The 113,379-nt window shown below is 66.5% G+C and carries 104 protein-coding genes and 1 tRNA gene (1 of these 105 only partly in view); 23 read left to right on the forward strand and 82 right to left on the reverse strand.

Translation table 11 applies throughout. The annotated features are described in order from the left end of the window. Positions 1–193 precede the first annotated feature (193 nt). Positions 194–397, forward strand: a complete 204-nt coding sequence (cspE, locus tag NX780_RS14245; RefSeq protein WP_020653506.1) for a transcription antiterminator/RNA stability regulator CspE — start codon at positions 194–196, stop codon at positions 395–397. Between the two features lie 151 nt (positions 398–548). Here the strand turns inward: cspE and icd are convergent, their stop codons facing one another. Then, a complete protein-coding gene (gene icd, locus NX780_RS14250) occupies positions 549–1,802 on the reverse strand; it encodes an NADP-dependent isocitrate dehydrogenase (RefSeq protein WP_258828532.1) in 1,254 nt (417 codons plus the stop codon). 194 nt (positions 1,803–1,996) lie between these two features. Between icd and NX780_RS14255 the strand changes: the two genes are divergently transcribed. After that, complete coding sequence (locus tag NX780_RS14255) at positions 1,997–2,554, forward strand: pseudouridine synthase (RefSeq protein ID WP_258828533.1); 558 nt, start codon at positions 1,997–1,999, stop codon at positions 2,552–2,554. 134 nt (positions 2,555–2,688) lie between these two features. Here the strand turns inward: NX780_RS14255 and NX780_RS14260 are convergent, their stop codons facing one another. The 3 genes from NX780_RS14260 to rpsT form a co-directional block, all read right to left on the reverse strand. Continuing rightward, a complete protein-coding gene (locus tag NX780_RS14260; RefSeq protein ID WP_258828534.1) occupies positions 2,689–3,456 on the reverse strand; it encodes a DUF3108 domain-containing protein in 768 nt (255 codons plus the stop codon). 163 nt (positions 3,457–3,619) lie between these two features. After that, positions 3,620–5,854 carry an NADP-dependent isocitrate dehydrogenase gene (locus tag NX780_RS14265; protein ID WP_258828535.1) on the reverse strand — a complete coding sequence of 745 codons (2,235 nt, stop codon included), beginning with the start codon at positions 5,852–5,854 and terminating at the stop codon, positions 3,620–3,622. A gap of 288 nt (positions 5,855–6,142) precedes the next feature. Next, positions 6,143–6,409 carry a 30S ribosomal protein S20 gene (rpsT, locus tag NX780_RS14270; protein WP_036216299.1) on the reverse strand — a complete coding sequence of 89 codons (267 nt, stop codon included), beginning with the start codon at positions 6,407–6,409 and terminating at the stop codon, positions 6,143–6,145. 209 nt (positions 6,410–6,618) lie between these two features. On the opposite strand from rpsT, the gene murJ reads away from it, so the two are divergent. Next, positions 6,619–8,169 carry a murein biosynthesis integral membrane protein MurJ gene (gene murJ, locus NX780_RS14275; protein WP_258828536.1) on the forward strand — a complete coding sequence of 517 codons (1,551 nt, stop codon included), beginning with the start codon at positions 6,619–6,621 and terminating at the stop codon, positions 8,167–8,169. A gap of 61 nt (positions 8,170–8,230) precedes the next feature. On the opposite strand, the gene NX780_RS14280 is transcribed toward murJ, so the two are convergent. Both NX780_RS14280 and NX780_RS14285 read right to left on the reverse strand, forming a co-directional pair. Further along, positions 8,231–9,532, reverse strand: a complete 1,302-nt coding sequence (locus NX780_RS14280; protein ID WP_258828537.1) for a hypothetical protein — start codon at positions 9,530–9,532, stop codon at positions 8,231–8,233. 68 nt (positions 9,533–9,600) lie between these two features. Then, on the reverse strand, positions 9,601–10,635 hold the full coding sequence (locus tag NX780_RS14285) for a hypothetical protein (RefSeq protein WP_258828538.1): 1,035 nt from the start codon (positions 10,633–10,635) through the stop codon (positions 9,601–9,603). Positions 10,636–10,731: 96 nt separating this feature from the next. Between NX780_RS14285 and NX780_RS25325 the strand changes: the two genes are divergently transcribed. After that, positions 10,732–11,841, forward strand: coding sequence for a helix-turn-helix transcriptional regulator (locus tag NX780_RS25325; protein WP_258828539.1), 1,110 nt, complete (start codon positions 10,732–10,734; stop codon positions 11,839–11,841). Positions 11,842–11,880: 39 nt separating this feature from the next. Here NX780_RS25325 and NX780_RS14295 read toward each other — a convergent pair whose 3' ends face one another. From NX780_RS14295 to NX780_RS14350, 12 genes are all read right to left on the reverse strand, one after another. Then, on the reverse strand, positions 11,881–12,540 hold the full coding sequence (locus NX780_RS14295) for a type II secretion system protein (RefSeq protein ID WP_258828540.1): 660 nt from the start codon (positions 12,538–12,540) through the stop codon (positions 11,881–11,883). After that, positions 12,527–12,910: a type II secretion system protein gene (locus tag NX780_RS14300; RefSeq protein WP_258828541.1), complete on the reverse strand. Its 384-nt coding sequence runs from the start codon at positions 12,908–12,910 to the stop codon at positions 12,527–12,529. Before NX780_RS14300 ends, NX780_RS14295 begins: the two co-directional genes overlap by 14 nt. A 2-nt stretch (positions 12,911–12,912) precedes the next feature. Then, positions 12,913–13,419: a type II secretion system protein gene (locus NX780_RS14305; RefSeq protein ID WP_258828542.1), complete on the reverse strand. Its 507-nt coding sequence runs from the start codon at positions 13,417–13,419 to the stop codon at positions 12,913–12,915. A gap of 2 nt (positions 13,420–13,421) precedes the next feature. After that, positions 13,422–15,410 (reverse strand): secretin GspD/PilQ domain-containing protein, encoded by a 1,989-nt coding sequence (locus NX780_RS14310; RefSeq protein WP_258828543.1) that lies wholly within the window; start codon positions 15,408–15,410, stop codon positions 13,422–13,424. Next, positions 15,410–15,949: a hypothetical protein gene (locus NX780_RS14315; RefSeq protein WP_258828544.1), complete on the reverse strand. Its 540-nt coding sequence runs from the start codon at positions 15,947–15,949 to the stop codon at positions 15,410–15,412. Before NX780_RS14315 ends, NX780_RS14310 begins: the two co-directional genes overlap by 1 nt. Then, positions 15,946–16,521, reverse strand: a complete 576-nt coding sequence (locus tag NX780_RS14320) for a hypothetical protein (protein ID WP_258828545.1) — start codon at positions 16,519–16,521, stop codon at positions 15,946–15,948. The genes NX780_RS14315 and NX780_RS14320 overlap by 4 nt, the downstream gene beginning before the upstream one ends. After that, positions 16,518–17,066: a PilN domain-containing protein gene (locus tag NX780_RS14325; RefSeq protein ID WP_258828546.1), complete on the reverse strand. Its 549-nt coding sequence runs from the start codon at positions 17,064–17,066 to the stop codon at positions 16,518–16,520. The genes NX780_RS14320 and NX780_RS14325 overlap by 4 nt, the downstream gene beginning before the upstream one ends. A gap of 1 nt (position 17,067) precedes the next feature. After that, positions 17,068–17,892 carry a hypothetical protein gene (locus tag NX780_RS14330; RefSeq protein ID WP_258828547.1) on the reverse strand — a complete coding sequence of 275 codons (825 nt, stop codon included), beginning with the start codon at positions 17,890–17,892 and terminating at the stop codon, positions 17,068–17,070. After that, complete coding sequence (locus NX780_RS14335) at positions 17,885–19,582, reverse strand: GspE/PulE family protein (protein WP_258828548.1); 1,698 nt, start codon at positions 19,580–19,582, stop codon at positions 17,885–17,887. Before NX780_RS14335 ends, NX780_RS14330 begins: the two co-directional genes overlap by 8 nt. Further along, positions 19,579–20,772, reverse strand: a complete 1,194-nt coding sequence (locus tag NX780_RS14340; RefSeq protein WP_258828549.1) for a type II secretion system F family protein — start codon at positions 20,770–20,772, stop codon at positions 19,579–19,581. Before NX780_RS14340 ends, NX780_RS14335 begins: the two co-directional genes overlap by 4 nt. Before the next feature lie 63 nt (positions 20,773–20,835). Continuing rightward, positions 20,836–21,267, reverse strand: coding sequence for a type II secretion system major pseudopilin GspG (gene gspG, locus NX780_RS14345; RefSeq protein WP_258828550.1), 432 nt, complete (start codon positions 21,265–21,267; stop codon positions 20,836–20,838). Positions 21,268–21,425: 158 nt separating this feature from the next. Next, entirely contained in the window at positions 21,426–21,842 is a 417-nt protein-coding gene (locus tag NX780_RS14350) for a hypothetical protein (protein ID WP_258828551.1), read from the reverse strand. A 318-nt stretch (positions 21,843–22,160) separates the two neighbouring features. On the opposite strand from NX780_RS14350, the gene NX780_RS14355 reads away from it, so the two are divergent. After that, positions 22,161–22,478: a hypothetical protein gene (locus NX780_RS14355; protein ID WP_258828552.1), complete on the forward strand. Its 318-nt coding sequence runs from the start codon at positions 22,161–22,163 to the stop codon at positions 22,476–22,478. Positions 22,479–22,510: 32 nt separating this feature from the next. Here NX780_RS14355 and NX780_RS14360 read toward each other — a convergent pair whose 3' ends face one another. The 14 genes from NX780_RS14360 to NX780_RS14425 all read right to left on the reverse strand — a co-directional run bounded on the left by NX780_RS14360 (position 22,511) and on the right by NX780_RS14425 (position 40,086). Continuing rightward, a complete protein-coding gene (locus NX780_RS14360; protein WP_258828553.1) occupies positions 22,511–23,242 on the reverse strand; it encodes a LuxR C-terminal-related transcriptional regulator in 732 nt (243 codons plus the stop codon). Between the two features lie 8 nt (positions 23,243–23,250). Further along, positions 23,251–23,970, reverse strand: coding sequence for a winged helix-turn-helix domain-containing protein (locus tag NX780_RS14365; RefSeq protein ID WP_258828554.1), 720 nt, complete (start codon positions 23,968–23,970; stop codon positions 23,251–23,253). Between the two features lie 158 nt (positions 23,971–24,128). Beyond that, entirely contained in the window at positions 24,129–24,701 is a 573-nt protein-coding gene (locus tag NX780_RS14370; protein ID WP_258828555.1) for an NF038129 family PEP-CTERM protein, read from the reverse strand. 21 nt (positions 24,702–24,722) lie between these two features. Beyond that, positions 24,723–27,701 carry an ExeM/NucH family extracellular endonuclease gene (locus NX780_RS14375; protein WP_258828556.1) on the reverse strand — a complete coding sequence of 993 codons (2,979 nt, stop codon included), beginning with the start codon at positions 27,699–27,701 and terminating at the stop codon, positions 24,723–24,725. Positions 27,702–27,817: 116 nt separating this feature from the next. Continuing rightward, entirely contained in the window at positions 27,818–28,861 is a 1,044-nt protein-coding gene (locus NX780_RS14380; RefSeq protein ID WP_258828557.1) for a TIGR03790 family protein, read from the reverse strand. A 163-nt stretch (positions 28,862–29,024) separates the two neighbouring features. After that, the gene (locus NX780_RS14385) at positions 29,025–29,771 is read right to left on the reverse strand and encodes a PEP_CTERM-anchored TLD domain-containing protein (RefSeq protein ID WP_258828558.1); all 747 of its coding nucleotides are present in this window, start codon (positions 29,769–29,771) and stop codon (positions 29,025–29,027) included. 121 nt (positions 29,772–29,892) lie between these two features. After that, positions 29,893–31,311, reverse strand: coding sequence for a mannose-1-phosphate guanylyltransferase/mannose-6-phosphate isomerase (locus NX780_RS14390; RefSeq protein ID WP_258828559.1), 1,419 nt, complete (start codon positions 31,309–31,311; stop codon positions 29,893–29,895). Continuing rightward, the gene (locus tag NX780_RS14395; RefSeq protein WP_258828560.1) at positions 31,308–32,486 is read right to left on the reverse strand and encodes a nucleotidyltransferase family protein; all 1,179 of its coding nucleotides are present in this window, start codon (positions 32,484–32,486) and stop codon (positions 31,308–31,310) included. The genes NX780_RS14390 and NX780_RS14395 overlap by 4 nt, the downstream gene beginning before the upstream one ends. A gap of 29 nt (positions 32,487–32,515) precedes the next feature. After that, positions 32,516–33,514, reverse strand: coding sequence for a UDP-glucose 4-epimerase GalE (galE, locus tag NX780_RS14400; protein ID WP_258828561.1), 999 nt, complete (start codon positions 33,512–33,514; stop codon positions 32,516–32,518). A 182-nt stretch (positions 33,515–33,696) separates the two neighbouring features. After that, on the reverse strand, positions 33,697–34,455 hold the full coding sequence (locus NX780_RS14405; protein ID WP_258828562.1) for a WecB/TagA/CpsF family glycosyltransferase: 759 nt from the start codon (positions 34,453–34,455) through the stop codon (positions 33,697–33,699). A gap of 11 nt (positions 34,456–34,466) precedes the next feature. Continuing rightward, positions 34,467–35,606 carry a non-hydrolyzing UDP-N-acetylglucosamine 2-epimerase gene (wecB, locus tag NX780_RS14410; RefSeq protein ID WP_258828563.1) on the reverse strand — a complete coding sequence of 380 codons (1,140 nt, stop codon included), beginning with the start codon at positions 35,604–35,606 and terminating at the stop codon, positions 34,467–34,469. 60 nt (positions 35,607–35,666) lie between these two features. Further along, complete coding sequence (locus NX780_RS14415; RefSeq protein ID WP_258828564.1) at positions 35,667–37,619, reverse strand: heparinase II/III family protein; 1,953 nt, start codon at positions 37,617–37,619, stop codon at positions 35,667–35,669. Between the two features lie 25 nt (positions 37,620–37,644). Then, the gene (locus tag NX780_RS14420; RefSeq protein WP_258828565.1) at positions 37,645–38,748 is read right to left on the reverse strand and encodes a glycosyltransferase family 4 protein; all 1,104 of its coding nucleotides are present in this window, start codon (positions 38,746–38,748) and stop codon (positions 37,645–37,647) included. Between the two features lie 123 nt (positions 38,749–38,871). Next, a complete protein-coding gene (locus tag NX780_RS14425; protein WP_258828566.1) occupies positions 38,872–40,086 on the reverse strand; it encodes a glycosyltransferase in 1,215 nt (404 codons plus the stop codon). Between the two features lie 174 nt (positions 40,087–40,260). Here NX780_RS14425 and NX780_RS14430 point away from each other — a divergent pair, with 174 nt between their 5' ends. From NX780_RS14430 to NX780_RS14440, 3 genes are all read left to right on the forward strand, one after another. Beyond that, positions 40,261–40,641 carry a DUF2946 domain-containing protein gene (locus tag NX780_RS14430; protein ID WP_258828567.1) on the forward strand — a complete coding sequence of 127 codons (381 nt, stop codon included), beginning with the start codon at positions 40,261–40,263 and terminating at the stop codon, positions 40,639–40,641. An 81-nt stretch (positions 40,642–40,722) separates the two neighbouring features. Next, positions 40,723–42,867, forward strand: coding sequence for a TonB-dependent receptor (locus tag NX780_RS14435; RefSeq protein ID WP_258828568.1), 2,145 nt, complete (start codon positions 40,723–40,725; stop codon positions 42,865–42,867). 8 nt (positions 42,868–42,875) lie between these two features. Continuing rightward, positions 42,876–44,438 carry a PepSY domain-containing protein gene (locus NX780_RS14440; RefSeq protein WP_258828569.1) on the forward strand — a complete coding sequence of 521 codons (1,563 nt, stop codon included), beginning with the start codon at positions 42,876–42,878 and terminating at the stop codon, positions 44,436–44,438. Here the strand turns inward: NX780_RS14440 and NX780_RS14445 are convergent. The 25 genes from NX780_RS14445 to NX780_RS14565 all read right to left on the reverse strand — a co-directional run bounded on the left by NX780_RS14445 (position 44,394) and on the right by NX780_RS14565 (position 78,141). Beyond that, positions 44,394–45,251: a beta-1,6-N-acetylglucosaminyltransferase gene (locus NX780_RS14445; RefSeq protein WP_258828570.1), complete on the reverse strand. Its 858-nt coding sequence runs from the start codon at positions 45,249–45,251 to the stop codon at positions 44,394–44,396. The two genes, NX780_RS14440 and NX780_RS14445, sit on opposite strands and share 45 nt — an antisense overlap. Positions 45,252–45,367: 116 nt before the next feature. Continuing rightward, on the reverse strand, positions 45,368–47,602 hold the full coding sequence (locus NX780_RS14450; RefSeq protein ID WP_258828571.1) for a DUF4962 domain-containing protein: 2,235 nt from the start codon (positions 47,600–47,602) through the stop codon (positions 45,368–45,370). Positions 47,603–47,937: 335 nt separating this feature from the next. Then, complete coding sequence (locus NX780_RS14455; RefSeq protein ID WP_258828572.1) at positions 47,938–48,729, reverse strand: glycosyltransferase family 2 protein; 792 nt, start codon at positions 48,727–48,729, stop codon at positions 47,938–47,940. Continuing rightward, positions 48,665–49,939 (reverse strand): glycosyltransferase family 4 protein, encoded by a 1,275-nt coding sequence (locus NX780_RS14460; protein ID WP_258828573.1) that lies wholly within the window; start codon positions 49,937–49,939, stop codon positions 48,665–48,667. Before NX780_RS14460 ends, NX780_RS14455 begins: the two co-directional genes overlap by 65 nt. A gap of 59 nt (positions 49,940–49,998) precedes the next feature. Further along, positions 49,999–51,510 carry an oligosaccharide flippase family protein gene (locus NX780_RS14465; RefSeq protein WP_258828574.1) on the reverse strand — a complete coding sequence of 504 codons (1,512 nt, stop codon included), beginning with the start codon at positions 51,508–51,510 and terminating at the stop codon, positions 49,999–50,001. After that, positions 51,510–52,970 carry an O-antigen ligase family protein gene (locus NX780_RS14470; RefSeq protein WP_258828575.1) on the reverse strand — a complete coding sequence of 487 codons (1,461 nt, stop codon included), beginning with the start codon at positions 52,968–52,970 and terminating at the stop codon, positions 51,510–51,512. Before NX780_RS14470 ends, NX780_RS14465 begins: the two co-directional genes overlap by 1 nt. Positions 52,971–52,992: 22 nt before the next feature. After that, positions 52,993–53,733 carry an exosortase-associated protein EpsI, B-type gene (gene epsI / locus NX780_RS14475; RefSeq protein WP_258828576.1) on the reverse strand — a complete coding sequence of 247 codons (741 nt, stop codon included), beginning with the start codon at positions 53,731–53,733 and terminating at the stop codon, positions 52,993–52,995. After that, entirely contained in the window at positions 53,730–54,719 is a 990-nt protein-coding gene (xrtB, locus tag NX780_RS14480) for an exosortase B (protein WP_258828577.1), read from the reverse strand. The genes epsI and xrtB overlap by 4 nt, the downstream gene beginning before the upstream one ends. 1 nt (position 54,720) lies before the next feature. Next, positions 54,721–55,590 carry a chain length determinant protein tyrosine kinase EpsG gene (epsG, locus tag NX780_RS14485; RefSeq protein ID WP_258828578.1) on the reverse strand — a complete coding sequence of 290 codons (870 nt, stop codon included), beginning with the start codon at positions 55,588–55,590 and terminating at the stop codon, positions 54,721–54,723. Between the two features lie 54 nt (positions 55,591–55,644). Then, a complete protein-coding gene (epsF, locus tag NX780_RS14490) occupies positions 55,645–57,051 on the reverse strand; it encodes a chain length determinant protein EpsF (RefSeq protein ID WP_258828579.1) in 1,407 nt (468 codons plus the stop codon). A gap of 156 nt (positions 57,052–57,207) precedes the next feature. Further along, positions 57,208–57,996 carry a polysaccharide export protein EpsE gene (gene epsE / locus NX780_RS14495; protein WP_258828580.1) on the reverse strand — a complete coding sequence of 263 codons (789 nt, stop codon included), beginning with the start codon at positions 57,994–57,996 and terminating at the stop codon, positions 57,208–57,210. Between the two features lie 57 nt (positions 57,997–58,053). Then, positions 58,054–59,103, reverse strand: a complete 1,050-nt coding sequence (locus NX780_RS14500; protein WP_258828581.1) for an EpsD family peptidyl-prolyl cis-trans isomerase — start codon at positions 59,101–59,103, stop codon at positions 58,054–58,056. Positions 59,104–59,284: 181 nt separating this feature from the next. Continuing rightward, entirely contained in the window at positions 59,285–60,304 is a 1,020-nt protein-coding gene (fcl, locus tag NX780_RS14505; RefSeq protein WP_370663614.1) for a GDP-L-fucose synthase, read from the reverse strand. Positions 60,305–60,306: 2 nt separating this feature from the next. After that, positions 60,307–61,422, reverse strand: coding sequence for a GDP-mannose 4,6-dehydratase (gene gmd, locus NX780_RS14510; RefSeq protein ID WP_258828582.1), 1,116 nt, complete (start codon positions 61,420–61,422; stop codon positions 60,307–60,309). A 277-nt stretch (positions 61,423–61,699) separates the two neighbouring features. After that, a complete protein-coding gene (locus tag NX780_RS14515; RefSeq protein WP_258828583.1) occupies positions 61,700–63,082 on the reverse strand; it encodes an undecaprenyl-phosphate glucose phosphotransferase in 1,383 nt (460 codons plus the stop codon). A gap of 26 nt (positions 63,083–63,108) precedes the next feature. Continuing rightward, positions 63,109–64,332: an XrtB/PEP-CTERM-associated polysaccharide biosynthesis outer membrane protein EpsL gene (epsL, locus tag NX780_RS14520; protein ID WP_258828584.1), complete on the reverse strand. Its 1,224-nt coding sequence runs from the start codon at positions 64,330–64,332 to the stop codon at positions 63,109–63,111. Between the two features lie 32 nt (positions 64,333–64,364). Then, a complete protein-coding gene (locus NX780_RS14525; RefSeq protein WP_258828585.1) occupies positions 64,365–65,090 on the reverse strand; it encodes a CAAX prenyl protease-related protein in 726 nt (241 codons plus the stop codon). A 49-nt stretch (positions 65,091–65,139) separates the two neighbouring features. Then, positions 65,140–67,071 carry an ATP-binding cassette domain-containing protein gene (locus tag NX780_RS14530; protein ID WP_258828586.1) on the reverse strand — a complete coding sequence of 644 codons (1,932 nt, stop codon included), beginning with the start codon at positions 67,069–67,071 and terminating at the stop codon, positions 65,140–65,142. Positions 67,072–67,285: 214 nt separating this feature from the next. Continuing rightward, on the reverse strand, positions 67,286–69,499 hold the full coding sequence (locus NX780_RS14535) for a hybrid sensor histidine kinase/response regulator (RefSeq protein ID WP_258828587.1): 2,214 nt from the start codon (positions 69,497–69,499) through the stop codon (positions 67,286–67,288). Positions 69,500–69,626: 127 nt separating this feature from the next. Beyond that, positions 69,627–69,701 (reverse strand) — tRNA-Arg (locus NX780_RS14540). A gap of 104 nt (positions 69,702–69,805) precedes the next feature. Further along, positions 69,806–70,330, reverse strand: a complete 525-nt coding sequence (locus tag NX780_RS14545) for a MarR family winged helix-turn-helix transcriptional regulator (RefSeq protein ID WP_258828588.1) — start codon at positions 70,328–70,330, stop codon at positions 69,806–69,808. Between the two features lie 7 nt (positions 70,331–70,337). Further along, positions 70,338–71,978 (reverse strand): AMP-binding protein, encoded by a 1,641-nt coding sequence (locus tag NX780_RS14550; RefSeq protein WP_258828589.1) that lies wholly within the window; start codon positions 71,976–71,978, stop codon positions 70,338–70,340. 62 nt (positions 71,979–72,040) lie between these two features. After that, on the reverse strand, positions 72,041–72,691 hold the full coding sequence (locus tag NX780_RS14555) for a response regulator (protein WP_258828590.1): 651 nt from the start codon (positions 72,689–72,691) through the stop codon (positions 72,041–72,043). Positions 72,692–72,750: 59 nt separating this feature from the next. Beyond that, positions 72,751–76,986 carry a hybrid sensor histidine kinase/response regulator gene (locus NX780_RS14560; RefSeq protein WP_258828591.1) on the reverse strand — a complete coding sequence of 1,412 codons (4,236 nt, stop codon included), beginning with the start codon at positions 76,984–76,986 and terminating at the stop codon, positions 72,751–72,753. A gap of 9 nt (positions 76,987–76,995) precedes the next feature. Beyond that, positions 76,996–78,141, reverse strand: a complete 1,146-nt coding sequence (locus NX780_RS14565) for a patatin-like phospholipase family protein (RefSeq protein ID WP_307732860.1) — start codon at positions 78,139–78,141, stop codon at positions 76,996–76,998. Between the two features lie 343 nt (positions 78,142–78,484). On the opposite strand from NX780_RS14565, the gene NX780_RS14570 reads away from it, so the two are divergent. Continuing rightward, entirely contained in the window at positions 78,485–80,374 is a 1,890-nt protein-coding gene (locus NX780_RS14570) for a CocE/NonD family hydrolase (RefSeq protein ID WP_258828593.1), read from the forward strand. A 24-nt stretch (positions 80,375–80,398) separates the two neighbouring features. Here the strand turns inward: NX780_RS14570 and NX780_RS14575 are convergent, their stop codons facing one another. Further along, positions 80,399–81,091 carry a sigma-70 family RNA polymerase sigma factor gene (locus NX780_RS14575; RefSeq protein ID WP_258828594.1) on the reverse strand — a complete coding sequence of 231 codons (693 nt, stop codon included), beginning with the start codon at positions 81,089–81,091 and terminating at the stop codon, positions 80,399–80,401. Between the two features lie 161 nt (positions 81,092–81,252). On the opposite strand from NX780_RS14575, the gene clpP reads away from it, so the two are divergent. Beyond that, positions 81,253–81,873, forward strand: a complete 621-nt coding sequence (gene clpP / locus NX780_RS14580; protein ID WP_258828595.1) for an ATP-dependent Clp endopeptidase proteolytic subunit ClpP — start codon at positions 81,253–81,255, stop codon at positions 81,871–81,873. Here clpP and NX780_RS14585 read toward each other — a convergent pair. After that, a complete protein-coding gene (locus tag NX780_RS14585; RefSeq protein ID WP_258828596.1) occupies positions 81,870–82,784 on the reverse strand; it encodes a LysR family transcriptional regulator in 915 nt (304 codons plus the stop codon). The genes clpP and NX780_RS14585 overlap by 4 nt on opposite strands. A 106-nt stretch (positions 82,785–82,890) precedes the next feature. On the opposite strand from NX780_RS14585, the gene NX780_RS14590 reads away from it, so the two are divergent. From NX780_RS14590 to udk, 4 genes are all read left to right on the forward strand, one after another. Next, complete coding sequence (locus tag NX780_RS14590; protein ID WP_258828597.1) at positions 82,891–83,337, forward strand: ester cyclase; 447 nt, start codon at positions 82,891–82,893, stop codon at positions 83,335–83,337. A gap of 18 nt (positions 83,338–83,355) precedes the next feature. Then, entirely contained in the window at positions 83,356–84,276 is a 921-nt protein-coding gene (locus NX780_RS14595) for an NADP-dependent oxidoreductase (protein WP_258828598.1), read from the forward strand. A gap of 19 nt (positions 84,277–84,295) precedes the next feature. Then, positions 84,296–85,036: an SDR family oxidoreductase gene (locus NX780_RS14600; protein ID WP_258828636.1), complete on the forward strand. Its 741-nt coding sequence runs from the start codon at positions 84,296–84,298 to the stop codon at positions 85,034–85,036. A gap of 203 nt (positions 85,037–85,239) precedes the next feature. Continuing rightward, complete coding sequence (gene udk, locus NX780_RS14605; RefSeq protein ID WP_258828599.1) at positions 85,240–85,881, forward strand: uridine kinase; 642 nt, start codon at positions 85,240–85,242, stop codon at positions 85,879–85,881. Between the two features lie 24 nt (positions 85,882–85,905). Here udk and ggt read toward each other — a convergent pair whose 3' ends face one another. The 3 genes from ggt to NX780_RS14620 all read right to left on the reverse strand — a co-directional run bounded on the left by ggt (position 85,906) and on the right by NX780_RS14620 (position 89,274). Continuing rightward, complete coding sequence (gene ggt / locus NX780_RS14610) at positions 85,906–87,678, reverse strand: gamma-glutamyltransferase (RefSeq protein ID WP_258828637.1); 1,773 nt, start codon at positions 87,676–87,678, stop codon at positions 85,906–85,908. A gap of 114 nt (positions 87,679–87,792) precedes the next feature. After that, positions 87,793–88,551, reverse strand: a complete 759-nt coding sequence (locus tag NX780_RS14615; RefSeq protein ID WP_258828600.1) for a 3-hydroxyacyl-CoA dehydrogenase — start codon at positions 88,549–88,551, stop codon at positions 87,793–87,795. A gap of 111 nt (positions 88,552–88,662) precedes the next feature. Then, positions 88,663–89,274: a hypothetical protein gene (locus tag NX780_RS14620; RefSeq protein ID WP_258828601.1), complete on the reverse strand. Its 612-nt coding sequence runs from the start codon at positions 89,272–89,274 to the stop codon at positions 88,663–88,665. Between the two features lie 163 nt (positions 89,275–89,437). Between NX780_RS14620 and NX780_RS14625 the strand changes: the two genes are divergently transcribed. Next, a complete protein-coding gene (locus tag NX780_RS14625; protein ID WP_258828602.1) occupies positions 89,438–89,950 on the forward strand; it encodes a DsbA family protein in 513 nt (170 codons plus the stop codon). A 168-nt stretch (positions 89,951–90,118) separates the two neighbouring features. On the opposite strand, the gene adk is transcribed toward NX780_RS14625, so the two are convergent. From adk to NX780_RS14660, 7 genes are all read right to left on the reverse strand, one after another. Then, entirely contained in the window at positions 90,119–90,775 is a 657-nt protein-coding gene (gene adk / locus NX780_RS14630; protein ID WP_258828603.1) for an adenylate kinase, read from the reverse strand. A 182-nt stretch (positions 90,776–90,957) separates the two neighbouring features. Further along, positions 90,958–91,710, reverse strand: a complete 753-nt coding sequence (kdsB, locus tag NX780_RS14635; protein WP_258828604.1) for a 3-deoxy-manno-octulosonate cytidylyltransferase — start codon at positions 91,708–91,710, stop codon at positions 90,958–90,960. Beyond that, on the reverse strand, positions 91,707–91,877 hold the full coding sequence (locus NX780_RS14640; RefSeq protein ID WP_081926130.1) for a Trm112 family protein: 171 nt from the start codon (positions 91,875–91,877) through the stop codon (positions 91,707–91,709). Before NX780_RS14640 ends, kdsB begins: the two co-directional genes overlap by 4 nt. Then, a complete protein-coding gene (gene lpxK, locus NX780_RS14645; protein WP_258828605.1) occupies positions 91,858–92,886 on the reverse strand; it encodes a tetraacyldisaccharide 4'-kinase in 1,029 nt (342 codons plus the stop codon). Before lpxK ends, NX780_RS14640 begins: the two co-directional genes overlap by 20 nt. 37 nt (positions 92,887–92,923) lie before the next feature. Next, the gene (locus NX780_RS14650; protein ID WP_258828638.1) at positions 92,924–93,364 is read right to left on the reverse strand and encodes an ExbD/TolR family protein; all 441 of its coding nucleotides are present in this window, start codon (positions 93,362–93,364) and stop codon (positions 92,924–92,926) included. After that, positions 93,364–93,972 (reverse strand): MotA/TolQ/ExbB proton channel family protein, encoded by a 609-nt coding sequence (locus tag NX780_RS14655; protein WP_258828606.1) that lies wholly within the window; start codon positions 93,970–93,972, stop codon positions 93,364–93,366. Before NX780_RS14655 ends, NX780_RS14650 begins: the two co-directional genes overlap by 1 nt. Before the next feature lie 553 nt (positions 93,973–94,525). Continuing rightward, positions 94,526–95,260 carry a hypothetical protein gene (locus NX780_RS14660; protein ID WP_258828607.1) on the reverse strand — a complete coding sequence of 245 codons (735 nt, stop codon included), beginning with the start codon at positions 95,258–95,260 and terminating at the stop codon, positions 94,526–94,528. Between the two features lie 2 nt (positions 95,261–95,262). Between NX780_RS14660 and xseA the strand changes: the two genes are divergently transcribed. Together xseA and NX780_RS14670 are read left to right on the forward strand one after the other, a co-directional pair. Further along, a complete protein-coding gene (xseA, locus tag NX780_RS14665; RefSeq protein ID WP_258828608.1) occupies positions 95,263–96,636 on the forward strand; it encodes an exodeoxyribonuclease VII large subunit in 1,374 nt (457 codons plus the stop codon). A gap of 83 nt (positions 96,637–96,719) precedes the next feature. Continuing rightward, the gene (locus tag NX780_RS14670; RefSeq protein WP_258828609.1) at positions 96,720–97,298 is read left to right on the forward strand and encodes a superoxide dismutase; all 579 of its coding nucleotides are present in this window, start codon (positions 96,720–96,722) and stop codon (positions 97,296–97,298) included. 60 nt (positions 97,299–97,358) lie between these two features. Here NX780_RS14670 and NX780_RS14675 read toward each other — a convergent pair whose 3' ends face one another. The 4 genes from NX780_RS14675 to NX780_RS14690 all read right to left on the reverse strand — a co-directional run bounded on the left by NX780_RS14675 (position 97,359) and on the right by NX780_RS14690 (position 99,192). Further along, the gene (locus NX780_RS14675; protein ID WP_258828610.1) at positions 97,359–97,715 is read right to left on the reverse strand and encodes a translation initiation factor Sui1; all 357 of its coding nucleotides are present in this window, start codon (positions 97,713–97,715) and stop codon (positions 97,359–97,361) included. A gap of 4 nt (positions 97,716–97,719) precedes the next feature. Next, a complete protein-coding gene (locus tag NX780_RS14680; protein ID WP_258828611.1) occupies positions 97,720–97,989 on the reverse strand; it encodes a dihydrofolate reductase family protein in 270 nt (89 codons plus the stop codon). Between the two features lie 63 nt (positions 97,990–98,052). Continuing rightward, positions 98,053–98,247, reverse strand: coding sequence for a dihydrofolate reductase family protein (locus NX780_RS14685; RefSeq protein ID WP_258828612.1), 195 nt, complete (start codon positions 98,245–98,247; stop codon positions 98,053–98,055). 27 nt (positions 98,248–98,274) lie between these two features. Further along, positions 98,275–99,192, reverse strand: coding sequence for a LysR substrate-binding domain-containing protein (locus NX780_RS14690; protein WP_258828613.1), 918 nt, complete (start codon positions 99,190–99,192; stop codon positions 98,275–98,277). Positions 99,193–99,281: 89 nt separating this feature from the next. Here NX780_RS14690 and NX780_RS14695 point away from each other — a divergent pair, with 89 nt between their 5' ends. Beyond that, positions 99,282–100,352 (forward strand): tartrate dehydrogenase, encoded by a 1,071-nt coding sequence (locus NX780_RS14695; protein ID WP_258828614.1) that lies wholly within the window; start codon positions 99,282–99,284, stop codon positions 100,350–100,352. A gap of 38 nt (positions 100,353–100,390) precedes the next feature. On the opposite strand, the gene NX780_RS14700 is transcribed toward NX780_RS14695, so the two are convergent. Continuing rightward, a complete protein-coding gene (locus NX780_RS14700; protein ID WP_258828615.1) occupies positions 100,391–102,376 on the reverse strand; it encodes a S9 family peptidase in 1,986 nt (661 codons plus the stop codon). Between the two features lie 95 nt (positions 102,377–102,471). Further along, on the reverse strand, positions 102,472–104,250 hold the full coding sequence (locus NX780_RS14705) for an alkaline phosphatase D family protein (RefSeq protein ID WP_258828616.1): 1,779 nt from the start codon (positions 104,248–104,250) through the stop codon (positions 102,472–102,474). 179 nt (positions 104,251–104,429) lie between these two features. On the opposite strand from NX780_RS14705, the gene NX780_RS14710 reads away from it, so the two are divergent. Then, complete coding sequence (locus NX780_RS14710; RefSeq protein ID WP_258828617.1) at positions 104,430–105,116, forward strand: response regulator; 687 nt, start codon at positions 104,430–104,432, stop codon at positions 105,114–105,116. 108 nt (positions 105,117–105,224) lie between these two features. Here the strand turns inward: NX780_RS14710 and NX780_RS14715 are convergent, their stop codons facing one another. From NX780_RS14715 to NX780_RS14725, 3 genes are all read right to left on the reverse strand, one after another. Next, positions 105,225–105,917, reverse strand: a complete 693-nt coding sequence (locus NX780_RS14715; protein WP_258828618.1) for a hypothetical protein — start codon at positions 105,915–105,917, stop codon at positions 105,225–105,227. Further along, positions 105,917–106,762: a MipA/OmpV family protein gene (locus NX780_RS14720; RefSeq protein WP_258828619.1), complete on the reverse strand. Its 846-nt coding sequence runs from the start codon at positions 106,760–106,762 to the stop codon at positions 105,917–105,919. The genes NX780_RS14715 and NX780_RS14720 overlap by 1 nt, the downstream gene beginning before the upstream one ends. A gap of 65 nt (positions 106,763–106,827) precedes the next feature. Beyond that, a complete protein-coding gene (locus NX780_RS14725) occupies positions 106,828–108,048 on the reverse strand; it encodes a hypothetical protein (RefSeq protein WP_258828620.1) in 1,221 nt (406 codons plus the stop codon). Between the two features lie 319 nt (positions 108,049–108,367). Here NX780_RS14725 and NX780_RS14730 point away from each other — a divergent pair, with 319 nt between their 5' ends. Genes NX780_RS14730 through NX780_RS14745 form a run of 4 tightly spaced genes read left to right on the forward strand, consistent with a single transcriptional unit; the run spans position 108,368 to position 111,171 of the window. Then, on the forward strand, positions 108,368–109,669 hold the full coding sequence (locus NX780_RS14730) for an ATP-binding protein (protein ID WP_258828621.1): 1,302 nt from the start codon (positions 108,368–108,370) through the stop codon (positions 109,667–109,669). A 22-nt stretch (positions 109,670–109,691) separates the two neighbouring features. Continuing rightward, positions 109,692–110,267, forward strand: coding sequence for a lipopolysaccharide transport periplasmic protein LptA (gene lptA / locus NX780_RS14735; RefSeq protein WP_258828622.1), 576 nt, complete (start codon positions 109,692–109,694; stop codon positions 110,265–110,267). Continuing rightward, a complete protein-coding gene (locus NX780_RS14740) occupies positions 110,264–110,572 on the forward strand; it encodes an antibiotic biosynthesis monooxygenase family protein (protein ID WP_258828623.1) in 309 nt (102 codons plus the stop codon). The genes lptA and NX780_RS14740 overlap by 4 nt, the downstream gene beginning before the upstream one ends. Beyond that, positions 110,569–111,171: a DUF6151 family protein gene (locus NX780_RS14745; protein ID WP_258828624.1), complete on the forward strand. Its 603-nt coding sequence runs from the start codon at positions 110,569–110,571 to the stop codon at positions 111,169–111,171. The genes NX780_RS14740 and NX780_RS14745 overlap by 4 nt, the downstream gene beginning before the upstream one ends. Positions 111,172–111,195: 24 nt before the next feature. Here the strand turns inward: NX780_RS14745 and NX780_RS14750 are convergent, their stop codons facing one another. The 4 genes from NX780_RS14750 to NX780_RS14765 all read right to left on the reverse strand — a co-directional run. Then, the gene (locus NX780_RS14750; RefSeq protein ID WP_258828625.1) at positions 111,196–111,525 is read right to left on the reverse strand and encodes a hypothetical protein; all 330 of its coding nucleotides are present in this window, start codon (positions 111,523–111,525) and stop codon (positions 111,196–111,198) included. Beyond that, on the reverse strand, positions 111,522–112,184 hold the full coding sequence (locus NX780_RS14755) for a thiol:disulfide interchange protein DsbA/DsbL (protein WP_258828626.1): 663 nt from the start codon (positions 112,182–112,184) through the stop codon (positions 111,522–111,524). Before NX780_RS14755 ends, NX780_RS14750 begins: the two co-directional genes overlap by 4 nt. Positions 112,185–112,328: 144 nt before the next feature. Further along, positions 112,329–113,219 carry a cobalamin-binding protein gene (locus tag NX780_RS14760; protein WP_258828627.1) on the reverse strand — a complete coding sequence of 297 codons (891 nt, stop codon included), beginning with the start codon at positions 113,217–113,219 and terminating at the stop codon, positions 112,329–112,331. After that, a protein-coding gene (locus NX780_RS14765) for a TonB-dependent receptor family protein (RefSeq protein ID WP_258828628.1) crosses the window boundary here: on the reverse strand, positions 113,219–113,379 show its 3' end. 1,801 nt of this gene lie beyond the right edge of the window; 161 of the gene's 1,962 nt are visible here — the last part of the coding sequence; its start codon lies off the right edge, out of view — the gene reads right to left on this strand; it ends in the stop codon at positions 113,219–113,221. The genes NX780_RS14760 and NX780_RS14765 overlap by 1 nt, the downstream gene beginning before the upstream one ends.

A 113,379-nucleotide genomic window follows, 5' to 3' on the forward strand; every position in this document is an offset into this window, starting at 1 on the left:
CGTTACCTCTACCGTGAAAAATTTGGCAACAACCGCGCAAAAGCTCTTGACTTGCGTGGTTATTCAACCAACAATGCAGTTATCGACCTGTACTTATGTACTCGTTGATAAGAAGTGAGCAGGCTGAGGAGGGGGCAAGAAGCTTCTTGCTTTTATGGCTCGTGTGATTTGTTTTTACTAGAAAGTTTTCTTTATGGCAACTGGTACTGTTAAGTGGTTCAATGATTCCAAAGGTTTTGGCTTCATCACTCCTGATGACGGCGGCGAAGATCTGTTCGCGCACTTCTCCGCAATCAATATGAACGGTTTTAAGACCCTCAAAGAAGGTCAAAAAGTCCAATTCGAAGTCACGCAGGGCCCGAAAGGCAAGCAAGCTTCCAACATCCAGGGCATGTAATCATCCCCCTCCCGGAAGCAAAGAACCCCGCTGCGGCGGGGTTTTTTTCGCCCTGCGGTACCCTGCCCTCTCTTCATATCAAAGAGACTACCTCAAAAAGAAGAAAAGCCCCGGCGCGCACGCACAGGGCTTCGCACTCTTCGCTCCGGAATTACATCTGCTCGATCATCACTTCGCCGAAGCCCGAGCACGAGACCTGGGTCGCGCCTTCCATCAGGCGCGCGAAGTCGTAGGTGACTTTCTTCGAGGTGATCGCCTTTTCCATCGCACTGATGATCAGGTCGGCAGCCTCGACCCAGCCCATGTGGCGCAGCATCATCTCCGCCGACAGGATGAGCGAACCCGGGTTCACGTAATCCTTGCCCGCATACTTCGGCGCGGTGCCGTGGGTGGCTTCGAACATCGCCACCGAATCCGACATATTGGCGCCCGGCGCGATGCCGATGCCGCCGACCTGCGCGGCCAGCGCGTCCGAGATATAGTCGCCGTTCAGGTTCAGGGTGGCGATCACGCTGTACTCGGCCGGGCGCAGCAGGATCTGCTGCAGGAAGGCGTCGGCGATCGAATCCTTGATGGTGATCTCGCGGCCGGTCTTCGGATTCCTGAACTTGCACCATGGACCGCCGTCGATCAGCTCGGCGCCGAATTCCTTCTGGGCCAGGGCGTAGCCCCAATCACGGAAGCCGCCCTCGGTGTACTTCATGATATTGCCCTTGTGAACCAGGGTCACCGAAGGCTTGTCGTTGTCGATGGCGTACTGGATCGCCTTGCGCACCAGGCGCTCGGTGCCTTCGCGCGAAACCGGCTTGATCCCCAGGCCCGAGGTCTCGGGGAAGCGGATCTTCTTGACGCCCATCTCTTTAGTGAGGAACTCGATGACCTTCTTCACGCCCTCGGAGCCTTCGGCCCATTCGATGCCGGCATAGATGTCTTCCGAGTTCTCGCGGAAGATCACCATATCGGTCTTCTCGGGCTGCTTCAGCGGCGAGGGCACGCCGGCGAAGTAGCGCACCGGGCGCAGGCAGACATACAGGTCGAGTTCCTGGCGCAGGGCGACGTTCAGGGAGCGGATGCCGCCGCCCACCGGCGTGGTGAGCGGCCCCTTGATCGAGACCACATAATCCCTGACCGCGTCCAGGGTCTCGCCCGGCAGCCACACATCCGGGCCATACACATTGGTCGACTTCTCGCCCGCGTAGATTTCCATCCAGCTGATCTTGCGCTTGCCGGCGTAGGCCTTGGCCACGGCCGCGTCGACCACCTTGAGCATCACGGGAGTGATGTCGATGCCGGTGCCATCGCCCTCGATGTAGGGGATGATCGGATTGTCGGGCACGGTCAGCGAGGAATCGGCGTTGACGGTGATTTTCTGGCCGTCGGCCGGGACCTTGATGTGTTGGTACATGTGTTCTCCCAAGTGGTCGCATTCGCAGATGCCGTTCGCAGGGAGGCATCTGAATTACAATGTGGACTACTGCTGCAGGTCTTGTATAAGACTTCGGTGTGGTGTATTGCATTATGCACCAGTATTTCCACTGGCGCCATTGCACACCTCGCAGGGCGCCCTGCACTCCCACTACTTAACCTGTTTTACGTTTCATGCCCCTGATTCTGTTCAATAAACCCTTCCAGGTCCTGTGCCAATTCTCACCACAGGAGGGCCGCGAATCGCTTGCGGACTACCTAGACATCCCCGGCATCTATCCGGCCGGGCGCCTGGATGCGGACAGCGAAGGGCTGATGCTGCTGACCGACGACGGCAAGCTGCAGCACAAGATCGCGCATCCGGATCACAAGGAGGCCAAGACTTATCTGGTGCAGGTCGACGGCATCGCCGACGCGGCCGCCCTCGCCCGCCTGCAGGCGCCGCTCGACCTGGGCGACTTCGTGACCAAGCCCTGCCGGGCAGTGCGCATCGCGGAACCGGAGTGGCTGTGGCCACGCAATCCGCCGATCCGCACGCGCCAGGACAAGCCGACCAGCTGGATCGCGATCACGCTCGAGGAAGGCAAGAACCGGCAGGTGCGGCGCATGACGGCGGCGGTGGGCTTGCCGACCTTGCGCCTGGTGCGCAGCAGTATCGGGCCGTTCTCGCTCGCCACCCATCCGCTGATGCCTGGGGAGCATATCGAAGTGCCGGCATCAGCGCTCAGGTAGGGTGGTCGGCTTTGCCGGCCGCGCGTTCAACTCCCGCTTGAACGGATGCGGCGCTTTCACTTCACGCACTGTTTGAACGCGCGGTCGGGGGACCCGACCACCCTACGATGAGCCGGCGATTCAAACGATCGCGATCAATCGATCAACGTCTTCACCATCACCCGCCCATCCGGCAACGGGCTCTCCTGCCGCACCATCAGCTGCGAGCCCTTCGCAAACCAGAAGGTCGACTCGCTTCCCGGACGGTTGTAGTCGGTCTTGATCACCCAGCAGTCCACCGGCCCGCCTGGTCCCGCGATCGTGCTTGAGCCCGTCACGCGGAAGGAATAGCGCTGCGGCGCCAGGCTCCCGCCCGGATGGTAGAAATTGATGCGCGCATCCAGTCCCTCGGCCAGCGGCAGGGCCTGCAGGAACTCGATATCGGTCTCGAAGTTGTAGGTCGGCTCGCCGGACGCCACCGACAGGTCCTTGTGCGTGTTCTCGGCAAGGTCCTTCATGCCGGTGATCTTGTCCGGTGCGAACACGAAGCCCTCCACCACGCGCTTGCCATCCATTTCGCTGATGCGCTGGTGGCTCAGGGGCCGGAAGGTGCCCGTCTCGAACCAGGAGTCGAAGGTGCGCACAGAAGGTTTGGGCAGCACGCCATCCCAGCGCTGCACGATGCGCATCTGGCGCTTGCCCTCGCGTTCTTCGAAGCGGACTTCGCGGGTCCAGATGTCGATCGGTTGATTCGCGCCGGTCGACGGCGTGCGCATGAAGCGCAGGTAGTGGTGAGTACCGGGCTTGACGAGGTCGAAGCGCGGCAGCTGGCTGCCGACGTCGACATGGAGGACGGCGGCCTGGCTGGACAGGGACAGGCCGAAGGCCATGGCGGCAAGGAGGGAACGATACGGAACTGGCATGAGGACTCCGGAAAGAAGTGATGCGATCGAGTATCGAGCCTGTGTATTCGAGGCCGCAAGAAAAAATGGATATGCATGCAGACGACGGGCATGAAAAAACCCGCCATCCATCAGGAGTGGCGGGCTATCGCACATCCAGCGCGGCGAACCGCGCGGGAAGAGATTACGCTGCGAAGGATTCCAGCGCGGCGTTGAAGGTCGCGCTCGGACGCATCACGGCCTTCACCTTGGCGTCGTCGGCCTTGTAGTAGCCGCCGATGTCGACCGGCTTGCCCTGCACTTCCAGCAGCTCCTGGACAATCTTCTGCTCGTCGGCTGCCAGCTGCTTGGCCAGCGGCGCGAACTTGGCTGCCAGTTCGGCGTCGTCGGTCTGCGCCGCCAGTTCCTGGGCCCAGTACATTGACAGGTAGAACTGGCTGCCGCGGTTGTCGAGCTCACCGGTCTTCGGCGACGGCGACTTGCGGTTGTCCAGCAGGCGGCCGGTGGCGGCGTCGAGGGTCTTGGCCAGGATCTTGGCCTTCTCGTTGCCGGTCTTCAGGCCCAGGTCTTCCAGCGACACGGCCAGCGCCAGGAACTCGCCCAGCGAATCCCAGCGCAGGTGGTTTTCTTCCACCAGCTGCTGCACGTGCTTCGGCGCCGAACCGCCCGCACCGGTTTCGTACATGCCGCCGCCGGCCATCAGCGGGACGATCGACAGCATCTTGGCCGAGGTGCCCAGTTCCAGGATCGGGAACAGGTCGGTCAGGTAGTCGCGCAGGATGTTGCCGGTCACCGAGATGGTGTCCAGGCCGCGCGAGACGCGCTCCAGGGTGTAGCGCATCGCACGGACTTGCGACATGATCTGGATGTCCAGGCCGCTGGTGTCGTGGTCCTTCAGGTAGGTCTTGACCTTCTTGATCAGCTCATTCTCGTGCGGACGGTACGGATCCAGCCAGAACACGGCCGGCATGCCCGAGTTGCGCGCGCGGGTGACCGCCAGCTTGACCCAGTCGCGGATCGGGGCGTCCTTCACCTGGCACATGCGCCAGATGTCGCCCTGCTCCACGTTCTGCGACATCAGCACTTCGCCGGTGGCGAGGTCGGTGATGTTGGCCACGCCGTCTTCGCTGATTTCGAAGGTCTTGTCGTGCGAGCCGTATTCCTCGGCCTGCTGCGCCATCAGGCCCACGTTCGGGACGGTGCCCATGGTGCGCGGGTCGAATGCGCCGTGCCATTTGCAGAAGTTGATCACTTCCTGGTAGATACGCGCAAAAGTAGATTCCGGGATGACCGCTTTCACTTCCTTCAGGCGGCCGTCGGCGCCGTACATCTTGCCGCCGGCGCGGATCATCGCGGGCATCGATGCGTCGACGATCACGTCGTTCGGCGAGTGGAAGTTGGTGATGCCCTTGGCCGAGTCGACCATGGCCAGCGCCGGACGGTGTTCCTGGCAGGCGTGCAGGTCGCGTTCGATTTCTTCGCGCTGCGAGGCCGGCAGGTCGGCGATCTTGTTGTACAGATCGGCCATGCCGTTGTTGACGTTGATGCCCAGGCTGTCGAACAGGGCGCCGTGCTTCTCGAACGCCTCCTTGTAGAACATGCGCACGCAGTGGCCGAACACGATCGGGTGCGAGACCTTCATCATGGTGGCTTTCACGTGCAGCGAGAACAGCACGCCGGTGTTCTTGGCGTCTTCGATCTGCTTCTCGTAGAAGGCCAGCAGGGCCTTGCGGCTCATGAACATCGAATCGATGATCTCGCCGGCCTGCAGGGCGACCTTCGGCTTCAGGACGATGGTCTGGCCCGACTTGGTGACCAGTTCCATCTTGACTTCACGGGCGCTGTCGAGGGTCATCGACTTTTCGCCGTGGTAGAAGTCGCCGTGGGTCATGTGCGACACGTGGGTGCGCGATGCCTGCGACCATTCGCCCATCGAGTGCGGGTTCTTGCGTGCGTATTCCTTGACGGCCTTCGGTGCGCGGCGGTCCGAGTTACCTTCGCGCAGGACCGGGTTCACGGACGAGCCGATGCATTTGGCGTACTTGGCCTTGATGGCCTTCTCTTCGTCGGTCTTCGGATCGGCCGGGTAGTCGGGCAGGTTGTAGCCCTTGGCCTGCAGTTCCTTGATGGCCGCGGTCAGCTGGCCCACCGAGGCCGAGATGTTCGGCAGCTTGATGATGTTCGCGTCCGGCTCGAGGGTCTTCTTGCCCAGTTCGGTCAGGGCGTCGGGGACGCGCTGTTCCGGCGTCAGGTTCTCCGGGAACTGCGCCAGGATACGGGCAGCGACCGAGATGTCGCTCTGCTCGACCTTGATGCCGGCAGGCTTGGTGAAGGTGCTGACGACGGGCAGGAAGGCGTGCGTCGCCAGCAGCGGCGCTTCGTCGGTCAGGGTGTAGATGATGGTCGGATCACTGCTCATACGCTTTTTCCTCGATGATCGCGCGGGTGGCGCGATGGCTGAAAACGGTGGTAACGCTCCCTGTCTTGATGAGGTCTTCTATAAGACATAAGACGGGCGTTTCACATTATGCACCAGTATTTTACTGTGCGCCACGGTTTTAAGATATCCGCCCCCTCGGATGCCACCGGGCGCAGCCCGGACACCACCGGAGAAACAAACGCAAAAACCCGCCGGACTTGACGTCGGGCGGGTCTTGCTCTGCACAGAACTGCCTGCGCGGCCCGGGGGCCGCACGCACCTCGCTAATTAAGCGGACAGTGCCTTCAGGGCAGCAGCCAGACGGCTCTTGTGGCGGGCTGCTTTGTTCTTGTGGATGATCTTCTTGTCAGCGATGCTGTCGATGGTCGACACGGACTGCTGGAAGATGGTGGTTGCAGCGGCCTTGTCGCCAGCCTGGATGGCCTTGCGAACTGCCTTGATTGCGGTGCGCAGGGTCGAACGCTGTGCCGAGTTGTGCGCGTTTTGCTTAACTGCTTGACGAGCGCGTTTGCGCGCTTGTGCGGTATTTGCCATGAGATTTCCTAAATCGGGGTCAAGTTGCGTTTGCAAACATTCGCGAGTGAAACTGGCATCTTGCGTGCCTGCCCAACGATTCGTGTCTGCTAACAGAATTCAGTACAGCCCACGATTATAGCGAAGGAAACGGTTCAGGGCAATTCATAAATGCCTAAATGTCTCCGCTGGCACGTGCAGGGGTAGTTGCCCAAGTATAATCGCCCGCCATGAACCTGCTCCGTACCCTCGCCGCCATTTCCAGCATGACCATGGTGTCCCGCATCACCGGTCTGCTGCGCGACAGCCTGTTTGCCGCCACCTTCGGCGCCTCGAACTTCACCGACGCCTTCAATATCGCCTTCCGCCTGCCGAACCTGCTGCGGCGCCTGTTCGCCGAAGGCGCCTTCTCGCAGGCCTTCGTGCCCATCCTCACCGAGTACAAGGGCAAGCATGGCCAGGAGGCCACCAAATCCCTGGTCGACCACGTGGCGACGGTCCTGATCTGGGCCACGGTGTTGACCAGCATCGTCGGCATCCTGGCGGCGCCGGTCCTGATCTACCTGATCGGCGGCGGCCTGCAGCGCGAACCGGCGGCTTTCGACGCCGCGGTCCTGATGACGCGCATGATGTTCCCCTACATCGCCTGCATGGCCTTCGTGGCCCTGGCCAGCGGCGTGCTCAATACCTGGCGCCACTTCAAGATCCCGGCCTTCACGCCGGTGCTGCTGAACATCTCCTTCATCGTGTCCGCCCTGGTGCTGGCCGATTACTTCGAGCAGCCGATCTACGCGATGGCCGTAGGCGTCTGCGTCGGTGGCCTGGCCCAGGTAGCGATCCAGATCCCCTCGCTGGTCAAGCTGGGCATGATGCCGCGCCTGTCCCTGAATCCTTTTGTCGGCCTGCGCGACAGCGGCGTGCGCCGCATGCTCGGCAAGATGGGCCCGGCCGTGTTCGCGGTCTCGGCGGCCCAGATCAGCCTCCTGATCAACACCACCATCGCGGCCAGCCTCGCGGCCGGCGCGGTCACGGCCCTGCAGTACGCCGACCGCCTGATGGAATTCCCCACCGCCCTGCTGGGCGTGGCCCTTGGCACCATCCTGCTGCCGAGTCTCGCCAAGGCGAATACCGAAGGCGACACCCAGGAATACTCCTCGCTGCTGGACTGGGGCCTGCGCCTGACTTTCCTGCTGGCCGTGCCCTCCTCGGTCGGCATGGCGACACTCGCCGTGCCGATGATCGCCACCCTCTTCCACTACGGCGTGTTCGATGCCGGCGACGTGGCGGCGTCCTCGATGCCCCTGATGGCCTACAGCGCCGGCCTGCTCGGCTTCATCCTGGTGAAGACCCTGGCGCCCGCCTTTTATGCGCGCCAGGAAGTGCGCACGCCGGTGAAGATCGCGGTGGGCGTGCTGATCGCGACCCAGCTCATGAACCTGGTCTTCGTGCCCCTCCTGGGCGTGGCCGGCCTGGCCCTGTCGATCGGCCTGGGCGCCTGCATCAACGCTTCCTTCCTGTATGCAGGCCTGCGCCGCCGCCAGATCTATGTGCCGCAGCCGGGCTGGGGCAAGTTCTTCCTCAAGCTGCTGGTGGCGGTCGTCGTGATGGGCGCGGTGTCCTGGTTCGGCCAGCTGCAGTTCGACTGGATCGCGCTGCGCGCCACGCCGCTATTGCGTGCCGGTGCGCTGGCGGCCATCATCGCGGCTGCTGCCGTCGCCTACTTCGCCGTGTTGATGCTGCTGGGCTTCCGCCCGCGCGACTTCAAGCGGCGCGCGAAATAGGCACGCTGTTCCTCGGCGCCATACGCTTGATTGCACTATCCCCGTGCCGGCTCGCCTGCGTTCAGAGAAAACGCAGGCGAATCGGGTAAGCGCCAGTGATGGCTTCCGCGCAGCCTTCGGCAACCAGGATCGGCGCCAGCACGGATGCCAGCCTGCGCGGCTTGGCCGGGTAGTGTTGATTGATCCAGTAGCCAAGCGTATCGGATGCGACATCGCCGGTCATGTTGGCGCCGAGGCCAGCCTCCTCGCCTGACGGAAAGTCGTTCAACAACTCCTGCAGGAAGTCGCTGTCGAACGCAAACTGGGTCTCGCTCCAGACGCCCGAGAACCCAATGTGCAGGTTGCCCGCGTAGCTGATGTTTGCTGTCTTGCCATTCAGCGTGCTGATCGCGGTATGCGGCAAGCCCGCATGATCGCGCCTGAGCCTTGCTGCGCCCTCCCGCCGGATCTGCATGCGCTGCTTCTCGCCGGTGACGGCACCCGGCGCATTCTCCTTCAGGCAGCCGACGTCGTAGCCGATCATGAACAGGCTTGCTTCGAACGCATGCATGCGGTCCTCTGCGGCCTCGCCCGCAAACAGCCCGGGCGCCTTTTCCGTCACCGCGGCCATCAGCCAGCCAAGCCGGATCTTTGCGCTGCACCATTCGATGGCCGTCGTGGTGGCCAAGGCGGGCGCGTACGACAGGACACCGGGGCTCTGGGCATCAGCGAACAGGCTGTGCACGGAGCGGTCCGACGGTATTGCCGGAAAGGCCAGTCTGGATGACAGCGGTTCGGCTGTCTTGCCCTGCAAGCGGCGCCACAGCTCGACGAGTGCGGCAATCGCCGCCGCGACCCGCGAGTCGTAGATCGGCAATCCGTCGTGCGATGCGAGCGCGTGGACCTTGGTCAGCATGGAATTCATCTTCGCTGCCTGCGGCCTGCCGCCGTCGATAATGGCGGCGTCGAGCGCGAACGCGCGGCTTGACGTGTCCAGGTATTCCGCCAGCTTTCCCTCTGCATGCAGCGCCTTCAGAAACGGCATGGCGCCTTTCGCGTCGTTACGGTTGCCGCCCCAGGCGAGGATCCGGCGGCAGGCGTCCAGCACTTCGTCATCGTTGCGTCTGGCAATCGCCCGCTTCAAGGCATCGCCCAGCTCGCGCAGATAGTCCCGCGTTTCCTGCCAGTTGCCCGTTTCGCTGCCCTTCGTACGCCAGCGGTAATGCTCCAGCAAATCGAGCCCGGCTACGTCGCTGCGAAGGCCGCCTCGGACAAAGCGTGACGGTTTGATGTTCAGCCGGATCGACAGACTACCGTAGTGTTTGGCCAGCCAGTCCGTGAATGCGGCGACGTCGGACGATGCGATGAATACATTTCTGTTCATATTACGATAACTTTCTTCAAGGAAACTATGGCCGAATTATAGCGATCCGGGTCAACCGCGCATATCGGTCAGGAATAACGCCAGCGCTCCTCGTCAAACCTGGCGCCCGGGGGCACGAAACCTGCGTTGATCAATGCGTGAAACAGGAGAGCCTTGAGCTCATCCGCACTGGCTGCCGTGTACTCCCTGTTATGACACGGTTGCGCGGGAATAAAGCGTGGCAATGCGTCTTCCGTGATGTGGACGCTCACGTGGATGATCAGCCCGGGTGTCCCGTCCAAGGGGCGGATCCCGCGCGTGCCGATTGTCGCGAACCTGTGGTCGCGGCTGACGTACACGGCCAGACCATCCGGCAGATCCGCAACAAGCTCGTGCACCTCGTTCAGTGTTCTCTCGCTGTAGAAAAACCCCATGGACGCAGGGCCGGGCGTCGAACGCGGATGCAGCAAGGCGCCTACCGACGGGCAGCGCTGGACGAAACACGTGCCGAGCGCGGCATACACCTGGTTCAAGGCCACCTGCACCTGGCGGATTGTTCGGCTGTACAAGGTGCGCGCGTACGCCGATGCCAGCTCGAACTGCTGTTCGACAGGAACCGCGTCTGCGCGCCACTGCGCCGGATGTGGGTCGATCGGCAGAACGGTGCGCGCCAGCGTGCGCCCATCCGGCGCGATGCAACCTGACCGGTAGTGCCGCTGCAAGCCGCGGTACCAGTCGCCCTCCGGAGAGAAATGGCGGTCCACGATTTGCACCAGGGCCGGGTTGGCGGGGATGACGAGCCGCTCGCGCACGACCTCTGCAAGGAGCGCCGCGATCGCGCGCACGTGTCCATCGACGCCGGCAAGGCACGCGTTCGCGGCCGCGATCCGCTCCGCGTCGACCATGTCATCGGTGTCGATGAATCCGCGCGCGAAATGCCCGGCCAGCCGGTTGACTTCACGGCAAAGCCCATCGACTTCAAGGTAGACGCGGTAATACACGGGCCAGTGCCGGACGGTCACCTGCGGCCCGGCGAACATGCCGAATACCAGGTTGCCCAGCTCCGCCAGTTCGCGCAACAGGTGTAGAGCGCCCGTCGGCTGTCCGGTCGTCGTTTGCTTCAATGTGTCCTCCTTTCGCGTATCCGATCCCGGAGGCTTGTCGCCCGGGACCGGTATCGATATAGTGCGACGGATTAGCGACAAAATAGGTCGGAAACCGTGCCCAGAGATACCACCGAACGACAGCTGGCCCGCAGGCTGGCAATCATCGACCTGTTGCCGGTCCTGCCCGATCACGGTATCGGACAGGGGGCGACCGTTGACCAGCTCATGACCAGGCTGGGTGACGCCTTCGCGGTGGACAGGCGCACATTCGAACGCGACCTGCAGGACCTCGCTGATCCGAAGGGTGCGTGGCGCCAACGGTTCGGCCTCGTCGTAGAGTCCCGTCTCAGCGCGAGCGACCGCAGGATCAACGAATGGTTCACGACCGCGCACAGCAAGATCCCGCTGTTCAAATCCGTAAGCGCCGTCGACGCCTTGGTGGCCAGCTTCGCCCGCCAGGAATTGGGCCCGTTCCTGCCGCGTGAGGCACGTCTGGCGCTGGACGAGCAGGTCGCGACGATCGAAAGGAAACAGAAGCATCTGCACCTGACCGATGCGCATCGGCAAGTCGTCGCTTACCAGGACAAGATCCGCCGCCTCCCGGACGGACGGCCGATGGCGCCTGGCAAGGTGGCGCCGGCCCATCTGCAGACCGTCAACGACGCCTTGATGAAGAACCTGATGCTGAGGCTCGTCTATCGTGCGGCGAAGTCCGGGACGAACAGGACGCATTGCGTGTATCCCGTCGGCCTCGTGATCCATGATCGCACGCTGCGTCTGCTGGCTGTCGACAAGCCCGAGGTCTCCCTGGATCCATCGGCGATGAAGGTCAAGAGTTTCCACCTGCATCGTGTGCGGGAAGTGGCCCTCGGCGATCCGGTGGCGCGCAACGCCAGGCTGCCTACCTTGGACGAGGCGCTTGCGGGCGGCGCACTGGCAATGTGGTCGAAGGGCCGCATCACCCTGCACCTGCGCTTCGCCGGCGGAGAAGATGCGGACGTCTTCGCGCGCACTCTGGAAGAGATGCCCTTGTCCGACGACCAGACCATCTTCCTCAATGCGGCCGGACAGCAGGAATTGATGGCCACCGTCAGCAATACGTCGGCGCTGCGTCGTATGTTGCAAAGCATGGCCCGCGAGGTCAAGGTGCTGGGGCCGGACGACCTGAGACAGGAGATGTGCGTCTTCCTGGCGGAGGCGCTCGCCTTACAGCAGGGCAATTAACGACCTGCTGCCGATGGTTGCATCACAACGGTATTGCAGCTAGCGGCCGGAATCCTGCGACTGGCCGGGCGGCTCCTGGGGTTCCTCCGGCGGCTCTTCCGGGGGCGCCGCCGGCTCTTCCGGCGGCGGCTCGTCCTGCGGCGGCTCGGGGTCCAGCGTCGTGGGCGGCTGGGGTGGCGGCGGCGTGGCCGGGCGGCCGGGCGCATTTGTCTGGACCCTCACCGGCACTCCGGTTTCCTGCGCCATGAACTTCCACTCCGACAGGTAGTCGCGGTTCTCGAAGCCCGAGAACCGCGCGTCGAAGTTCGCCTGCTTCAGCGGCGTCGCCTGCGACAGGCTGTGCACGCCGAGGATGGGGCCGCTCTCCCCTGCCCGCACCAGGCCCCACTCGGCCTTGCCGGTGACCGGATCGATGAAGATCTTGCGCAGGTGGCGGCGCGGGTTCGGGAAGCGCTTGTCGCGCAACAGCTCTTCCAGGGTGAGCGGCGCCCGTGGCTGGCCGCGCGGGGTGGCTTTCGCATAGCTGTCGAGGGCCGCGCTGAACTGCGCGCCCGTTTCCAGCAGCTCCTTTTCCAGCTGGGCCCGCCGCAGCAGGGCCTCGACCTTCAAGGTGGCCGCGCCCACCAGGCCGATGATGAAGACGAAGACGATCAGCCCGAGGTAGGTGAAGCCGCCCTGGTGCGCTTTACCACTCCGCATAGGGCTGCCCCTTGCGGTCGTTGCCGGGCGCGCTGCTCCGCACATTGCCGACCATGCCCTGCTCGCCTTCCGGCGGCGGCTCGATGATCCAGCCGTCGCGCGATTCGAGGATCGGGTCCATCGGCAGCTCGCGCAGGTACTTCTTTTCCACCAGCTGCTCGAGCGATTCCGGATAGCGTCCGGTATCGGAGTGGAACTGGTCGATGATGGCGCGGGTATTCCTCAGGTTCTCCTGCAGGATGGTCTCTTTACTGCTGTCGATGCTGGGGAAGAAGCGCGGCACGGCGAGCGTGAGCAGCAGGGCCACGATGCCCAGCACCACCAGCAGTTCGATCAAGGTGAAGGCGCGCAGGCGCCTGAGCATCGTCATCGTCACCACCGTCTGTAGGGAATGCCGTTCATGCCGGCTTTTTCGGACATCGAATAGACGTCGTAGACATCCTCGCCCTCCTTCGGCTCGTCCGGTTCGCTCGCGTAGCTGCGCTTGCCCCAGGTGTCGGCGTCCGGCGTCTCCGGATCCGTATGAAACGGGTCGCGCGGCAGGCGCCGCATGAAATAGATCTTCGCTTCCTTCGGGCTGCGCATGTCGCGCACGCCCTCGACCAGCATCTCCAGGCGCGGCGGATAGCCGGTCGCCCCTGCCGCCTTCGCCACGCGGCCCTCGTCGCTCGCCTTTTTAAACGCGTCGATGCCGGCGCGGATCTCGCGCAGCGAGCGGCGCAGCTCGGCCTCGTCGCGGCGCTGGGACGTGATCTGGGCCACCGGCACCACCATGGTTCCCAGCAGGGCCAGGATCGCCAGGGTGACCAGCAGCTCGATGAGGGTGAAGCCGCGCCGCTTCATGCGCTTCGTGCGCTTCGTGCGCTTCGTGCGCTTCATGTTTACTGGGTCGAAGGCGGTGGCGTGGGCACCGGCGTCACCTGGATGACCGGCTGCTGTGCGCCCGGTGGGACGGACTGCGGCGAGCCGCTCGGCGGCGCGGACGGCAGCTGCGACGGCGGCACCGAGAACGGACGCTCGGTCGCCGGCGCCGGCGCGGCTGCGCCATTGGCCGGGGCCGGGCGCCCTGCGCTGGTGCTGGTAAGCGGCAGTTGCACGGGCGCGCGCGCCGTGCTGTCCGGACGGCGGCGGAAGCTGGCCTCGGTGCCGGCGCCGAACTCCGAGGCGCTGGCCGCCGGACGCTGCACCGTGCGCACCAGGTGCGGGGTGATCGACAGCACGATCTCGGTACGATCCGTCTGGTCGCGGGTGCTGCCGAACAGGCGGCCCAGCACCGGCAGGTCGCCGAAGCCCGGCACCTTGCTGCCGCTCGAGCGGTCTTCGTTGCTGATCAGGCCCGCCAGCACCTGGTTCTCGCCATCCTTCAGCTGCAGCAAGGTGGTCGCCGAGCGGGTGCCGATGCGGTAGGCCACGCTGCCCGAGCGGGTCGTCACCGCTTCGCCCAGGGTGCTCACTTCCAGGGAGATGCGGATGCCGACTTCGTTGTTCAGGTAGATGGTCGGCTCGACGTTCAGGGTCAGGCCCACGTCCACGTAGTTCGGCGTCTCGGAAGCGAAGCCGCCCACACCCGAGGACACGGTGGCCGAGATGTTCGGGATCTTCTCGCCGATCACGACCTTTGCCTTTTCCTTGTTGCGCACCCGGATGCGGGGATTGGCCAGGGTGTTGGAATCGCCGTCGGCCTTGTTGGCGTTGACCGTGGCGACCGCGCCGTCGACCATGACGTTGTTCTGGTTCAGGTTGCGCAACTGGCTGATGGTGACCGGCTCGCCGTCCAGTCCCGCCAGCGGCGCGAAGGACAGCGCGCGCGGCCAGGCGATGCCGAGGTCCATGATGCTGCTGCGTTTGATTTCCAGCACCTCGACCTCGAGCATGACCTCCGGTTCCGGCACGTCCTGCAGGGCCACCAGCTGGGTCGCCACCTTCACCGCTTCCGGACTGTCGCGCAGGATCACGAGGTTGAGTTTTTCGTCGACCACCACGTCGCGCGCCTTCAGGATGGTCTTGAAGGTGTTGGCGATGTTCTTGGCTTCGGCATTGGCCAGGAAGAAGGTCTTGACCGTCATCTCCTGGTATTCCTTGAGCTTGGCCGGCACGTTCGGATAGATCAGGATGGTGTTGCCGTCCATGACCTGGCGCTCGAGCTGGTTGGTCATCAGGAGGTAGTAGACCGCCGCCTCGACCGTGCTGTTCTTCAGGAAGATGGAGCTGCGCGCATCGGCCTTGACGTCCTTGTCGAAGATGAAGTTCAGGCCCGAATGGCGCGAGACGATCTCGAAGATCTGCTTGAGCGGCGCATCGCGGAATTCCAGGCTGATCGGCTTGCGGAAGGAGGCCGCGAGCGCTGCCTCGCCGGTGGGCGCCGCGCTTGCCGCGGCATCGACCTCGATCTGCAGCAGGCGCGCCGCCTCGTGGCTGGGGCGCTCGGTGAGGATGGCGGCCAGCTTGTGGCGCGCGATGTCGTATTCCTTGCGCTCGAAGGCCGCGCGCGCGGCGTCCAGCATGCCGGCGTGGCGGCGGTCCGCCTCGACCTGGCGCAGGCCGGCGCGGGCGCGCTCGTTGGCCGGGTCGAAGGCGAGCACGCGGCGCCAGGCCCCCAGCGCCTCCTCGGGCTGGCCGGCCGCCATCGCGTTCTCGGCCTGCAGGATCAGGCGCGTTGCGGCCTTGTCGCGCGCGGCCAGGAAGGCGGTGCGGTATTGCGCATTGCCCGGGTCGGCGGCGACCGCTTCCCGGTACTTGGCCAGGCCGGCCGCGACCTGGTCCTGGGCCAGCAGCGCATTGCCCTCGTGGTAGGCGCGCTGCCCCGCGCAGCTGGCCAGCAGCAGGACCCCGAAGGCCGCGCCCAGGGCGCGAACAGGTATGCGAAGCATCAGTCGAATACTCCAATATTGAGCTGCTGAACCTGGTTCAGCGGCAGGTAGGTCAGGGTCAGCACCGGCGGCTTGATGGCGTCGACCCGGTAGGTGCCTTCGATCACGGCGGCCTCGCGCACGAGGTAGGTCCTGTCGCCGCGCGCCAGGAAGATCTCCCACCTGCCTTCCTGCAGCGACTTGCCGATATAGGTGAAGGGCAGCGGCGGCGCGCTCGGCGGCGGTGGCGGCGGCGCAGGCTGCACCGGCGGCGGTGGCGGCGGCGGCGGGGTCCAGTCCTGGCGCCCGAACACGGCCTTGCCCTCCCCGTCCTGACCGAAGCGGTCGTCGCCGCCGATCAGGGTCTCGCGCGGCAGCAGCCGCAGGATCGCGGGCGCCGTGTCTTTTTTCACATCGGCCCGCGCGCCCGGCGCCGCAGGCGTGATTGCCGCGCGCTCGACCGGCTCGGCCACGGCATCCTCGGGCGTCTTGTCCCCAAAAATCACCAGGCCGGCGGCCAGCACCAGGGCCACGGTCATCGCGATGTGGCGCGGCTTCATTGCGTGCCTCCCGGGCTTGCCGTCGCCGACAGATAGAGGGTGAGGCGCAGGCGCGCCTCGACGTTCTCTTCGCGGATCGCGTCGCGGCGGAAGCTCACGTCGTCCAGCGAGGCGTGCGGCAGCGCGCGCAGGACGTCGAAGGCGAAGGCCCAGATCGCGTCGTAGCGGCCCTTGACCGGCAGGTTGATCTGGTATGTCGTGAAGCCGCCGGCGCGGTCCTGGCTGCTCCGGTACTCGCCCTGGCGCAGCACCAGGGCGTGCCGGTCCGCCAGCGCGAACACCTCCTTCAACTGGCGCTCGACGCCGCGGCGCTGGCCCAGCGCAGCATGGAAGTGTGCGAGGTTCTGGTCGGCGCTCGGGGCCGGGGGCGGCGGTGGCGGCGGGGCCGGGCGGGCGGCCGCGGCGCGCGCGGCCTCGTACTCGTCCGCCACCCGCATGCGCGCAGCGCCCAGCCAGGACAAGAGCACGACGCAGACCAGCAACAGGAGCATGGCGACGGCCAGCACCGGATTCACGCGCGCCACCGCGACGCGCAGGCGCAGCCACAGCGATGCCAGCGAGACCTGCCTCATTGGCCACCCCACTGGGCAATGAGCTGAAAGCGCAGCGGGCGGTTCGGATCCTGCTCGACGATCTCGTGGCGGCTCAGGGTCACGGCGCCGAACCAGCTCTGCTCCTGCATGCGCGCGACGTAGGCCAGCATGTCGTCGGCGTTGCGGCTTTCCGCCGTGATGCGCAGGGTGCGGCGCTTCGCGTCGGGTTCGAGCGCCAGCAGGGCCACGTTGTCCGGGGTCGCGGCGCGCACGGCTTCGTGCAGTTCGCGCCAGGGCAGGTTCAGCTGCATGATGGCTTCGTTGACGGCGCGGGCCTGGGCCTCGGACACCATCACCCTGGGCGTGGCCGCGACCGGCAGCGGCTGCGCCGCGTTCGACCTTGCCGCGAGCGCGGCCTGCAGGGCTTCGAGCTCGGCCTGGTCTTCCTGGTAACGCGAGAAGGTCATCACGGTGGTGAAGCACAGGCAGGCCACCGCGAACAGGAAAACGGCGCTGCGCGGCGGCGTGCGCAGCAGGGTGCGGCGCAGCGAGCGCGGGGCGAAATCGATCTGGACACGCCTCATCTCATGCTCCCGATCCGGTGCGGGCCAGCAGCGCGTGCAGCGGCCAGCCGGGGGCCGCGTCTTCGTCCTCCAGCAGGGTGCAGGCGAACTTCAGGCGTCCGACGGAACTCGCCCAGCTGCGCGGCGCGGGGCCGCTCAGCTGCAGGCGTTCCGGCCTGCCCACGCCCACCCGCAGCGCCTCGCGCGCCACGTGGGCTTCCAGCCATTCGCGGTCGGCGCCGTCCGGAATCACGGCGGTGCGCACGGCGGCGAGCAGCACGCCATCGTAGGCGGCCAGCGACAGCACCCCGCCGTGGACCAGGCCGAACCAGGCGCCGGGCCGGCGCTGGCGCCTGGTGGCGTTCAGGGCCGCGACGAATTGCGGCGCCACCTCGACGAGGTGGAAGCCGTGCTCGCGCGCCAGCGACTCCAGCAGCGCGAGCAGCGCTTCCGGCGCCGCCGCGGCCAGGAAGGGCTGGCTGGCGCTCCAGTCGGCGCTGATGCGCCAAGGTGCGGGCATGGCGCCGAACAGGGACTGGAAACGCAGGGCGGCCGCGGCCTGCAGGTCACCGGGACGGGTGGCGCCGGCCGGCGGCGGCACCTGCCACAGGCGCACCAGCTCGTCGGCCAGCACCACGCTCAGGGGCCAGCGGCGCAAGCCATTCTCCGCGGCAGCTTCCCGCAGCAAGGCGCGCAGGCCGTTTTCGAGCGCGTCGGGGGCGCCCGCCTCCACCGGCTGCACGGCCAGCACCACGCTTGACGCCGACGGCCAGCCGCCGACGCGCAGGAGGGCGAGCCCATCCGGCGCGATGCCGAGGCGCAGCGACTGTCCGAATCTCCTACGCATGCAAGGTCACCCGCTTGATTTCGTCGATGGTGGTGGCGCCGCGCCGCACCAGGTCCAGCGCCGCCAGGCGCAGGCTGCGCGTGCCGTTGGCCTGGGCCGCGGCCTTGATGCGGCGGATCGGCTGCTTGTCGACGATCAGCTCGCGGATCTCGTCGTTGAGCGTGAGGATCTCGGCGATCGAGCGCCGCCCCCGGTAGCCGGTGCCGCGGCAGTCGCCGCAGCCCTTGCCGCGCATGAAGACGTAGTCGCCGACGTCCTCGCGCGCCAGGTGGACCGAGGCGAGCTCAAGCGCGTCCGGCTCGTAGCGCGCGGCGCAGTGCGGGCAGTTCATGCGGATCAGGCGCTGGGCCCAGATGCCGTTCAGGGCCGAGACAAACGCGTAGGGATCGATGCCCATGTGGGTGAAGCGGCCGAACACGTCGAAGACGTTGTTGGCGTGGACCGTGGTCAGGACCAGGTGGCCGGTCAGCGCGGACTGCACCGCGATCTCGGCGGTCTCGCGGTCGCGGATCTCGCCGACCATGATCTTATCGGGGTCGTGGCGCAGGATCGAACGCAGGCCCTTCGCGAAGGTCAGCCCCTTCTTCTCGTTGACCGGGATCTGCAGGATGCCGGGCAGCTGGTACTCGACCGGGTCCTCGATGGTGATGATCTTCTCGCGGCCGTTGTGGATCTCGGTGAGCGCCGCGTACAGGGTCGTGGTCTTGCCCGAGCCCGTCGGCCCCGTCACCAGCAGCATGCCGTAGGCCTCCTGGGCCAGGGTGCGCAGGGTGGCCAGCGACGGCGCATCGAAACCCAGCGCCTCGAGCGTGAGCGCGCCATACGATTCGATCATGGCGCGCTTGTCGAGGATACGGATCACGGCGTCCTCGCCGTGGATGCTGGGCATGATCGAGACACGCAGGTCGATGTCGCGCCCGCCGGACTCGACCCGGAAGCTGCCGTCCTGGGGGATGCGGCGCTCGGCGATGTCGAGTTCGGCCAGCACCTTCAGGCGCGAGATGATGTGCTCGGCCAGCTCGACGCCGCCCACCGTGGCCGCATGGTCGAGCACGCCGTCGACCCGGTACTTCACGGCAAGGCCGGTGGCGGTGCTCTCCAGGTGGATGTCGGAGGCGCCGGCCTTGAGCGCATCGTAGAGGGTCGAGTTGACCAGCTTGACGGCCGGGCTGCCCGCCTCCGAGACCGAGGCGAAGGACAGCACCTGGGCCGACTTGCCGTCGCGCCGCGCATCCCCCGCCCCGCCCACCAGGCTGTCGACCGCGCGCGCCGATTCCTCCTGCTTGGACAGATAGGCCTGGATGTCGGACTGCAGGGCCAGCGACAGCGCGAGCGGATTGCGCGGGGTGGCGCGGGCCTGGGCGCCGAGCCAGGTCTGCAGGTCGAGGTCGAAGGGGTCGGCCAGCACGCCGGAGAGGCGTCCCGCCCCGTCGCGCAGCAGCACGCAGTGGCGCGACATCGCCTGCGCCAGCGGCAGCAGGTCGAAGGCCGGCGCCAGGGCCAGCATGGCGGCCGTCTCCATCACGGGCAGTCCGAAGGGCGCGGCCAGCTCGCGCACGATTTGCCGCGGCTCCTGTCCGGTCAGGCCTTCGAGTTCGGCCACCAGGCCGCGGCGCGATGCCTTGGCCAGCGCGCGGGCGCGGGCCAGCAGGCCGGGGTCGAGCAGATTGTCGGCAGGCTGGGCGCTCACGACATGTCTCCCGCGAGATCGAAGATCGGCATGTACAGCAGCACTACGATGGCGCCCACCACCAGGCCGATGGCCGCCATCAGCAGCGGCTCGAAGGTGCGGGTGAAGCGGTCGATCCAGCGCGTGATCTCGCCGTCGTAGAAGGCGGCCGACTGGGTCAGCATCGGGCCCATGTCGCCGGTGCGCTCGCCCACGCGCAGCATGCGCAGCGAGATCGGCGTGGTCAGGCCGTGGGTCTCGAAGGCGTTCGACAGCGGCTGGCCCGATTCGACGGCGGCGCGCGCGTTCGCCAGGCTTTTGCGCAGGCTGTTCGACACCATGGCCTGCACCGTGTCGATGGCGCTGACGATGGTGATGCCTCCCTCGGTGAGCATGCCGAGGGTGAGGTAGAGGCGCGAGAGCTCGTAGATGCGGGCCCGTTCGCCGATGCCGGGCAGGCGCGCCAGCATGCGCGCCACGCCGCCGGTGCGCAGCAGATGGCGCACCCCGGCCACCGCGCCCGCCAGCAGCGCCAGGGCGCCGAGCAGGATGCCTGTGCCATGGCTGGACGCGAACTGGCCCCAGTCCAGCAGCAGCTGCGACATCCAGGGCAGCGAGCGCCCGGCGCCGTGGTAGACCTCGGCGAATTTCGGCACCACGTAGCCGATCAGGAAGGCGCTCACCGCCCCGCCCACCATGAGCAGGATGACAGGGTAGATCGAGGCGCTGACGATTTTCGAACGCACCGTGTCGATGCGCTGCTGGTAGTCGATGTAGCGGCTCAGCGCGCGCGGCAGGTCGCTGGTGCCTTCGGCGGCGCGCACGATGCCGACATAGAGCGGCGGGAACAGGTCGGGCTGGGCGGCCAGCACGGCGGAGAAGCGCTTGCCTTCGCGCAGGCCGGCCAGCAGGCGTTCGAGCACGCCGCGCGCGCCCGGGCTGGCTTCCTTTTCCAGCAAGGCTTCGAGCCCTTCGACGATGCCGAGGCCCGCATTGAGCAGGGCCAGCAGCTCCTGGCTGAAGAGGACGATGGACAGGCGCCCACCCTTGTTGCCGAAGCCGGCGAAGGGATTGGCCCGCGCCGGTTCGATGCTGCTGACGAACAGCCCGCGCGCCTCGACCTGGCGGCGGGCGTCGAGCGCGTCGGCGGCATCGACCACGATGCTGGAGATCGACATGTCGGGCGCGAGGGTGCGAACGGCGAACTGCATGAAGGCGGGCCCGGGGAAAATCAGGAAATCGGTTCGGACAGGGAAGCGCAGTATGCCGCCGGATTATTGCGAGGAGATGTCGGCATTGTCGCCGCTGCCGCCCGGCTGGCCGTCCTTGCCCAGCGAGATGATCTCGTACTCGCCCTTGCTGCCCGGGGCGCGGTACTGGTAAGGGTGGCCCCAGGGATCCTGCGGGACGCCCTTCTTCAGGTAGGGCCCGTTCCACTTGGCGCCCGCGCTGGGCGGCGCCGTCATGAGGGCGCCCAGGCCCTCTTCGGACGTCGGGTAGCGGCCGACGTCGAGGCGGTAGGTGTCGAGCGACTTGTCGAAGGCTCCGATCTGGGCCTTGGCCACCGTCACCTCGGACTTGCCCAGCTGCGAGAAATACTTGGGGCCGACATAGGCGGCCAGCAGGCCGATGATGACGATCACCACCAGCAGTTCGAGCAGGGTGAAACCCGGCTGGCGGGCGCGCTGTTGTGAAAGGGCTTGCATCCGACCTGCTCCTCGTAACTCTTCCATATTCATTAGTAAGCCTGCAAGAAAGGCTAACACGCCGTCCTGAACGCCGACAAGATTTCTTTACATTGTGCCATCAAGCGCGCGGCCGCCCCTGACGCCGGGGCCGGCCACGAGGCTTGCCTTGACGCCGCTCAGCGCGGCGACGGCGAGGAGGCGCCGAGCTGGCAGGCGCCTGCCGTGCAGACCGCGCCCGGGTCGGGAATATGGCGGCAGGTCGACACCATGCCGCTGGACTGGTTCTGCGCCTGGCGCTCGGCCTTGTGGCGCGCCGCCAGTTCGAGCAGGGACTTTTCGTTGGTACGCATCAATGAATACGGCAGGTATTCCTGTGGGCCGCCGCAGGGGTTGGCGCCGATCGCCACGGTGCGGCACTGGCCGTGCTCGGTACAGGTGGCGTCCGCCGTCATGGCGCGGATCCGGGCCAGGGTGTCGCCGGCCGGCGCGGTCGCCGCACTTCCCGGCGCCTGGACCAGCGCGCGCGCCGGATCCTGGGCCTTGGTGGAGCAGGCGGCGCAGCCGAGAAAGAGGACAAGGATGAGTGTTCGCATGGGCTTCATCTTCCCTTCTCTACCAAATGTGGTCAAGCGAATCACGATATGCACGGCCGTTCGTGACAGAAAGAAAATCTGGTGTTTTTTACGTCGCGGCGGTGCAACGTTCGCTGTTGCTGTGTGTCATCACTTGCCTTGGAGAATTTTTTATTTCATTTGAGCACGCTTGCAGATCTTCGCTCAACTGCACGCAACTTCGCCTAATTGTGTTTCTAAAGCTTAATATTTGCTGTTCGCTAATGAAATAAATTGAGCACCGGAAAAATTTACTCACTACAATAGCTTCATTACCGACGAGCTTGCTCTACACGCACCATGAACTTCTCCAGCCTCCGTACCGTTACCGCCATCGCCCTGACCGCCCTCCTGACCGCTTGCGGCGCAGGCCAGCAGGAAGCCGCCATGCCAACGCAGCTGGCATCGACCGTGATCAGCGCCCCGGCAAGCACCCCAGTCAGCGCCGTCCCGGCGACTGGCGCCACTGCCGTCGCCGCCACCGGTCCGAACATGCCGGCGCCCGACTGCGCCGCCGAAGGGTGCGCCAGCCTGCGCATCATCGACGGCAATGCCGAAGCCTTCCGCATCGACGCGATGCGCCGCGCCGCCAACAGCGGCGACGCCACCCAGTCGTAACTCTCCCGGTGGCGCCGGCCGGCGCCGCCCGTTCACAGCAGCCGCAGCTCCAGGCACCGGGCCACCGCATGGGCCCGGTTCGCCACGCCGAGCGCGCGGTAGATGCGCTGCAGGTGGTTCTTCACCGTCAGCGCGCTGATTCCCAGGGCCTGTCCGGCCTCCTCGTTGCTCCGTCCCGCCCGCACGCAGGCCAGGATGGCCAGCTCGCGCGCGCTCAATGGCCGCAGCGGCTGCTCCACCCTGCCCTGGCTGGATGCGCGCCCCGGCGCGCGCAGCAGGGCCATGTGCAGGTAAGGCAGCAGGAGCTGCAGGAAGTGCCCATGGCGCGGCCCCGGCCGGAACGGCAGGCCGAACAGCGCGAACAGGGTCGCACCCTGCTCCAGCGCTGCGCTGCCATGCACCAGCACATTGTCGAAGCCGCTCTCGCGCAACAGCGCCAGGCAGCCGGCCAGCTGTCCGGCCGGCGCGGCCGGGTCGAGCACGGCCGGCAGGCAGGGTCCGGCGCGCCAGGCCGCCGCCAGCTGCGCGCCGAGCCGGGCGAGCAGGTCCAGCGCGGCGCCGTCGAGCACGGCGCGGTGCAGGCATTCGCTGCGCACGACATTCCCTCCGCCATCGAGCTGCAGGCATAGCAGTGCTTCGTGCGGCAGCAGGGCCTGCAGCGGTCCCTGCGTCCACAGGAACAGGGAGCGCAGGTCCGCCAGGTCGATGCCGGACTCGATGGTGCGCAGCAGGTATTCCTGCTCCAGCTTGCTGAGGATGACCATGGCGGGACTCAGGCGGCCGAGGGCCAGCGCAGGCGCGGCCGCGCCGGCCAGGCGGCGAAGCGGTAGCCGGTGCCGCGCACCGTCTCGATATGGTCCTGGTGGCTCGCGCCCAGCGCGGCGCGCAGGCGCCCGACGTGGGTGTCGACGGTGCGCTCGTCGACGACGGCATGGCTGCCCCAGACCCCGTCGAGCAGCTGGGAGCGGGTGAAGACGCGTTCGGGATGGCCCATCAGGAAGGCCAGCAGGCGAAATTCCAGCGGGCCCAGGGCGATGCGGCGGGCGCCGATGCTGGCGCGCTGGGTGCCCGGTTCGAGGCGCAGGCCGGCCAGCTGGACCGCGTCCAGGCAGGGCCGGGGCGCGCGCCTGCGCAGCAGCGCATGCATGCGCGCCAGCAGTTCGCGCGGGCCGAAGGGTTTGCAGAGGTAGTCGTCGGCGCCGGATTCCAGCGCCAGCACCTTGTCCGCCTCCAGGCTGCGCCTGCTCACCATGATGGCCGGCAGTTCGCGGGTGCGCTGCCGGGCCCGCAACCGTCGCAGCAGGGCCTCGCCGCTCTGCCCCGGCAAGTCCCATTCGAGCAGGAGCATGTCCGGCAGGTGCTCCTCGAAGCGCAGCCAGGCCGCTTCGGCGCTGGCGCAGGAGGACGTCTCGTAACCGGCGGCGCCGAGGTTCTGCAGCAGCAGGCGCTGGATCGCGGGATCGGGGTCGAGCACGAGGACGTGGGCGGACATGGGCGACGGCGATGTCTGGATGCGTTGATGAATCGACTATGCCGCAAGCGCCGCGAGCTGATAAATACAATTTCCCTTAAGAATTCATTCCTTTTCGCTATAAATGCAAACACCTGCCGAAGCAGGTGTTCACATTATCTGCCTTACGGGAGAGCGGCTCAGCGGCGGACCTTGCGGCGCGTGAGGCCGAGCAGCAGCAGGCCGGTGGCCAGCAGCGCCCAGTCGGATGGTTCCGGTACGGCGGTCACCATCACCGCGCTGTCCGGCACGTCTACCACATCCGCCATGCCCGGCATCAGCTCGATGCGCACCAGGGCGCCCAGCAGGTTCTCGTAGGTCTCATCCAGCAGCCCGATACTGAAGGTGGTGCCGTCGCCCAGTTCGGCGCGGTCGAAGCTGACTTCGAACTGGAACAGGCCGCCCGGCTGCAGGTCCAGCAGGACCGCATTGAAGCCGCCGCCATTGCCGATGGTGAAGCCACCTGGCAGGTCGCCGGCGGCCTCGCCTTCGAGGGTGAAGCCGGTGATGTCGCCGCCCAGGCCGTTCACATGGGCCGTGGCCTGGCCGGCGCTGCCCAGGCCCAGGAACTGCAGGTCCAGGTAGCGGGCGGTGGTGAAGGACGCGGTGTCGATCGCGACCTTGTACAGCGGACCGGCGAAGGCGGGCATCGCGCCGAGGGCCAGGGTGAGTGCCAGCAGTGCGCGGGCGAAGAGTGCTTTGGTATTGAACATGGTGTCTATCCTGTATCTGTATTAGTAGGTGCCCGAAACCAGCTTCGCGCCGTAGTTGATCGCGGCTTTGGCCGGGTTGCTGAACACGGTCGTGACGGTCACCGTGGCGCCCGGCGCCAGGCCGCCGCCCGGCAGCGTGAGGTAAGGCGCACCGCCCTGCTCGCCCGACCTGTTGTCGAGGGTGACGCCGGCCGTCAAGCCTTCGAGGTGCAGGTGCAGCGGACCGGCCAGCGCGGCGCCGCTGGTATTGGTGACGCTGACCGTGCCGCTGTACTTGCCGGTGGCCCGGTTCAGGCTCACGCCGCTGCGCACGATCTTCACCGACGCCGTCACGTCGACGGTCGGCGCGGTCAGGTTCAGGCTCACCACCACCGGGTCGTGGTCCGAGGCGCGGTAGGCGCCTTCACGATAGGGGTCTTGAGGCGTGTCGCCCAGGTTGTAGTCGAGGGTCTCCGGCTCGTCGGCATTGTTGTGCCACTCGGCGGCGCCGGCCACCTGCGCGCTCAGGCTGTTCGTGGCCAGGGCGTGGTCGAGATAGCCGGCGGTGCCGTCGAACACATAGGAGTACGGCATGCCGGCCGGGCGCACGAAGCGCTCGATCTGGTTGACCATGCCGCTGGCGCTCAGGTGGTTGATCGGGTTCTCGAAGGCGTAGGCGTTCAGGTCGCCGATCACCAGCACGTCGGGGTCGCCGGACGCCTGCACGACTTGCGGCAGGAAGTAGCCCGTCAGGCGTTTGGCCTGGTTCAGGCGCGCGGTGTCCCAGCAGCCCTGGCCGTTGCCAGGGTCCTGGTCGCCCCCGGTGGCGCCGCCGCAGCCGCCCTTGGACTTGAAGTGGTTGACCACCACCGAGAACTTGCCGCCGTTGGCGGCCTTGAAGGTCGCGGCCATCGGCGGACGGTTGTTGACGCGGTCGCCATCCGACAGCGCCCCGCCCTGCAGCGTGAGCACGGCCGGCTTGTAGATCATGGCGACGCGGATGGCGTCGGTGCCGGTCGTGGCCGGGGCCGGGACCACGGCATACGTGGGCTGGCCGATGGCGGCATTGAGCTGCTCGACCAGGTAGCCGACGGCGACGTCGCCGTTGTTCTGGATTTCCATCAGGCCGACCACGTCGGCATCCAGGGCCTTGAGCGAGGCGACGATCTGATTGCGCTGGCGCTCGAACTCGGCCTGGTTGTCGGCGCCGCGGCAGTTGCCAGCGGTGGTGGTGCTGCCGACGGTGCAGCCCTGGCCCGTGCGACCCCAGGCGTCGCGGCCGTTGGTGAAGGTGGTGAAGAAGTTCAGCACGTTGGCGCTGGCGACCCTCACGCCGGCGGGCAGCTGCGGCGGCGCGCTGCGCGGATTGTCGCGCGAGAAGCGCGGTTCTTCGGTCGGCTGGACCTTGAAGGCCGCGCCGCCGCCGCCGATCGCGCCGTAGTCGAGCACACCCGTCAGGCCGCTCACGGTATCGCCCGCGCGCACGGTGCCGTCCTCGAACAGGTAGGGGATCACGGCCGGGGTGCTGAAGATGCCGTCGTCGAGCACGATTTCGTTGGCGGCGTTTTCCTTCGCCAGCGCCGCCGCCTCCGGCGAGCCTGCCGGATGGCGGTTGGTCGGGTTCTCGCGGCGGCCGTAGGACAGGGTCAGCTCGCCGCGCTCGCCCAGGTATTTGTTCTGGTTGACGGTGAGCGGCGTCACGAAGCGCACCAGCATGCCCTCGTAGCGCGCCAGGTCGGCGTTCGGCAGTTCGACATTGGTCGGATTGATGCTGCCGCTGCCGACCTTGTTCACGGCGCTGAGTTCGGTGAATTCGGTGTAGGTGCGCGGCGCGCCGCTGGGGCGGTATTCGACCACCTTGCCGGTAAGCTGCACGCGGTCGCCCACGGCGATGCCGGTGGCAAGGGCGGCGTTGTTGTTGAAGACGTAGATGCCGTCCGAGGTGGTCGGGTCGCCGTCGCCAACCGGGTCCTGCAGGAAGAAGCTGTTGCCCAGCCTTGCCGTGACCACGCCCTCGGTCGACTGCACGGTGTTCGCATAGGGGCTGGCGGCGCCGCTGCCCTGGATCTGCGGGATGCGCAGCTGGCCGGCGACGCCGACGTTGACGGTGCAGCTCGCCTCCTGGCCGGCATCGTTGGTGAAGCGCACCTTGACCGGGTAGTTGCCGGTGGCGAGGCTGGCGTCCGCCACCAGTGTCACGCTGGCGCTGCCGCCGGCGCCGCTTGCCGGGGTGAAGCCGGACAGGCTGATGCCGGCCACGGCGGCAGACACGATCGTTGCGTTGTTGACGGTGCTGTCCTTGTCGCTGGCCTGCAGTATGCTTGATGCCGCACTGCCCTGCTGGGCCGGCAGGTTGGCCGGGCAGTTCAGGACGATCGGCGCGACGACCGGTCCGTTGTCGCAGGAGGCGAAGGGGGAGGACTTGCGGCGCGGCGCGATCGTGCCGGCCGTGAAGTCGAGGGAGTTATTGTCGGTATCAAGGCAGCCCGCGTCCTTGCGCGAGATGCTGGTGGTGGCCGAGGGGGATGGCGCGGCCGCGGTCTCGAAGACGTTGGCATTGCCGAAGCCGACGATCTCGACCATCGAGGCGTCCGCGCTGCCTGCGGGGATGGAGGTCGAGCGGGTCGAGATCGAGACACGGCCGGCGCCGGCGCCCATGCTGAAGGCCCGGCTGTCCAGGTCGCCATTGTCGAGGGCGCTGCCGTTCGATCCGGTCGCGAAGGTGACCAGGTAGTACTGGCCGGGCTCGAGCGTCTCGGCCGGGAGCGCCAGCACGCTGCTGCCGCCGCTGCCGGTGGCGGAGTGGTAGTGCAGGTAGAGGCCGGACAGGCTGAGCGGCTCGGCGCTGCGGTTGAACAGCTCGATGAAGTCGCGGTTATAGGTGGCGCCGTTGTTGCCGCCGGCGCCGTAGATCTGGCTGACGACGAGATTGTTGTCGGCGTAGGCCGTGGCGGCCAGGCCGGCCAGCAGCGTCGCCAGCAGGGTGCGCCGCGGCAGGATCGATGCAACGAGGTTTTTCATGAAGGTCCCGGGTCATGGTGAAGTGTTAGCAAATGCATATTAAATGCACAAATTGACAACATCATGACCACGGATTGATCCGAACGGACCAATCCGCTTTGCGGGCGCCGCGGCGTTCAGCGTCCCCGGGAGGTGGCCCGATACGGCGCGGCCAGCGGCTCGCCGATGAACAGGCCCTGCGCCGGCCAGGCCACGCTCTTCCAGTAGGCTTCGATGGCGCTGTCGCCGCCCAGGTAGCGGCGCAGCAGGACAGTGGGATTCGGGAATTTCTGCCAGTGGTTGCAGGGCTCGCTGACGGTGCCGTAGCTGGCCGTCGCCCCCGCTTCCAGCCAGCGCAGGCTGCTCATCTGGCTCGTTCCCAGCAGGTCGCCGCCCAGCGAAGTGAGGTGGTCGGCCAGGGCCCCCGGCACGAACTGCAGGGTGTCGAGCTTGGCGACCTGCGCCATGCCGGTCTGGTAAATGAGCACGTCACGCGCGCCCTCGAGCACGTCGCCCTGGATCACCTTGGTCGTCAGGCGGCGCGCCGGCACCCTGCCCGGCGGCGGGAAGAAACCGGCGCGGGTGTTGCGCGCCTTTTCGGAAGTCGCCAGGTAGTAGGCGGTGGCCGGCACCGTGCGGAAACCCGCCGCCACGCCGCGGTCGATCAGGGCCTTGGCTTCCTTCACCGAGCTGATCGGCAGCAGCATCGAGGGACGCATGGCGTGGTCCGTCAACGGCCGCGCCGACTTGCTGTTGAAATAGGGGCTGGGCTGGCCGGCGGCGCAGGTCTTGGCGCACTGGGCGCCGTCGAAGCCCAGGGTGTAGGCGCCGGTCAGGGAATTGCAGTCCACCGCATAGGGCGTGGTCCAGATCATGAGGACGGCCTGGATCGTGGGGCCCAGCTTGCTGTCGATTTCTTCCTTCAGCAGGCGGAACTGGGCGGGCGTGAGGCGCTGCGGCTTGCCGGGAATGCGCACCTTGACGACGTTGGCGGCCGGGATGTCGCGGCGCTGGCGGTAGTAGGCGCCGACGGCGACGCTGTCCGGGTCGTCCTCGTTGATGACGATGGCGAGTTCGTTCGGCTTGAGCCCGGCCAGGGCGGCGGGCGCATGCAGGGCCGCGGCGCAGCCCAGGACCAGGGAAAGGAAAAGGCGGAAGAAGGCGCGCAGGCGCAAGGGCATCGGTCGCAAGGTCGTCGCTGGAAGAATGATGTCAGGAATGATGTCGGATAAGGGGCGCACAGGCACGCCTCAGGTGCACCTGCGCGCGCCGCCCCACATCATGCCACAGCTTGCCATTCTGTCAGCCCACGAATGGCCGCCTTGCGCCCAGCCCTGCCCTGCCTCAATGCTTGACTGTCGAGGCAGGACGCGCCGGCACGGCCTTGCGCTGCCGGCGCCGCCAGGCCGTGAAGCCGAGCAGGCCCAGGCCCGCCGCCAGCATGGCGTTCTGGCCGGGTTCGGGCACCAGGGAGATCGAATAGACCTCGAGCGCGTCGACCCGGAACAGCTGGCCGCCCGTGCTGCCGTCGATGATGCTGATGCCTTCTTCGCCCCCGCCGTAGCTCACCTGCCAGGAGAAGGCCGCGTTGAGGCGGTCGTTGACGAACAGGTCGGGGCCTGCGCCAAAGGTCGGGCCGTGGTTGGGGTCGTTGTAGGTCTGGCGGATGCCGCGGTTGGGCAGGATGTTGTCGCTCATGACCTGGCGCCACAGCTGCGCATCGGTGTAGTTGAAGATGAAGGCGGTGCGCTGCCAGTCGTTCGGCGTTTCGTGCCAGCCGTCGGTAGACGACCAGCTCTGCGGATTGTAGCCGCCGATGATCCAGCTGTTGCCGAGGTCGTTGCTGACCTGGAGCAGCGTGAAGGTCATGCCGGCGCCGTCGGCCGCGTCATGGAAGTCGCGCGAGTTATGGCTGAGTTCGCGGGTGTAGATGTTGCGCAGGTCCAGCGGGCCGGCGCCGAGCCAGCGTTCGAGCTGGCCATACAGGGTCAGGTCCAGCAGGGAGCCGCCGTTCTGCGCCTGCGCCGCCGGCGCCGCCAGGCCCAGGGTCACGGTCATGGCCAGGGTACCGGCCGCAACGAATGATTTCATGGATTTCCCCTCATCGGTTCACGTTCGGGCCATTCTACGCCCGGGTTTACGCGAGGGTTCGCACGGTTCCGCCGTGCAAGCGCGGACGACCCCGCCACCTGGCGGCGGGGCCGGGCCAGGATCAGGCGCGCTTGTAGATGTCCTCGAAGCGGACGATGTCGTCCTCGCCGAGGTAGCTGCCCGACTGCACTTCGATGATGTGCAGCGGCAGCTTGCCCGGGTTTTCCAGCCGGTGGTTCATGCCGATCGGGATGTAGGTCGATTCGTTCTCGGACAGCAGGCTGACCTTCTCGCCGCAGGTCACGCGCGCGGTGCCCGAGACCACGACCCAGTGTTCGGCGCGGTGGTGGTGCATCTGCAGCGAGAGCTTCTCGCCCGGCTTGACGGTGATGCGCTTGACCTGGAAGCGGTCGCCCGCATCGATGCCCTCGTAGTGGCCCCAGGGGCGGTAGACGCGGGTGTGGTGCAGGTGCTCGGTACGCGCCTTCGATTTCAGGTGGTCGACCACCTGCTTGACGCGCTGCACTTGATCTTTGTGCGTCACCAGGACGGCATCCTGGGTCTCGACCACGACGATGTCTTCCACGCCGACCACGGCGACGATGCGCGATTCGGCGCGCACCAGCGAATTCTTCACGCCGTCCAGGTAGACGTCGCCGCGCTGGGCATTGCCGTTCGCGTCCTTGGGCTGGACTTCCCACAGGGCCGACCAGGAACCGACGTCGTTCCAGCCGATATCGGCCGGCACCACGGCGGCGTCGCGGGTCTTTTCCATCACCGCATAGTCGATCGAATCCGACGGGCTGTCGGTGAAGGCCTGCTCTTCGAGGCGGCAGAAGTCGAGGTCACGGTAGCCGGTGCTCACGGCCTTCTCGGCAGCAAGCGCGATCTGCGGCGCATGCTGCTGCAGCTCGTCGAGGAAGCGCTGCGCCCCGAACATGAACATGCCGCTGTTCCAGTAGTAGCCGCCTTCGTCCAGGAAGCCCTGGGCGGTGGCGGCATCCGGCTTCTCGACGAAGCGCGCGACGGAGTAGCAGTCGCCGCAGTTGGCGACCGCTTCGCCGCGGCGGATGTAGCCGTAGCCGGTTTCCGGCGACTTCGGCACGATGCCGAAGGTGGCGAGCTTGCCCTGGCCCACCAGGGTCACGGCGCGCTCGACGGCGTCGCGGAAGGCGGCGCCGTTTTCGATCACGTGGTCGGCCGGCAGCACCAGCATCAGCGCTTCCGGGTCGATGCTCTTGAGGTAGTTGGCGGCGGCCGCCACCGCCGGGGCGGTATTGCGGCCGACGGGCTCGAGCAGGATGCCCAGCGGCGTGATGCCGATTTCGCGCAACTGCTCAGCCACCATGAAGCGGTGATCGTTACCGCAGACCACCAGAGGCGCCATCACTCCCGGCCAGCCGGCCACGCGTTGCGCGGTTTCCTGCAGCATGGTCTTGTCGGCGACCAGGGGCAGGAGCTGCTTGGGCAATACCGCACGCGACAGCGGCCACAAGCGGGTGCCGGCGCCGCCGGAGAGGATGACTGGGTAAATTTTCATGCGCTAACTTTCTCTGAAATTTTTTCTACTTCGATACTGGCCTGACTGGCTTCTTCCTTGCGGCGTGAGCGACGGCGGTCGCGTGCGTTGACCCATTCCTCGGACGAATATTCCGAGGCATGTTTCATTTCGCCCTTGCGGTCGACACTGTAATCCTTGAAAACTATCATTTCATGCAATGTTACATCATGCAACACCCGTGTGTATTCGAACAAGACGCTGCGCACGATCTCCGCGCCTTCGCAGATGTGGCTGCCGTGGCCGATCCAGGTCGGGCCGACGATGCGGGCGCCCGCTTCGATGCGCACGTTGGATCCGATGTAGACCGGACCCTCGATGACCGTGCCGTTCCAGTCGATGCTGGTGTTCAGCCCAGTCCAGACGCCGGGTTCGATCTGGATGCCCGGCACGTCCATGTGGTTGACTTCGCCGGTCAGCACCGTCTGCAGCACTTCCCAGTAGTCGCTCATGGTGCCGATGTCGAGCCAGTTGAAAGGACGGCCCTGGGCGTAGAACGGCAGGCCGCGCTCTGCCAAAAGGGGGAAGAGCTCGGAGCCGATATCGAAGGGCACGCCGGACGGAATAAGGTCGATGACTTCCGGTTCGAAGATGTAGATGCCGGTCGAGATGAAGTTGGACTTGGCTTCGGCTTCGCTTGGCTTTTCCTGGAACTCGGTGATGCGGCCGTTGGCGTCGGTGACCACCACGCCGTAGGAGGAGACCTTGTCCCACGGCACCTCTTTGGTGATGACGGAGGCCATGGCGCCCTTGCGGCGGTGCTCGAGCAGCGCGGCCTTCAGGTCGAGGTCGATCAGGGCGTCGCCGCACAGGACGATGGTGGTGTCGTCGAAGAAGCCGCCGAATTCCTGGATCTTCTTCATGCCGCCGGCCGAGCCGATCGGTTCCGGGACCACCGCCCCGTCGTCCTTGATATAGCCTTCGAAGGAGTAGCCGATCTGCACCCCGAACTGCTCGCCTTCACCGAAGTACTCTTCGATCTTTTCGTGCAGCCAGCTGACGTTGACCATGATTTCGGTCACGCCGTGCTTCTTGAGGTGTTCGACCAGGTAGGCCATCACGGGTTTTCCAAGCAGCGGGATCATGGGTTTTGGCAGGTCATAGGTCAGCGGGCGTACACGCGTGCCCTTGCCTGCAGCGAGAATCATGGCTTTCATCAGACCGTCCTTGATGTAAATGAGTTTGTTTATTTGGCTGTGGTTTGGTAGCGCCAGACGTCGGCGCACATTTGAGCGACATCACGCTCGGCAGTCCAGCCCAGCTCTTCGCGCGCCTTAGTGGGATCGGCGTAGCACTTGGCCACGTCGCCCGGACGGCGGTCGACGATCTGGTAGGCGATCTTGCGTCCACAGGCTTGCTCGAAAGCGCGTACCATTTCCAGCACGCTGTTGCCTCGGCCGGTGCCGAGGTTGTAGGTGACGATGCCCGGGCCCTTGGCCAGGCGATCGAGGGTCTTCACGTGACCGATCGCGAGATCGACCACGTGGATGTAGTCGCGCAGGCCGGTACCGTCCGGCGTCGGGTAGTCGCCGCCGAAGACGGACAGCTTCTCGCGCTGGCCGTTGGCGACCTGGGCGATGTAAGGAACCAGGTTGTTGGGGATGCCGCTCGGCTCTTCGCCGATCAGGCCGCTCTCGTGGGCGCCGACCGGGTTGAAGTAGCGCAGCAGGGCGATGCGCCAGTCGGGCTCGGCCTTGGCGAGGTCGCGCAGGATGTCTTCGATCATCAGCTTGCTGCGGCCGTAGGGATTGGTGGCCGAGAGCGGGAAGTCTTCGCGGATCGGCACCGAGGCCGGGTCGCCGTAGACGGTGGCCGAGGACGAGAACACCAGCGACTTGACGCCGAACTTGGCCATGGTCTCGAACAGGATGACGCTGCCGTTGACGTTGTTGTCGTAGTAGCGCAGCGGCTGGGCCACCGATTCGCCGACGGCTTTCAGGCCGGCGAAGTGGATCACGGCATCGACCTTGTGGGCGCCGAACACGCGCTCCATCGCGGCACGGTCACGAATGTCGGCCTGCTCGAAGACGAAGGATTTGCCGGTGATGCGCTGTACCCGTTCTTGAACGGACGCGTCCGCATTGCACAGGTTGTCGACCACGACGACGTCGTAACCAGCCTGCTGGAGTTCGACGACGGTATGTGAACCGATGTAACCCATACCGCCAGTAACCAGGATCTTCATGTCTTTTTGCTCTCAGTGATATGTGAAATGTATTAATAAGATGACAATCAATGGCTAAGCATATCACGGCCATGGCGAAAATCCACGCACGCTAGCGCAGCTGCTGTTGCAGCGCGGCACGCGGTTTCCACGTCTCTTTTTCTTGTGAGGGGCAATACACGGACGGCTTCTGTGGCCGTCCTTTATCCCTGCCTGGCCTGCTTGCCTTTGAAGGCTTCCTTGATGAACAGGCCTATGAAAGCCATGTCCTCGATGAAGTAGCGCCGGAACATGCGGCGCGGCTCCTGCAAGAAGCGGTAGAACCACTCCAGCCCGGATTTCTGCATCCAGACGGGCGCCCGCTTGACCTTGCCGATGGCGACATCGAAAGTGCCGCCGACACCCATTGCGAAAGGAATCCGCATATGGGCCTGGTATTTGCCGAGGAATTGTTCTTTCTTTGGCGAGCTGATCGCCACGAACAGCAGGTCGGCGCGGCTGGCGCGGATCTGCTCGGCGACCAGCGCCTCTTCCTCTTCCCCCTTCCAGTAGCCGTTGCGGTAGCCGGCCAGCACCAGGCGCGGGTATTTGCGCTGGTAGGTTTCGGCCACCTTGCTCACGACTTCCTCGCGCGCGCCCAGCAGGAACACGCGCCATCCCTTTTCGCCCGCGCGGCGCATCAGCGCCTCGAACAGGTCGACCCCGGCCACCCTTTCCTTGAGCGGCTTGCCGAGCAGGCGCGAAGCCCACACGACCGGCATGCCGTCCACGTTCACCAGCGCGCAGTCGTTGATGATTCTCCGCAGTTCGGGGTCGCGGCTGGCCTTGACCAGCTTGTCCACATTGACGACCACATGCTGATGGGGCAAACCGGTGGCGATGAATCCCTCCACCTTGCCCAGCGTCTCTTCCATTGTCAGGTTGTCGACCTGGCAGCCCATCAGCGTAATGCGGTCATCCATGTGATTCCTTTCTATTCGATTTTGTGCGCGCTCTGCACTTTTTGCAGCTCCGCTGCAAGCACGGCCACGATGCGTTCGGCCGCCTTGCCGTCCCACAGCTGCGGTCGGCGGCCCTGCTTGCCATCGCCGCGCAAGACCTTCCTGGCTTCGCGCACGATGACTTCCGGATCGGTGCCGGCCAGGACATTGCTGCCCTCCTCGACCGTCACCGGGCGTTCGGTGTTTTCGCGGATCGTCACGCAGGGCACGCCCAGCGCGGTGGTTTCTTCCTGCAGGCCGCCGCTGTCGGTGAGGACCACGGCCGCGTCCTTCCACAGGTTGAGGAAGGCCATATAGGCTTGCGGACCGGCCAGGGTCACGTTCGGGCCGAGGTCGATGCCGAATTTCTCGATGTTCGCGCGGGTGCGCGGGTGCACCGGGAAGATCAGCGGCAGTTCCTCAGCGATATTCTTCAGGGCGCCGGCGATGCGGGCGAAGGTGACCGGGTCGTCCACATTGCTCGGACGGTGCAGGGTCACGACGCCGTAGCGCCCCGCCCCATGCCGGGCCTTGAAGCCGGCGGTCTCGAAAGCGGAGGTGTCGGCGCTGGCCAGCTTCTCGGCCTGGTAGAGCACGTTGTCGACCATCACGTGGCCGACGTAGTGGACGGCGGAGTCAGCCTTGCCTTCGCGGCGCAGGTGCTCCACGGCGGCCGGCTCGGTGGCGAAGAACCAGTCCGAGATGCTGTCGGTGACGAGGCGGTTGATTTCTTCCGGCATGCTGATGTCGCCGCTGCGCAGGCCGGCTTCGACGTGGGCAACGGGAATCACGAGCTTCTTGGCGACGATCGAGCAGGCCAGGGTCGAGTTGACGTCGCCCACCACCAGCACCGCGCTTGGCCTCTCGGCCATGCACAGCTCCTCGAAGGCCACCATGATCTTGGCGGTCTGCTGGGCGTGGCTGCCGCCGCCGGCGGCCATGAACACGTCCGGCTGGGGAATGCCCAGTTCCTCGAAGAACACGTCGTTCATTTCGCGGTCGTAGTGCTGGCCGGTGTGGATGATCTTGAACGACAGGCGGGTTTGACCTTCCGGCTGGGCCTGCAGGGCGCGCACGATCGGCGCGATCTTCATGAAGTTCGGACGGGCACCAGCGACGAGGTAAATCAGCATTTGGACACTTCCCTTAATAATTATGTTTTGCTTCTTAGAAATATTAAAGAATTACTTACATTAATGCAAAAACGTTATTGTAAACCTGCATTCGACCGGAACGGCGGACGATACGCTCGTGATACGCAAGACCTCGCAGGGCTGCTTGGACTCGTAGGTACGCGAGCACCAGCCCAGCGGCGGGTTCTCGGCGCCGCGCACCAGTTCCAGCTGCAGGTCGGCGCCGCTCGCCTGCATCTGCAGCACGAAGCGCTTGCCGCGTACCGACAGGCCGTGGCTGGTCAGGCGCACGTCGAGTTCCGGCGCGAAGTGCCAGAACTGCTCAACCTTGTGCGGCTTGCGCCCCGACACCTCGTCGCGCACCGTCAGGGTATTGCTCGTGCCGTCGAAGCGCACGCTGCGCGCGTGGCGCACCGGGTCCGCCAGGCGCGTGTAGCCGCCGTGCGAGCCGCGGAAATCGAAGTCCTGCGGCGAACTCGGCATGCGCTCGATATGCGCATGGGCCTTGCGCAGCCACATGAAGCGGCCGCCGCTCACCGACTGGTCGAGCCCGTCGATGCGCACGGTGTTGTGGCTCGAGGTGCCGCGGAAATAGTCGCGCCACTTCTGTTCCTGCCAGTAGGAATAGGTGCCGGAGTCGATCAGGCATTCCTCGCCGGCGATCGAGAGGGTCAGGGCCAGTGCATCGGCATGGCCGTGGGCCGCGATGCCGAGGTAGCCGAGCGGGCCGCAGTCGAGCATGCCCTTGATCTCGCTCGCTTCGCCGAAATGGTTCCCGAAGAGGAAGTAGCCGCCTTCCGGGAAGGTCCAGCCGGTGTCGACCTCGTGCGGGTCGCAATCGGGGCGCTTGCCCGGCAGCGCATGCAGCAGCCACTGCACGCCCGGGTGCTTGTCCGCCGCGCCGCCGAAGACCGTATCGCCCAGCGCCAGCAGTTGCGCGGCGCGATCCATGCTGGAAGCATCGAGGCGGAACACGCAGCCGTCGTCGGCATCGCCCACGTTCGGCACATTGCCGCCGACGTCGCGCACCGAACGGAGAAAACGCATGGCGCGCTGCAAGGAGGCCCAGTAAGGGCGCGAGAAAGGATTGCCCGTCGCCTGCCCCATGAGGCCGGCGACGAACAGGAATTCACTCGAGAAGATGTGGTAGGCGAAGGCCTGCTCGCGGTTGACGCCATCGCGCGAGAACTGGATCTGGGCCTCGTGTTCGAGCTCGCGGCGCGCCTGCGCCAGCCAGTCGCCCGATTCCTTCCAGCAGGGCCAGGTGCTGGCGCCGACATACAGGCCCGCCAGCTCTCCGATCAGGTGGTTGTTGGCCGAGGAGTGGCGCGAGAGGTTGCGCGCGATGGTGCGGCAGTGGGCATGGATGCTGTCCAGCCAGTCGGCGCGCAGCTTCTGGCCCGATTCGCCCGCGAAGAGCTGGCTGGCCTCGCCGCCCGCCAGCTGCCACACCAGGCTCCAGTTGATCAGGCGGATGCCCAGTTCCAGCGAGCTGGTCCAGTTGGGTCCGGTCAGTGGCGGGCACTGGTCGAGCCAGCTGCGCAGCTGCTGTTCCAGCGCATGCAGCCAGCGCACGTCGCGGGAGAGGGTCCAGGCCTGGGCCAGGCGCACCAAGTGCAGGTGGCGGTTCAGCTCCCACACATGCTTGATGTCCCCGACCTGCTGGCGGTTCGTGATGGCGATGTCGCCGGCGTAGACCGCGGGGCCGCTGACGCCGGTTTCCGGGTCGCGGTTCCAGGCGGTGGGCACGCCCACGTCGAAGCGGCGCTCGGCGAACAGCACCACGTGGCCGGCGCAGATGCGGTCCGCATCCGCCAGCAGGGCGTCGATTTCCCGGGGGTCGAGGGCGGGGGCGCCGGAGACGCCCAGGCTCAGGGCGCGCGGCAGCGGGGCGGGCGCCGTGCGGCCGGCCATGCGCCGGCCCATCCTGGTCGCCGCGGCCTGGCGCACACGGTATCCCACTTCGGCCACCGACATGCAGCGCAGGCGGTTGACCAGCCATCCGATCCTCATCGTTCCATTCATTGCGTCCCCCTCGCTATGCGACCTCGTCGCGAAGCTGTCTATAGACCGCTGATAGTTGTCCGATCACGACGCCGGACTCGAATCTCTCTTCAATCGTCTTGCGTGCCCGCGCCCCCAGGCGCTGCCGCTCTTGTTCGTCGCCGAGGATGCGCGCCAGGGCAGTTGCCAGCCCCTGCGCGTCGCCCGGCTGCACCATCAGGCCGTTCTCCTGATCCTGTACCGCGTCGGGGATGCCGCCGACGCCGCTCACCACGATGGCCTTGCCGGCGGCCATGGCTTCCAGCATCGCCATCGGCAAGCCTTCCGCATGCGAGGGCAGGCAGAACACGCTGGCGCGCGCCAGTTCTTCCTGCTTGCGCCCGCTTGTCACCCAGCCCAGCATCGTCACGCGCTCGCCCACGCCCAACTCCTCGGCGCGCCGTTTCACCTGCTCCAGTTCGCCCTGCCCGCCGATCGCCAGTTCCACCTGCGGAAAGCGCTCGCGCAGCAGGCCCAGGGCTTCCACCAGTTCATAGATGCCCTTGCGCGGCTCGACCTGGCCCAGGAAGAGGATGCGTCCGGGCTGTACTTCCACGTCCGACCGGGGCGGCAGCGGCACCGAATTCGGGATCACCACCACGCGCGCCGCGGGTGCGAAACCGCGCAGGAAGTCCGCCCAGCGGCTCGACAGCGCGATCACGGTCGAACTTTTTTCCAGCGTGTGGCGGATCCAGCGCCGCATCAGGCCATTCGAGCCCGCAACGAAATCGTCGAAGCAGGCGCCATGCAGGTGAAACACCGTCTTGCAGCCGCTCGCCCGCGCCAGCGCCAGGAGGATGGACTTGCGGACAAAGCTCCCCTTCGAGGCCGCATGCGCATGCACCACCTCGGGCCGGCGAGCGAGGCAAATCAGCGTGCCCCACACGCCCTTGACGAATGCGCCGACCTTGTGCGTCGTCGTCCCTTCGGCATGGGTCGGCACGTAGCACACGCCTTCGCGTTCGAACAGGCCGTCCTGGCGCAGCAGCGACACCACGGTCGCCACGCCGCCGCGTCCCTCGGGGTCGGTGCCCAGCATCAGCACGCGCGGCGCCGCCAGCCTTGCCGCCGGCGCTGCTGGAGCCGATGCCCGGTTCATGCCGCCCTCGCCTTCAGGGGTTTGCAAAATAGAAATTGTTTTGGATAGTACAACAGTGTTTTCTCCGGGAAGCGCACGATACTAAACCGGCTGGCACGCACGGCGCGACTTGTGGTAAGGCTGCTATCTTTCAGGCTTGGCGCCAGGAAGGATTTTTGTGTACGTTTCTGCAACAATCCGGCCGAGAATAGCATAGGTCCGGTGGCTCCTAACGTACGCTGGGCCACGTTTCGCGAACTCGGCAGCAAGGGCCTTGTCCTCCAGCAAGCGCCTGATCGCCGCGACGAAGGGGCCGGTTTCCATCGGCGCGCACAGGCCCGCCCCGCTCTCTTCGACGACGAGGCGCTGGTCGGGGATGTCGTTGGCGACGCTGGGAATACCCAGGGCCAGGTACTCGACCAGCTTGGTCGGCGAGGACACGTCGAACAGCACCCCGCGCGGGATCGGCGACAGGCCGACCTCGGCCCGCAGCGCATAGCCCAGTGCTTCTTTCTGGGGCAACCAGCCCGTCAGCAGCACGTGGTCTTCGATGCCGCGGCGGGCGATCTCGGCGCGCATCCACTCCATCTCGTCGTTCGAAGCGGCGTCGCCGGCGATGACGACCAGGGCGTCCGGGACCGCCTGCTTGAGTCCTTCGGCCACATCGAGCAGGAAGTCGGAGCGGCGCGCCCGGGCGATGCGGCCCAGGTAGAGCACGACGCGGCGCCCGTCGAGGCGCGGGTCCTGGCTCGGGGTGACGGCGGCCCGGTCGAACACGGTGTCGTCCACGCCCATGGGCACGGCCGTCATGCGGCTGCGCCGGAACCCCTTGCTTGCCAGCCAGTCGGCCATGGCTTCGCTCTGGACAAAAATATGGCGGGCCCCGGGCAGCACCAGGCGGTAGATCACGAAGCGCGAGGCGGCCGCGCGCAGCGCATGCGCGCACCATTTGACGCCCCGGAACTCGTCGCGGCGCACCTCGAACCCTTCGACGATGGGGAAGGACATCCAGTAGACAAAGGGGACGCGCAGGATGGCGGCGGCGATGCGCCCGAGCAGGCCCGAGGCGATCTTGTCGCGCACCTGGATGCAGTCGGGCCGGATGTGCGTCAGGGCCCGCAGCAGGCCGCGCAAGTCCCACAGCGGCGAGAGCACGGCCGCGAAGCGCGAGCGCAGGCTGCCGACCAGGTACATGCCGCCCGCCGGCCAGTCCGCCGTTTCATTGCCGCCCGCCTGCCCCACCAGCTCCGTGTTGACGCCGTAGCGCGGCATCTCGGTCCCGAACAGGGTGAGTACGTCGGCGCGGGCCGGCGGCAGGGGATCCCGGACGATGAAGGCGATGGACAGGGGCTTGCGCATACGGTTGACCTGGTGTTCGAGCCAGCCGATTCTAGCGCAGCAATTCGACGGCACGATTCGGCAAGATCGGGCTTGTGTGCGCTGCAGCACATCCCGGCGAAAAAAGCGCGTGGTCTTGCCGCGCGCCCATGGGCAGCGGACCGTGAGGGCCGATGCTACAATCGCAACATGGGTATGCGCCGCAACACATTCGCTCTTGCCGCATGGGCCGCCTTGCTTGCCATCCTGTTGGCAGTGCTGGCGCCGACGCTCTCCCATGCCTACGCCGAGCCTGGCGGCACCCGCACCATCACCGTCGAAGTCTGCAGCGCCACCGGCATCGCCATGACGCACCAGATGGCGGTCGACGACGCCGGCGACGTCCCCGCAGCAAGCCATGGTTTCGAACACTGCCCCTTCTGCCAGACCGGCGCCAGCCCCGTCGTCTTGCCATCGGCAAGCTTCCAGCTCCCTGTGCTGACGGGCGCCGATCGCCATCCTCCTCTCTTTTACAGCGCATCCACGCCCCTGTTCGCATGGACGGCGGCGCAGCCACGCGGCCCGCCCGCGGCCTGATCCGGACCATCTTCGTCGCACCGTTCGCGGTGCCGGATCATCACGCGAGGTTTCCACACCTCGGCGTCAAGAGAGTTGCACATGAATTCTTCAAGATATCAGGCGCGTCCATGCGCACTGGCGCTGGCCCTCGCCTGCGCCTTCGCCCTGCCCTCAGTGGCGCAGGACACCCTTCCCACCGTCGAGATCACGGGCGCCGCCCCGCGCGCCGGCCTGCCGGACCTCGACACCCCGGTCGACACCGGCAGCCGCCTTGGCCTGAGCAGCCGCGAAACGCCGGCCAGCGTCAACGTGGTCGATCGCGCCACCATCGAGCTGCGCGGCGCGCAGGATACCCAGGACATCCTGCGCGCCCTGCCCGGCGTCACTGCCCACAATGCGCCGGGCAATATCGGCGTGTTCTACCGCGGCTTCGGCAGCGGCTCGATCAGCCAGCTGTTCAACGGCATCAACGTCCAGTATTCCATCGCCGCGCGGCCGGTCGACAGCTGGATCTATGAGCGGGTCGAATCCATCGGCGGCCCGTCGAGTTTCATGTCGGGCTCCGGCGCCGTCGGCGGGACCATCAATTACATCACCAAGACCGCCGAGCGCCGCGAGTTCGGGGACGCCCAGCTGCGTGTGGGCGCCGATGGCCTGCGCGAAGGATCGTTCGGCCTGAACCGCCGCATGGACGACATCCACGCCGCCCGCATCGACCTGAACCACCGCGACAGCGACAGCTGGATCGAAGGCAGCGCTTCACGCTCGACCCAGCTCGCCGCCTCGCTGCGTTCGGATCTCGCGCAGGGCTTCACCCACCTGCTCGCCTACGAATACCAGGAAGAAGACGTCGACCGCCCCTACTGGGGCACGCCGCTCCTCAACCCCGTGGCCGGCCGCGCGCGCATCGACCCGGGCACGCGCTTCAAGAACTACAACAGTCTCGATGGGGTCTACGACCAGCGCGTGCACTGGCTGCGCTCGGTGTCGCAGTTCAAGCCGGGCGAGCGCAGGCAGTGGACCAACACCCTCTACGCCTACGACGCCCTGCGCGACTACCGCAATGTCGAGACCTACCGCTTCAACCCCGGGAACACGGCCGTGATCCGCTCCGGCATCCTGCTGCAGCGCCACGACCAGCGCGTGGTCGGCAACCGCCTCGACGGAGGCCGCCGCGGCACGCTGCTGGGGCGCCGCAGCGACTGGGCCTATGGCCTGGACATCAGCTACAACCGCCAGACGCGCTTCCCCAACAGCCTGTCGAACACCGTGGGCGCGGTCGACCCTTACCGGTTCACGCTTGAACACTTCTTCGACCTCCCCGGCATGGCGCCGGGCTTCCGCCCGGACCGCGACAACCGCGTGCGCACCCTCGCCGCCTACCTCGAGAACCGCACCGCCCTTGCCACAGGCCTGCACCTGGTCACCGCCCTGCGCCACGAGCGCATCGCGCTCGAACTCACGAACCGGCGCGAGGTCACCGCCACCAACCCCGCCAGCTTCGAGCGCCGCTACCGCCCCACCACGGGACGCGCCGGCCTGGTCTGGGACGTGGCGGCGGGCGCCATGCTCTACGCCCAGTATGCGACAGCGGCCGACCCGCCTTCCGGGGTGCTGTCCACCGCCTCGTTCGCGGACGTGCGCAACAACAGCGAACTGACGCGCGGGCGCCAGGGCGAAATCGGCGCCAAGCTGGACTTCTGGGACGGCAAGGGATCGGCGACCCTGGCCGCCTACGACATCAACCGCAGGAACATCGCCACACAGGACCCGAACAACAGCGCCTTGACCATCCTCGTCGGCGAACAGACGGCGCGCGGCGTCGAGCTGGCGGTCGGCCTGCGGCCCACGCGCCGGTGGTCGATCCAGGGCAATCTCTCCAAGGTCGAGGCGCGCTACGCGAACTTCCGCCAGGGCGGCGTGTCCCTGGCCGGCAAAACCCCGAGCAATACGCCGGAAACGGTAGCCAACCTGTGGCTGGGATGGGAACCCCTGTCCGGCGTGAAAGCGAGCGTCGGCCTGCGCCACGTCGGCCACATCTACGCGGACGCCGCCAACACGGTGGACTGGCCCGCCTACACCCTGGTCGACCTGGCCTTGAGCGTGAAGCTGCGGCCCGACCTGCTGCTCACCGGCCGGGTGCGCAATGTGGGCGACCGCGTCTACGCGGCGAACATGGCAGCCACCATGGCCTATCTCGGCGCGCCGCGCAGCGCCGAAGTGGCCCTGCGCCATACCTTTTGAGGCGCGCCATGGCATCCCCGACACTCAAACGCCTGCTCTTCCTGACCCACCGCTGGCTGGGCATCGTGCTGTGCGCCTTCTTCGCCATGTGGTTCGTCTCCGGCGTCGTCATGATGTACGTCGGCTATCCGAAGCTGACGGAACCGGAGCGCCTGCAGCACCTGCCCCGCCTCGGCGAAGGCAAGGGTCTGATCGGCCCCGTCCAGGCGCTGGCGAGCGCCGGCGTGCACGGTCCCTTGGCGTCCCTGCGCCTGGCTGCCGCCAGCGGCGGGCGTCCCGTCTACCTGGCCGAACCCGCGCACGCGGACGGGAAGAAACCGAAGGCCGGCAGCGCCACCATCGTGATCGACGCCCGCAGCGGCGCACGTCTCGACAGCTTCGGCCGCGAGGCCGCACTGGCGGCAAGCAGCGCCTGGGCCGGCCCCGGCGTGCACCCCGTTTACCTTGGCACGGTAATGGAGGACGCCTTCACCCACTCGCGCGGGCTGGACGGCCACCGTCCCCTGCACCGCGTGCAGCTGGACGACGCCGCGCAGACCCTGCTCTACGTGTCCAGCCGCACCGGCGAAGTGGTGCGCGACGCGCCGCGTCTCGAGCGCCTGTGGAACTACGCAGGCGCCTGGATCCACTGGCTCTATCCTTTGCGCGGCAATGCTTTCGACCGCTGGTGGACCGATATCGTCAACTGGCTGTCGATCGCGGGCATCGCGATGGCCCTCACCGGCACCGTGGTCGGCGTGCTGCGCTGGCGCTTCAGCCGCCCCTACCGCAACGGCGCGCGCTCGCCCTACCCGGGGCCGATGATGCGCTGGCACCACATCGGCGGCCTGCTGTTCGCGCTCACGACCATTACCTGGATCTTCAGCGGCCTGATGTCGATGAACCCCTGGAAGGTGTTCACCAGCGACGCCGCGCCGCTGCGCATGGAAGCCCTGGCGGGCGGGCCGCCCACCCTGTCTGCCGGCATGCTTGCCGGCGCCACGCCCCAGGCACTGCTGGCCGCCGCGCCCGGCGCTCGCGAATTACACTGGCGCCGCGTGCTCGGGCGCACGCTGGTAGCCGCCTATCCGGCCGGCGGCAGCCCGCTCGTGCTCGATGGGAATGCCGGGGCCGCGTCCCTGGACGTGGAGGCGCTGACTGCGGCCGCCCGCCGGCTCCTGCCTGCCCCGGTCGCGCGCATCGAACGCCTCGACGCCTACGACCTGCACTACTACGCCCGGGCCGGGCACACCATGACAGGTGGCGCTGACAAGCCTCTGCCGGCCCTGCGCCTCGTCTTCGACGATGCAAACAGGAGCTGGGTCCACCTCGATCCGCGCACCGGCGCCGTGCTGGGCCGCAGCGACAGCCACAAGCGCGCCAGCCGCTGGCTGTTCGCCATGCTGCACAGCTGGGATTGGCTGCCCCTGCTGGAGCGCCGTCCCCTGTGGGATGCGGTACTGGTGCTGCTGAGCCTCGGCGGGCTCTTGATGAGCGTGACGGGCATCGTCATCGGCTGGCGCAGGCTGGGCCGCAAGCTGGGCAGGTCAGGCCGCCCGCGATTCCTTCCAGTCCACCAGGCGCCGCATTAGCTCGGCGCTGGCCTGGCTGTCGAGCTTGCGGCAGAAGTGGGCGTTGGAGGCGCGGATGCCTTCGAAGTCGGCCCCATCGAGGACCTTGGGATTGCGCGCGCCCTGTTCCGGCCACTGGACGTAGCGGTAGTTGTCGCTCAGGACGCGGCTGGCATAGGGCGAGTGCATGACCAGGGTCTGGAAGAACAGCTCGTCCGGGCACTGCACGGTGCGGCACAGGCGCAGGAAACGCGGGTGTGCATCCGCCAGCCGCAGCACCTCGGCCACGCAGCCGCGCGACAGGGCCCACCAGGACGAGCCGCCGTGCGGTACGAGACCATCCGGCATGCGGCGCCGGCGCCCGGTGAGGCGCAGCAGCGCGTTGGCCGCGCGGCAGGCAAGACGCTCCAGGCTGCCGCCTCCTTCGCGGTGGAACAACTGGTAGCGGAAATCGACCTTCCAGCCATTGGGACCGATCGGGGTGGTCTCGATGAGTTCGCGGTCGCGCACCCGCGCCAGCTCGCGCTTGAGCAGGGCGTTCGGCAGCAGCGGGAAGTCCTGGGCCGACAGGAAGATCACCTTGTCGAAGTCGGGCTGTTCGAGCAGGATCTGGCGCAGCGAGGCCAAGGTCGCCTGCACCTGCGAGAAGCCGCCCCAGCGCACGTCCACGCGGTCCTCGACCAGGTGCGCGTTCGGGTGCAGGTCGCTCGGGTCGATGGCGCTCTTGCGGTCGAGGTGGACGTAGACGAGGAAGTCGGGGTCGCTCAGCTGCTGGACCAGTGTGTTGAGCTGCTCGGCGTCCTTGTGCGCGGCGATCAGGAATACCTGTTTCATCAGAACCAATTCGGTGGTGCGGCCCAAAAAAAAATCCCCCGCGGCGCGAGCCGCGAGGGATCTCGTGCGCGCCGAGTCTAGCACGCACGTCAGCGGGACAGCGCCCGCTTCGTAGCTTAGTTCAGCGTCACCGACTGGCCACCGACGGTCACGGTACGCACCGAACCCGAGGTCGTGATGTTCACGGCCGGCTTCTTGCAGCCCGGGTCGAGCAGCACCAGGTACTCGACCGTCTGGTTGGCATTACCTCGCTGGTAGAACGCGCCGTGGTCCTCGACCACATTGGCCTTGGCGCCCGGGCCGATCCACTTGTCGAAGGTGGCGGTCGGGGTCAGGGAGCGCATGCACAGCGACTGGCCACCGGCGGACACCTCCACGTTCAGCGCGTCCTTCTTTTGCATGATGGCCGGGGTGTGCACGTTCCACTCGTAGGTGCGAGCCACGGTGCTCGACAGGCGGTCGCGCACCAGGACCGCATTGCCGGCGTTACGCAGGTGCCAGACCTGGCGCTTGGCCATGGTCAGCTGGCCGCCATACGACGGGGTCGCATCGCCTTCCGCGTAGTCGTAGGTCGGCTGGGCGGTGAAGGCCGTGATCTTGCCGTTACGCTGCAGCTGCTCGCGGTAACCGTTCACCATCTGGCCCTTGCCGCCGTCGAAGGTGACCGCGTTCTGCGAGCGGGTCTGGTGGTACCAGTCGTTCCAGTACGGCGAACCGTACCAGTCGTAGTAGCCGGCCTTGACCAGCAGCGGCTGGCCGGCAACCGACAGCAGCAGGCCGTTCTGGTCGCCGTGGCTGTGGTTGAAGGAGCCGTAAGGGCTGGACTTGAAGAAGGTCGAGATGCGCGAGGTCGAACCGAGGTTGCTGTGCATCGCCACCCAGCCGATGCTCGGGTAGTAGGCCGAGTTCGAAGGCGGTTCCAGGTACTTGGTGTAGCTGACCGGCAGCGGGTACTCGGCCTGCAGCAGCGACATCGCGTCTTCCATGCCGGTGGTGTTCTTCACATACCAGGCGGCGCGCGGCGACCACATGCGCGAGGCGAAGGCGCGGAACACGCGCTGGTCGGGCTTGGTCTCGGATGCGTCGCCGAAGGCGTGGGTACGCGCGCCCGGCGGGATGAATTCCATTGCGAAGTCGAGGAAGCCGAGGGTCCAGGGCTTGCCGAAGAAGTTCACGCCGCTGGCCTGGGTGAGCGGGTCCCACAGGGCCAGCAGGTAGCCGGCCGCGTACTCGCCGTAGGCGGTGCCGTTGGCGTAGCCGCCTTCCGGGCCGCTCCACGGGTTCGGGCTCAGGGCGTAGGCGCGGAAGGAGAAGTCGAACCAGGTCTGGGCTTCCGGGATGTCACCCAGGGTCAGGGTCGAGATCAGGACCAGGAACACCAGGCTGGTGTTGCCGTGCGAGTCGAAGGGGTACTGGTCCAGGCGGCCGTTGTCGCCCGCCAGGTTGTTGTAGATCTCGGTGGTGCGGGTCTTGATCGAGGCCAGCCAGCGCTGCTTGCGGGTACCGTCCAGGGAGCTGCCCAGCAGGTCCATGGTCTTGGACAGGCCCCAGGCGATCTGGCGGGTGGCCTGGTCCTGGTTGTGGTAGCTGGTCGGGCCGGACGGGTTCAGGGCGGCCAGTTCGTCGCCGCGGCGCAAGGCTTCGGTCAGGTAGATCTGCTCGCCTTTCAGGCGCCACATCGTCGCTGCCGCTTCCATCTGGCGGCTGGCTTCGTTGATGCGCTGGCGCACGTCGGTCTGCTGGTTGGCCATGGCGGCGGTCAGCGGCGCGGAGATGACGATCGACCAGCGCGAGTCGCTCAGGCTGGGCACGGCCGTGATCTGGGCCTTGACTTCGTTGCCCAGGCGGCTCAGGTAGGACTCGAGCGCCGTCCTCTTGGCATAGTTCCAGGTCGAGAACGGGGTGAAGGACGCCGGCATCGAACGCGGACGCGCTTTCGAGAGGATGCGGTTGCGCAGGGTGGCGTTGTCCGGCACTTCGAACACATTCGAACGGCTGGTGATCGAGAAGGTGCGCGGGTTCGACCAGTCGTTGCTGCCCGCCGGGCGCACGCGCCAGGTGTAGTTGCCCAGGGCCAGGGCCTTGGTCGGCAGATACCAGTTGCGTGCGACCGTGACGCGGGTCGGCGTGCCGCCCACCGGGGTGATCTCGAGCTCGTAGCTGGACGGGCCGGTGGAGTGGCGGGCCCAGGTGAAGCCAGGCGGGTTCTGCGCCTGCATCTGGTTCATTTCAGGCTTGGCCTGGACGACCAGCGGATCGTTCGACTGGACCCAGTCGGCGCGTGCGGCAGCGCTCGCGAACAGCGAGACAAAGGCAGCGGCCAGGACGAAGCTCTTCCGAGAAAATTGCATGTGGGTACTCCGAGAAAAATCGTGATTTCATGTGCCGCGCCAGGGGGGCCGACGGGCTCGAGAATGTTTGCCTGTACTTACCGGATGAAGTGGGCGACTTACTTTTCTTGCTGTGCCTGTTTAGCGGCACTCGACGGGGTTTATGCTACCCCAAAGTAAGTTGGGCACAGGCAAATTCTCCGAAGAAATCGCACTTTTTTCGCTTGCTTTGCGGAAATCCCACGCAAGAATATCAACTCTTGCCGAACAATATTTGCAGGCTTTTAACGGGTATAAATTGCCTGCAAAGACAAAAGCGCAAACCTGTCAATTCGCTATGACAGGTTTATTTTTTGTCAGGCTGCCACCGATCTGGCCTCGGCCTGCAGGCCGCGCATGCGCTTCAGGTAGCGCAGGCAGTAAATGCCGAAGGACAGCGGCGCCTTTTCCATGTAGCGGCGGCGTACGTTGAATTCTTCCTGGCGCGCCTTGATCCGGTTGGCCGAGGACACGCTGCCCTCATGGTCGCGGAACACGGTCAGCGGCTGGTCGATCATGACCGGCTTGGCCACGGCGCCCAGGCGCAGCCACAGGTCGATGTCCATGGCGTACTTCAGCTTTTCGTCGAACATGCCGACCCGTTCGAAGGCGGACTTGCGCACGAACACCGCCGGGTGCGGGATCGAGGCGCGGCCGGCCACGAAAGAGCGGTAGGAGAAAGGCGGCATGGCATAAGGCGGGACCATCTTGCCGTCCTTGAGGATCTGGATATTGCCGAACACCCAATCGACCGGCGCGCCGTCCTTCCCTTCCTCGAATGCGCGCTTGACGACAGCCAGCACGTCGGGGCCGTTGTAGTAGTCGTCGGAGTGAAGGTGGGCGATGTATTCGCCGCGGGCGGCCTCGATGCCCTGGTTCATGGCCCGGCTGATGCCGCCGCCGACGTCACGGAGCACCCGCTTGTTGCCCGGCCTGTCGCGCATGTATGCCGCGATCATGTCGAGGGTATCGTCCGTGGAGCCGCCGTCGACGAAGATGTGCTCGAAGTCCTGGCAGGTCTGCGACTGGACCGAGGCCAGGGTGTCAGCCAGCGTGGCGGCGCTGTTCCAGGTGCACGTAACGATCGAAAAGGTTGGTTTGCTCTGCATACAGCTCCAGTAACTGAGGTAAGAGACGCCCGGCATCCGCCCCGAAGGAGGCTGGCGGCACGCGCTGTCGCGGTGGTTCGGCAAGCTGGGCGCCGACGCGCTCGACCAGCTCGTCCATCGTGGAAGCCAGCTGCAGCTGGCCTTCGTATTGCTGGTAGGCGGCCAGCTCCGGCGTGCCGCCGCGCGCCATGGCCACGCACTGGCGGCCCAGCGCCAGCGCCTCCAGCACCGTGGTGCTGCAGGCCTCCTCGCACACCGAGGGCACCACCGCCAGGTGGGCGCGCGCGGTAAGCGCCAGCGCCTGGCTGTAGTCCTGCCAGCCGAGGAAGCGCACCTGGGGGCCCGCGTAGCGCGCCTCCAGCGCCGCACGCTGGGGGCCGTCGCCGGCGATCGTCAGACGGGCATGCGGCGGCAGCCTGCCTTCGGCGGCCGCGAGGAACTCGCCGAAGCCCTTGCCGGCATCGACCCGCCCGACCAGCACGATGTCGCCCGGCTCCGGGGGTGGGGCCGCCTGGGCGGCGCGCAGCAGGCGCGGATAGTCGACGAAGTTGTGGATCACGCGGCAGCGCGACAGGTCGGCGTCCGGCACGGCGCGCAGGAACTGGCGGCGCAGGAAGTCCGAGACGAAGACGGTCTTGTGGCGCGCAAAGGCGCGCGCGGTCTGGCTGCGGTAGCCGGTGACGGCGATCGCGGTGACAGACTTGCGCATGGCTCCTGCGCGCTTGTTCTTTCCTGTGATGCAGGCCGAACAGTCTCCCGGCACCAGGTTGTCGCACACCGTCTCGTCACGGAAACGCAGGTGGGTCAGGCACTCGCTGCCCTGGTCGTGGCGGGTTTGCACGTAGTTGATGCCCTCCTCCACGTGCAGGCCCACCATGGGCACGTGGCCGTGGTAGTGGACGACGTCGAAGCCGGGGGCGTGCTGGTTGATGGCGGCCGCGATCTTGCGCGCGAAAAAGGGGCGCTTGAGCGGATTGAACACGCCCATCTGCAGCTCCTTCCAGCCGGGGCGCGCGTAATCGAAACCGGGGCGGAAATGCCCGCGAAAGCCGATCTGCTCCGCGCAGCGCTCGATGCCGCGGTCGTTGCGTCCGAGGATCTCGACGTCGTGCCCCTCGGCCAGCAGACGGTTGGCCAGCGTGACCACGTGCTTGCCGAGACCACCCACCTGGTCGCCCGGCAGATCTTCCGACACCATCAGGATACGCATTTTGCCCTCCGCTTCTGAACCAAACTCCACTCTCCTTTGACATGCATTCGATGCTGGGTTCACCCGGCAGGCTGCCAGCGCGCCTTCACGCGCGACCAGGCCATCAGCCGGTCGTCGCGCTCGACCACGAAGAGCAGGCCGTGCACGCCCAGCAGCAGCACGGTCACGCCCAGGATGAACAGGAATTCCGCCACCCCGCGATCGAACAGGGTCTCGGCCGTGCTGGCGGCGATCGCCACCAGCGCCACCCCGGCCAGGCCCGGCGCATAGCCCTGCGACAGCAGGCGGGCCAGGCTGGTCGGCACCGTGCGGCCGTGCACGTAGACGATGAAGGCGGCGGTGAACAGGACCGAGGCCGCCAGATGACCCCAGGCGGCGCCATCGATGCCCCAGCCGGCCACCCCGAACCAGACGATGGCCAGGCCCGCCAGCGCCCGGGTGACGGCGAACAGGCCCGATACGCGCGGGTGGCCCATGCCGTCGTTGACGAGCGACGGCAGGCTGGTGAGCGAATCGACGAATTGCGACAGTGCCATCACGGCCAGCACCAGGGCGCCGTTGCGGGCGAAGTCCTCGTTCATCCAGTAGCGCAGGATCTGGTGCGCGAACACGGCCACCAGCACCAGGATGGCCGCATTCAGGAAGACGACGTAGCGGGTCGCCTTCAGGTAGGCACGGTCGAGGCGAGCCAGCTCGCCCTTCGCCGCCAGGGCGCTGGCCGCCGGGAAGAAGACGCTTGACAGGCGGAAGGTCAGGCTCAGCACCCGGTTGGCGAGCGTGGCCGCCACCGTGAAGTAGGCCAGGCCCGTGACCCCGACCAGGGCGCCAATGATGAGCTTGTCCGCGTGCGCATAGGAGAGCGTGGCGAAGCGCGACAGGAAGGAATAGGCCGAGAAGCCGAGCAGCGCAGCGCGCGCCCGCTCGCCCGGCCAGCGCCAATGGGCGCCGGGCAGCAGGCGTTTCACGGCGCGCCACAGGATCGTGCAGTGGATGCTGCTTGCCACCACGCGCAGCAGCACCACCTCGAACAGGCCGTAGCCGAGCAGCAGCACGCCGACCGTGGCGATCGGCACCAGGGTCCCGAACACCATCTCCACGCGCGCGGAGATGTCGTAGCGCATCAGGGACTGGGGCACGCTGTTCAGGTAACTCTGGACCTGGCCCAGCAGGAAGCCCAGTGCGGCCAGGCGCAGGGTGGCGATCGCTTCCGGGACGAGCAGCGCCGGCACCGAGAACACGTCGGTCACGAACCACGCGGCCCCCAGCAGCAGGCCGAGCGCGCCCAGCACGCCGATGATGGCATAAGTGGCCAGGCCAAAGGACAGGGTCTCGTAGACGCCCTCCTCGTCCTTGCGCGCATTGTGCTCGGCGATGTATTTGACGGAACCGGCGGTGACGTTGATGTCGATGACGGCGAAGTAGCCGACGATGGCCGTCACCAGCGAGTACACGCCGTAGCTGGCATCGCCCAGGCCCTTCACGACCATGGGCACGGTCGCCAGCATCACCAATGCGGGAATCGCGGCCCCGAGCAGGTTGGACCAGGCGTTGCGGGCGAGACGGAGGTTCATCAGGCAGCCACCAGGCGCGGACGGGGGACGAACGGTTTCACCACCGGCTTCGTCGCGGGCGCGACCTTGGCCACGGCGACGGCCAGGTAGGGCAAGGCCAGGCAGATGGCCAGCATCTGCGTGGTGCGCACCTGCGGGAAGGGCGTGCCGATCAGGAAGTCGGGAATCATGAAGGCGATGCCCGCGACGCCGGCGGTGGCCAGTCCCAGCAGCTCGGGCGGCAGCGTTTTCAGGGCGCGCCGTGCGAACAGCACGAACGCCGCGATGGTGCCGATGAGCAGGAAAGTACCCAGCAGGCCGCTCTTGAGCGCCACGTGCAGCACGCCGCTGTGCAGGAAGAGGCCGCCGTCCGGATTGTTCTGCCAGGAGATGTACTGGTAGCCGGTGTACCTGCCCCAGGAGCCGATGCCGGTGATCGGTTTCGACAGGAAATCTGCCAGCGCGAATTTCAGTTCCAGCACCCGCTCGCTCTCGGGGCCGAAGCGGCGCGACTGCATGTCATAGACCAGGCTGGACAGGCCCCCGCCCGCGCCCTTGGTCTGGGTCAGGCGCTGCACCGCCACATAGGCCAGCGCGGCGCCCACCACCGGCAGGCCGCCGGTCATGAGCTGGATGCGGCGCTTGATCGGGAAGCGCATCATGATCACCAGGAAGGCCAGCAGGAAGCCGATCCAGGCGCTGCGGCGGTAGGACAGCACGATGCACAGGGCGGTCGTGATCAATGTCGCCCACTCGATGCCGCGCCAGAACTTCGGCCGGTCGGTCTTGACGGTCTGGAACAGGTGTACGGCGGCGATCGCGAAAGCGATGGTGCAGACCAGGCTGTCGTTGATGTCGAAGAAGGTGAGCCGAATCTTGATCGCGTTCATGTTCGCGTACACATTGTTCGGGTCACCGCCGAAAGCCGCCCAGCGCACCAGGCCGAACAGGGCGCGGCCCAGGCCCAGCAGCAGGATGAAGTGGGTCAGCTCGAGCACGTGCTCGCGGGTGCGGAAGGACAGCAGGATCAGGGAGATCAGCGGCGCCATCCAGACGATGTTCGAGAAGCCCTGCGGCGAGAGCGAATCCTTGAGGGGCACGTCGAACATCATGGACACGCCGACGTGGCCGACCAGCAGCAGGAACCAGCCGAAGAACCAGGGCCGGAGGTTGCATTCCGGCGCCGGGTAGCGCTGGAAGCTGGCGGCGACCCTCGCGCAGGCCCAGGCCCCCAGCACGTACCACAGCAGCAGGCCGAAGAACAGCAGGCCCGAGCCGCGGCTGTAGATGCTGCGGGTGGCGAAGATCGCCATGTTCCCGTAGCTGGTCGAGTTCATGCAGAAATAGATGGCCAGGTAGGGATAGACCAGGAAGCGCGGCCACACCAGCCCGACGCCGATGCCTGCCACCGCGGCGATCGAGAGCCCGATGATGAAGGCCCAGGGCAGCGAGTAGTAAACGTAAGGCAGGATCTGGTTCATTGGAAGGAATTCCTCGTGCCGCTTATCCGCGCGCAGGCGCTTGCGCCGCGTGCCGCGACCGGGCCTCTACCTGCGCACCCTCGAGACCCGCGCCCAGCAGGCGGGTACGGTCGCGCGGCGCCATATTGCCCAGCATGTCGGTGACGAAGCGGTCCTGGACGCGCCAGGCCTGGGCATCGTTGGCCTGGATGGTCGAGACGCGCACCAGCATGCCGTCCGGGATCTCGCCCGACAGGCCGTAGGCCAGGCGGCGCAGCTTCTGCTGGATGCCGGTCTTGGTGGCGTGCTCGCCGATCGTGATCCAGTAGGTGATCGGTTCGTTGCGCTCGTGCAGGCGCGCCACCAGGCGCTTGACGGGCAGCTCGCCGAAACCGGTCGGCAGCTCGCCCTCCTGGTCCTTGATCATCTGGAAGCCCTGGGCCACGTAGCAGACTTCGGGCAGGTGCAGCTGCAGGGCCTTGCTCTGGTCGCCGCCATAGGCGATCGACAGCATCACGCGCTGGCCTTCGCGGTTCACATACGTGCGCGACAGGGTCTGGTCGTAGATCTTCTCCAGCACGCTCTGCTGCTCAGGGTCGGGCTGCAGCGGCACCACGTTGGGGTCGATGCGCCAGTCGCCGAAGCGCTGCGGGATCATTTGTTCCAGCGAGAACTGCTCATGGGCCTGAGGCACGCGCGCCTTCGGGGTCAGGGCGCCGGTCAGGGCCGAGGTGCCGGCCATCGCCAGGCCCAGCACCAGGCTGATCGCAAAACGGCGGTTCATGTCGCCTCCTTCAGGGTCGGGTTCAGCTTGCGCCCTCCGCCGCCCTTGGGGCCGCCGCCGCCTTCCCGGCGCTTGATCCACCACTGCAGGCCGTTGTCGACCGCCAGGATCAGGAGCAGCGCCGTGACGAAGAGGACCATGCCGGCGAAGCCGTGCAGGAAGCCCTGGCCGGCGGCGTCGCCGAAGTAATAGGTGATGAGGGTCAGCGCGATCACGCGGATCACGTTGGCCGTGAACGAGATCGGGATGATCAGGATCGCCAGCGTGATGTTGCGGAAGGCCGAGGGGTGGCGCATCAGGTTCAGGTAGAACAGGCCCAGCGCCTCCAGCGTGAGCAGGGTCTGCAAGCCGGCGCAGGCGTCGGCCACCAGCAGCTGGTACTGGCCCATCTGCAGCACCACGCCCGAGCGCGAGATCGGGTAGCCCAGGGCAAACAGGATGTGTTCGGTCACCCAGGACACGGCCATCTTCATCGGCATCGTCACGGCCGCCACCAGCTCGCTGGGCAGCGGCACCATGAAGAGCATGAAGAAGAAGGGGAACCACAGCGCGCGCAGGGCGCGCGAGCCGAACTTGAGCAGCAGGATGGCCGCCATGACGAGGATGATCGAGGCGACCTCGAACATCAGGATCTTCTGCGAGCGGCCCAGCAGGTGCGACATCAGGCCGATGGCCAGCACGGGCCAGCCGAGCCAGGTGTTGACGGGCGCGCCGGCGGGATGCTTGATGGCGGCGAGCATCTCGGGCCATTTTCTCCAGATCAGCCAGATCGCCAGGAAGAAGATGATCGGGCCGTGCCCCTGCTCCTCGCCGATCCAGGCGCCGGTGAACAGGTCGTAGAAGGTCGGTCCCAGCAGGATTGCGAGGCCGGCGAAGATGGGCCACCATTCGGGCAGCGAACGGCGGATGCCGTCGATGCTGCCGGACAGGGTTTGCGGCAGCGCTGCGCCACGATCGTCGATGTCGGTGCGTGCAGTGCCAGCCATATCAGAACTCCACCACCACGGAGCCGACCACTTCGGCTCCCGATTCGGCCATCTGCTCGGCCATGCGGCTGACGTTGGCGATGCGGGTACGGTGCTTGCAGGCCACCAGCAGCACGCCGCCGGCGCGTCCGGCCACGGCCAGGGCATCGGCGCCGGAAGCGAACGGCGGCAGGTCGTAGAGCACCACGTCGTAGCGGCTCTCCAGCTGGGTATTCAGGTTGCGGAAGCCTTCGCGCGCCAGCAGTTCCTGCGGATTGGGCGGCAGGGTCCCGGCCGGCATCAACGACAGGTCCACGAAAGCAGGCACCCGGCTGATGACGTCGAGGTCGGCGCGTCCGGCCAGCAGGTCGGACAGGCCCTGGCGCGGCTTGACGCCGAACATCTCCTGCTGGCGCGGGCTACGCAGGTTGGCGTCCACCAGCAGGGTCTGCTCACCCAGCTGGGAGAACACCACCGCCAGGTTGGCCGCGAACAGGCTGGAGCCGTCCTCGGGCGTCACGCCGGCAATGGCGAGGGCCCTTCGGCCGCGGGCGAACCAGCGCAGCATCAGCTGGCTGCGGATCGCGCGCAGGGCTTCGACCTGGGGCGAGAAGGGATCGTAGGCCGCCACCAGCTTGGGCGAGAGGTTGGCCTGCCCTTTCTGCAGATAGGGATAGGAGAACTGGCGCGCCAGCACCTGCTGGATGTCGTCCTCGCTCACCAGTCCCAGGCGCACGGCGGCTTCGCCGAAGCGGATCCCGAGGTCCTTCTGCATGCGCAGCACGCGTTCGGCGTCATCGAGAGTCAGCTTGCCCTGGTCGAGCAGCAGCGCTCCCATGCTCGATTCGGCGGCCTGGTCGTGGGGCAAGGCGGATAGCACGGATGAATTCATGGTCTGTCCTTGGTTGTCCTTCTTGTTCTGCGCTTGTTCGCTGTTTTACCCGGCTCAGTTGAGCCTGAGCAGGCGGCGCGGCGTCATCAGGGCGCGGATGCCGCCGCCCTTCGGACGCTTGACGCGCCACTCGATGGTGCCCAGTACCGGGATGCCCAGCATGTCCTTGATGTCGCCCGTCGAGCGCACCGGGCGGTTCACCAGCTCCAGCAGCAGGGCCAGGCCGACGCCGAGGATGGTGCCCAGCACGATCGACACCAGGGTATTGAGCAGCACGCGCGGACCCGAAGGCGCGGTCGGCGGCACGGCCGGGTTCAGGATCGAGATGTCGGACTGCTCGGACTGGGACTCGATGCGGGTCTGGGAGAAGCGCTGGCTGGCGGCGTCGAAGGCGCGCTGGGCGCTGTCGAGGTCTTTCAGCAGCACGCCGAGTTCGTCGCGGGTGCGGTTCAGCTCGAGCACGCGGGTCTTCTGGGCGGCCAGCTCGGCGCGCAGCTCGGCTTCGCGCTGGCGGTAGACCTGGGCGTTTGCGCCCACGCTCTTCGACACGCTGCCCAGGGCGGCGTTCAGCTCGGCGCGCATCTTGCCCACTTCCGCCTGGGCCGACTGGTAGGCCGGGTGGTTGCGGCCATAGCGCGAGGCGGCTTCGGCCAGCTTGGCTTCGCCGCTGGCCAGGCTCACGCGCAGGCTCTGCACCAGGGCATTGTTGGCGACGTCGGGCGAGCCCACGCCGGTGGCCATGCGTTCGCGCGAGCTCGCTTCCATGGCCTGGGTCTGGGCCGCGACCAGCTGGGCCGACAGGTCGTTCAGGCGCGACAGCTCGACGTCGACGCGGTTGTTGTCGAGGCTGACGATGCCCTTCTCCTGCTGGTACTTGGACAGGCGGGCCTGGGCCGCTTCGAGGTTGTCGCGCAGCTGCTTGGTCTGTTCGTTGAAGTAGGCCGATGCCTTCTTGGCCGGCTCGGTCTTGAGCTGGACGGCGATCTTCTGGTATTCGTCGGCGAAGGCGTTGGCCACGGCGGCGGCAAAGGCCGGATCGGCACCGCTGAAGCTGATGCCCACCACGCTCGACTCGCGCGAAGGCATGATGTCGAGTTTCTTGAGCAGCAGGTCGGCCAGCCAGTCGCGCACCGTGCCCTTGCCCTCGCTCGCTTCGCGCCACTGGGCCTGCACGGCCGGGCTCGAGGCGAGACGCAGCGAGTCGACCACGCGCAGGGCCACGGTCTTGCTGGTGATGATGTCCATCTGGGTGGCCATATAGCCCGGCATCAGGTTGCCCGGCATGGTCAGGCCGCTGACCGGGTCCACGCCCTTGTAGTTCAGCAGCACGGACGCGGTGGCCTTGTAGGTCTTCTGCTGCATCAGGCTCCAGCCCAGTGCGAGCAGGACCGTCACCAGCAAGGTCCCGAGGATGATCTTCTTCCTCGCGAGAAGGATGAGCAGGAATTGATGGACGTTCATGGCCTTACCTTTGCATCATTGCTTTGACAAGCGGGGTGGACAAAAACACTGCTGTTACTACGTAGGGTGGTCGGCTCGGCCGACCGCGCGTTCGACTCGTGCCCGCATGGACGCACCAGCATTTTGAACGCGTGGGCGGAGGACCGCCCACCCTACTTAAAACCAGGATTCGCGGACAACGATTACATCGTCAACCTGGACCAGATCATTTGCTTTGACATCAATCGTCACCGGGTTGCCGCTGGCATCCTTCCGGGTGATCTTCATGCCGTTGTTGCTGCCGCGCTGGTTCAGGCCACCGCCGGCCGCCACCGCCTGCTGCACGGTCATGCCGCGCTCCAGGCGGAAGGGACCCGGACGGGTGACTTCGCCGCTGACGTAGGCGCGCGGGGCGCGTTCGACATAGATGATGTCGCCGCCGGCCACCTCATAATCCTTGTTGAGTTCGCCCTTGCGCACCATCTCGACCACGTCGATGGTTTCGCGGGTGGTGTTGCCGTTGCGGGTGCGCACCAGGTTGATCATGTCGCCCCCGTCGCCGTGGATGCCGCCGGCCATGGCCAGCAGGTCGAGCACCTTGCGGCGCCCTTCCACCGCGTAGCGGCCCGGACGGTTGACATAGCCCAGCACCGAGACCTGCTGGCTGGCCAGCGTGGTCACCAGCATGTTGACCTGGGCTTTCTTGAGGTAGCCGCCCTTCTCCAGCATGTCGCCGATCTTCTTTTCGGCGGCCGCCACCGACAGGCCGCCCACGGCGACCTGGCCCAGCAGCGGGAAGGTGATGTTGCCGCTCTCGCTGACGCGGGTCTCGAGCGAGAGATCGGGGCTGCCGTACACGGACAGTTTCACCACGTCGCCCGGTCCCAGCAGCACTTCGGCGGCGCCGGCGATCCCGACCGTCAGCACGAGCGCGGCGGCCATCATCCACTTCACGAATCGTTTCATGATTGTTCCTTCCCTTCGGTTCCGTTATTGGTTTCTACTTCTTCGCTTGCCTGCCGCTTACTTCAGGCCCATCACGCCGCGGTCGAGCGCAGCCTTGTCGGCCGTGGCCGCATCCGGGACGGCGGTGGGCGCCGCTCCAGTTGCGCCGGTATCGCCCGCAGGCGCCACCGAAGCCTGGCCCGGTCCGCCCGCACCCGCCACTTGCGTCGCGCTGGCCGGGGCGGTGGCGCTCGGCGCATAGTCCTTGTTCAGGTAAGCGATCTTGGCGGTGCCGCGCAGGCGCTGGATCTCGGCGGCGGCCAGTTCCTTGTTCTTCTTGTTCATCAGGTACTGGCTGATCTGCGGTCCGGCGATGGCCAGGGTGACGGGGGCGTCGCGCACTTCGGCGATCGAGATCAGCATGGCGCGCTCGCCTTCCTTGACGACGAAGAGCTGGCCCTTGGGCATGCCCAGCAGCTTGGCGGACAGCTGCGGATTCAGGTCGGCGGTGCTGCGGGTGACCTGGGCGCGGCCGTACTTGATGTTGCGCGCGTCGAGGAAGACGGCGACCTCTTCCAGCGACTTGGCACTGTCGGCGGCGGCGCGCACTTCCGGGGTCAGGTCGTTGGCCGAGAGGATCAGTTCGTTCATCGCGAACTGCTTGCGGTTGGCGAAGAACTGGGGATTCTTGTTGAAGTAGTCTTCCACCTCGGCGGCCGAGGGACGCTGCGGCTCGCCGATGCGTTTCTGCATATAGGCCTGGGCGATGATCAGGGAGCGGGCGCGCTCGATCGCCTGCATCACCTTCGGGTCGCGGTCGAGCTTTTCCTTGGCCGCTTCGGACTCCAGCAGCTCACGGTCGATCAGCGCCTGCAGGATCTGCTTGCCGGCCTCGCCCTGGCGGGCGGCCGGCACGCCGGCGCGCTGCATTTCCTCGTTCAGCTGCAAGACCGTGATTTCCTCGCCGTTCACGCTGGCCAGCGCCTGGCCAGGTTTCGATTCAGCGGGTTTGTCCTTGTCGCCGCAGCCCGCGAGGCCGGCCGCGGCCAGCACCAGCGCCGCCGTGCCCAGCAGGCGCTTGGGGGTGGAGAGGGAGGTGTGCTTGGCTGCAAAATGGAAGGTTTTCAAGATAGTGTCCTCGACGTTGTCCTCGGGCCTGCGCCCTGCTTGTTATTCGTACCGCTCTTTCGTGCAATGTCTCCGGAAAGGGCGCTCAACCATTCTGGGTTCCGCACGATTCGTTCTCTGTTCGTCAACTAACGCTCTGCTGTTCTACGGCGCTGCTGCCTGCCGCAGGCAGCAGCGCACGTCACGCCGCCACCGCGGCCGGCTCCCGTTCGGCTTCCCTGCTTTGCACGGCGTGCTGTTCCAGGAAGGCTTCGTAGGCGCGACGCAGGCCGTCGGCCAGCGGCGTGCTGGCGCGCCAGCCGAGGGCGGCCAGCTTGGACACGTCCAGCAGCTTCCTCGGCGTGCCGTCCGGCTTGCTTGCATCGAAGACGATGCGCCCGCGGTAGCCGACGGTCTCTCCCACCAGGCTGGCCAGTTCGGCGATGGTGACGTCCTCGCCGGTGCCGACATTGATATGCGAATGCATCGGGTCGGTGTTCGCGGCGTACACCTCCACCGGCAGGTTCATCACGTAGACGCTGGCCGCGGCCATGTCGTCGACATAGAGGAATTCGCGCATGGGCTTGCCGCTGCCCCAGATCACCACTTCCGGCGCCCCGCCCGCTTTCGCCTCATGGAAGCGGCGCAGCAGGGCCGGGATCACGTGGCTGTTCTCGGGGTGGTAGTTGTCGCCGGGACCGTAGAGGTTGGTCGGCATGACGCTGCGGTAGTCGGTGCCGTACTGGCGGTTGTAGCTCTCGCACAGCTTGATGCCGGCGATCTTGGCCATGGCATAGGGTTCATTGGTCGGCTCGAGGATGCCGTTCATCAGGTATTCCTCGCGGATCGGCTGGGCCGCCAGGCGCGGGTAGATGCAGGAGGAACCGAGGAAGAGCAGCTTCTGCACGCCGGCGCGCCAGGCTTCATGGACGACATTGGCCTGCACCATCATGTTGTCGTAGATAAACTCCGCCGGATAAGTGTTGTTGGCGTGGATGCCGCCCACCTTGGCCGCGGCGAGATACACCTGGTCGATGCGCTCGGTGCGGAAGAATTCGCGCACCTGGGACTGGTCGGTGAGTTCCAGTTCCTGGTGGGTCCGGGTGACGATATTGGTGTGACCCTGGGCGCGCAGCACGCGCACGATGGCGGAACCGACCAGGCCGCGGTGGCCGGCGACGTAGATGCGCGGCTCGTTCTGCTTCTGCTGAATGTTCAACACGATTACTCCAGTGAAAGTGCAACGTTGTAGCCATGCGATGCCAGCAGCTTGTGGCGGCGCGCCGTGTCGAGGTCGTGCGCCACCATCTCCTGCACCATCGCTTCGAAAGAGGTTGTGGGCTCCCAGCCGAGGCGCTCGCGCGCACGGCTCGGGTCGCCCAGCAGCGTCTCGACCTCGGTCGGACGGAAATACTGCGGATCGACGGCAACGATGGGCTGGCCGACGACCACGCCCGGCGCCCTGTCGCCATGGATGCTCGCGACCAGGCCGCGCTCGTCGACGCCCTGCCCTTGCCAGGTGATCTCGATGCCGAGCTCGTTCGCCGCGATCTCCACGAAACGCCGCACCGAATACTGGCGGCCGGTGGCGATGACGAAGTCCTCGGGCTTGTCCTGCTGCAGCATCAGCCACTGCATGTGCACGTAGTCGCGCGCATGCCCCCAGTCGCGCAGCGCGTCCAGGTTGCCAAGAAACAGCTGGTGCTCCAGGCCCTGCGAGATATTCGCCAGCGCGCGGGTGATCTTGCGGGTGACGAAGGTCTCGCCGCGGCGCGGGGATTCGTGGTTGAACAGGATGCCGTTGCAGGCATACATGCCATAGGCCTCGCGGTAGTTCACCGTGATCCAGTAGGCGTAGAGCTTGGCCACCGCATAGGGACTGCGCGGATAGAAAGGCGTGCTCTCGCGCTGCGGGGTTTCCTGCACCAGGCCGTAGAGCTCGGAGGTCGAGGCCTGGTAGAAGCGGGTCTTCTTTTCGAGGCCGAGGAAGCGGATCGCCTCCAGCAGGCGCAGGGTGCCGATCGCATCGACGTCGGCCGTGTATTCGGGAGATTCGAAGGACACCGCCACATGGCTCATGGCGCCCAGGTTGTAGACCTCGTCCGGCTGGACCTGCTGCAGGATGCGGGTCAGGTTCGAGGTATCGGTGAGGTCGCCGTAATGCAGGATGAAGCGCGGATTGTCGGCGTGCGGGTCCTGGTAGATGTGATCGATGCGGCCGGTGTTGAACAGCGAGGCGCGGCGCTTGATGCCGTGTACCTCGTAGCCTTTGTCGAGCAGCAGCTCCGCCAGGTAGGAGCCGTCCTGGCCCGTGACACCGGTGATCAACGCTTTTTTCATGTTCTTGTTCCCGTGCAGAACCAGACCAAGCCGGCCCCGGCAAGTTGCAAACTCATCAACGATTCTACGCAGCTGGCATGGTCATGCAAGCAAGTATGCAATCGTGCGTGTGGCGTTTAAGTCAAGCCTAAGCGATTTATTTCCAAAGCGAATTTAAAGTGTTTTCACCAGTAAATGTCGACAGTTTGTCGACAATTGATGACTTTTCTCAAAACCCGACCATACCCGGATTCTGTATTCGATGTCGCCAGCGGTCGTCGGTTCAGTAGGGTATTGCTTAGTGCGCGTTCTCGCGCGTCAGTACAACCTTCACCGTCTTGATGATGATCCACAGGTCCAGCCACAGCGACCAGTTGCGCAGGTAGTCGAGGTCGTGCTGGATGCGCGCTTCCATCTTGTCGAGCGTCGCCGTCTCGCCCCGCAAGCCGTTGACCTGGGCCCAGCCGGTGATGCCCGGGCGCACCTTGTGGCGCAGCATGTAGCCCTTGATCAGCTTGCGGTACAGTTCGTTGTGCGCGACGGCGTGCGGGCGCGGGCCGACCAGGCTCATGCGTCCCTGCAGCACGTTGATGAACTGGGGCAGCTCGTCGAGCGAGGTACGGCGCAGGAAGCCGCCGATCTTCGTTACCCGCTGGTCGTTCTTCTGGGCCTGCACCACGCTCGCGCCATCCTCGGTCACCGTCATCGAGCGGAATTTATAGACGTAGATCTCTTCGCCATACAGGCCGTAGCGGCGCTGGCGGAAGATGATGGGGCCGGGCGAACTGAGCTTGACGGCGATGGCGATCACCAGCATCAGCGGCGAGATCAGCAGCAGGATGATGCTGCCGATCAGGATGTCGCTGCCGCGCTTGATCACGCTGTTGAAGCCCATGAAGGGAGTTTCGCTGATGGCGATCACCGGCATGCCGCCCACGGTATCGAAGCGCGCCTGCATCAGATCGAAGACGTAGACGTCGGGGAGGAAATAGACCGAGGCCGTGGTGTCCTTCAGCTCGTCGATCAGCTTGCGGATGCGCGGCTGGGCCGAGATCGGCTGGCTGATGAAGATCATCTTGATATTGTGCTGGCGCACGTACTGGCAGACGTCGGCCATCCCGCCCAGCACCGGGTGCTTCATGTTCGCGGGCCGGCGCTCGTCGTTGCGGTCTTCGAAGAAGCCTTCCACCTCCATGAAGAGGTTGGGATGGCGCTCGCACACGCCGGCGAACTTGATGCCGACATCGTTGCAGCCGACCACCACGATCGAGCGCACCTCGCGCGAACGGTCGCGGCTGCCTGTCGCCTTGCGCACCGCCAGGTGGCTGGCCAGGATGGTGAGCGGGGTGGCGATGAACCAGGCCAGCAGCACCCGCTCGTCATAAAAGTATTTCAGGCCGCTGGCCGAACCCAGGAAATAGAGCACGGCCATGGTCAGGCACCAGCCGAACACCGTGTCGCGCGCATAGGCCAGCATGCGGCCGCTGCGCCAGGTGCGGTAGGGGTCGACGTGCTGGTAGATGGCCGAGGAGATGAAGAATGCCAGGATCATCAGCACCAGCGAGTAGCCCGAGAAGGGCTCGCCGTAGTACAGCGTGGCCAGGTACAGGGTCCCCATGATGATCAGGGGGTCGAGCACGCGCTGGAAGAAGGAGATGATCGGGATATCGTTGACCGTCATGTGGACCTTCGTGATTGCTGCGGTGCTCAGAACAGCACGTTCGCGTTCACCATGACGGTGTTGGCGTCGAATTTACCCAGGCCCAGGTTCTGCGATCCGCTCCGGGACTGGTGCTGCCAGCCGGCCGAGACCGCGATCTTGCGCTTGGCCTGCCAGGTGGCGCGCAGGCTGGCGGTGCGCAGGGAGTCGCTCAGCTCTCCCCTGCCGCTGAAGGCTTCGCGCGGGTTGTAGGCGCGCTGCTCGTAGGCGGCATTGCCCTCGACCTTGACCTTGCCGGTGGCCTGCCAGGTGGCGCCTACGCTGGCGCCGCGGTTCAGCGTATAGCTGACGATGGTGCTCTCGATCGGGGCGAATTCGCGCCAGAGCGAGGCGTTGTAGCTGATCTTGCCTTTCGGCGTGTAGGTGGCGTTCAGGCGGCCGTTGAAGCCGCTGGTCTTGCCTTCCCCGAAGGACAGCTGTTCGCGCCGCACATAGCCGGCCAGGGCCTGCAGGGTCGTCGAGCCGCTCGCATACCAGTTGACGCGGACCTTGAGCTCGTCCTGGGTGAAGTCGTCGACCAGCACGCCGGTGGCGGCGGGACGGCGGAAGGGATAGACACCCTTGACCCGGCGCGCCACCAGGCCGACGGAGCTGCCGGAGCGAGGCGTGTAGAGCAGCTCGGCCTCGCTCGCCCGCTCGGTACGGTTGTTCCAGCGCTGGCGCAGCAGTTCGTACTCGTAGCGGTCGCGCGTGAAGCCGGTGCGGATCTTCCAGCTCGGATGCATCTTGTAGCCGGCGTCGATCCACTGGCGGCGCTGCTCGCGCACATTGCGCTCGTCGCTGAAGAAGTCGGTGTAGGGGGCCAGGGTACGGTTGTAGAGCGCCCCCACCTGCCCTTCGAACTTGTTGCCGACTTCCCAGAACCAGGTGCCCTGCAGGTCACGGCCGTCGTAGTCGAGCTGCTGGAAGTGGTCGAAGTTCACCTTGGAGGCCTTGGCGACCACGGCCACGCGCTGGCGGCTGATGCGCTTGTTGTAGACGACACCGGCCTCAGCCTGGCGCCAGCGGTCGCTCTTCTTGCCGCCGAAGGCGGGCCGGTTGTCCGGCACGCGCAGCAGGTTGTCGTCGTAGCCCCAGCCGATGCCGCCGTAGAGGCGCAGGCCTTCTTCGGGTTCGGCGGCGCTGGCCGCGCCGGGCAGGAGGAACAATGCGCCGACCAGTGCCGGCAGCAGGGCCAGCGGGACGCGGGTATGTGGGCGTGAATGCATCATGTTTTTCATCTTCTTCGATGTCGCTGAGGGGATCACCAGAACTGCCAGCTGCCGGTCGCGACGACCCAGGCGCCAAGCATGCCGTTGGTGACAGCGTGGGCGAGCACGGCCGACCACAAGTTGCGGTGGCGCATATAAACGAGTGCATAGGCGACACCGGCAACGATGCCGGCCAGCCACAGGTTGTGCTCGAAACCGAACAGGACACTGGAAATCAGGAAACCCTTGATGCCGACCCGGGCAGGTTCGAGGGCCTCGAAGTCGGCTGCATCGGCCCAGCGCATCACGAAGGAGCGCCAGAACAGCTCTTCCATGACGGGCACGACCAGCGCGGCCCCGAGGATGCGGATGACGACCAGCGGCCAGTTCATGGCGCCGTCGCTGGTGGGGTCATAGCCGGGACTGGATCCGACCGTCATCCAGGGCGCGTCGAGATTGATCCAGAGCACCAGTACGAGGACGCCGACGGCAACTGCGGTGAACAATTGCGCGGGCTTGGGAAGGGGGACGTGGAGTTCGTGGTAGCGGCGCCAGAACACGGCCAGCAGCACGGCCACGATGCCCACCTGCACCGGATAGAGCCAGCGCAGCTCGGCGCGGGCGAAGCCGGCCCGCTCGAGCAGGTCGCCGAGGACGATGAAGAAGATGTAGGCGGCGAAAGGCAGTATCCGCGCCCAGGCGGCGCGGCTGAACAAAGGTGCGTCGACCGATAACGCAGGGCTTGCTGGAGCGGTACGGGATTCGTTGTGCTCGGTCATGTCCTCTGGTCGCAGGCGCCTGGCCTGCCGCTTATTGATTTACATTTCGCTACTCGCCCCTGGCGCGGGCTTCGATGCGCTCCCAGCGATCCAGGGCGTCGAGCAGCAGGTCATCGATCTCGGCGTGACGCTCGCTCAGGCGCCGCGCATCGCCGGGATTCTGCTTGTAGAAGTCCGCCGAGTTCAGCTGGGCTGTGATGGCGGACTGCTCATCCTCGAGAGTGGCGATCAGCTGGGGAAGTTCCTCCAGCTCTCGCTGCTCCTTGTAGCTCAACTTTACCTTTTTGCCAGACGTACTCTGTGCGGTAGATGACATTTCGCTGTTTTTGGCCGGGGCCGGGGTGGCCGCCGCAACTGCCGGCGCCTTCGGCGCAGGGGCGCGCTCGGTGGCTTTCACCCTCTCCCAGTCGCTGTATCCACCGACGTATTCACGCCACAGACCGTTGCCTTCAGACACGATCACCTGTGTCACGACGTTGTCGAGGAAGGTGCGGTCGTGGCTGACGAGGAAGACGGTGCCCGTGTATTCCTCGAGCAATTCTTCCAGCAATTCCAGGGTCTCGATGTCGAGGTCGTTGGTCGGTTCGTCCAGCACCAGGCAGTTGGCCGGCTTGGCGAACAGGCGCGCCAACAGCAGGCGGTTGCGCTCGCCACCGGAGAGCGACTTCACCGGTGAACGCGCACGTTCCGGCGCGAACAGGAAGTCGTTGAGGTAGGTCATCACATGCTTCTTCTGGCCATTGATCTCGACCCAGTCGCTGCCCGGAGAGATCGTGTCGGCCAGGCTCGCCTCTTCGTTGAGCTGGGCGCGCATCTGGTCGAAATAGGCCACGTTCAGCTTGGTGCCGAGCTTGACGCTGCCGCTGTCGGCGGTCTCGTCGCCCAGGATGATCTTGAGCAAGGTCGTCTTGCCGGCGCCGTTGGGGCCGATCAGGCCCACCTTGTCGCCGCGCAAAATGGTGCCGGTGAAGTTGCTCACGATGACCTTCTCACCGTAGGCCTTCGAGATGTTTTCCATATCGGCCACGATCTTGCCCGAACGCTCGCCAGACGCGACCTCGAGCCTGACCGTGCCCTGCTGCTCGCGGCGGGCGGCGCGCTGCAGGCGCAGCGCTTCCAGGCGACGCACGCGGCCTTCGTCGCGGGTCCGGCGCGCCTGCACACCCTTGCGGATCCACACTTCTTCCTGGGCCAGGAATTTGTCGAACTTGGCGTTCTCGACTTCCTCGTTGGCGAGCAGCTCGCGCTTGCGCTCCTGGTAGGTCGAGAAATTGCCCGGGAAGGAAAGCAGGCGGCCGCGATCGAGTTCGATGATGCGGGTGGCGACGTTGTCGAGGAAGCTGCGATCGTGGGTGATGAAGAGCACCGAGCCGCGGTATTCGCGCAGCAGGCCTTCCAGCCACTTGATCGAGGTAAAGTCCAGGTGGTTGGTCGGTTCGTCCAGCAGCAGCACGTCGGGGCCGGACACCAGGGCCACGGCCAGCGCCACGCGCTTTTGCATCCCGCCCGACAGGGTGCCCATCTTCGCCTCCCGGTTCAGCCCGAGGCGGTCGAGGGTCGTGTCGACCTTGTGCGCCAGGTTCCAGCCGTCGAGCGCGTCGAGCTTGAGCTGCAGCTCGTGCATGCGCTCCATCAGGGCCTCGTCGTTGTCGCCGCCGAACTGGCCGGTAATGGCTTCGTACTCGGCCAGCATGGCCTGCTGGTCGCCCATGCCCGCGGCCACCGCGTCGAACACGGTCGCCTCCGGATCGAAGACCGGCTCCTGCTCGACATAGGCGATCTTGATGCCCTGCTGCATCACCAGCAGGCCGTCGTCGAGTTTCGAACGGCCCGAAATGATCTTCAGCAGCGAGGACTTGCCGGTGCCGTTGCGGCCGATCAGGCCGACACGTTCGCCGGTCTCGAGGGAAAAGTCAGCGTGGTCGAGCAGCGCGACGTGGCCGAAGGCCAGCTGCGCGGAAGTAAGGGAGATGACAGCCATGATCCGTGAACCTTGCGGCGCCAGGGCGCCGGTGAGAAATTAAGAGAAGCGTGCATTGTACCGGCTGGCCGTTGTAGGGTGGACGGGGGAATTTAGTCCAGTGGACTAAATTCCCGTCCGCGCGTTCAACTCGCTGATGAACTGACGCGCCGCGACAAATCACCGTGTGGTTGAACGCGCGGACGGCGAAGCCGGCTAGGCGCCCCCGTCCACCCTACGAGGCTAACCAATTCGCCAGCGCACCGGCATCGACGGGCTTGACGAAATGCGCATCGAACCCCGCCTCCGCACTCGCGCGCAGGTCATGCGGCTGCCCATAGCCCGTCATCGCCGCCAGCCGCACTCCTTCCAGCCCCGGAATGCGGCGCAGGCGCTGGGCCAGCTCCTTGCCGTCCATGCCGGGCAGGCCGATGTCGAGCAGGCAGACCTGGGGTTGTTCGAGGCGGGCGCGTTCGAGGGCCGCTTCCGCGCCGAACTCGACGCTGACCTGGTAGCCGAGCAGCTCCAGCAGCATGGCCGCCAGCTCGGCCGCGTCGACGTTGTCGTCCACCACCAGCACCCGCAGCGCATGGCCGGTGACGCGCAAGGCCGCGGTGCCATCCGGCGCATCCTGGCCGGGCAAGGACAGCAGGGGCAAGCTCACCGTGAAGGTGCTGCCCCGCCCTTCCCCTTCGCTGGCCGCACTCACCGATCCGCCGTGCAGCTGCACCAGGCTGCGCACCAGCGCCAGGCCGACGCCCAGGCCACCCTGCGAACGGTCCGGACTACGCTTGCCCTGGTGGAAGAGCTCGAAGGCGCTGGCAACCAGTTCCGGCGCCATGCCGATGCCGTTGTCACGCACCGACACCACGGCGCGGCCGTCCTGGATGCCGGCCTCGAGCACGATGTGGCCGTGCGCCGGCGTGTATTTCGCCGCATTGCCGAGGATATTCGACAGCACCTGGACCAGGCGCTTGCGGTCGCCCGCCACGAAGGCGTCGCCAAGCGCGGCGCGCAGCTCGAGCCGGTGGCCGCGGCCCTCGACCAGGGAACGTACCTGCTCGACGGCGTCGTCGATCACGCCTGATAGCTGCACCCTGTCCTTGTCCAGCGTCACCATGCCGCGCGTGACGCGCGAGACGTCCATCAGGTCGTCGATCAGGCCGGTCATGTGGGTGGCCTGGCGCGAGATCACCTTGCCGACCTGCTGCACCCGCTCCGGCACGCCCGTGGTAAGGGTCAGCAGCGAGGCCGCGGTGACGATCGGCGCCAGCGGATTGCGCAGCTCGTGGGCCAGCATGGCCAGGAACTCGTCCTTGCGGCGGTCGGCCTGCTGCAGCGCCTGCTGGGTCAGCTTCTGTTCGTGGATGTCGGTACAGGTGCCCATCCAGCGCACGATGGCCCCGCTGTCGTCGCGCACCGGCAGCGCGCGCCCGAGCACCCAGCGGTAGTGGCCGGAGCGGTGGCGCAGGCGGTACTCGATCTCGTAGGTCTTGCCGGTGCGCAGCGACTCGCGCCACTTTTCCCAGGCCAGCTCCCGGTCGTCGGGGTGGAAGAGATCGTTCCAGCCTGCGCCGTCCGTCGAACCATAGGGCACGCCGGTAAAGCTGTACCACTGGTCGTTGTAGTAGTCGTGGAAGCCGTCCGGCCGGGTCGACCAGACCGCCTGTGGCATGGCGTTGGCGATCTCGCGAAAGCGCAGTTCGGCTTCCATGCGCGCGGTCACGTCGAGCGCCACGCCGGACAGCCAGGACGGCTGGCCGTCCTGGCCGAACGCCACCTTGCCGCGCGCTTCCACATGGCGGCAGATGCCGTCGCGGCCGCGGACACGGTAGGCGTCGCTGAAGGGCTCGCCGCTGGCCAGTGCGCGCTCGATGCGTGCCTGCACCCGGGGCAAGTCATCCGGATGGATGGCCGCGAGGTAGGTCTCCACCGGAGCGTCGGCGCCCACGGCGTCGGCAACGCCGTACAGCGCGCGCAGGTTGGCGTCGGCGTGCAGGCGGTTCGCGCGCACGTCCCAGTCCCAGGTCGCCACGCCGGCCGCATCCAGGGCGGTCGCCAGCCGCCCGTGGGCCGGGCTGGAGTCGACCGCGAAACTCAGGCCGCCCACTTCGCCGTCGAGGCGGCGCAACGGCGTGCCGCTGACCGCCGGCGAGAACGGCAGGTCGCGCAGGCGCACGGGATGGCCTGCCAGCGCCTCGCGCAGCACTGGCGCCAGGGCCAGTGCCGCCTCCGGCCAGACCATGGCGACCGGATGCGCCAGGGCCGCCGGATGCAGTGCGCCCAGCAGGGGCAGGCAGGCATCGTTGTAGAACAGCAGTCCTGCTTCGCCCCAGAGGATGAAGAGCGGGTTTTCCGTGTCGAGCATGCGGCGCACCGCGTATTGCAGCGCCGGCTCCCAGGTGGCGGGGTCGCCACAGGACATGCCGGCCCAGTCATGGGCAGCCATCAGGGATTCGACGGCATCAGGCCGTTCAGCTACGGGGAAGAACATGGAAACGGACGCTGGTGCGCCGGAGAGCGAATCCGGCAGTATAGCCGAGCCTCAGGCAAACACCGGGACGGGAGACGGGAAGTGGTGTCGCCAGCAGGAATCGAACCTGCATCTAAGTCTTAGGAGGACCTTGTACTATCCATTGTACTATGGCGACGTGCGCGTATGCGACACTTCTGGACAGGCGCGTCGGCGCATGTCGGCAGCCCCATATTGTACCAGCCGTCTTGCCAAATCAGAACAGTGACGCGTGTATTCGCGTCAACGCCCGTCGTCGATACGCAGGCGCCCCTTCATGGACGTCAGTATGCCGATCAGCGCCGACTTGTCCTCGGCCGGGATATCGGCCAGTATTTCGTCGATCCAGCGCTCGTGCACGGCCGCCATGTCGGCGAAGGCCGTGCGGCCCGCCGGGGTCAGGCGCACCGCCCAGGCGCGCCGGTCGCTGGGATCGGGCACCCGCTGCACCAGCTTCTCGCGCTCGAGCTGGTCGGTGATGCCGGTGACGTTGCCGCCGGTGACCATCATGCGTTTCGACAGCTCGCCCATGCGCATGCCTTCCGGGTGGCGCTCGAGCTGGGCCATCAGGTCGAAGCGCGGCAGGGTGATGCCGAAGGTTGCGCGCAGGCGGGTGCGGATCTCGTTCTCGATGCGCACGGTGCACGAGAGCATGCGCAACCACAGCTTGAGCGACTGGTGGTGTTCCAGCGTCAGGCGGCTGGCCAGGTCCAGCCCGGGCGCTTCCAAAGGCTCTTTCGCTTCGTCCTGCCCTTCCGCATCCTTCATATGATCCTCAGCCCTCGTTCATGCGCAATTTAAACCGTTGCAGTTTACCGGTTTCGGTGCGCGGGAGCTGTTCGCGAAAGCGCACCACGCGCGGGTATTTATACGGCGCGATCCGGGCCTTGACGAATTCCTGCAGCGCCAGCGCGGTATCGCTTGAAGCCGCATGGCCGGGCTTGAGCACGACATGGGCCTCGACCACCTGGCCGCGTTCCGGATCCGCCCGCCCCACCACCCCGCATTCGGCCACGGCAGGATGGTGCAGCAGGGCTTCCTCGACCTCGGCGCCTGCGATGTTGTAGCCGGCCGAGATGATCATGTCGTCCAGCCGCGAGCGGTAGTGGAAATAGCCGTCCTCGTCCATCTCGTAGGCGTCGCCGGTGATGTTCCAGCCGTTGACGACGTAGTCGCGCTGGCGCGGATCGTCCAGGTAGCGGCAGCCGGTCGGCCCCTTCACCGCCAGGCGCCCGATCACGCCCGGCCCGGCCGGCAGGCCGTGGGCGTCGAGGATGCAGGCGACATAGCCCGGCACCGGCTTGCCGGTGGCGCCGGGCCGCACGTCCGCGCCGGCGGCGGAGATGAAGATGTGCAGCATCTCGGTGGCGCCGATCCCGTCGATCATCTCCAGGCCGCTCGCCTCCTTCCACGCCGCACGCGTGGCCACCGGCAGGGCCTCGCCCGCCGACACCGACCGCGTGAGGCTGGACAGGTCGAAGCGATCGGCCAGCTGGGCCATCTGCCGGTAGAAGGTGGGCGCGGTGAAGCAGACCGTGGCGCGCTGCTCCTCGATCGCTTTGAGAAGGGTTTCGGGCGTCAGCTTTTCGATGAGGACCGCGCTCGCTCCCACGCGCAGCGGGAACAGGAGCAGCCCGCCCAGGCCGAAGGTGAAGGCCAGCGGCGGCGTGCCGATGAAGACGTCGTCGATGCGCGAACGCAGGGTGTGGCGCGGGAAGCAGTCGCAGATCGCCAGCAGGTCGCGGTGGAAGTGCATGGTACCCTTCGGCACGCCGGTGGTGCCGGAGGTGAAGCTGATCAGGCAGACGTCGTCGGCCGCGGTGTCGGGCGCGGCGAAAGGCGCATCGTGGGCCGCCATGCGCGCTTCCAGCCCAGCGGGCGAATCGGGGTCGTCGAAGAGCAGGAGCGGCAGCCCGGGACGCGCCATCGCATCGACTTCGGCGCGCAGCGAGGCCGCCGACAAGACCGCGTCGACCCTGGCGCGCTCGGCGATGGTGTCCAGCTCGCGCGCGCGCAGCAGCGGCATGGTCGGCACCGCGATGCAGCCGGCCTTGATGACGGCCAGGATGCAGGCCGCCATCATCGGGCAGTTGGCGCCGCGCAGCAGCACCCGGTTGCCGGTGGCGAGCCTGAGGTCGTGGCGCAGCACGTGGGCGATGCGGTCGACCCGGGCGGAGAGCTCGGCATAGCTGAGGCGCTCGCGCGCCCCGATCAGTGCGGTGCGGCCGTTCCAGCCGCGGACAAGGGCCACCTGGAACAGCTCGGCCACCGCGTTCAGGCGCTGCGGGTACTGCAGCTCGGGAGAATCGAAGCGCAGTTCCGGCCATTCCTCGACGGGCGGCAGCATCGCGCGTGCGAAGCCGTCGGCATAGCCGGAAGGCGCGAGCGGGAGGTCGTTGACGGCGGCGTCGGTCATATCGGGGTCCCTGTTGAGGTTAAGACAACGGCCGCAGATACTTTAAATCTAAAGCAACTCAGTCAGCAAGCAGAATCGGCGCCGGCCTTGCGCGCGAGCGCATCCTGGCGGTCCACCGCAGCCAGGGCCTGCGCGATGGCGTCGGGGTCGCCGGCTGTGCGCAGGCGCGCCGCGGCATCGAGCAGGCCCAGGGTGGCGCAACCTTCCGCCAGGCGCGTCGCACCCGGCCCGCCGCCCTGTTGCGCCTCTTCGAGCTGGCGCCGCAGGCCGGCCAGGTAGACCAGCAGGCGCTCGAGCGTGATGCCCAGGCGCCCGGCCACCGCCTGCGGGTCTTCGCCGGGCTCGCCGGCCGGCAGCAGCCTGCCAAGCTCGGCGCGCACCGCATCGATGCGGAAGGGCTTGGCGATATAGCCGTCGGCGCCGAGGCGCCCGGCCTGTTCCAGGGTCTCGGCATCCGAGGCGGCCGAGACCAGCACGAAGGGAATGGACGCCGTGGCGGCGTCGGCGCGCAGCCGCGCCAGCAGGCCCAGGCCGTCGAGGTGGGGCATGCGCAGGTCGCAGAACACGACCCCGGGCCGCAGTCCCCCGGCCAGCAGGCGCCAGGCGTGCTCGCCGTCTTCCGCCTCCAGGATTTCCGCGCGCACGCAGCCGTCAACCTGATGCATCAGCATCATGCGCGAGACCACGTCGTCGTCCACCACCAGGACCTTCATGCCGCCACCATCGTATCGATCATGACGGCATTATAGTGGGCCGGCAGCCGGCCCGGCGCTCAGGCGTGCTGGAACTCGGCCAGGCGAAGTCCCAGGCGCACGCCGCCCGCCACCAGGGCCTCGATATCGCCCGCGTCGGCGGCTGCCTCCAGCTCGGCGCACAGCGCTTCCAGCGCCTTTTCACCCAGGTGGGCGGCGCTGCCGCGCAGGCCGTGCAGCACCCTGCCCGCCTCGCTCATGTCGCCGGCCGCGATCGCCGCATCGAGTTCGGCCCGGCGCCGCGGCAGGTCGGCGGCGAAGGCCGCGCGCAGGCGGCTGCGCAGGTCGTCGGCGCGGCGGCCCGCATTCGATTCCAGCGCCTCACGCTCCGGCGCGACGCCAAACATGGCGTCCAGCGCCGCCATCGGCGAATTCGGGGCCGGCGGCATGGGCGGCAGGTCCACGCCGCGCGCCAGCTGGCGCTCGATGGCGCGCGAGACCTGCGCGTGCAGCGCGCACTCGTCGATCGGCTTGGTGAGAAAAGCGTCCATGCCGCAGGCCAGGTAGCGTGCGCGGTCTTCCTCGCTGGCGTTGGCCGTCAGGGCCACGATCATCACGTGCGCGTCCGTGACCTGCGCATCCGGCGTGCCGCCCGCGCGGATGATGCGGGTCGCGGTGGCGCCGTCCATCTCGGGCATGCGCCCGTCCATCAGCACCAGGTCGTAGCGGGTGCGGGCGCAGGCCGCCACCGCCTGGAGGCCGTTGTCGGCGATGTCGACCCCGTGGCCCATTTCCTCGATCATGGTGCGCGCGATGATCTGGTTGGTCGGGAAGTCCTCGGCGCACAGGATGCGCAGGCGGTGCGTGTGCGGCACGCGCGGCGCGATCTCCACCTGCGGCGGTTCTGCGCCGTCGGCCAGCGGCAGCAGCACGCTGAAGGTGCTGCCCTTGCCCGCCACGCTGTTGACGCCGATCGAACCGCCCATCAGGGTCACCAGCTGGCGGCAGATGGCCAGGCCCAGGCCGGTGCCGCCGTAGCGGCGCGTGGTGCCGGCATCGGCCTGCTCGAACTTCTGGAACAGGCGCGGCAGCGCTTCCGGCGCGATGCCGATGCCGGTGTCGCGCACGGTGAAGCGCACCATGTTCCAGCCCTCCCCGCGCACCTGGTCGTCGTCGCGGCGCTCCACCTGCACGCTGATGCTGCCCGAGGTCGTGAACTTGAAGGCATTGCCGACCAGGTTCACCAGCACCTGGCGCAGCCGGGTCGGGTCACCCTCCACGAAACGCGGCACGCCTGCCCCCAGCTTGACCTCGAAGCCGACGCTCTTGCCCGCCGCCTGCTCCTCGAACAGGCTGGCCACGCCGCGGATCGCCGCGTGCAGGTCGAAGTCGATGTTCTCGATACTGAGCTTGCCCGCCTCGATCTTGGAAAAATCGAGCAGGTCGTTGATGATCGCCAGCAGGGCCTGGGCATTGGCCTGGCCGAGTCCAATCTGTTCGCGCGTGCTGTCGCGCAGCGCCGGGTCGCGCAGCGCGAAGCCCAGCATGCCGATCACGCCGGCCAGCGGGGTGCGCATCTCGTGGCTCATATTCGCCAGGAACTCGGACTTCTGGCGGGTGGCGTCCTCGGCGCGCTGCTTGGCCTGGCGCAGGAATTCCTCGTTCTCCTGCAGCGCGCGGTAGGCGCGCGCCAGTTCGTTGGACTGCTGGCGCACCCGCCCTTCCTGGTCGCGCAGCTCCTCGGTCTGGCGCTCCAGCACGCGGTTCTGGCGCTCGACCTCCTCGGTACGGGCGCTGACCTGCAGCGCCAGCTGCTCCTTCTGTTTGCGCAGGCCGGACAGGCGCAGGCGCACCCCGCCATAGGCCAGGGCCAGCAGCAGCGCCAGCACGGCCGCGCGGAACCAGGGCGTGCCCCAGGGCGGCGGCTCGATCGTGATCGCCAGCGCCGCCACCTGCTCGCTCCAGACGCCATCCTTGTTGGCGGCGCGCACCCGGAACACATAGGTGCCGGGATCGAGGTTGGTATAGGTGGCGAAGCGTTTTCCCGCGTCGGCCTGCACCCAGTGCTCGTCGAAGCCGTCCAGGCGGTAGGCGAAGCGGTTGCGCTCCGGCGCGGCGAAGTGCAGCGCCGAGAATTCGAGCGAGAATACCGAGGCGCTGGGCGGCAGCGTGATCGATTCCGCATGCTCGATCGGCCCCTTGAGCAGGCCGGGCAGCGCCTGCTCGACCGGCTGGTTGAAGATCGCCATGCCCGTGATCACGGGACGCGGCGCCACCCGGTTGTCGCGGATCGCGCGCGGATCGAACGCCGTGATGCCGTTGAAACCGCCGAAGTACAGGGTGCCGTCGCTTGTTCGCAAGGCGGCCCCGTCGAAGAAGGCGCCCTCGGTGATGCCGTCGGCCGCCGTATAGCTGCGCCAGCGCCCGCTCTCCGGGTCGAAGCTGGACAGCCCGCTGCTGGTGCTGATCCACAGGCGGCCGTCCGCATCTTCCAGGATCGCAGCCACCGCGTCGTCGACCAGGCCGTGCTGGGTGGTGTAGCGCACGAACGAAACCGATCCGTCCTTCGCCGTCACCATGCGGTTCAGGCCCACGGCCGTGCCGACCCAGATGTCGCCGCGGCTGTCCTCGAACAGGTGGTGCACCTCGTCGTGGCTCAGGCTGGCCGCATCGAAGGGATCGTGGCGGAAATGGCGGAAGCGGCCGCTGGCGCGGTACATCAGGTCCAGGCCGTCGAAGGTGCCGATCCACATCCGGCCGCGCCGGTCCTGCAGGATCGGACGCACGATGTCGTCGGCCAGGCTGGCCGACCTGGCCGGGTCGTGGCGGTGGCTCTCGACCTGGCGCGTTTCGGGATCGAGCCGGTGCAGTCCGCCACGGGTGGCGATCCAGATGTAGCCATCGTTCCCCGCCAGCATGCCGCGCACATTGTTGGCGTCGGCGTCGCCAGGCAGGCGCAGGCGCGAGAAGCGGCGCGTGGCGGCGTCGAAGGCCGTGACGCCGTTGCGGCTGCCGATCCAGAGCCGGCCCTGCCGGTCGCGCGCCAGCGCGGCGGCGGGGACGTCGATGATGCTGTTCGGGTTGTCCGGCTCGTGGCGGTAGACCGTGGTCTTGCCGGTGGCGGGGTCGACGTGGTTCAGCGCCGTGCCGGTGCCGACCCAGATCTTGCCGGTGCCCTCATCGGCGAGCAGCGCGCGCGCCTTGTTGTCGGCCAGGGTGTCGAGCGCCTCGCCGCGCCGCACGATGCGGGCGAAGCCGCCGCTGCCGAGATCCACGCGCGACACGCCCGCATACCAGGTGCCGACCCAGAAGGTGCCGAGGCGGTCGCGGTACAGCGCCGAGACCTGGTTGTCGCCCAGGCTGTGGCGGTCGGTCACCGCGTGGCGATGGCTGTCGAAGCTGTCCTCGCGGCCGCGCCAGCGCAGGAGGCCGTCGTCGTGGGTGCCGACCCAGATCTCGCCGGCGGCGTCGCGGTACAGGGCCGTGATCCACCACTGTCCGATGCCGTCCGCGGGGCCGAAGCGGCGCACCGCGCCCGCCCTGGGGCCGCGCAGTTCATGCCGTTCCAGGCCGCCCAGGCGGCCCACCCACAGGCGCTGTTCGCCGTCGACCATCAGGGCATGCACGGGATTCTGGCGCGGGCCCAGGCGGGAAGGATGGTGCTCGATGCGCTCGCGCTTCGGCCCCAGGCTGTCCAGGCCCCCGCCGGTGCCGATCCACAGGCGCCCCGCCGCGTCCATCGCGAGCGCGTTGACGTTGTCGTCGCTGAGCGAGCGCTCGTCGCCGCGCGCGTGGTGCCAGGTGGTGAAGCGGCGCAGCACCGTGTCGAAGTGCTGCAGGCCGTCGTTGGTGCCGATCCACAGCCCGTCCTCGCCGTCGCCGACGATGGCGTTGATGTGGCGGTTGCCGTTGCCGCGCCGCGAAGTCTCCTCGGGCGTGAACTGGGTGAACGACTGGGTGATCGGATCGAAGAGGTTGAGCCCTCCGTCGGTGCCCAGCCACAGGCGGCCGTGGCGGTCCAGGTGCAGCACCCGCACCCAGTTGTTCGACAGCGCGCGCGGCTTGCCGGGCACCGCGCGGTAGTTGATGACGCGGTAGCCGTCGAAGCGCGACAGGCCGCTCTGGGTGCCGAACCACATGAAGCCGTCGCGGTCCTGGACCACGGCCAGCACCGATTCCTGGGCCATGCCGTCGCCCACCGACAGGTGCTCGAAGCGCAGGGTCGGGCGCGGCGCCGAGGCCAGTGCCGCGGCGCTCAGGACCAGCAGCGTCACGAGCAACAGCGGGCCGGCGAGGAGTCGGATCAGGGTGCGCATCGGCTCGGCCTACTCCGGGAAAAAGGCGAGCACGTCGTCGCGCCGGGCCAGGGTATCGTGTTCGCCGAGGCGGATCAGCTCGCGCGTGTAGCTGCCTTCGAACAGCAGGTAGGAGGCCAGCGCCGAGCCGCGCGACTCCAGCGCCCCGATCCCGCCCAGCAGGGTGCGCACCGGCGCCGGCAGGCTATGGACGTGGCGCGCGGCGATGTCGTCCAGGCGCTCGGAGGGCGCGATCACCAGCAGTTCCACGCGCTTGAGCGGCAGGTAGCCGCGTGCTTCCGGCGCGACGCGCTCGAGGGTCTGGTTGATGCGCTGCAGGCGCTCGATGTCGGCCGCCAGGCTGTCCAGGAAAATCGAGGACAGCGCATGTCCGCCGATCTGCGCCAGGCTCGGGTAGCCGCTGTCCGGGCTGGGGTCGAGCGCCGGCTCGGACATGCGCCCCGCTCCCACCACCAGCACCCGGCTCGCGCCCAGGTGGATGGCCGGCGCGATCGGCGCCAACTGCCGCATCGAGCCGTCGCCGCAGTATTCGCGCCGCCCGGCGAGATACAGCGGCACGGCCGGGAAGATGAAGGGAATGGCGCTCGAGGCCAGCAGGTGCTCGACGCTGATCTGGGTCGCCAGCGCCAGGCGCTGGTGGCGGATCCAGGGCGCGATCTCGCGCGCGGCCTGGTAGAAGGTGATGTGCTGGCCGCTGCTGTACGAGGACGCGGTGATCGCCAGCGCGTCCAGCACGCCGTCGGCCAGCGCCGCATCCAGGCGCGGCAGGTCGAGCGCGCGGTGCAGCAGGCCGGCCAGCGGGGTGTTATCCAGCAGCGACTGCGGCGGCGACGCGTGCCACTTGCGCAGCAGCCAGCCGAAGGACAGGAGCGAGAGCCAGCGCGCGCCCGACCGCAGCACGGCCAGCGAATCGGCGCGGTAGACCTGGTGGGCGGCGACGCCTTCCCAGACACCCAGCAGGCCTCGCACGGCGCTTGAAAAATCGTCGGCGCGGCAGGCCAGCGCGGTGGCGTTCAGGGCGCCGGCCGAGGTGCCGCAGATGATGTGGAAGGGAGAACGCAGCGCCGGACGGCCGGCGTCCGCGAGGATGCGGGCGATGGCATGCATCACGCCGGCCTGATAGGCGGCGCGCGCTCCACCGCCTGTGAGGACCAGGCCTGTTTTCTCGTTGCTGTCCACCTGCCAAGGGTAGCAAAAAACGGGTATCCCTTGGGAAATTAATGCTGAACACCAAGCGAAGAGTTGGATTTCGCCGACGTTGCCTCCCGCCATCCGCCCGACGACCATCGTGCGACTTCCTCCAATCCACCCCTGGGTGTCAGGTCTGACATTTAGACACGAGCTGAGCTTTAAGCAAGGGCTAGCGCAGAGGCCGTGTCCGAATGTCAGACCTGACACCGCAGTTGCACTGCATACGGCAATCACCTATATTTCATATTCAGCATATTTTTCTAAATATGAAAATACGACGGATGTGATTGCCCAACCGGAGACGCCCATGACCGATCTTGCCCGACTCATGCCGCACACTTGCATCGCCTTTGCTCTCGCAGCCACGCTGGGCGGGATCGCGTCCCCGGCCGCCGCGCAGGAGGCAGCCCTCGAGACGGCAAGGACCCGCCCCGCGCAATGGACGGTCAGCGACGTCATGATCCCCATGCGCGACGGCGTGAAGTTGCGCACGAAAATCTTCGTGCCGGCCAATCCGAAGGCGGCGCTGCCCATCCTGTTCCTGCGCACGCCCTATGGCATCGACGATTCGGCCCAGGCGATCGAAAGCCGCTACAAGGAACTGGCCGAGGATGGCTACATCTTCGCCTTCCAGGACATCCGCGGCAAATTCGGATCGGAAGGCGACTTCGTGATGCTGCGTCCCGCGCGCAAGGCGGGCGACACCAGGAGTCTCGACGAAGGCACCGATGCCTGGGACAGCATCGCGTGGATGCTGAAGAATGTCCCTGCGAATAACGGCCGGGTCGGCATGCTGGGCAACTCCTACCTGGGCTGGACGTCCGTCATGGCCTCGCTCGAACCCCACCCTGCCCTGAAGGCGATCGCGCCCATGGCCTCGCCCGCCGACATGTGGCTGGGCGACGACTTCTACCACAACGGCGCTTTCCGCCTGAGCTACGGCTTCGAGTACGCCTACATGATGGAGGCCGGCAAAGGCAACGCCCAGTTCGCCTTCGACCGCTACGACACCTACACCTGGTACCTCGGACTCGGTTCGCTCGCCAACGTGAACCGCGACATCTTCCGGAACAGGATCGCGACCTGGAACGATTTCACGGCCCACCCGGACTACGACGCCTTCTGGCAGCGGCGCGCCTTCGCCATCGACACGGCGGAGCTCAAGGTGCCTACCTTGAACGTTGCCGGGTGGTGGGACCAGGAGGATTTCTACGGCCCGATGAAGATCTACGAGACGCTCGAACAGCGCGACAAGCGCGGCCTGAACTACCTCGTGGTGGGGCCCTGGAAGCATGGCGGCGCGCGGGTCGGGCCGGGCGACGCGCTGGGCGCGATCGGGTTCGACAGCGCGACGGCAAAATACTATCGCGAGCGGATCGAGATCCCCTGGTTCGCCTACCACCTGAAGGGCCAGGGCAAGCCCGACCTGCCGGAGGCGCTGACCTTCGAAGCAGGCAGCAACCGGTGGCGGCGGTGGGACACCTGGCCCCCGAAGACCGGCGTCGAGCAGCGCAAGCTGTATTTCGGCGCAGGCCGCTCGCTGTCGTTCTCGGCGCCGAAGGGCGATGGCGAAGGTTTCGACAGTTATGTGTCCGACCCGGCCCATCCGGTACCCTATCGGCACCGCCCGATCCAGGCCACCTATTTCCCCGGCGGCTCGGCCTGGTCGACCTGGCTGGTCGAGGACCAGCGCTTCGTCGACGGCCGTCCGGACGTGCTCACATGGGAAAGCGCGCCGCTGGAGGCCGACCTCACCATCGCCGGCAAGGTCACGGCGAAGCTGTTCGCCTCGACCACCGGCAGCGACGCCGACTGGATCGTCAAGCTGATCGACGTCTATCCCGAACACGTGTCAGGCAACTGGCCGATGTCGGGCTACCAGCTGATGGTCTCCAGCGAAGTCTTCCGCGGGCGCTACCGCCAGGGCTTCGAGCAGCCCGCGGCGATTCAAGCCGGCGCCGTGCTGCCCTACCCGTTCAGCCTGCACACGCAGAACTACACCTTCCGCAAGGGCCACCGCCTGATGGTGCAGGTGCAGAGCAGCTGGTTCCCGCTCATCGACCGCAATCCGCAGACCTTCGTACCCAACATCTTCTCGGCGAAAGACAGCGACTTCCGGCCGGCGACGCACCGCATCTACCGGTCAGCAAGGTATCCGTCGCATGTCACGATCCCGGTGGTGACGCCCATGCAATGAAACGCGCACAGCCCGGGCTGTCGGCTAGGCACACGCGGCAACGCAATACATTGCATCGTTCGCGCAGGGACCGCGGCCGGCGAGCATGCCTGGTGATTCACGCACCATCATCGGCTGCTCGTCAAGCAGCAGCGTGACCAGGGCCGGCACGTCCAGGCCGTTGATCGCCGCCTGGAAGCGGCGCACCAGTTCGCGGCACAGCCTTTCCTCGCGCGCGGTGTCTTCCCTTTCCTCCCGCAGCCGCCGGCGCGCGCGGGCAAGGTGCTGGCGCGCGTTCGCCGCCCCGGTCCCGAGCACGGCGGCGATGTCCGCGTGGCTGCAATCGAACACTTCGTGCAGCACCAGCGCCAGGCGTTCGGACGGCGTCAGGCGGGCCAGCAGGCGTGCAAACGCTTCCCCGGCGTCGGCCTCCCGCAGCAAGCCTTCTTCCGGCAGGGCCGGCGCGGTGTCAAGCTGGAGTTCGCGGGCGAGCTGCGCCGCCAGCGCCTCGCGCGCGCGCCTGCGCAGCAGGTCGATCGAGCGTCGCTGCACGACCGTGGTCAGCCATGCCGCCGGCGTCATCAACGCCTTGCGCTCGGCACGCTGCCACTTCAGGAAGCAGTCCTGCACGATGTCCTCGGCCTCCGCCTCGCTGCCGACGATGCGGCGGCTGATGGCTGTCAGGCGTGGGCGCAGCTGTTCGAACAGCGCGCCGTCCGGGTCGGCGGTCGATGGCATCACGGGTCTCCTCATGCGGTGGTGGTGCCACTTGACGCTCGGCGGCGGCCGGATGTGACAGGTCCGGAAAAAATTTTTTCTCGCGTCACATCCGGGAGGCGGCATGCGTCAAGCGGGCAGGAATCGCTTCCGTGGTTCCACTCTAGCGCGAAAGGACGGACATGACAGCACATTCTTCCCTGGGCCTGGTGCCCACCGTGATCGAACAGACGGGCCGCGGCGAGCGCGCCTTCGACATCTACTCGCGCCTGCTGAAGGAACGCGTGATCTTCCTGGTCGGCGAAGTGACGGAGCAGTCGGCCAACCTGATCGTCGCCCAGCTGCTCTTCCTCGAGTCCGAAAATCCCGAGAAGGACATCGCCCTCTACATCAATTCGCCCGGCGGCTCGGTCTACGCCGGCATGGCGGTCTACGACACCATGCAGTTCGTCAAGCCGGACGTCTCCACCCTGTGCACGGGCTTCGCGGCCAGCATGGGCTCCTTCCTGCTGGCCGCTGGCGCAATCGGCAAGCGCTATGCCCTGCCGAACGCTCGCATCATGATCCACCAGCCCCACGGCGGCTCGCAGGGCGTGGCCAGCGACATCGAGATCCAGGCGCGCGAGGTCCTGTACCAGCGGCATCGCCTGAACACGATCCTGGCCGAGCGCACCGGCCAGGCGCTTTCCCGGATCGAGAAGGATTCGGATCGCGACAATTACATGTCGGCCGCCCAGGCCACGGAATACGGGCTGATCGACCGTGTGCTGGCCGAGCGCGAGGCTGGCTGGGCGGCGCCCTAGCGGAACCCGGCGGCAATCCGATCGACGGCCTCGCGCAGCCAGCGCTGCGACGGTTTTTCGTCATTGCGCCGGTGCCAGATCTGATGGAAGGCGACCTCCGGCAAGGGTACCGGCGGCGGGAACATGATCAACTCGGCCGCCTGCGCGGAGTACAGGGCGACGCGCCGCAACAGCGTCGCCGCCATGTCCGCTTCGCGCAGCAGCGCGGGAACCGCGAACATGTGCGGCATCGTCACCTGGACGCGCCGCTGCAGGCCGTGGTCGGCGAGCGCCTGGTCGACGACGCCGTAGCGGCTCCCCTCCGGAGAGACAAGAACGTGGCGCATCGCCAGGTAGGCGTCCAGGTCGAGTTTGCGGCGCGCCTGCACGGCGTCCCTGCGCACCAGCGTCACGAATTCGTCACGCAGGATCGGGCGGCTCAGGATGCGACTCTCCTGCACAGTCGGCGCAACCCCGATCGCGAGGTCGATCTTGCCGGCATCGAGCAGTTCCACGGCTTCATCGCGTCCGGAGAACGCGCGTACATCCACGCCCACGCCCGGCGCCTCGCGCGCCACCACGCCCAGCAGCGACGGCAAGAGGATGAATGCCGGATAGTCGGACAGGCCGAGTCCGAAACGCAGCACTGCCGTGCCGGGATCGAAGCGCTCCGGCGGCGCGAACACCGACTCGAACTCGCGCAGGGCACGCGCAACCGGTTCCGCCATCTCGTAGGCGCGTGGCGTCGGCAGCAAGCCGGCGGCGCTGCGCTGGAACAGCCTGTCTCCGAACAGCGTCCGCAGGCGTGCCAGGGCCGCGCTCATGGCCGGCTGGCTGACGTTCATGCGGACAGCGGCGCGCGTCACGTTGCGCTCCTGCATGAGCGCGTCGAAAGCCGCCAACAGGTTCAGGTCCACGCCATAAAAATCCATGATTCGTATATTGGTGTATCAGCTCTATTTGTTGGATAGATTTTACCGCGTCTCCATAATCCTCTCCAGGCGCCGACCTCCGGCGCTATTCGAGAAAGGACAGGAGATGATTTCGAATGCGGTGACCCAGGATGACAGCCGCCTGGCCAGGGAGCGCCATGCGGTGCAGCGCCTGTACGACGCCTTCAGCCTGCACGACCCCGACCTGATCGACGAGGCCGTCACACCGGACTGGGACGACATTCCACTGGCGCCGGGCCAGGCGCCCGGCCCGGCCGGCATGAAGCCGATCATCCGCAGCGTCATCGCCGCGTTCCCCGACGTCCGGATCGTCGTCCATGACATGGTCCAGGCGCCCGGCAGGATCGCCGTGCGCGGCGAGATCACCGGCACCCACGAGGGCGAGCTGTTCGGCATCGCGCCGACCGGCAAGGCGGTGCGCTTCCGCATCCATGAATTCCACGCGCTCGACGGCGGGCGCATCACCACGACCTGGCACATGGAGGACTGGTACGGCCTGTTCCTCCAGCTCGGCCGGTTTCCGGCAATCTGATTTCACGAGGAGCCCTCCATGCAAGCAGCTTTGATTCGACATTTCGGCGCCGATGCCGCCGTGCAGATCGCATCCCTCCCCCCGCTCGTTCCTGCCGAGGGCGAGGTCCTCGTGCGCATCGAGGCGGCCGGGGTCAATCCGCTGGACATCAAGATGATCGGCGGCCACATGCAGGCGGTCTTCCCGGCCCGGCTTCCCTACATTCCCGGCACCGACTTCGCCGGCAGGGTGGAGGCGACGGGACCGGGTGAGCATGGCGTCAAGGTGGGCCAGCGCGTCGTGGGGCGCCGGGACCCGGTCGACGGCGGGGCATTCGCCGAATACGTGCTGGCGCCAGCCGACGCACTGGTCGCCATTCCCGACGCGATGAGCTTCGAACAGGCCGCGGCCCTGCCGACCGGATTCGGCACGGCGCGCCAGGCGCTGTTCGATACGGGCCGCCTCCAGCGCGGCCAGCGCGTGCTGGTGCACGCCGGCGCCGGAGGTGTAGGCAGCTTCGCGGTCCAGCTGGCCAAGGACGCCGGCGCGCACGTGACGGCGACCGCCTCGGCCCGCAACCTCGCGCTGTTGCGCGACCTCGGCGCCGACGAGGCCATCGATTACGTCAACGACGACTTCACGCGCCTGCCGGCCTTCGACCTCGTGCTCGACACGGTCGGTGGCGACACCGCCATGCGTTCCTGGGATGTGCTGCGCGAAGGCGGGATGGTGGCGACCCTGGTCGACTTCGCCATCTCCGCGCCTCCCGGCCGCCACGGCGCCTTCGTGTTCTTCGCCCAGGCGACGGCCGCGCTGCGCGAGGCGGTCGAGCTGTTCGGCAAGGGCGAGCTCGCCATCCTCATCGATTCGCTCCACCCGCTCGATCAGGCCGGCAAGGCGCTCGACAAGGTCGCCTCCGGCCATGCGCGCGGCAAGGTCGTCATCCGGACCGCACGCTGAGGGAGGCCAGACAATGAACATGCACACCCACACCGGCAGGACCGCCATCGTCACGGGCGGTTCGCGCGGCATCGGCCGTGAAATCGCCCTTCGCCTGGCCGCCCAGGGATGCGATGTCGTGGTCAACTATCACGGACGCGAAGACCTGGCCGAGGCTGTCGTGCGCGCGGTCGAAGCCCGTGGCCGCAGGGCCATCGCCGTGCGCGGCGACGTGGCCGACGAGGCCGAGGCGGAAGCGCTGTTCCGTGCGGCGCTGGATGCCTTCGGCAGGATCGATGTCGTCGTCAGCAACGCCGGCATCATGAAGAACGTCCCGATCGCGGACGGCGCTCTGGCCGACTTCGACGCCATCATGCGCACCAATGCCCGCGGCGCCTTCATCGTCCTGTCCAAGGCCGGCAACCATCTCGGAGAGGGCGGGCGCATCATCGCCCTGTCGTCCAGCGTGATCGCCAGGTCCACGCCGGGCTACGGCCCCTACATCGCGTCCAAGGCAGCGGTCGAGGGACTGGTCCGCGTCATGGCGAACGAGTTGCGCGGCCGCGGCATCTGCGTGAATGCGGTCGCGCCGGGGCCGGTCGGAACCGAGCTGTTCCTGGAAGGGAAAAGCGCGGAGCAGATCGCCGCGCTGGCGAGGATGGCGCCGCTCGAGCGCCTCGGAACGCCTGCCGACATCGCCTCCATCGTCGCCTTCCTGGCCGGCCCCGAAGGCGCCTGGGTGAATGCGCAGGTGGTCCGCGTCAACGGTGGATTCGCCTGATTCCCGTCTTGATATCAGGCTCGGCAGGCCGCAGCCCGGCAGCGGGACGACATCGGTATCGGCCGCGTGGCGATTGCGGTCGGCATAGGCCAGGCGCCTGGAGGCCCGAACGTCACGCAACTTCTGGCAAAACCCTTGCATTTTTGAAAAGCGCGATCGAGCCGGCCCTGTCGGTTCGGCCGCCGCTCCGGTATCATGCGGGGATGAATCAGATTTCCAATTCCCCGTTTGTCATTGGCGTCGCCGGCGGTAGCGGCAGTGGCAAGTCAACGGTGACCCAGCAGGTGCTGGCTTCCTTCGGCGCCGAGATGGTCTCGGTCGTGATGCAGGACGACTACTACCGCGACCAGTCCGACCTCAGCCCGGAAGTGCGCCGCAAGCAGAACTACGACCACCCGCAGGCCTTCGACTGGCCGCTGCTGGTCGAGCACGTCCGCGCCCTGCGCAATGGCGAGACGATCGCCATGCCGGTCTACGATTTCACGATCGACAACCGCTCCGACAAGACGATCGCCGTCAAACCGGCGCCGGTCATCGTCATCGAAGGCCTGTTCGCCCTGTATGACGCGGACCTGCGCAAGATGATGTCGCTGAAGATCTTCGTCGACACCGCCCCCGACGTGCGCTTCATCCGCCGCATGCAGCGGGATATCGCCGAACGCGGGCGCACGACGGAAAGCATCGTCAACCAGTACCTGGAAACGGTGCGTCCGATGCACAAGCAGTTCATCGAGCCGACCAAGCGCCACGCCGACGTCATCCTGCCGCACGGCGCGAATGGCCCGGCGGTCGATGTCATCACCACCAAGGTCGCGAGCGTGATCGGCCAGCTCAAGCGCTCCTGAACCGGCCACTTCCCAACGGGGGCTTCAGTCCCCCTTGGCAATCCCTTCACGCCGCGGATCCGCCCCGCCATACCACAGCGGCACCCCATGCACCTCGATGCGCTGGATGCCGTGCAGCCCGGAGGTCTGCTCGCCCAGCCTCACCTTGTGCCCGCGCGAGCTCAACGCTTCGATGGTGGTGGACGGGAAGCGCCCCACTTCCAGCTCGGTCGGACCGTTGCGGCTGCCGAAGTTCGGCAGCGAGATCGCCTGCTGCACGTTCAGGCCCCAGTCGAGAGTCCCGACCAGCACCTTGGCCACGTAGTTGATGATCGCCGGACCGCCCGGCGAGCCGACGGCCAGCACCAGCTTGCCGGTCTTGCGGTCGAACACGATGGTCGGCGACATCGCGCTGCGCGGCCGCTTGTTCGCCTGGACGCGGTTGGCGACCGGCCCGTCAGCGTCGCGCGAGGAGAAGGAGAAGTCGGTGAGCTGGTTGTTCAGGATGAAGCCGTTCACGAACTGGCGCGAGCCGAAGGCGTCTTCGATGGTCGTGGTCATGGCCAGGCCCATGCCGTAGCCGTCGACCACCGACACGTGCGAAGTCGACGGGGTTTCGATGGCGTTGTCCGTGCCCCAGGCGACGTCCATGCCGGGCGGTTTGCCGGCCGGCGCTTCGCCCATCGAGCGCGTTCCGACGAGTTTCGCGCGCTGGGCCAGGTAGCCCTTGTCGATCAGGCTCGGCAGGCCGCGGCCCGGCAGCGGGACGAAGTCGGTGTCGGCCGCGTAGCGGTTGCGGTCGGCGTAGGCCAGGCGCCCCACTTCGCTGAACACGTGCAGCGCGTCCGGGCCCGGCACGCCGGCTTTCGGGGCCAGGGCGCGCATGTCGAAGGTCTCGAACATGCCCAGCATCTGCGCCACCGCGATGCCGCCCGAGGACGGCGGCGGCATGCCGCACACGGTCCAGGCGCGGTAATCGCTGCACACGGGCGTGCGCACCTTGGGACGGTAGTTCGCGATATCTTGAGCACTGAGCAGGCCCGGATTGGTCGGATGGCCCTGCACCTTGGCCGCGATGTCGCGTGCGATGTGGCCTTTATAAAAGGCGTCGGCGCCGTCCTCGGCGATCTCGCGCAGGGTCCTGGCCAGCGCGGGATTCTTCAGGATGTGGCCGACCGGCCAGGGCTTGCCGCCATTGCCGTAGAAGTAGGCGGCCGCTTCCTTGTCCTTGCGCAGGTGGACGTCGCCCGTGAGCAGCGCGTTCAGGCGCGGGCTGACCGCGAAGCCCTCTTCCGACAACTTGATGGCCGGCGCGAACAGCGCCTTCCATGGCAGCTTGCCATGCTCCTTGTGCGCCAGCTCGAGCATGCGCAGCACGCCCGGCGCGCCGGTCGAGCGGCCGCCGACGATGCCCTCGGTACGCGAGAGCGGCGTGCCGTCGGGACGCTCGAACAGGTGCTCGTCCGCCTTCGAGGGCGCGGTCTCGCGGCCATCGAAGGCCTGCGTGCGCTTGCCGTCGTAGTGGACGAGGAAGGCGCCGCCGCCGATGCCGGAGGATTGCGGTTCGACCAGGGTCAGGACCATCTGGGTGGCGATGGCCGCGTCGATCGCGCTGCCGCCCTGCTTCAGGATCCGGTAGCCGGCTTCCACCGCCAGCGGATTGGCCGCGGCCACCATGTAGTTCTTCGCAGGCCAGCCCGCTTTTTCGGTGTAGCCGGTGGCGGCTTCGGGAGCGGCCTGGCGGGTGTCCTGGGCCAGCACTTGCGGCGTGGCGGCGAATGCCAGCGCCAGGGCCAGCACGGCCTGGCGCGGTGTCATGTTCTTCAAAATCGTTTCCTTAAAAAGCAAAGGGCGCGCGGTGTGCGCCGCGCGCCCGTCATCTGTCAATCGTACAACAATTGAGAGATGGCTTCAGGATCGTTCCACTAAGCCTTATTTCGGCTGCATGCGGATCGCGCCGTCGAGGCGGATGGTTTCGCCGTTCAGCATGACGTTCTCGATGATGGCCTTGGCCAGGTGCGCGTATTCCTTCGGCATGCCGAGGCGCGGCGGGAACGGGACCATCTTGCCCAGCGAGTCACGCACTTCCTGCGGCATGCCCATCAGCATCGGGGTCTCGAAGATGCCGGGGGCGATCGTCATCACGCGGATGCCGCTGCGCGCCAGGTCGCGCGCCATCGGCAGGGTCATGCCGGCCACGGCCGCTTTCGAGGAACCGTAGGCCGCCTGGCCGATCTGGCCGTCGAAGGCCGCCACCGAGGCGGTGTTGATGATGATGCCGCGCTCGCCGTATTCGCCGGCTTCCAGCTTGCCCATGGCGTCGGCCGCCAGGCGGCACATATTGAAGGTACCGACCAGGTTGATGTTCACGGCGCGCTGGAAGGCATCCAGCGGGTGCGGGCCGTCCTTGCCGACGGTCTTGACGGCAGGCGCCACGCCGGCGCAGTTGACCAGGCCGCGGAGCGTGCCCAGTTTCAGGGCCGCGTCGACGACCGCCTGGCCATCGGCCTCTTGAGTGACGTCGCACTTGACGAACTGGCCACCCAGTTCCGCCGCCAGGGCCGCGCCTGCCTCCGCCTGCACGTCGGCGATGACGACCTTGCCGCCCGCCTCGGTGATCATGCGCGCCGTGGCTGCTCCAAGGCCCGACGCGCCACCGGTCACGATGAACACATTGTTCTGAATTTGCATTGGTTTTCCCTTATAAAAGTTCTTTGTCCCGCTTCACGTTTACGTAAACGTCAAACAGCGGCATTGTAGCGAACTTTTGGCAAGAAAAACCATGCCGGGCGTTCACCCGGCTCAAAGACACTGGATCGTGGTGCCGTTGCTCGTGCAGGGACGACCGCTGCTGCTGGTGCCGGGCCCGCCGCCCGGCGGGATGTTATAGGTCGCGCCATTGGCGCCGGTACAGGCGCCGCCCACGCAGCCGAGCACCTGGGTGCTTTGTGGACCCACCGGGGCCGGGGCCACGCCCGACTCCACCTCTACCCTTGGCCTGGGCTGTGGCGCGGCGATGCGCGGCGTGCTCTCGATGCGCTGCTCCACAGCGCGGCGCTTGGCCTGCGGCGGCTTATTGGCCTGCTGCCGGCCTTCCTGGCGCGCCGGACGGGCATTTTCCTGCTGCTGGGGCTTGGCGCTTTGCGGCGCCGGGCGGGCCGATGGGTCGGACTCGATCGGCTTGCTGGTCGGCGGCTGGCCTGCGCGTTCTTCCTGGGCCTGCGGGCTCGCTTCGCCTCCGGCCTGGGTGCTGGAGCTCGCCGGCGGCGCCTGCGGGTTCAACACCGGGCCGTAGCTGGCGCTGTCGTCGACCGGCTTGCTGGCCGGCGGCCGCGGCGAGGTCTGGGTCTGAGCCAGCGCGCTCGCCGTACCGAGGGCGAACAGCACGGCAATCATGGAATGGATGGGACGCATGGTGCACCTCGATCGCTTCGAATAGTGGACAGGCCATTATCTGCCCGCATGGGCCGCTTCGGCGCACAGAAACAAATGCTCACATGATTGTTGGACGGTAACGGGCGGCGCACCCTGGACGGCGCATGCGAAGATCGGGCCATCCACATTCATGGGAGTACAGATGAGCGATATGCAGATCGTGGAAGGCGACCACGTACGCGGGAATCCCGGCGCCGACATCACCATCATCGAGTACGGCGACTTCCAGTGTCCCTATTGCTCGCGGGCCTACCCCACCCTGGCCGAGCTGCAGCGGCGCCACGGCGAGCGGATCGCGCTGGTGTTCCGTCACCTGCCGCTCGGGATGCATCCGTTTGCGGAAGGCGCGGCCGAGGCGGCGGAAGCGGCCGGAGCCCAGGGCAAGTTCTGGGAAATGCACGACAAATTGTTCGACTACCAGGCGCAGATGTCACCGGGGCAGTTGCCGCTGGTGGCGCAGGAACTGGGACTGGATCGCACGCGCTTCGACGAGGAGCTGGCGACGCGCAAGCACCGCGAGCGGATCCGGGCGCAGGCCGAGGAAGGCAAGGCGGCGGGGGCGAGCGGGACGCCGAGCTTTTTCATCAATGGGGAGCGGTATCACGGGGATTCGGATCGGGAATCCTTGACCGCGGCGGTCGAGAAATACCTGTAACGCTACGGTGTTGTAGGGTGTTCGGCTCCGCCGAACGCGCGTTCAACGCCCTTATGAACAGCCCTATCGTCCATTCATGAGCTGCCTGAACGCGCGGTCGGCAAAGCCGACCACCCTACGAAAACAAAAACGGCCCCGCAGGGCCGTTTCGTTTGAAGCGCGAATCGCTTATTCCGACAGCGCCGCAAACGCCGCGTCACGCACCTGCTCGACCGGGCCGACGCCCGAGATCTTGCGGTACTTCGGCGCGCCCGGCAGGCCCGACTGGGCCCACTTGTTGTAGTAGCCGAGCAGCACTTCGGTCTGGTTGTGGTAGACCGACAGGCGCTTCAGGACGGTTTCTTCCTTGTCGTCGTCGCGCTGCACCAGCGGTTCGCCGGTGACGTCGTCGATGTCGGCGACCTTCGGCGGGTTGAACTTGGTGTGGTACACGCGGCCCGAGGCCGGGTGGGTGCGGCGGCCCGACATGCGCTCGACGATCAGGTCGTCCGGCACGTCGATTTCCAGCACGTAGTCGATGTTCACGCCGCTGTCCTTCATGGCGTCGGCCTGCGCGATGGTGCGCGGGAAGCCGTCGAACAGGTAGCCGTTGGCGCAATCGGTTTCCTTCAGGCGCTCTTTCACCAGGCCGATGATGATGTCGTCCGACACCAGCTGACCCGCATCCATCACCTTCTTGGCAGCCAGGCCGAGTTCGGTGCCCGCCTTGATCGCTGCGCGCAGCATGTCGCCGGTCGAGATCTGGGGGATGTTGAACTTTTCCTTGATGTAGTTTGCCTGGGTGCCTTTGCCGGCGCCGGGTGCTCCTAACAGAATGAGACGCATGAGTTTCCTAGATTCTTAGAGGATGTTGATAATTTTTATGTTGGCGAACGATCGCGCTTGATGCATATCTGGCTACCTTGACACGAAAGTTACCACAAAAGTCAGCTTTAACGCCAATTTCGGGGCCTTCCACCGGCAACTTTTGATGTACCGCAGACAGGCCGAATTGGCGTCTTGATTGTTCAGGCCGCGTAGTGTTTGCGCACGCGTTCCAGGTCGTCCGGGGTGTCAACGCCACCCGGGGGCGCGCTGTCGGTCACGTGCACGGCGATCGGGACGCCGTGCCACAGCACACGCAATTGTTCCAGCGCCTCGATGGTCTCGAGCGGGGAAGCTTCCAGGGCCGGATAGGCCTGGAGGAAGGCGTTGCTGTAGGCATACAGGCCGATGTGGCGCAGGGGCGCGTAGCCGGCCGGGAGCGAGTCCTGGCTGGCCATGAAGGCGTCGCGGTGCCACGGGATGGTGGCGCGCGAGAAATACAGCGCGCGGCCCGCCTTGTCGAGCACGACCTTGACGATGTTCGGGTTGAACACCTCGGCCACCTCGTAAATCGGATGCGCGCAGGTCGCCATCGGCACGCCTTGCTGGACGAGGGCGGCGCAGGCGGCCAGCAGGCCCGGCTCGATCAGCGGCTCGTCGCCCTGCAGGTTGACCACCACCTCGTCAAGCGGCAGGCCCAGGGTCTGCGCCACTTCGGCGATGCGGTCGGTGCCCGAAGGATGGTCGGCACGCGTCATGCAGGCTTCGATGCCATGAAGAGCGCAGGCTTCCAGGATGCCCGGCGCGTCGGTCGCCACGATGATGCGGCTGGCGCCCGATTCGCGTGCGCGCTCGGCCACGCGCACGACCATGGGCTTGCCGCCCAGGTCGGCCAGCGGCTTGTTCGGCAGGCGGGTCGAGGCCAGCCGCGCCGGGATAATGACCGTAAAGCTCATACCGGCTCGATCTTGCGCGCCTGGTCGGCCCACATGATCGGGATCCCGTCGCGGATCGGGTATGCCAGGCGGTCCGGGCGGCAGGTCAGTTCCTGCGCTTTTTTATCGTATTCGAGCGGGCCCTTGCACAGCGGGCAGACCAGGATATCAAGCAGTCGAGCGTCCACGACATTTCTCCACGATTTGTTCGGCCAGCGCGGCATCGATCCGCGCCGTCACGGGCACGACCCACAAGCGCGGGTCGTCCTTCAGGTTATCAAGTTGCCGACATTTTACTGCATCCTTCTCCGTGATCAGGATGACATCGGCGTCGACATGGTCGAACGGCCGGTCGCGAAAGTCGTGGTGGTCGGGCAGCGGCAGCTCCTGGACCGTCAAACCGGCGGCGCGCAGCATGGCGAAGAAGCGGCCCGGGTTGCCGATGCCGGCCGCCGCGACGATGCGCTTGCCCTGCAATTGCGCCAGGGGCATGCCCTCGCCCGGACGGCTCAAGGGTTCGGCCTTATCCCCGGCAAGCGCCATGCGGAAAGGCTGGCCGCCCACCGCGCGTGCCAGCGCGGGCGTGATCTCGGGGGCGTTGACGACCGTGAAATCGCGGCGGCGCGAGGGCGCTTCGCGCAGCGGTCCGGCCGGCAACAGCCAGCCATTGCCGACGCCGCGGCCGTCGAACAGGACGATCTCGACGTCGCGGGCCAGCGCATAGTGCTGCAGGCCGTCGTCGGTGATCAGGACATCGACCTCGGGATGGGCCGCCAGCAGCGCCCTGCCCGCCTCCGCGCGCTTGCGGCCGACCACGACCGGGCAGCCGGCGCGGGCGGCGATCAGGAGGGGTTCGTCGCCGACGTCGCCTGGCGCGGATTGGGGCGTCACTTCACGCGGGCAGGCCTCTGCCCCTCCATGTCCGCGCGAGATCACGCCGGGACGCAGGCCGGCCGCGCGCAGCCTTTCCGCCAGCCAGATGGTCAAGGGCGTCTTGCCGGTGCCGCCAATAAAAATATTGCCGACCACGATGACGGGCACTGGCAGGCGCTCGCTTTGCTTGATGCCGCTGCGGTAGAGCAGCGTGCGCAGGCCAGCCAGCAGGCGGAACAGCAGGGACAGCGGCAGCAGCGCGAGCGCCAGCGGGCCGCGGCGCAGCCAGGCGCGCGTGAGAAGCGATTCGAGATTGGAAGCCATGCGAAAAAGCGCGCAGCGCCGGGGCGCTGCCGCGATATTATTTCTGGCCGCCGGTCTGGGCGGCGAAGGTCAGCTTGTCGTAGCCGGCCACGCGCGCCGCTTCCAGCACATTGATGACCATCTGGTGCATCGCGAACTGGTCGGCGTTGACGATGACGACCGGGTCCGTCGCGGGCTGGCCGTTCGGGCCGCTGCGGGCGGCATTCCTGAGGTCTTCGGCCAGGCCGGCGACGCTGTGGAAGGCCACCGGCACATTGTTCACCGTGTAGTTGCCCTTGGCGTCGATGGTGACGTTGATCTCGAAGGGGCGCTCCTGCACCTTCTCGGCGTCGGCTGTCGGCAGGGTGATCTGCAGCTCGGTGAACTTGCTGTAGGTGGTCGACACCATCAGGAAGATGAGGACCACCAGCAGCACGTCGATGAAGGGGATCAGGTTGATCTCCGGCTCCTCGCGCTGGCGGTCGCGGCGGAAGTTCATCATTTGCGGGTCCCGTGGACGACGTCGACGAATTTCACGGCCTGCAGTTCCATCTCGACGATGAAGCTGTCGACCAGGGCGCGGAAGTGGCGGTAGAAGACCAGGGCCGGCATGGCGATGGCCAGGCCGAAGCCGGTGTTATACAGGGCCACCGAGATGCCGTGCGCGAGCTGGGCCGGGTTGCTGCCGCCGGTCGGGCTTTGCGCGCCGAAGATCTCGATCATGCCGACCACGGTGCCGAACAGGCCCATCAGCGGCGCGAGCGAGGCGATGGTGCCGAGCGTGGTCAGGAAGCGTTCCAGGCCGTGGGCGACGCCGCGGCCCGCTTCCTCGATGGATTCCTTCATGACGTCGCGCGGCGCGTCGACATTGCGCAGGGCAGCGGCCAGCACGGTGCCGAGCGGGGAATTCTGTTCGAGCTTGTCGACCACGTCCGGCGTGACCTTGCCGGCGCGGTAGACGCGGATCACTTCATCCAGCAATTGCTTCGGGAGGATCTTCTCGCGGCGCAGGTAGATCAGGCGTTCCACGATCAGGGCGACAGCGACGATCGAGGCGATCAGCAAGAGCCAGATAGGCCAGCCTGCAGCTTGGAAAATGGCGAGCAAGAGAAACTCCTGATGGGTAAGAAATCAATTCGCCAATGTAACAAGTTGCCAGCAGTGCGGCAAGTGCAGTCCAAGACGGTTCTGCACAACTTCTGTGGATAAAAATGTGCGCAAGGCCCTCTGCGGGATCAAAGCGCCTTGATTTCAAAGGGAATTTTCGACGTGCGCAAGAAAACGGCACATGTCAGATGAGCTGGCCTCCAGCTCATCCGTGTTTTCCCGGACGTTTTGATCCAGCTCAACAATCCCCACTTACGAACAAATTCTGTGGACAAAATTGTGCGCAATGGCCTTAAGCGAAACTTAAGTCTTTGATTTAACTAGATAAATTTCTTCGGCGCAAAAAATAGGCAGTGTTGCATCCGCATCAGGACGGCCCGCCTGTGTGCGGTTCCTCACATTTTTTGTGGACAAAAATGTGAGCAAGGGCACATTGGAACATTTAAGTCATTGATCTGAAACAGAAAAGACTCAATGCACAAAATTTCATCACTCAGCCATATAGCAGGTGTTTGTGTGCAAAACCGGCCGGTTTTGCATGACTTCTTTTGCCTCAGCAGTAGGAAGGCAAAGAAAATTCATATCTCCACATTTTTTGTGGATAAGATTGTGATGAAGCATGTACCGTACCTGCTAACTCCTTGATTTTATTGAATTCACACCATCCTGCTTCCGAAACAGGCAGAGACAGGAAGTGTGAGCTTCGACCGCTATTTATCCACCTTTCCCCTCGCCTGGGGAAGCGTTCCCTTGGAAAGAAGCTCGTCGCAGCCGTTTCGAACGGGGCTCCAAGCGCTTTGTACACACTTTTTGTGGACAAAATTGTGTGCAAGGCCTGGCAGGCACGACTAAGTCCTTGATCTAACACAACAAAATTTCCCAGCGTCATTTTTGAGCAGTGAGGAGTGGGGCAAGCGGACAGGCCTTCCTGCAAGCTTCCCATCGCAGCAAGCGAGAAGGCGTGCACACTTTTTGTGGACAACAATGTGCCCAAGGCAGGCATATGCACGCTAAGTCCTTGATGAATAAGGGAAGGTTGCCCGACGCACATTTCCTGCGCAGTCATGTGTCTTATGGATGAGTTGCCCACAGATTTTGTGGATAAAACCATGCCAAATGGCAAACCGTCCCTCGCAAGCCATTGATTTAAAAAGGTTTCAATAGAATGCATTGAAAAACAGCAACAGCCCTTGGACACATGCATCTGGCCGCGCACGCCTGCCGCCGGCGCTTGTCGTTTTGGCCGAGATATGACATAAGCATCACCTTTGCCCGCAATCCCGAACATCCATGGAACGCCCGACCGACGCCGATCCCGCCTACACGGCTCCCGCCATCCTCACCGTGACCGCCCTCAACCAGCAGGTTGCGCGCATGCTGGAGCGGAGTTTTCCACTGGTGTGGATTGGCGGGGAAATCTCCAACTTCACGCGCGCCAGTTCCGGTCACTGGTATTTCACCCTCAAGGACGATGCCGCCCAGGTGCGCGCCGTGATGTTCCGCAGCCGCGCGCAGTACGCGGGCTTCATCCCGCGCGAAGGCGACAAGGTCGAGGTGCGCGCCCTGGTGACCCTGTACGGCGCGCGCGGCGACTACCAGATCAATGTCGAGACCATCCGCCGCGCCGGCGTCGGCCAGCTCTATGAGGCTTTCCTGCGCCTGAAGGAAAAGCTTTCGGCGCAGGGCCTGTTCGACGCCGACCGCAAGCGTCCCCTGCCCCTGTTCCCGCGCACCATCGGCATCGTCACCAGCCCGCAGGCCGCGGCGCTGCGCGACGTGCTCACCGCCCTGCGCCGCCGGGCCCCGCACGTGCGGGTGATCCTCTACCCTGCCCCGGTCCAGGGCCAGTTCGCGGCAGACAAGATCGCCGAAGCCATCATGACGGCGTCCCGCCGGGCGGAGGCAGACGTATTGCTGGTCTGCCGCGGCGGCGGCTCGATCGAGGACCTGTGGAGTTTTAACGAGGAATGCGTGGCGCGCGCCATCGACGCCTGCGCGATTCCCGTGGTCTCCGGCGTGGGCCACGAAACCGACGTCACCATCGCCGATTTCGCCGCCGACGTGCGCGCCGCCACGCCGACCGCCGCCGCCGAACTGGCGGCCACGCCGCGCGCCGACTGGCTGGCGTCCCTGTCGAGCGACGCGATGGACCTGCGCCGCGCCATGCGCCGCACCCTGTCGGAGGCCAACCAGGGACTGGACAACACCAGCCGGCGCCTGTTAAGCCCTTCCGCCCAGATCCGCCACCAGCGTGTGAAACTGCTGTCGATGGCGGCGGCGTTGACCCACGCCGTCCGTACACCCGCCAACCGCCAGAACCTGGCGCTGGCGCAATTGCAGCAGCGCCTGGCCCGCCACCGCCCCGATATGCGCACCCTGCGCGCTCGCCTGGCGGCCGACGGACGCCACCTGAACGCAATCCTGTGCAGCCAGGTCAAACAGCGGCGCGACGCCTTGAACGCCCTGGCGGCCCAGCTGGAATTGCTGAACCCCCAGCGCACGCTGGAACGCGGTTACGCCATCGTCAGCAACGCCAAGGGCGAGGTGTTGCGCGACCCGGCCCAGATCAAGGCGCGCAACAAGCTGACCGTGCGCCTGGCCGGCGGCAGCGCCCAGATCGGGGTTTCCAGCGTGCAGAACCCGCCGGACGCCGCCGTGGAGTAGCCAACCCTGCAACATCGCGCTATCCGGTTTAGAATAGCGCCGCTTTGGAACAAAACCTGTCCAACCCAATCAAGGAAGAAAACATGGAACATACCCTGCCGCCACTGCCGTACGCTAAGGACGCTCTCCAGCCGCACATCTCGGCCGAGACCCTGGAATACCACTACGGCAAGCACCACCAGACCTATGTCACCAACCTGAACAACATGATCAAGGGCACGGAGTACGAAAACCTGTCCCTGGAAGAGATCATCAAGAAGTCCTCGGGCGGCGTGTTCAACAACTCGGCGCAGGTGTGGAACCACACCTTCTTCTGGAACTGCATGACCCCGAACGGCGGCGGCGCACCGACCGGCAAGGCGGCTGATGCCATCAACGCCAAATGGGGCTCCTTCGACAAGTTCAAGGAAGAGTTCAACAAGTCGGCACTGGGCAACTTCGGCTCGGGCTGGACCTGGCTGGTGCAGAAGGCCGACGGCAGCGTCGACATCGTCAACACCTCGAACGCCGGCACCCCGCTGACCACTGCGGACAAGCCTCTCCTGACGGCCGACGTCTGGGAACACGCCTACTACATCGACTACCGCAACGCCCGCGCCAAGTTCCTGGACGCGTTCTGGAATGTCGTGAACTGGGACTTCGTGAACCAGAACATGGCCTAAGCCACGTCTCGTTCACACGAAAACATGGCCTGCGCAAGCAGGCCATTTTCATTTCCGCGCCTAGCCGCCGGCCCGCTTCACGGTGTGCCCCAGTTTCTGGAGCTCGTCCACGATGCGCTCCACATGATCGCCCTGCACCTCGAGCACGCCATCCTTCACCGTGCCGCCGGAGCCGCAGGCGGTGCGCAGCTGCTTGCCCAATGCGGCCAGCGCCACCGCGTCGAGCGCCAGGCCTTTGACCAGGGTGACGGTCTTGCCGCCCCTTCCCTTGCTCTGGCGTGAGACCCGCGCCACGCCGTCGCCCATGGGCGCGCTTGCTGCCTTGCACGCGCAGGCGGCAAGCGGCTGCCGGCAACCGGGGCACATGCGGCCACCGTCGGTGGAATAGACGAGACCGCCGTTCGAACTGTGTTTCATTGGTTTATGCAGGAATGTAGGTGAGCTTGAGGACATCGTCGATCCGCTCGTGCGCCATCAAGCGCAGCGGCGGACGCGGTCCGGCAAAATAGGGATTGCCCTGGCCGAGCACGACCGGGTGCAGGTAGATGCGGTATTCGTCGATCAGGCCAAGCCCGGTAAGGCTGTATGCCAGCTTCGGGCCGGCCACTTCGATCTCGCCCTCGTGTTCGCGCTTGAGCGTGCGGATCGCGTTCTCGAGATCGTCCTTGATCAAGGTGGCGTTGGGCCCCACCGATTCCAGGGTCCGCGAGGCGACCCACTTCGGCTGCCTGCGCCACGCCGCGGCAAACGCCCTTTAGTCTTCGCCCCACTCGGGATGTTCCTCGTCCCAGTAGCGCATGATCTCGTACATCACGCGGCCGTACACGCTGCCCGCCTGCCCCTGCGCTTCGTCGATGAAGCGGCGGAACAGGGTGGCGTTGGGCGCGAAGGCCATGTGGTCGACGTAGCCGTCGAGGGACACGTTCATGCCGCAAACCAGTTTTGCCATGCTTCCTCCTTCCAGCGAATGCCTATTTTACGCCGGTGCGCCACCGGCCTGCTCTCCCTGCGCCAGATGCCTGCGCAGGAACTCCACGCACACCCGCACCCGGCCCGAACCGGCCAGCCGCTGCGGATACACCGCCCACACATTCGCCGGCTGCGTGTACTCGGGCAGCAGCTGCACCAGCGCGCCCGAGTCCAGGTAAGCCCGCGCATCCCACTGCGAACGCAGCACGATGCCCGCCCCCTCCTCCGCCCAGCGCAGCGCGATCTCGCCGTGGTTGGTCGAGAGCGCGCCCGACACGCGCACCGTCTCTTCGCCGTGGCGGCCATGCAGGCGCCAGGTGCCGAGCGGGTGGTCGCGCTCCTTGATCGCCAGGCACTGGTGGCCGGCCAGGTCGGCCAGCACCTTCGGCGTACCGTGGCGCGCCAGGTAACTTGGTGCAGCGCACAGGATGCGGTGGTTGTCCATGAGCTTGCGCGCCACCATCTGCGGATGGATGTCGTCGCCGATGCGCACGTCCAGGTCGAAGCCTTCCGCCACCGTATCGACCAGGCGGTCGAAGACCTCGAAGCGGATCTGCAGCTTCGGGTGGCTGGCCGCCAGCTGCGCGATCACCGGCGCCACCACCTTGCGGCCGAAGCCGAAGCTGCTGCAGATGCGCAGGCGCCCGGCCGGCTCGCTGTGGCGCTGCTGCAGCTCGTCCACCATGTCGTCCAGCTGCTCGAGGATGCGCTGGGCGCGGCCGTAGACCTGCTCGCCGTCGTCCGTGATCACCACGCGCCGCGTGCTGCGCTCGAACAGCTGCACGCCCAGGTTCTCTTCCAGGATGCCGACGCGCTTGCTGACGAAGGCCGGCGACATGGCCAGTTCGGTGGCCGCCGCGCTGAAGCTGCCCTTGCGGACGACCGCGACAAAGACCCGCAGGTCGCTGTTCTCGACATTATTCACGATTCGTGTTCCATGAAGCCACAATACGAGGGATTATAAACGCGGCGTTTTCTTGCTACCCTGATGCGCATTCAACATCGGAGACCACCATGAAGACCCACAAGATCGCCGTCATCGCCGGGGACGGCATCGGCAAGGAAGTCATGCCGGAAGGCCTGCGCGCCGTGCAGGCGGCGGCAAGCAGGTTCGGCATCGCCCTCGAATTCGCCCACTTCGAATGGGCCAGCTGCGACTACTACCTCCAGCACGGCAAGATGATGCCGGACGACTGGAAACAGCAGCTCGACGGTTGCGAGGCGATTTTCTTCGGCGCGGTCGGCTGGCCGGACACGGTCCCCGACCACATCTCGCTGTGGGGCTCCCTGCTCAAATTCCGCCGCGAGTTCGACCAGTACGTGAACCTGCGTCCCGTGCGCCTGATGCCGGGCGTGCCCTGCCCGCTTGCGAACAAGAAGCCGGGCGACATCGACTTCTACGTGGTGCGCGAGAACACCGAAGGCGAGTACTCGGCGGTGGGTGGACGCATGTTCGAAGGCACCGAACGCGAGCTGGTGCTGCAGGAAGCCATCTTCACCCGCCACGGCACCGACCGCATTCTGAAATATGCCTTCGAGCTGGCCCAGCGCCGTCCGAAGAAGCACCTGACCGCCGCCACCAAGTCGAACGGCATCGCGATCTCCATGCCCTACTGGGACGAGCGCGTCGCGGCCATGGGCGAATCCTATCCCGAGGTCCGCTGGGACAAGTACCACGTCGACATCCTGGCCGCCCGCTTCGTGCTCTCGCCCGAGCGCTTCGACGTGGTGGTGGCCTCGAACCTGTTCGGCGACATCCTGTCGGACCTCGGGCCGGCCTGTACGGGGACCATCGGGATCGCGCCCTCGGCCAACCTGAACCCGGAGCGGACCTTCCCTTCGCTGTTCGAACCGGTGCACGGGTCGGCGCCGGACATCTACGGCAAGAACATCGCCAACCCGGTGGCCATGATCTGGTCGGGGGCGATGATGCTGGAGTTCCTGGGATATACGGAGGCGCACGATGCGCTGGTGCGGGCGATGGAGCACGTGCTCGTGAACGGGCCGCGTACGCCGGACATGGGCGGCAATGCCAGCACCACGGATGTGGGCAAGGCGATTGCCGGCCACCTGGCCGAGAATTGATTTGTCCGGGTGGGCGGCGTCGCCGCCCACCCGAGGGATTACTTCAGCAGGTAGGTATTGAAGAAGTCGATCCCCGCATAGAACAGGTAGTCGGCATTCGCCTTCTTGCCGAAGCCGTGGCCCTCGTCATTGGCCGTCATGTACCACACCGGCGTGCCGTTCTTCTTCACGGTCGCGACGATCTGGTCGGCTTCCTGCCAGGGCACGCGCGGGTCGTTCTTGCCCTGCACGACGAACAGCGGCTTCTTGATCTTCGCGGCGTTGTTGGCCGGCGCCGTCGCTTCCATCCACTTGCGCATCTCGGGGTCGCGCTCGTCTCCGTACTCGACGCGGCGCAGGTCGCGGCGGTAGCTTTCGGTGCGCTCGAGGAAGGTCACGAAGTTGGAGATGCCGACGATGTCGATGGCCGCCGCGATGCGGTCCGCGTACATGGTCGACACGGCCAGGGTCATGTAGCCGCCATAGGAGCCGCCCACCACCGCCACGCGCGAGGCGTCCATGTCCGGCTGGGTCGCGATCCAGTCGAGCAGCGCGCCGAGGTCCTTCACCGAATCCTCCCTCAGCTTGCCGTTGTCCAGCTTCAGGAAGGTCTTGCCGTAACCGGTCGAGCCGCGCACGTTCGGGTAGATGACGGTCAGGCCCATCACGTCGGTGTAGTAGTTGTTGCGGCCCATGAAGCCCGGGGTCGACTGGCCTTCCGGTCCGCCGTGGATGTTGATCACCACCGGCCGCTTGCCCGGGAATTTATCCGCCGGCGCGCGGTAGACGAAGCCCGAGATGCTGCGATTGTCGAAGGAGTTCCAGCGCACCAGCGAGGGCTCCACGAAACGCTCCATGTCGACGTCCATCTTCTCGTGCTTCGTCCAGCGCGTCACCTCGCCCGTCTTCGCATCGAAGCTGTACACATCCGACGGGCTGCGCGCCGAGGACAGCGTCAGGGCCAGGTGGCGGCTGTCGCGGTGCCATTCGATGCGGCCGATCACGCCGACCGGCAGCTTTGGCTGGGCCACCAGCTTGCGGTCGCTGGTCCGCATGATGCGCAGCACGCTGCTGCCATCCTCGTTGGCGACGAAGGCCAGCAGCTTGCCGTCGTGCGAGAGGTCCATCGCGTCGATGTCCCAGTTGATGTCCGGGGTGAGCACCGTATGCGCGCCGGTGGCCAGGTCGATATAGGTCAGGCGGGCGAATTCGGAACCACGGTCGGTGGTCGTGTACAGGCCCTTGCCGTCGTGCGAGAACACGGCGCTGCCGTAGGAGACCGTTTCATTGCCGTTCTTCTCCGTGATGCGGCGGCTCTTGCCGCTCGCGACATCCATCAGCCACAGATAGCTTTCGTTGGCCGACACGTATTCACTGTAGACCAGCTGCTTGTCGTCATGCGAGAAGGCGAAGCCGCCCCAGCCGCCGCCCGGCAGCTGGGCCAGCACGCGCGCCTGTTCAGGCTGGCTTGGGTCGGCGATGCTGATGGTCGACTCGATCTTGTCGTTCGAGCCCTGGCGGCCCACCGGCACCGTCACGTAGAGCAGCTTGTTGCTGGTATAGGCCCAGGCGGTGTCCTGCACGCGGCGGTTGTCCGGCGTGACCGGCAGCGCGTCGCCGCCCTTGGCGCCCACTTCGCGGCGATAGGCGCGGAAGACCTCGTTGCCGCCGCTGTCGCGGCTGAACACGTAGTAGCGGCCGTTCTTCGGCTCGTACTGGGCGCCGCGCACCGGTTCCGGATAGTCGGTCAGGAGTTCCAGCGGCGCGCCCGGCTTGGCCACGCGGAACAACTGCGGCGTGTTCTGGTGGCGCCGCGAGACGATCATTTCCAGCCGGGTCGGGTGCCAGCCCGCATAGGACGTCGGCTTGAACTCGTTGTACCTGGCCACCTGGGCGGCCAGGGCGGCGCGCACGGGCGGCACGTTTTCCAGCACCATGGCCGCGGGCGGCGTGATGGTCGCCTCCTGAGCGGTTGCGGCGCCGGTTCCGGTGGCAAGAAGGGTGGCGATCAGTGTCAGCCCGAGCGGGCGGCAGGAAAGTCTCATCCGTGGTCTCCAGTGACGGTCAAAGTAGTGATTACTGCATCACGACTCTACACGATGTCGACCGCCGTGTGACCGTTTCCGCCACCCGGCCCGGCTCAGCTCACGTTGTCCTCCACCTGAGGACTGGTCGACCCGGCGCGCAGCGTGATGCGGGTACGCCTGGCCAGCGGCGCGGCCGGCTTCGTACCGTCGGCGTTGAGCGGCTTGACCTTGTTGAATACCACGGTGAAAGCGGCCGGCGTCACGGTCGCCACCGCATAGCCCTGTGCATCGTGGTCGGCGTAGGCGAACGCGGGATTCTGCATGCGCATCACGCCATCGAAGGTCTGCGGCGTGGCCACCAGGGGCGCCAGGGGCGTCGTGCCTGCTCCTGCCCTCAGGTACTTGTAGAAGGACGAGCTGCTGATGCCGGCGCTGACGAAGTCCACCGCAACCGGACTGCCCGTAGCCGGGTCCTGGTTGTCGTAGACCACGCCGCACTGGAAGGCATGCAGGTCGCCCGTGATTGCGACGACGTTGCGCACATTGTGCGCCTTCAGGTGGCCGAGGAGCTCGGCGCGGTAGAAAGGATAGCCATCCCAGCCGTCGGCGTTCACGATGTAGAGCTGGTTGTAGGGCGCGGGTGCCTGGGTGCGCAGGTCCAGCCACATGCGGTTCAGGGTCACCTCGTTTCCCCACACCTTCCAGGTAGCGGTCGACGCCTTCATCGTGTCCTTGAACCACTGGGTCTGGGTCGCGCCGAGGATGCCGGGCCGGCGGCCCAGCGCAGCCGCCGTGCGGTCCTCGAACTGCTGCAGCAGCGGCTGCGGCACGAAGTAGCGCGCGCCCACCGAGTCGTCGCCGTTCACCGGGTCGTGCTGGAGCAGCTGGGCATAGGCGGCTTCGCTCACTACGTGGTCATCGCGGTACAGGCGCTGGTCGGTCATCACCAGGTGCATCAGGGTCCCGAAGCGGAAGTCACGGTAGATGCGGATGTTGTCGTAGGACGCCTTGTTCAGGTCGAAGGAGACGTCGCCCCAGTCGACCGGCATGTACTCGGCCCAGGCCTGGTTGGCGTTGCGGCGGCGGGCGGTTTCCTGCTTGTTGGCGTTATTGTAGGTCTGGTGGTCCTGCCAGCAGTCGTCCGAGAATTCGTGGTCGTCCCAGATCACCACCATCGGGAACTTGCGGTGGATTTCCTGCAGGCGCATGTCGCCGCGGTAGGTACGGTAGAGGGTGCGGTAATCCTCGATCGAGTTGGCGTAGACCGCGCCGCCGCCCGCCGCAATGCCGTTGGGCAGCGAGATTTTCGTGTGGATGGCTTCGGCCGCACCGGCCTGGAAGGCGGCGCCCACGGTCTCGTAGATATAGTCGCCGAGATGCACGACGAAGTCGAGCTCCTCGTTCGCCAGCAGCTCCATCGCACCCCAGTGGTTGATGCTCCAGTCCTGGCAGGTCATCCAGGCAAAGCGCATTTGGGTTGGCGTCGTATTTGCCGCCGGCGCGGTCTTGGTCTGGCCGGCCGCACTGAAATCCTGGCCGGCGCGGAAGCGGTAGTGGTAACGCGTATTCGCGGCAAGGCCCGTCACCTTGGCGCGCACGGTGTGGTCATGGGCCGGCAGCGCAGTGAGTTCGACGGCGCTCACCAGTTCGCGGAAGGCGCTGTCGGAGGCCACTTCCAGGCGCACCTCAACCGGCGCCGTGCCGGTGGCGGGAACGCAGCGGGTCCAGAACACCGCGCTGCCTTCCTTCGGGTCGCCGGATGCGACGCCGTGCGGGAAGCGGAAGCTGCCCGAAGGCGGGAAATCGTCCGATCCGCCACAAGCGGCCACCAGTGCGCCGCTACCCGCCACCGTGAACCAGGCAGCGCTCCGAATAAAACCACGTCGATCCACATTGCTCTCCTGTTAAGCTGACGGGCGCAGTCTAGTGGCGTAAAGTTTCTGGGCAATGACAGGCGATGAGGCTGGCGTTTCGCCAAATGTCATGATATGTATGAAAATGTCCCCCCTTTGTAGGGGCTGTGATTTCAAGCAAGCACTCTTATACAATCGCGTACGAAGGAGAATTTGCAATGTATCGAGTGATGCTGGTGGAAGACGATGCGCGTTTGGCGGAACTCGTCACCGAATACCTGTCCGGCTACGAGTTCGCGGTCGACCTGGTCAGCCGCGGCGATGCCGCCCTGGAGCGCTTCAAGGCCCTGTCCCCCGACGTCGTGGTGCTCGACCTGATGCTGCCGGGGCTGGACGGCATGGTGGTGTGCCGCCAGATCCGCGAAGTGTCCGAAGTGCCGATCCTGATCCTGACGGCGCGCGAGGACTCCTACGACGAAGTCTCGGGCCTGGAACAGGGCGCCGACGATTTCGTCAACAAGCCGGTCCAGCCGCGCGTGCTGCTGGCGCGCCTGCGCGCCCTGATGCGCCGTACCCAGGCCAAGGGCGGCGCGGATTCGCGCGTGCTGCAATTCGGCTCGCTGCGCATCGTGACGAGCGACCGCAGCGTGAGCTGGCGCGGCGAGCCCTGCGTGCTGTCGAATACCGAGTACAAGCTGCTGCTGGTGCTGGCCGAGGCGGCCGGCCGCGTGCTGTCGCGCGACGCCCTGCTCAAGAAGATGCGCGGGATCGAGTTCGATGGCCTGGACCGCAGCATCGACAACTGCATCTCCAAGCTGCGCCGCAAGTTCGACGATGCGGAGTCGGAGAAGATCAAGACGGTGTGGGGAGAGGGCTACCTGTTCTCGCCGTCGGCCTGGAACTAGTAGGGTGGACGGGTCTCCCGTCCGCGCGTTCAGACGGTACGTGAAGAAAACGCGGCGCGATTATTCACCCGTGATTTGAACGCGCGTACGGCGGAGCCGTACACCCTACTACTCGAACAGCGGCACGATCGCCAGCGGCGCGCTGTAGGTGATCACGCGCGCCTGCTGCGGCCCGAAGCGGTAGCTCACGCTCGGGAAGTCCGTATCGACCTCCCCCACATACGGCGTCACTGCCAGCGGCTGCTCCGCCCCATTCGCCGCGCGCAATCGCACCGACACGTCCACGCCCTTCTTCGGGAACACCATGCGCACGCCCACGCACTGGCGCGAACGCGCGGTGGCGTCGACGTGGCGGGCGAAGCCCAGGGCCTGCTCGCAGGCGGCGCGCAGGTCGGATACGTCGTAGCTGTTGTCGGCCTGCGGCGCGATCGAGACGCGCGAGCGCAGCGCGAAGGCGCCGATGGGGCGGCTCGGCGACAGGACCGCGTTCTCGTCGTAGGCCGCCTTCAGGAGCGGCAGCACAGTGCGGCCGAGCGGGTCGAGCGCCAGGCTGGTCTGCACGGTCTTGCCGGCGATGGCCAGCTGCAGGCCCTCGCCCAGCACTCCCTTCTCGCGGGGCAGCAGCTGCAGGTGGTGCTGCAGCAGGTTCTTGGCGCCGCCGTACTTCTCGAACACCACCATCGCGCGGTAGGCGTCACGGTAGCTGGCCCACTCGCCGGCAGGCGCGAGCGCCTGCGCCACGGCCAGGCTGGCCGTGGACAGGAGACAAACGCATGCGGTGATGTGGGCGGCGCGCATCATCAGAACCGGTAGGCGAAGGCGGTCGAAACCGTCACGTTGTTGGGCCGCTCGACGAGCGGGCTGCGGCGGGCGTCGTTGACCAGGCGCGAGGCCTGCACCGAGGAAGTCAGGATCCACGACGGCGACAGCGCCCAGTTCCAGCGGGCGCCGATGTGCATGTCCTTCAGGCCGCCGTCCGGGCGGTAGGTGCGGTGGCCGCTCGAGGCCGATTCACTGGGGCTGACGCCGAAATAGGCGCGGTTGTAGGCGCTGTTGACGAAGGTGAAGCCGGCCGACACCGACACGGTATGGTGCTGCGCGATCTCGAACGCCAGGCGCTGGATGCCGAGCTCGGCCCGCACGCCGTTGCGGTCGTTGCCGGCGCCACCCAGGACGCTGCTGGTCAGGCGCCATTCGGGCGCCAGGTAGACATTGAAGAAGCCGCCGACTTCCGGACGCAGCTTGATCTCTTCCATGCCGGACAGGCGGTTGCTGCTCAGGCGCTGCATCACCGGCCCCGGCGTGAAGCTGGTGCCGGCCGTGACCTCGCCGATCTTGCCGCCGGTGCCCGATTCGGTGCGTCGCGGGTGCAGGTTCAGCAGCGGGCCGAATTCCACAGTCGGCTGCTGCGACAGGTGCATGCCGGCGCTCATGCCGGAGACGAAGACACCGTTGCTCCACTGGACCTGGAGCACCGGCAAGGCGCGCGTACGGCTGCCATCCGCCCCCTCGTAGCGAGGCGCCGACACGACGCCCAGCCCCGCATACATATCGCGGCTGCCGTCGGGCATCGGGTTGGTGGTCGGCGTCTGTGCGCTTGCGGCGCTGCCCGAGACAGCCAGGACCAGGGCGAAAAGCTTGTTCATCTTGTCACAATCGGAGTTCGGCGAGCCGATATTCTACGTCGAGCTCGCCGGCAACTGAGCAATTGTTACTTTCGGGTACGAGTTTGCTTGGTGAACTCCACGGGCAGCTCGCTGCGCTCGACGGCGACCAGCTGTCCCGGATACAGCATCATGGTGGTGCAGACGATGCCCGGCTGGGGCAAGGTATCCACCCGCACCACGTTCAGCTTGCCTTCGGCATAGCGGATGCTCTCGATGCCGCTCGAATGGCAGCCGCTCGGCAGGCCGCCAGCGAAGACGCCGATCACCATCTCCTTGTTGAAATCGATGTCCGGGATCACTTTGTCGGCGCCCGCGTGCTCGGTCCACAGCGCGGCCCAGGCGGCGCCGTCGCGGACTACCACATTGCGTTCGGTGCGCACGCCCGACTGGGTATCCTGGTCGATGGTGCGGTAGGCCGTTTCTTCAGCCGGCACCTTCAGGAATTCGACCTTGGCGTCGATGCGCGGCACGCTGACCGCCTGCATCGGCTGGCTGATCACCGGCAGGCACACCGCCACCGTGGTGATGTCGCGCTCCTGGTACTCGACGACCATCTTGCCCTCGCGCGAGACGACCTTCACGATCGAGGTGGTCTTGCAGCCGCTCGAAACGTCGCCCGAGAACACGGCCACGACCATATTGCGCGAGAAATCGACGCTTGGCGCCGCGATACGGGTCTTGCTGTGCTCGGCCCACAGGGCGGCCCAGCTTGCCGCGTCCTTGACCACGACCTGGCGCGGCGCGGTGATGTTCGAGAAGCCGTCGTTCACGACCGGCGCAAACGGAATCGCGGCGCCCGACTTCGGCAGGAAGGCAATGGCCTCGACCTTGTGGCCTGCGCCCAGGCCGAGGTCGGCCTTGTCGAGGTTCTTCAGCAGGGTGTCGAACAGGCCGCGCGCCGCCTCGTCGGTGCACACGGTGCGCGGGCCGGCGATGGTGTCGCCCGACTGGCACAGCACGGCCTGCGGGTTGGCGCCCATCAATGTCTGGGCGTACGAGGCGTCGGCGCACTGGCCGGCGCGGTCCCAGAACACGTACTTGTCGTCGACCAGGTAGAGATTGTTGCGGGAGTCGGCGCAGGAAGACTCCTGGGCCAGCTTGATGTACTCGGAAACGACCGGCACGCCGCCATTGGGTTCACCGACGGTGATGCCCTGCCCGGCCTGCTGGTTCTTCATGACGGTGGCGCCATCGCCACTGCCGCCACAGGCTGCCAGGGAAGCGCCCACGAGGGCCGCCAACAGAACGCGTCCAACCATGCTCATATTGTTCTTCTCCACTTAAGCCAGCTTCCGGCGGTCTCGACGCCGGTCGTTTCCTTGAGAATAAAAAAACCCGCCGACACTCGCATATCAGGCGGGCAAACGGAAAACCAGATAAACCTGATGTAGATGCATGGTAAGACTTACCCCGCTTGCATTCCCCCTCGACTTGTCGAGGAATTGTCATCAATTTGTAAGGCCTCTCTCTTGGTGGGGCCATCCATCTGGAAATGCGCATTGCCATCCTTGCTCCTATACAATGCCGCCAAGGAGAAACCATGTATTACCTTGTACGACACCGCGAGTTATGCAGGATGGGCATGTGAACCGGATTTTCTTCCGCTTCTTCGTGCTGGTCATGCTGTCGATCACAGGGGCAACCTTCGTGATCTACTTCGCGTTCAGCCGCCTGTTCGGCGACCCGCTCGACGACATCGCGCGGCGCCAGGCGGCTGCCCAGATCTTCCTGCTGGAACAGTACGTCGACAAGGCGCCGAGCGACGAATGGCTCACCCGCCTGAACAATGTGCGCGTGGTGTCGAACGTGCGCTATGACCTGGTGCCGCTGGCCGAGGTGCGCGCGGCGCTGGCGAGCGGGCGCCGTGCGGCCCTGGACCGCGGCGAGATCGTGCTCGATCCCGCCAACCGCAGTTTCTGGCGCCGCGTCGACCTCGAGGGCGAGCGCTACATCGGCAGCCACGAGGAAGTGCTGCATGCGCAGAACCTGCCGATCGACATCGACCAGGCCCTCAAGATGGAGGCCCTGCGCTACGTGATCGTGGCGGTGGCGCTCCTGGTGCCGATCGCGCTATGGTCGCGCTCGCACTGGCAGGGCCTGCAGGCGCTGTCGCGGGTGGCCGACGAATTCGGCAGCGGCAAGCTGACCGCGCGCGCCCAGATGAAGCCCTCCGACACCGCCTACCCGCTGGCCGAGCGCATCAACCACATGGCCGACCGCATCGAAGACCTGCTGGAAGCCCAGAAAAGCCTGCTGCATTCGGTTTCGCACGAATTGCGCACCCCGATCGCGCGCCTGGAATTCGGGCTCGAGCTGCTCGACGCCCGCGCCAAGGACCCCGACCTGAGCAAGCGCGTCAAGGCCATGGAAGGCGACCTGCGCGAGCTCAACGCCCTGGTGGGCGAACTGCTCGACATGAGCAAACTCGACAGCGCCCGCAACCTGCAGGCCGCGCCGACGGAACTGGCTCCGCTGCTGCGCGAGTGCACGCAGATGCTGCCGCCCTCCCCGCACGCGCTCGACTGCACCGTCGCCGACGATTTGGGCGAGCTGGAGCTTGATCCGCGCCTGCTGGCGCGCGCCGTCTGCAACCTGCTGCGCAACGCCCAGAAATACGCGACCGGCCGCATCCTGCTGTCGGCCAGCCGCACGGCCAACGCGGTCGAGATCGTCGTGGACGACGACGGCCCCGGCATTCCGGTCGACGAGCGCGACAAGGTCTTCGAACCTTTCTACCGGCTTGACCGCAGCCGCGACCGCGCCACGGGCGGCTTCGGCCTCGGCCTGTCGATCACGCGCAAGGCCGTCGCCCTGCATGGCGGCGCGGTGCGCGTGGACAGCTCGCCGCTGGGCGGCGCGCGCTTCGTCATCACCCTGCCAGCATGATTTACCACCAAGGAAAGCAAACATGAAGCGTTTCAGACCCCTGCTCCCGGCCCTGCTGCTCGCCATGGTTCCACTGGCGCAGGCTGAAAAGGCCGACGCCTTCCAACCCACGGAAATCAGCTGCCGCGCCTGCGAGGCCGACGGCGTCACGGGCATCATGACGGTAAAGGGAGGCGTCGTGATCACGCGCGGCACCTTGAGAATCGAAGCGGACAGCGGCCGCGTCGAACGCTCGCCGGACGGCTACCAGCGCGCCTGGCTCGCGGCCGGCGCGGGCGGCAAGGTGCGCTTCCGCCAGAAGGCCGACGGGCCGGGCGAGCGCTGGATCGAAGGCGAGGCCGACCGCGTCGAGTACGACGAGCGCGCGGCCACGGTCAAGCTGTTCTCCGGCGCGACGATCCGCCGCACCGCGAACGACCGCCTGCCGGAAGAAGCGCGCGGCGAGTACATCGCCTACGACAGCCGCAAGGAGTTCTACGTGATGCGCAACACGCCCAGCGGCGAAGACCGTCCGGGCGCCGGCCGCAACACCATCATCCTGCCGCCGAGCCGCATCGCGCCGCCGGCCGGCGCACTGGCCGGCAAGGCGGCGCAATGATCCTCGAAGTCGCCACCCTCGACGTGCGCCCCGGCCAGGAAGCTGCCTTCGAAGCGGCCTTCCGCCAGGCTTCAGAGATCATCGCCGGCATGCCCGGCTACCGCTCCCACCAGCTGCAGCGCTGCCTGGAGCGGAGCAACCGCTACGTGCTGCTGGTGAACTGGGACAGGCTGGAAGACCACACCGTGGGCTTTCGCGGTTCAAGCGGCTACCAGGTGTGGAAAGCCCTGCTCCACCATTTCTATGATCCGTTCCCGACCGTCGAGCATTACACTCTCGTCATGGACATGGGAGGCCAATCATGACACTGAACTTACGCTGCCGCTGCGGCAAGCTGCACGGCCAGGTCGATAGCAGCCGCGTGGCGTCGCGCGCCGTCTGCTACTGCAAGGATTGCCAGGCCTACGGCCACTTCCTGGGAACGGACGTGCTCGACTCGGCAGGCGGCACCGAGGTCGCCGCCACCCTGCCCGCGGCCGTCCGTTTCGAGGCGGGCCTCGAGCACCTGGCCTGCATGTCGCTCGGCCCGAAAGGGATCTACCGCTGGTACGCCAGCTGCTGCCGTACCCCGATCGGCAACACGCCGCGCGAGCAGACCACCGCCTATGTCGGCCTGGTGCGCGCCTGCCTGGATGCGTCCGGCGAGGAGCTCGACCATGAGCTGGGCGCCCTGCGCTGCCGGGTCAACACGAAGTCCGCCGCCGCGCCGGTATCGTCCAGCGGCCTGGCCATGGCCTGGGCCATATGCAAGATCGGCACGATGATCGCGAAGGCGCGCCTGACGGGCGGCTACCGCGACAATCCGTTTTTCAAGGCGCACACGGGCATACCGGTGAAGCCGGTGCAGGTGCTGTCGCTGGAAGAGAGAAAAGCGCTGACCCCGCAGGGCCAGCGCCAGGCATAAGGGAGGAACGAGGCCGGCGAACGCTCAGCGTTCGCTGTGCTCGGGCGTGACGCGCACGTGCGTGAAGCCGTACCACAGGTGTTCCCACCAGTGGTCGCGCGAGCGCACGGTCACGAGGCATGCCTTGTCGATGCCGCCCTTGAAGAGCGGATCGGGGCATTTATTCGTCATCAGCGCATAGCGCTGGTTCTCGGCATTCACCAGGGCGATGGCGAGCCAGACCGCGAGGCCGGCGAAGAAGACCGCCAGCCCCCATGCGAAGTGATTCACATTGCTGGTTTCAAACAGGTCGTCCTCGTTGGGCCGGGACCCATCGTACATCTTGAGGACTTCGCGTTCGACATCCTTGCTCATTTCGTGGCTGCCGCCTTCTTGACGAGCGCATCCATGACCTGCATGGTCGCCTGCATGGTCGGCTCGACGCCGTTGATCTTGTTGGCCTCGCCCACCTGGCTCGGCGACACGACATACTTGCCGTCGATAATAATGGTCGGGGTGCCGGTGACCTTGTAGTTCGACGAGAGCGTCTGCAGGCGGCGCAGCTTGCTGGTCACGCCGAAGGAATTCCAGGTTTCCATGAACTTGGCGCGGTCCAGGCCGTTCTTGGCTGCCCACTCGATGATGGCGTCATCCTTCATCAGGCGCTGGCGCTGCACGTGCACGGCCTGGAACACGCGCGGGTGGTATTCCTCCAGCTTGCCCATCGCTTCCAGGGTCAGGAACAGGTGCGCTTCCGGATCGGCCGGGCCCTGGAAAGGCAGGTGGACGCGGCGCATGACGATGTTGTCGCCCTGCTTCTTGATCCACTGGTTCAGCGAGGGCTCGAGCATATTGCACGCCGGGCAGTGGTAAGCGAAGAATTCAATGACCTCGACTTTCTTGCCCGTCGCCTGCGTCGGCTGCGGCTGTGCCAGCGTGGTGTAATCGGCGCCGTTGACCGGGGCGGTCGGCGACGCGAAAGCGGTGCTGGCGGCCAGGGTGGCGGCGATGAGGGCAAAACGCAGAGAACGCATGGGTTTCCTTCCACAGTTGATTGAGCAAACGCGGGCAGATTACCACTTTTTCGCCTCTCCTTCCGGGGAGACCGGCGTTTTTTGCATTTGCTTACGGAATTAACCTGGGCTTACGGGCGAGCGATGCCGGTTTCGCAAGCGTAATCACTTCGGCCGGCGCTGCCGTACCCCTTCCAGGGCCTGGCACAGGGCGGCCGCGCCGTCGACAGCCCGCGGGCCCGGGCGGGTCAGCAGTTCGCCATCCACCGTCAACAGGTTGCCCCGTTTCACCGCCGTCATGCTGCGGTAGGGCTCCCACAGCTTCAGCCCCGGGTTGGCGGGGTCGTAGCGCTTGCCCGCCATGATCGCCTCCGGATCGGCCGCGATCACCGCCTCCAGGCTCACTTCCGGCGCCACCACCTTCAAGCCGCCGAACACATTGCGCCCGCCGCAGACGCGGATCGCATCGCTGGCGATCTGGGCGTCGTTGAGGGTGTACAGGGGCTGGTCCCAGATCTGGTAGAACACCGTGACGGGCGGACGTTTGCCATAGCGCGCCTCCAGGCCGGAAAGTTTCGCCCGGTAGGCCCCGGCCGCCGCCTGCGCCGCCGGCACGGTGCCCAGCAACTGCCCCAGGCGCTCGATATTGTCGGCGACCTGCGCCAGGCGGCGCGGCTCGCTGTGGAAGACCGGCACGCCCAGGCTCTCGATCTGGGCGATCTGGCGCGCCGTGTTCCCGGTATGCCAGACCACGATCAGGTCCGGCTTCAGGGCCAGCACCCGTTCCATGTCGATCTGGCTGTTGCTGCCCACCAGCGGGATGGTCTTGGCCGCTTCCGGGTAGTCGCTGTAGTTCATCGCCCCGACGACGCGCGCGCCGCCGCCGGCTGCGAACAGCAGCTCGGTGGCGTGCGGCGCCATCGAAATGACGCGCTGCGCCGGCTGCCTGACGGTCACGCGGCGGCCGGCGTCATCCACCACGGTGACGGGCGCGGCCTGGGCCGCCAGCGTGAACGACGCCAGCAGCACGGCGGCAAAGCGCGTCAGGCTGCGCATCAGAAGTCGTAGCGCAGCGCCAGCTTCAGCTGGCGGCCGTCGCCCGGATAGATGCCCGAGCGGCAGCCGAAGGCATTGCTGAAGTACTGGCGGTCGGCCAGGTTCAGGCCGCTGACGGCGACTTCCCAGGGACCGGTGCGGTAGGCGTAGCGGGCATCGA

Source organism: Massilia agri, from assembly GCF_024753255.1.
GTDB lineage: Bacteria > Pseudomonadota > Gammaproteobacteria > Burkholderiales > Burkholderiaceae_D > Telluria > Telluria agri.

Bases quoted from the DNA above. Each gene is read 5' to 3' on its own strand.
- NX780_RS14330 (WP_258828547.1), bottom strand. From the start codon at position 17,892: ATGCGTAGGAGATTCGGACAGTCGCTGCGCCTCGGCATCGCGCCGGAT.
- murJ (WP_258828536.1), top strand. From the start codon at position 6,619: ATGAACCTGCTCCGTACCCTCGCCGCCATTTCCAGCATGACCATGGTG.
- NX780_RS14380 (WP_258828557.1), bottom strand. From the start codon at position 28,861: ATGCCCTTGCGCCTGCGCGCCTTCTTCCGCCTTTTCCTTTCCCTGGTC.
- NX780_RS14585 (WP_258828596.1), bottom strand. From the start codon at position 82,784: ATGGATTTTTATGGCGTGGACCTGAACCTGTTGGCGGCTTTCGACGCG.
- NX780_RS14725 (WP_258828620.1), bottom strand. From the start codon at position 108,048: ATGAGCATGGTTGGACGCGTTCTGTTGGCGGCCCTCGTGGGCGCTTCC.
- NX780_RS14740 (WP_258828623.1), top strand. From the start codon at position 110,264: ATGATCCTCGAAGTCGCCACCCTCGACGTGCGCCCCGGCCAGGAAGCT.
- NX780_RS14350 (WP_258828551.1), bottom strand. From the start codon at position 21,842: ATGCGAACACTCATCCTTGTCCTCTTTCTCGGCTGCGCCGCCTGCTCC.
- NX780_RS14305 (WP_258828542.1), bottom strand. From the start codon at position 13,419: ATGAAGCGCACGAAGCGCACGAAGCGCACGAAGCGCATGAAGCGGCGC.
- NX780_RS14300 (WP_258828541.1), bottom strand. From the start codon at position 12,910: ATGACGATGCTCAGGCGCCTGCGCGCCTTCACCTTGATCGAACTGCTG.
- NX780_RS14600 (WP_258828636.1), top strand. From the start codon at position 84,296: ATGCACACCCACACCGGCAGGACCGCCATCGTCACGGGCGGTTCGCGC.
- NX780_RS14440 (WP_258828569.1), top strand. From the start codon at position 42,876: ATGGCATCCCCGACACTCAAACGCCTGCTCTTCCTGACCCACCGCTGG.
- NX780_RS14325 (WP_258828546.1), bottom strand. From the start codon at position 17,066: ATGAGGCGTGTCCAGATCGATTTCGCCCCGCGCTCGCTGCGCCGCACC.
- clpP (WP_258828595.1), top strand. From the start codon at position 81,253: ATGACAGCACATTCTTCCCTGGGCCTGGTGCCCACCGTGATCGAACAG.
- NX780_RS14320 (WP_258828545.1), bottom strand. From the start codon at position 16,521: ATGAGGCAGGTCTCGCTGGCATCGCTGTGGCTGCGCCTGCGCGTCGCG.
- NX780_RS14590 (WP_258828597.1), top strand. From the start codon at position 82,891: ATGATTTCGAATGCGGTGACCCAGGATGACAGCCGCCTGGCCAGGGAG.
- NX780_RS14575 (WP_258828594.1), bottom strand. From the start codon at position 81,091: ATGCCATCGACCGCCGACCCGGACGGCGCGCTGTTCGAACAGCTGCGC.
- NX780_RS14430 (WP_258828567.1), top strand. From the start codon at position 40,261: ATGCGCCGCAACACATTCGCTCTTGCCGCATGGGCCGCCTTGCTTGCC.
- NX780_RS14370 (WP_258828555.1), bottom strand. From the start codon at position 24,701: ATGTTCAATACCAAAGCACTCTTCGCCCGCGCACTGCTGGCACTCACC.
- lptA (WP_258828622.1), top strand. From the start codon at position 109,692: ATGAAGCGTTTCAGACCCCTGCTCCCGGCCCTGCTGCTCGCCATGGTT.
- epsG (WP_258828578.1), bottom strand. From the start codon at position 55,590: ATGAATTCATCCGTGCTATCCGCCTTGCCCCACGACCAGGCCGCCGAA.
- NX780_RS14310 (WP_258828543.1), bottom strand. From the start codon at position 15,410: ATGCTTCGCATACCTGTTCGCGCCCTGGGCGCGGCCTTCGGGGTCCTG.
- NX780_RS14755 (WP_258828626.1), bottom strand. From the start codon at position 112,184: ATGCGTTCTCTGCGTTTTGCCCTCATCGCCGCCACCCTGGCCGCCAGC.
- xrtB (WP_258828577.1), bottom strand. From the start codon at position 54,719: ATGGCTGGCACTGCACGCACCGACATCGACGATCGTGGCGCAGCGCTG.
- lpxK (WP_258828605.1), bottom strand. From the start codon at position 92,886: ATGGCTTCCAATCTCGAATCGCTTCTCACGCGCGCCTGGCTGCGCCGC.
- NX780_RS14555 (WP_258828590.1), bottom strand. From the start codon at position 72,691: ATGAAGGTCCTGGTGGTGGACGACGACGTGGTCTCGCGCATGATGCTG.
- NX780_RS14535 (WP_258828587.1), bottom strand. From the start codon at position 69,499: ATGGCTGCCCATGACTGGGCCGGCATGTCCTGTGGCGACCCCGCCACC.
- NX780_RS14670 (WP_258828609.1), top strand. From the start codon at position 96,720: ATGGAACATACCCTGCCGCCACTGCCGTACGCTAAGGACGCTCTCCAG.
- adk (WP_258828603.1), bottom strand. From the start codon at position 90,775: ATGCGTCTCATTCTGTTAGGAGCACCCGGCGCCGGCAAAGGCACCCAG.
- NX780_RS14280 (WP_258828537.1), bottom strand. From the start codon at position 9,532: ATGAACAGAAATGTATTCATCGCATCGTCCGACGTCGCCGCATTCACG.
- NX780_RS14295 (WP_258828540.1), bottom strand. From the start codon at position 12,540: ATGCGGAGTGGTAAAGCGCACCAGGGCGGCTTCACCTACCTCGGGCTG.
- rpsT (WP_036216299.1), bottom strand. From the start codon at position 6,409: ATGGCAAATACCGCACAAGCGCGCAAACGCGCTCGTCAAGCAGTTAAG.
- NX780_RS14715 (WP_258828618.1), bottom strand. From the start codon at position 105,917: ATGATGCGCGCCGCCCACATCACCGCATGCGTTTGTCTCCTGTCCACG.
- NX780_RS14625 (WP_258828602.1), top strand. From the start codon at position 89,438: ATGAGCGATATGCAGATCGTGGAAGGCGACCACGTACGCGGGAATCCC.
- NX780_RS14545 (WP_258828588.1), bottom strand. From the start codon at position 70,330: ATGAAGGATGCGGAAGGGCAGGACGAAGCGAAAGAGCCTTTGGAAGCG.
- NX780_RS14700 (WP_258828615.1), bottom strand. From the start codon at position 102,376: ATGAGACTTTCCTGCCGCCCGCTCGGGCTGACACTGATCGCCACCCTT.
- gmd (WP_258828582.1), bottom strand. From the start codon at position 61,422: ATGAAAAAAGCGTTGATCACCGGTGTCACGGGCCAGGACGGCTCCTAC.
- NX780_RS14255 (WP_258828533.1), top strand. From the start codon at position 1,997: ATGCCCCTGATTCTGTTCAATAAACCCTTCCAGGTCCTGTGCCAATTC.
- epsE (WP_258828580.1), bottom strand. From the start codon at position 57,996: ATGAAACGATTCGTGAAGTGGATGATGGCCGCCGCGCTCGTGCTGACG.
- NX780_RS14455 (WP_258828572.1), bottom strand. From the start codon at position 48,729: ATGCAGAGCAAACCAACCTTTTCGATCGTTACGTGCACCTGGAACAGC.
- NX780_RS14515 (WP_258828583.1), bottom strand. From the start codon at position 63,082: ATGACGGTCAACGATATCCCGATCATCTCCTTCTTCCAGCGCGTGCTC.
- ggt (WP_258828637.1), bottom strand. From the start codon at position 87,678: ATGACACCGCGCCAGGCCGTGCTGGCCCTGGCGCTGGCATTCGCCGCC.
- epsL (WP_258828584.1), bottom strand. From the start codon at position 64,332: ATGATGCATTCACGCCCACATACCCGCGTCCCGCTGGCCCTGCTGCCG.
- epsI (WP_258828576.1), bottom strand. From the start codon at position 53,733: ATGAACCGCCGTTTTGCGATCAGCCTGGTGCTGGGCCTGGCGATGGCC.
- NX780_RS14615 (WP_258828600.1), bottom strand. From the start codon at position 88,551: ATGCAAATTCAGAACAATGTGTTCATCGTGACCGGTGGCGCGTCGGGC.
- kdsB (WP_258828604.1), bottom strand. From the start codon at position 91,710: ATGAGCTTTACGGTCATTATCCCGGCGCGGCTGGCCTCGACCCGCCTG.
- NX780_RS14365 (WP_258828554.1), bottom strand. From the start codon at position 23,970: ATGTCCGCCCACGTCCTCGTGCTCGACCCCGATCCCGCGATCCAGCGC.
- cspE (WP_020653506.1), top strand. From the start codon at position 194: ATGGCAACTGGTACTGTTAAGTGGTTCAATGATTCCAAAGGTTTTGGC.
- NX780_RS14395 (WP_258828560.1), bottom strand. From the start codon at position 32,486: ATGAAAGCCATGATTCTCGCTGCAGGCAAGGGCACGCGTGTACGCCCG.
- epsF (WP_258828579.1), bottom strand. From the start codon at position 57,051: ATGAACGTCCATCAATTCCTGCTCATCCTTCTCGCGAGGAAGAAGATC.
- NX780_RS14750 (WP_258828625.1), bottom strand. From the start codon at position 111,525: ATGAGCAAGGATGTCGAACGCGAAGTCCTCAAGATGTACGATGGGTCC.
- NX780_RS14470 (WP_258828575.1), bottom strand. From the start codon at position 52,970: ATGAACCAGATCCTGCCTTACGTTTACTACTCGCTGCCCTGGGCCTTC.
- NX780_RS14435 (WP_258828568.1), top strand. From the start codon at position 40,723: ATGAATTCTTCAAGATATCAGGCGCGTCCATGCGCACTGGCGCTGGCC.
- NX780_RS14375 (WP_258828556.1), bottom strand. From the start codon at position 27,701: ATGAAAAACCTCGTTGCATCGATCCTGCCGCGGCGCACCCTGCTGGCG.
- NX780_RS14355 (WP_258828552.1), top strand. From the start codon at position 22,161: ATGAACTTCTCCAGCCTCCGTACCGTTACCGCCATCGCCCTGACCGCC.
- NX780_RS14390 (WP_258828559.1), bottom strand. From the start codon at position 31,311: ATGAAAATTTACCCAGTCATCCTCTCCGGCGGCGCCGGCACCCGCTTG.
- wecB (WP_258828563.1), bottom strand. From the start codon at position 35,606: ATGCTGATTTACCTCGTCGCTGGTGCCCGTCCGAACTTCATGAAGATC.
- NX780_RS14460 (WP_258828573.1), bottom strand. From the start codon at position 49,939: ATGCGTATCCTGATGGTGTCGGAAGATCTGCCGGGCGACCAGGTGGGT.
- NX780_RS14260 (WP_258828534.1), bottom strand. From the start codon at position 3,456: ATGCCAGTTCCGTATCGTTCCCTCCTTGCCGCCATGGCCTTCGGCCTG.
- NX780_RS14405 (WP_258828562.1), bottom strand. From the start codon at position 34,455: ATGGATGACCGCATTACGCTGATGGGCTGCCAGGTCGACAACCTGACA.
- NX780_RS14760 (WP_258828627.1), bottom strand. From the start codon at position 113,219: ATGCGCAGCCTGACGCGCTTTGCCGCCGTGCTGCTGGCGTCGTTCACG.
- NX780_RS14710 (WP_258828617.1), top strand. From the start codon at position 104,430: ATGTATCGAGTGATGCTGGTGGAAGACGATGCGCGTTTGGCGGAACTC.
- icd (WP_258828532.1), bottom strand. From the start codon at position 1,802: ATGTACCAACACATCAAGGTCCCGGCCGACGGCCAGAAAATCACCGTC.
- NX780_RS14425 (WP_258828566.1), bottom strand. From the start codon at position 40,086: ATGCGCAAGCCCCTGTCCATCGCCTTCATCGTCCGGGATCCCCTGCCG.
- NX780_RS14620 (WP_258828601.1), bottom strand. From the start codon at position 89,274: ATGCGTCCCATCCATTCCATGATTGCCGTGCTGTTCGCCCTCGGTACG.
- NX780_RS14525 (WP_258828585.1), bottom strand. From the start codon at position 65,090: ATGACCGAGCACAACGAATCCCGTACCGCTCCAGCAAGCCCTGCGTTA.
- NX780_RS14415 (WP_258828564.1), bottom strand. From the start codon at position 37,619: ATGAGGATCGGATGGCTGGTCAACCGCCTGCGCTGCATGTCGGTGGCC.
- xseA (WP_258828608.1), top strand. From the start codon at position 95,263: ATGGAACGCCCGACCGACGCCGATCCCGCCTACACGGCTCCCGCCATC.
- NX780_RS14445 (WP_258828570.1), bottom strand. From the start codon at position 45,251: ATGAAACAGGTATTCCTGATCGCCGCGCACAAGGACGCCGAGCAGCTC.
- NX780_RS14530 (WP_258828586.1), bottom strand. From the start codon at position 67,071: ATGGCTGTCATCTCCCTTACTTCCGCGCAGCTGGCCTTCGGCCACGTC.
- NX780_RS14550 (WP_258828589.1), bottom strand. From the start codon at position 71,978: ATGACCGACGCCGCCGTCAACGACCTCCCGCTCGCGCCTTCCGGCTAT.
- NX780_RS14265 (WP_258828535.1), bottom strand. From the start codon at position 5,854: ATGAGCAGTGATCCGACCATCATCTACACCCTGACCGACGAAGCGCCG.
- NX780_RS14675 (WP_258828610.1), bottom strand. From the start codon at position 97,715: ATGAAACACAGTTCGAACGGCGGTCTCGTCTATTCCACCGACGGTGGC.
- NX780_RS14695 (WP_258828614.1), top strand. From the start codon at position 99,282: ATGAAGACCCACAAGATCGCCGTCATCGCCGGGGACGGCATCGGCAAG.
- NX780_RS14465 (WP_258828574.1), bottom strand. From the start codon at position 51,510: ATGAACCTCCGTCTCGCCCGCAACGCCTGGTCCAACCTGCTCGGGGCC.
- NX780_RS14745 (WP_258828624.1), top strand. From the start codon at position 110,569: ATGACACTGAACTTACGCTGCCGCTGCGGCAAGCTGCACGGCCAGGTC.
- NX780_RS14450 (WP_258828571.1), bottom strand. From the start codon at position 47,602: ATGCAATTTTCTCGGAAGAGCTTCGTCCTGGCCGCTGCCTTTGTCTCG.
- NX780_RS14660 (WP_258828607.1), bottom strand. From the start codon at position 95,260: ATGTTCGGGATTGCGGGCAAAGGTGATGCTTATGTCATATCTCGGCCA.
- NX780_RS14560 (WP_258828591.1), bottom strand. From the start codon at position 76,986: ATGCGCACCCTGATCCGACTCCTCGCCGGCCCGCTGTTGCTCGTGACG.
- NX780_RS14315 (WP_258828544.1), bottom strand. From the start codon at position 15,949: ATGAAGCCGCGCCACATCGCGATGACCGTGGCCCTGGTGCTGGCCGCC.
- NX780_RS14720 (WP_258828619.1), bottom strand. From the start codon at position 106,762: ATGAACAAGCTTTTCGCCCTGGTCCTGGCTGTCTCGGGCAGCGCCGCA.
- NX780_RS14685 (WP_258828612.1), bottom strand. From the start codon at position 98,247: ATGGCAAAACTGGTTTGCGGCATGAACGTGTCCCTCGACGGCTACGTC.
- NX780_RS14340 (WP_258828549.1), bottom strand. From the start codon at position 20,772: ATGCAGTTCGCCGTTCGCACCCTCGCGCCCGACATGTCGATCTCCAGC.
- gspG (WP_258828550.1), bottom strand. From the start codon at position 21,267: ATGCAAGCCCTTTCACAACAGCGCGCCCGCCAGCCGGGTTTCACCCTG.
- galE (WP_258828561.1), bottom strand. From the start codon at position 33,514: ATGAAGATCCTGGTTACTGGCGGTATGGGTTACATCGGTTCACATACC.
- udk (WP_258828599.1), top strand. From the start codon at position 85,240: ATGAATCAGATTTCCAATTCCCCGTTTGTCATTGGCGTCGCCGGCGGT.
- NX780_RS14420 (WP_258828565.1), bottom strand. From the start codon at position 38,748: ATGAACCGGGCATCGGCTCCAGCAGCGCCGGCGGCAAGGCTGGCGGCG.
- NX780_RS14385 (WP_258828558.1), bottom strand. From the start codon at position 29,771: ATGAAATCATTCGTTGCGGCCGGTACCCTGGCCATGACCGTGACCCTG.
- NX780_RS14360 (WP_258828553.1), bottom strand. From the start codon at position 23,242: ATGGTCATCCTCAGCAAGCTGGAGCAGGAATACCTGCTGCGCACCATC.
- NX780_RS14595 (WP_258828598.1), top strand. From the start codon at position 83,356: ATGCAAGCAGCTTTGATTCGACATTTCGGCGCCGATGCCGCCGTGCAG.
- NX780_RS14570 (WP_258828593.1), top strand. From the start codon at position 78,485: ATGACCGATCTTGCCCGACTCATGCCGCACACTTGCATCGCCTTTGCT.
- NX780_RS14650 (WP_258828638.1), bottom strand. From the start codon at position 93,364: ATGAACTTCCGCCGCGACCGCCAGCGCGAGGAGCCGGAGATCAACCTG.